101 protein-coding genes and 1 pseudogene (2 of these 102 only partly in view) are annotated in these 114,429 nt (G+C 64.8%); 66 read left to right on the top strand and 36 right to left on the bottom strand.

All coding sequences use genetic code 11. The features are described 5' to 3' along the window. A protein-coding gene (locus LQF09_RS16890) for a YdcF family protein (RefSeq protein WP_270068518.1) crosses the window boundary here: on the bottom strand, positions 1-80 show its 5' portion. 703 nt of this gene lie to the left of the window's left edge; only the first 80 of its 783 coding nucleotides appear in the window; its start codon is at positions 78-80; its stop codon lies beyond the left edge, outside the window. Positions 81-237: 157 nt separating this feature from the next. On the opposite strand from LQF09_RS16890, the gene LQF09_RS16885 reads away from it, so the two are divergent. The 10 genes from LQF09_RS16885 to LQF09_RS16840 all read left to right on the top strand — a co-directional run bounded on the left by LQF09_RS16885 (position 238) and on the right by LQF09_RS16840 (position 8,996). Next, the gene (locus LQF09_RS16885) at positions 238-783 is read left to right on the top strand and encodes a DUF2802 domain-containing protein (protein ID WP_002925767.1); all 546 of its coding nucleotides are present in this window, start codon (positions 238-240) and stop codon (positions 781-783) included. Next, positions 780-1,367, top strand: a complete 588-nt coding sequence (locus LQF09_RS16880) for an SPOR domain-containing protein (RefSeq protein ID WP_002943118.1) — start codon at positions 780-782, stop codon at positions 1,365-1,367. Before LQF09_RS16885 ends, LQF09_RS16880 begins: the two co-directional genes overlap by 4 nt. A gap of 56 nt (positions 1,368-1,423) precedes the next feature. After that, complete coding sequence (gene fliW / locus LQF09_RS16875; protein ID WP_002925769.1) at positions 1,424-1,867, top strand: flagellar assembly protein FliW; 444 nt, start codon at positions 1,424-1,426, stop codon at positions 1,865-1,867. Between the two features lie 93 nt (positions 1,868-1,960). Continuing rightward, the gene (locus tag LQF09_RS16870) at positions 1,961-2,341 is read left to right on the top strand and encodes a Rid family detoxifying hydrolase (RefSeq protein ID WP_002925771.1); all 381 of its coding nucleotides are present in this window, start codon (positions 1,961-1,963) and stop codon (positions 2,339-2,341) included. A gap of 30 nt (positions 2,342-2,371) precedes the next feature. Continuing rightward, the gene (recG, locus tag LQF09_RS16865) at positions 2,372-4,426 is read left to right on the top strand and encodes an ATP-dependent DNA helicase RecG (protein ID WP_270068517.1); all 2,055 of its coding nucleotides are present in this window, start codon (positions 2,372-2,374) and stop codon (positions 4,424-4,426) included. Positions 4,427-4,518: 92 nt separating this feature from the next. Continuing rightward, positions 4,519-5,088, top strand: coding sequence for a chorismate--pyruvate lyase family protein (locus LQF09_RS16860; protein ID WP_270068516.1), 570 nt, complete (start codon positions 4,519-4,521; stop codon positions 5,086-5,088). Next, the gene (gene ubiA / locus LQF09_RS16855; protein WP_002943094.1) at positions 5,085-5,966 is read left to right on the top strand and encodes a 4-hydroxybenzoate octaprenyltransferase; all 882 of its coding nucleotides are present in this window, start codon (positions 5,085-5,087) and stop codon (positions 5,964-5,966) included. Before LQF09_RS16860 ends, ubiA begins: the two co-directional genes overlap by 4 nt. A 77-nt stretch (positions 5,967-6,043) precedes the next feature. Then, a complete protein-coding gene (gene pyrF, locus LQF09_RS16850) occupies positions 6,044-6,868 on the top strand; it encodes an orotidine-5'-phosphate decarboxylase (protein WP_002943093.1) in 825 nt (274 codons plus the stop codon). 97 nt (positions 6,869-6,965) lie between these two features. After that, positions 6,966-8,456: a 4-hydroxy-3-polyprenylbenzoate decarboxylase gene (ubiD, locus tag LQF09_RS16845; RefSeq protein ID WP_270068515.1), complete on the top strand. Its 1,491-nt coding sequence runs from the start codon at positions 6,966-6,968 to the stop codon at positions 8,454-8,456. Between the two features lie 126 nt (positions 8,457-8,582). Then, entirely contained in the window at positions 8,583-8,996 is a 414-nt protein-coding gene (locus tag LQF09_RS16840) for a DUF4870 family protein (protein ID WP_002925785.1), read from the top strand. Here the strand turns inward: LQF09_RS16840 and dacB are convergent, their stop codons facing one another. Next, positions 8,997-10,454, bottom strand: a complete 1,458-nt coding sequence (gene dacB, locus LQF09_RS16835; RefSeq protein ID WP_002943078.1) for a D-alanyl-D-alanine carboxypeptidase/D-alanyl-D-alanine endopeptidase — start codon at positions 10,452-10,454, stop codon at positions 8,997-8,999. A gap of 131 nt (positions 10,455-10,585) precedes the next feature. Here dacB and LQF09_RS16830 point away from each other — a divergent pair, with 131 nt between their 5' ends. Continuing rightward, complete coding sequence (locus LQF09_RS16830; protein ID WP_002925787.1) at positions 10,586-10,951, top strand: hypothetical protein; 366 nt, start codon at positions 10,586-10,588, stop codon at positions 10,949-10,951. Between the two features lie 48 nt (positions 10,952-10,999). Here LQF09_RS16830 and lysA read toward each other — a convergent pair whose 3' ends face one another. Together lysA and lptM are read right to left on the bottom strand one after the other, a co-directional pair. Next, positions 11,000-12,280, bottom strand: a complete 1,281-nt coding sequence (gene lysA / locus LQF09_RS16825; RefSeq protein ID WP_270068514.1) for a diaminopimelate decarboxylase — start codon at positions 12,278-12,280, stop codon at positions 11,000-11,002. Continuing rightward, positions 12,277-12,444, bottom strand: coding sequence for an LPS translocon maturation chaperone LptM (gene lptM, locus LQF09_RS16820; RefSeq protein WP_232431661.1), 168 nt, complete (start codon positions 12,442-12,444; stop codon positions 12,277-12,279). Before lptM ends, lysA begins: the two co-directional genes overlap by 4 nt. 45 nt (positions 12,445-12,489) lie before the next feature. Between lptM and cyaY the strand changes: the two genes are divergently transcribed. After that, positions 12,490-12,816, top strand: a complete 327-nt coding sequence (cyaY, locus tag LQF09_RS16815) for an iron donor protein CyaY (protein ID WP_002943073.1) — start codon at positions 12,490-12,492, stop codon at positions 12,814-12,816. Positions 12,817-12,822: 6 nt separating this feature from the next. Here cyaY and LQF09_RS16810 read toward each other — a convergent pair whose 3' ends face one another. After that, positions 12,823-15,240 (bottom strand): penicillin-binding protein 1A, encoded by a 2,418-nt coding sequence (locus LQF09_RS16810; RefSeq protein ID WP_002925793.1) that lies wholly within the window; start codon positions 15,238-15,240, stop codon positions 12,823-12,825. 186 nt (positions 15,241-15,426) lie between these two features. Between LQF09_RS16810 and LQF09_RS16805 the strand changes: the two genes are divergently transcribed. From LQF09_RS16805 to LQF09_RS16750, 12 genes are all read left to right on the top strand, one after another. Then, a complete protein-coding gene (locus LQF09_RS16805) occupies positions 15,427-16,503 on the top strand; it encodes a pilus assembly protein PilM (protein ID WP_002925794.1) in 1,077 nt (358 codons plus the stop codon). After that, positions 16,500-17,093 (top strand): PilN domain-containing protein, encoded by a 594-nt coding sequence (locus LQF09_RS16800; RefSeq protein WP_002943065.1) that lies wholly within the window; start codon positions 16,500-16,502, stop codon positions 17,091-17,093. Before LQF09_RS16805 ends, LQF09_RS16800 begins: the two co-directional genes overlap by 4 nt. Further along, on the top strand, positions 17,090-17,767 hold the full coding sequence (locus LQF09_RS16795) for a type 4a pilus biogenesis protein PilO (protein WP_002925796.1): 678 nt from the start codon (positions 17,090-17,092) through the stop codon (positions 17,765-17,767). The genes LQF09_RS16800 and LQF09_RS16795 overlap by 4 nt, the downstream gene beginning before the upstream one ends. Continuing rightward, positions 17,767-18,285 (top strand): pilus assembly protein PilP, encoded by a 519-nt coding sequence (locus LQF09_RS16790; RefSeq protein ID WP_002925797.1) that lies wholly within the window; start codon positions 17,767-17,769, stop codon positions 18,283-18,285. Before LQF09_RS16795 ends, LQF09_RS16790 begins: the two co-directional genes overlap by 1 nt. Further along, complete coding sequence (gene pilQ, locus LQF09_RS16785; RefSeq protein WP_198291828.1) at positions 18,282-20,504, top strand: type IV pilus secretin PilQ; 2,223 nt, start codon at positions 18,282-18,284, stop codon at positions 20,502-20,504. The genes LQF09_RS16790 and pilQ overlap by 4 nt, the downstream gene beginning before the upstream one ends. An 86-nt stretch (positions 20,505-20,590) precedes the next feature. Beyond that, positions 20,591-21,121 carry a shikimate kinase gene (locus LQF09_RS16780; RefSeq protein ID WP_002925799.1) on the top strand — a complete coding sequence of 177 codons (531 nt, stop codon included), beginning with the start codon at positions 20,591-20,593 and terminating at the stop codon, positions 21,119-21,121. Continuing rightward, positions 21,109-22,191 (top strand): 3-dehydroquinate synthase, encoded by a 1,083-nt coding sequence (aroB, locus tag LQF09_RS16775; protein ID WP_270068513.1) that lies wholly within the window; start codon positions 21,109-21,111, stop codon positions 22,189-22,191. The genes LQF09_RS16780 and aroB overlap by 13 nt, the downstream gene beginning before the upstream one ends. Positions 22,192-22,229: 38 nt before the next feature. Then, positions 22,230-23,354 carry a deoxyguanosinetriphosphate triphosphohydrolase gene (locus LQF09_RS16770; RefSeq protein WP_002925801.1) on the top strand — a complete coding sequence of 375 codons (1,125 nt, stop codon included), beginning with the start codon at positions 22,230-22,232 and terminating at the stop codon, positions 23,352-23,354. Positions 23,355-23,695: 341 nt separating this feature from the next. Continuing rightward, complete coding sequence (locus LQF09_RS16765) at positions 23,696-28,378, top strand: glutamate synthase-related protein (RefSeq protein ID WP_002925802.1); 4,683 nt, start codon at positions 23,696-23,698, stop codon at positions 28,376-28,378. Continuing rightward, a complete protein-coding gene (locus LQF09_RS16760; RefSeq protein ID WP_002925803.1) occupies positions 28,379-29,842 on the top strand; it encodes a glutamate synthase subunit beta in 1,464 nt (487 codons plus the stop codon). An 81-nt stretch (positions 29,843-29,923) separates the two neighbouring features. Then, positions 29,924-30,358: a type II 3-dehydroquinate dehydratase gene (gene aroQ, locus LQF09_RS16755; RefSeq protein ID WP_270068512.1), complete on the top strand. Its 435-nt coding sequence runs from the start codon at positions 29,924-29,926 to the stop codon at positions 30,356-30,358. Between the two features lie 142 nt (positions 30,359-30,500). Continuing rightward, positions 30,501-32,480: an LTA synthase family protein gene (locus tag LQF09_RS16750; protein WP_270068511.1), complete on the top strand. Its 1,980-nt coding sequence runs from the start codon at positions 30,501-30,503 to the stop codon at positions 32,478-32,480. 47 nt (positions 32,481-32,527) lie between these two features. Here the strand turns inward: LQF09_RS16750 and LQF09_RS16745 are convergent, their stop codons facing one another. Both LQF09_RS16745 and LQF09_RS16740 read right to left on the bottom strand, forming a co-directional pair. Further along, complete coding sequence (locus LQF09_RS16745) at positions 32,528-33,781, bottom strand: D-amino acid dehydrogenase (protein ID WP_002925807.1); 1,254 nt, start codon at positions 33,779-33,781, stop codon at positions 32,528-32,530. A 33-nt stretch (positions 33,782-33,814) separates the two neighbouring features. Continuing rightward, positions 33,815-34,636 carry an IclR family transcriptional regulator gene (locus LQF09_RS16740; protein WP_002925813.1) on the bottom strand — a complete coding sequence of 274 codons (822 nt, stop codon included), beginning with the start codon at positions 34,634-34,636 and terminating at the stop codon, positions 33,815-33,817. A gap of 159 nt (positions 34,637-34,795) precedes the next feature. On the opposite strand from LQF09_RS16740, the gene xsc (LQF09_RS16735) reads away from it, so the two are divergent. From xsc (LQF09_RS16735) to LQF09_RS16720, 4 genes are all read left to right on the top strand, one after another. After that, a complete protein-coding gene (gene xsc, locus LQF09_RS16735; RefSeq protein ID WP_002925815.1) occupies positions 34,796-36,613 on the top strand; it encodes a sulfoacetaldehyde acetyltransferase in 1,818 nt (605 codons plus the stop codon). Positions 36,614-36,792: 179 nt separating this feature from the next. Next, positions 36,793-37,809 (top strand): phosphate acetyltransferase, encoded by a 1,017-nt coding sequence (pta, locus tag LQF09_RS16730; protein WP_002925818.1) that lies wholly within the window; start codon positions 36,793-36,795, stop codon positions 37,807-37,809. Between the two features lie 44 nt (positions 37,810-37,853). Then, on the top strand, positions 37,854-39,734 hold the full coding sequence (locus LQF09_RS16725; protein ID WP_270068510.1) for a methyl-accepting chemotaxis protein: 1,881 nt from the start codon (positions 37,854-37,856) through the stop codon (positions 39,732-39,734). Positions 39,735-39,840: 106 nt separating this feature from the next. After that, the gene (locus LQF09_RS16720; protein WP_270068509.1) at positions 39,841-40,593 is read left to right on the top strand and encodes a sulfite exporter TauE/SafE family protein; all 753 of its coding nucleotides are present in this window, start codon (positions 39,841-39,843) and stop codon (positions 40,591-40,593) included. A gap of 171 nt (positions 40,594-40,764) precedes the next feature. Here LQF09_RS16720 and LQF09_RS16715 read toward each other — a convergent pair whose 3' ends face one another. Together LQF09_RS16715 and LQF09_RS19695 are read right to left on the bottom strand one after the other, a co-directional pair. Next, positions 40,765-41,409, bottom strand: coding sequence for an IclR family transcriptional regulator (locus LQF09_RS16715; protein WP_232431655.1), 645 nt, complete (start codon positions 41,407-41,409; stop codon positions 40,765-40,767). Positions 41,410-41,430: 21 nt separating this feature from the next. Further along, positions 41,431-41,586: pseudogene (locus LQF09_RS19695) on the bottom strand (hypothetical protein); the annotation flags it as partial. A 518-nt stretch (positions 41,587-42,104) separates the two neighbouring features. Here LQF09_RS19695 and LQF09_RS16710 point away from each other — a divergent pair. The 5 genes from LQF09_RS16710 (at position 42,105) to LQF09_RS16690 (ending at position 47,557) form a co-directional block, all read left to right on the top strand. Next, complete coding sequence (locus LQF09_RS16710) at positions 42,105-43,700, top strand: GMC family oxidoreductase (RefSeq protein WP_270068508.1); 1,596 nt, start codon at positions 42,105-42,107, stop codon at positions 43,698-43,700. Between the two features lie 79 nt (positions 43,701-43,779). Continuing rightward, a complete protein-coding gene (locus tag LQF09_RS16705; RefSeq protein ID WP_270068507.1) occupies positions 43,780-45,006 on the top strand; it encodes a TRAP transporter substrate-binding protein in 1,227 nt (408 codons plus the stop codon). 93 nt (positions 45,007-45,099) lie between these two features. Then, positions 45,100-45,633 carry a TRAP transporter small permease gene (locus LQF09_RS16700; RefSeq protein WP_002925844.1) on the top strand — a complete coding sequence of 178 codons (534 nt, stop codon included), beginning with the start codon at positions 45,100-45,102 and terminating at the stop codon, positions 45,631-45,633. 9 nt (positions 45,634-45,642) lie between these two features. Next, positions 45,643-46,929, top strand: coding sequence for a TRAP transporter large permease (locus tag LQF09_RS16695; RefSeq protein ID WP_002925845.1), 1,287 nt, complete (start codon positions 45,643-45,645; stop codon positions 46,927-46,929). 247 nt (positions 46,930-47,176) lie between these two features. Next, on the top strand, positions 47,177-47,557 hold the full coding sequence (locus tag LQF09_RS16690; RefSeq protein WP_002925846.1) for a hypothetical protein: 381 nt from the start codon (positions 47,177-47,179) through the stop codon (positions 47,555-47,557). 16 nt (positions 47,558-47,573) lie between these two features. On the opposite strand, the gene LQF09_RS16685 is transcribed toward LQF09_RS16690, so the two are convergent. The 4 genes from LQF09_RS16685 to LQF09_RS16670 are packed head-to-tail and all read right to left on the bottom strand — an operon-like array spanning position 47,574 to position 51,059. Next, positions 47,574-47,951: a Lin0512 family protein gene (locus tag LQF09_RS16685; protein ID WP_270068506.1), complete on the bottom strand. Its 378-nt coding sequence runs from the start codon at positions 47,949-47,951 to the stop codon at positions 47,574-47,576. Continuing rightward, entirely contained in the window at positions 47,944-48,297 is a 354-nt protein-coding gene (locus tag LQF09_RS16680) for a Lin0512 family protein (RefSeq protein ID WP_002925848.1), read from the bottom strand. The genes LQF09_RS16685 and LQF09_RS16680 overlap by 8 nt, the downstream gene beginning before the upstream one ends. A 51-nt stretch (positions 48,298-48,348) precedes the next feature. Continuing rightward, complete coding sequence (locus tag LQF09_RS16675) at positions 48,349-50,082, bottom strand: cobaltochelatase CobT-related protein (protein ID WP_270068505.1); 1,734 nt, start codon at positions 50,080-50,082, stop codon at positions 48,349-48,351. Beyond that, a complete protein-coding gene (locus LQF09_RS16670) occupies positions 50,079-51,059 on the bottom strand; it encodes an AAA family ATPase (RefSeq protein WP_270068504.1) in 981 nt (326 codons plus the stop codon). Before LQF09_RS16670 ends, LQF09_RS16675 begins: the two co-directional genes overlap by 4 nt. Positions 51,060-51,291: 232 nt before the next feature. Here LQF09_RS16670 and xsc (LQF09_RS16665) point away from each other — a divergent pair, with 232 nt between their 5' ends. From xsc (LQF09_RS16665) to LQF09_RS16610, 12 genes are all read left to right on the top strand, one after another. Continuing rightward, positions 51,292-53,109, top strand: a complete 1,818-nt coding sequence (xsc, locus tag LQF09_RS16665; protein ID WP_002925815.1) for a sulfoacetaldehyde acetyltransferase — start codon at positions 51,292-51,294, stop codon at positions 53,107-53,109. Positions 53,110-53,212: 103 nt separating this feature from the next. Further along, the gene (locus tag LQF09_RS16660; RefSeq protein ID WP_002925853.1) at positions 53,213-54,253 is read left to right on the top strand and encodes a YeiH family protein; all 1,041 of its coding nucleotides are present in this window, start codon (positions 53,213-53,215) and stop codon (positions 54,251-54,253) included. Between the two features lie 21 nt (positions 54,254-54,274). Next, the gene (thiC, locus tag LQF09_RS16655; protein WP_270068503.1) at positions 54,275-56,191 is read left to right on the top strand and encodes a phosphomethylpyrimidine synthase ThiC; all 1,917 of its coding nucleotides are present in this window, start codon (positions 54,275-54,277) and stop codon (positions 56,189-56,191) included. 5 nt (positions 56,192-56,196) lie between these two features. Then, positions 56,197-56,400, top strand: coding sequence for a sulfur carrier protein ThiS (thiS, locus tag LQF09_RS16650; RefSeq protein WP_002925855.1), 204 nt, complete (start codon positions 56,197-56,199; stop codon positions 56,398-56,400). 39 nt (positions 56,401-56,439) lie between these two features. Beyond that, on the top strand, positions 56,440-57,240 hold the full coding sequence (locus LQF09_RS16645) for a thiazole synthase (protein ID WP_270068502.1): 801 nt from the start codon (positions 56,440-56,442) through the stop codon (positions 57,238-57,240). Between the two features lie 101 nt (positions 57,241-57,341). Continuing rightward, on the top strand, positions 57,342-58,847 hold the full coding sequence (gene pdxR, locus LQF09_RS16640; protein ID WP_270068501.1) for a MocR-like pyridoxine biosynthesis transcription factor PdxR: 1,506 nt from the start codon (positions 57,342-57,344) through the stop codon (positions 58,845-58,847). A gap of 158 nt (positions 58,848-59,005) precedes the next feature. Then, entirely contained in the window at positions 59,006-59,392 is a 387-nt protein-coding gene (locus LQF09_RS16635) for a nuclear transport factor 2 family protein (RefSeq protein ID WP_002925858.1), read from the top strand. A gap of 36 nt (positions 59,393-59,428) precedes the next feature. Continuing rightward, on the top strand, positions 59,429-60,868 hold the full coding sequence (locus tag LQF09_RS16630) for an NAD(P)/FAD-dependent oxidoreductase (RefSeq protein ID WP_270068500.1): 1,440 nt from the start codon (positions 59,429-59,431) through the stop codon (positions 60,866-60,868). Between the two features lie 157 nt (positions 60,869-61,025). Continuing rightward, the gene (locus LQF09_RS16625) at positions 61,026-62,024 is read left to right on the top strand and encodes a TRAP transporter substrate-binding protein (RefSeq protein ID WP_270068499.1); all 999 of its coding nucleotides are present in this window, start codon (positions 61,026-61,028) and stop codon (positions 62,022-62,024) included. A 190-nt stretch (positions 62,025-62,214) separates the two neighbouring features. After that, the gene (locus tag LQF09_RS16620) at positions 62,215-62,766 is read left to right on the top strand and encodes a TRAP transporter small permease (protein ID WP_002925861.1); all 552 of its coding nucleotides are present in this window, start codon (positions 62,215-62,217) and stop codon (positions 62,764-62,766) included. A gap of 25 nt (positions 62,767-62,791) precedes the next feature. Next, positions 62,792-64,132, top strand: a complete 1,341-nt coding sequence (locus LQF09_RS16615; RefSeq protein ID WP_270068498.1) for a TRAP transporter large permease — start codon at positions 62,792-62,794, stop codon at positions 64,130-64,132. Positions 64,133-64,169: 37 nt separating this feature from the next. Continuing rightward, on the top strand, positions 64,170-65,048 hold the full coding sequence (locus tag LQF09_RS16610) for a cache domain-containing protein (protein ID WP_270068497.1): 879 nt from the start codon (positions 64,170-64,172) through the stop codon (positions 65,046-65,048). 19 nt (positions 65,049-65,067) lie between these two features. On the opposite strand, the gene LQF09_RS16605 is transcribed toward LQF09_RS16610, so the two are convergent. Beyond that, positions 65,068-66,516, bottom strand: coding sequence for an aminotransferase-like domain-containing protein (locus tag LQF09_RS16605; RefSeq protein ID WP_270068496.1), 1,449 nt, complete (start codon positions 66,514-66,516; stop codon positions 65,068-65,070). A 135-nt stretch (positions 66,517-66,651) separates the two neighbouring features. Here LQF09_RS16605 and LQF09_RS16600 point away from each other — a divergent pair, with 135 nt between their 5' ends. Next, positions 66,652-67,254 (top strand): LysE family translocator, encoded by a 603-nt coding sequence (locus tag LQF09_RS16600; RefSeq protein ID WP_270068495.1) that lies wholly within the window; start codon positions 66,652-66,654, stop codon positions 67,252-67,254. 2 nt (positions 67,255-67,256) lie between these two features. On the opposite strand, the gene ggt is transcribed toward LQF09_RS16600, so the two are convergent. From ggt to LQF09_RS16585, 3 genes are all read right to left on the bottom strand, one after another. Continuing rightward, positions 67,257-68,996 (bottom strand): gamma-glutamyltransferase, encoded by a 1,740-nt coding sequence (ggt, locus tag LQF09_RS16595; protein ID WP_270068494.1) that lies wholly within the window; start codon positions 68,994-68,996, stop codon positions 67,257-67,259. 445 nt (positions 68,997-69,441) lie between these two features. Further along, the gene (locus tag LQF09_RS16590; protein ID WP_270068493.1) at positions 69,442-70,626 is read right to left on the bottom strand and encodes an acetate/propionate family kinase; all 1,185 of its coding nucleotides are present in this window, start codon (positions 70,624-70,626) and stop codon (positions 69,442-69,444) included. Next, on the bottom strand, positions 70,623-72,026 hold the full coding sequence (locus LQF09_RS16585) for a bifunctional enoyl-CoA hydratase/phosphate acetyltransferase (RefSeq protein WP_002925877.1): 1,404 nt from the start codon (positions 72,024-72,026) through the stop codon (positions 70,623-70,625). Before LQF09_RS16585 ends, LQF09_RS16590 begins: the two co-directional genes overlap by 4 nt. A gap of 217 nt (positions 72,027-72,243) precedes the next feature. Here LQF09_RS16585 and glmU point away from each other — a divergent pair, with 217 nt between their 5' ends. The 3 genes from glmU (at position 72,244) to LQF09_RS16570 (ending at position 76,286) form a co-directional block, all read left to right on the top strand. Beyond that, positions 72,244-73,602, top strand: a complete 1,359-nt coding sequence (glmU, locus tag LQF09_RS16580) for a bifunctional UDP-N-acetylglucosamine diphosphorylase/glucosamine-1-phosphate N-acetyltransferase GlmU (protein ID WP_270068492.1) — start codon at positions 72,244-72,246, stop codon at positions 73,600-73,602. Positions 73,603-73,650: 48 nt separating this feature from the next. Further along, positions 73,651-75,477, top strand: coding sequence for a glutamine--fructose-6-phosphate transaminase (isomerizing) (glmS, locus tag LQF09_RS16575; RefSeq protein WP_002936371.1), 1,827 nt, complete (start codon positions 73,651-73,653; stop codon positions 75,475-75,477). Positions 75,478-75,698: 221 nt separating this feature from the next. After that, the gene (locus LQF09_RS16570) at positions 75,699-76,286 is read left to right on the top strand and encodes a DUF7713 domain-containing protein (protein WP_270068491.1); all 588 of its coding nucleotides are present in this window, start codon (positions 75,699-75,701) and stop codon (positions 76,284-76,286) included. 441 nt (positions 76,287-76,727) lie between these two features. On the opposite strand, the gene intI1 is transcribed toward LQF09_RS16570, so the two are convergent. Continuing rightward, positions 76,728-77,741 carry a class 1 integron integrase IntI1 gene (intI1, locus tag LQF09_RS16565; protein WP_253562938.1) on the bottom strand — a complete coding sequence of 338 codons (1,014 nt, stop codon included), beginning with the start codon at positions 77,739-77,741 and terminating at the stop codon, positions 76,728-76,730. 255 nt (positions 77,742-77,996) lie between these two features. Here intI1 and LQF09_RS16560 point away from each other — a divergent pair, with 255 nt between their 5' ends. From LQF09_RS16560 to LQF09_RS16550, 3 genes are all read left to right on the top strand, one after another. Continuing rightward, positions 77,997-78,845 (top strand): tyrosine-type recombinase/integrase, encoded by an 849-nt coding sequence (locus tag LQF09_RS16560; protein WP_270068208.1) that lies wholly within the window; start codon positions 77,997-77,999, stop codon positions 78,843-78,845. A gap of 12 nt (positions 78,846-78,857) precedes the next feature. Then, entirely contained in the window at positions 78,858-80,042 is a 1,185-nt protein-coding gene (locus tag LQF09_RS16555) for an IS91 family transposase (protein WP_270068209.1), read from the top strand. Between the two features lie 394 nt (positions 80,043-80,436). Continuing rightward, on the top strand, positions 80,437-80,997 hold the full coding sequence (locus tag LQF09_RS16550) for a hypothetical protein (RefSeq protein WP_003245852.1): 561 nt from the start codon (positions 80,437-80,439) through the stop codon (positions 80,995-80,997). 305 nt (positions 80,998-81,302) lie between these two features. On the opposite strand, the gene LQF09_RS16545 is transcribed toward LQF09_RS16550, so the two are convergent. Next, positions 81,303-81,776 (bottom strand): hypothetical protein, encoded by a 474-nt coding sequence (locus LQF09_RS16545; protein ID WP_270068490.1) that lies wholly within the window; start codon positions 81,774-81,776, stop codon positions 81,303-81,305. Positions 81,777-81,912: 136 nt separating this feature from the next. Here LQF09_RS16545 and tnpA (LQF09_RS16540) point away from each other — a divergent pair, with 136 nt between their 5' ends. From tnpA (LQF09_RS16540) to tnpC (LQF09_RS16530), 3 genes are read left to right on the top strand one after another with little or no spacing between them, the layout of a single operon-like run. Then, positions 81,913-82,221, top strand: coding sequence for an IS66 family insertion sequence element accessory protein TnpA (gene tnpA, locus LQF09_RS16540; protein ID WP_168987771.1), 309 nt, complete (start codon positions 81,913-81,915; stop codon positions 82,219-82,221). Further along, complete coding sequence (gene tnpB, locus LQF09_RS16535) at positions 82,221-82,571, top strand: IS66 family insertion sequence element accessory protein TnpB (protein WP_270068489.1); 351 nt, start codon at positions 82,221-82,223, stop codon at positions 82,569-82,571. The genes tnpA (LQF09_RS16540) and tnpB (LQF09_RS16535) overlap by 1 nt, the downstream gene beginning before the upstream one ends. Before the next feature lie 38 nt (positions 82,572-82,609). After that, positions 82,610-84,205 carry an IS66 family transposase gene (gene tnpC, locus LQF09_RS16530; protein WP_270068488.1) on the top strand — a complete coding sequence of 532 codons (1,596 nt, stop codon included), beginning with the start codon at positions 82,610-82,612 and terminating at the stop codon, positions 84,203-84,205. Here tnpC (LQF09_RS16530) and LQF09_RS16525 read toward each other — a convergent pair. From LQF09_RS16525 to LQF09_RS16505, 5 genes are all read right to left on the bottom strand, one after another. Continuing rightward, a complete protein-coding gene (locus LQF09_RS16525; protein WP_270068487.1) occupies positions 84,132-86,216 on the bottom strand; it encodes a S8 family peptidase in 2,085 nt (694 codons plus the stop codon). The two genes, tnpC (LQF09_RS16530) and LQF09_RS16525, sit on opposite strands and share 74 nt — an antisense overlap. 12 nt (positions 86,217-86,228) lie before the next feature. Further along, positions 86,229-87,248: an AAA family ATPase gene (locus LQF09_RS16520; protein ID WP_270068486.1), complete on the bottom strand. Its 1,020-nt coding sequence runs from the start codon at positions 87,246-87,248 to the stop codon at positions 86,229-86,231. A 419-nt stretch (positions 87,249-87,667) separates the two neighbouring features. Then, the gene (locus LQF09_RS16515; RefSeq protein ID WP_270068485.1) at positions 87,668-88,357 is read right to left on the bottom strand and encodes an SOS response-associated peptidase; all 690 of its coding nucleotides are present in this window, start codon (positions 88,355-88,357) and stop codon (positions 87,668-87,670) included. Positions 88,358-88,408: 51 nt separating this feature from the next. After that, a complete protein-coding gene (locus tag LQF09_RS16510; RefSeq protein ID WP_270068484.1) occupies positions 88,409-88,861 on the bottom strand; it encodes an H-NS histone family protein in 453 nt (150 codons plus the stop codon). 310 nt (positions 88,862-89,171) lie between these two features. Next, on the bottom strand, positions 89,172-90,299 hold the full coding sequence (locus LQF09_RS16505) for a hypothetical protein (protein ID WP_270068483.1): 1,128 nt from the start codon (positions 90,297-90,299) through the stop codon (positions 89,172-89,174). A gap of 11 nt (positions 90,300-90,310) precedes the next feature. Between LQF09_RS16505 and LQF09_RS16500 the strand changes: the two genes are divergently transcribed. The 7 genes from LQF09_RS16500 to LQF09_RS16470 all read left to right on the top strand — a co-directional run bounded on the left by LQF09_RS16500 (position 90,311) and on the right by LQF09_RS16470 (position 100,418). After that, positions 90,311-91,468 (top strand): competence protein CoiA family protein, encoded by a 1,158-nt coding sequence (locus LQF09_RS16500; protein ID WP_270068482.1) that lies wholly within the window; start codon positions 90,311-90,313, stop codon positions 91,466-91,468. Between the two features lie 247 nt (positions 91,469-91,715). After that, complete coding sequence (locus LQF09_RS16495) at positions 91,716-93,239, top strand: sigma 54-interacting transcriptional regulator (protein ID WP_270068481.1); 1,524 nt, start codon at positions 91,716-91,718, stop codon at positions 93,237-93,239. Positions 93,240-93,293: 54 nt separating this feature from the next. After that, positions 93,294-96,746, top strand: a complete 3,453-nt coding sequence (locus LQF09_RS16490; RefSeq protein ID WP_270068480.1) for a DEAD/DEAH box helicase family protein — start codon at positions 93,294-93,296, stop codon at positions 96,744-96,746. Continuing rightward, positions 96,743-97,813, top strand: coding sequence for a hypothetical protein (locus LQF09_RS16485; protein ID WP_211207678.1), 1,071 nt, complete (start codon positions 96,743-96,745; stop codon positions 97,811-97,813). The genes LQF09_RS16490 and LQF09_RS16485 overlap by 4 nt, the downstream gene beginning before the upstream one ends. Positions 97,814-97,839: 26 nt before the next feature. Continuing rightward, positions 97,840-98,154 (top strand): hypothetical protein, encoded by a 315-nt coding sequence (locus LQF09_RS16480; RefSeq protein WP_270068479.1) that lies wholly within the window; start codon positions 97,840-97,842, stop codon positions 98,152-98,154. A 9-nt stretch (positions 98,155-98,163) separates the two neighbouring features. Next, on the top strand, positions 98,164-99,714 hold the full coding sequence (locus LQF09_RS16475) for a type I restriction-modification system subunit M (RefSeq protein ID WP_270068478.1): 1,551 nt from the start codon (positions 98,164-98,166) through the stop codon (positions 99,712-99,714). After that, positions 99,711-100,418: a restriction endonuclease subunit S gene (locus LQF09_RS16470; protein ID WP_270068477.1), complete on the top strand. Its 708-nt coding sequence runs from the start codon at positions 99,711-99,713 to the stop codon at positions 100,416-100,418. The genes LQF09_RS16475 and LQF09_RS16470 overlap by 4 nt, the downstream gene beginning before the upstream one ends. Here the strand turns inward: LQF09_RS16470 and LQF09_RS16465 are convergent. The 4 genes from LQF09_RS16465 to tnpA (LQF09_RS16450) form a co-directional block, all read right to left on the bottom strand. After that, positions 100,408-101,538, bottom strand: a complete 1,131-nt coding sequence (locus LQF09_RS16465; RefSeq protein WP_270068476.1) for an ISAs1 family transposase — start codon at positions 101,536-101,538, stop codon at positions 100,408-100,410. The two genes, LQF09_RS16470 and LQF09_RS16465, sit on opposite strands and share 11 nt — an antisense overlap. 100 nt (positions 101,539-101,638) lie before the next feature. After that, positions 101,639-103,258 carry an IS66 family transposase gene (gene tnpC / locus LQF09_RS16460; protein WP_270068475.1) on the bottom strand — a complete coding sequence of 540 codons (1,620 nt, stop codon included), beginning with the start codon at positions 103,256-103,258 and terminating at the stop codon, positions 101,639-101,641. 29 nt (positions 103,259-103,287) lie between these two features. Next, positions 103,288-103,647: an IS66 family insertion sequence element accessory protein TnpB gene (gene tnpB / locus LQF09_RS16455; protein WP_270068474.1), complete on the bottom strand. Its 360-nt coding sequence runs from the start codon at positions 103,645-103,647 to the stop codon at positions 103,288-103,290. Beyond that, positions 103,647-103,955 carry an IS66 family insertion sequence element accessory protein TnpA gene (tnpA, locus tag LQF09_RS16450; protein WP_270068473.1) on the bottom strand — a complete coding sequence of 103 codons (309 nt, stop codon included), beginning with the start codon at positions 103,953-103,955 and terminating at the stop codon, positions 103,647-103,649. The genes tnpB (LQF09_RS16455) and tnpA (LQF09_RS16450) overlap by 1 nt, the downstream gene beginning before the upstream one ends. A gap of 316 nt (positions 103,956-104,271) precedes the next feature. On the opposite strand from tnpA (LQF09_RS16450), the gene LQF09_RS16445 reads away from it, so the two are divergent. Further along, a complete protein-coding gene (locus LQF09_RS16445) occupies positions 104,272-104,865 on the top strand; it encodes a mechanosensitive ion channel domain-containing protein (RefSeq protein WP_270068472.1) in 594 nt (197 codons plus the stop codon). Here the strand turns inward: LQF09_RS16445 and LQF09_RS16440 are convergent. After that, the gene (locus tag LQF09_RS16440) at positions 104,853-106,175 is read right to left on the bottom strand and encodes an ISL3-like element ISIde1 family transposase (RefSeq protein ID WP_270067959.1); all 1,323 of its coding nucleotides are present in this window, start codon (positions 106,173-106,175) and stop codon (positions 104,853-104,855) included. The two genes, LQF09_RS16445 and LQF09_RS16440, sit on opposite strands and share 13 nt — an antisense overlap. A 92-nt stretch (positions 106,176-106,267) precedes the next feature. On the opposite strand from LQF09_RS16440, the gene LQF09_RS16435 reads away from it, so the two are divergent. Next, positions 106,268-106,570: a hypothetical protein gene (locus LQF09_RS16435; RefSeq protein WP_270068471.1), complete on the top strand. Its 303-nt coding sequence runs from the start codon at positions 106,268-106,270 to the stop codon at positions 106,568-106,570. Between the two features lie 189 nt (positions 106,571-106,759). Here the strand turns inward: LQF09_RS16435 and LQF09_RS16430 are convergent, their stop codons facing one another. Then, entirely contained in the window at positions 106,760-107,383 is a 624-nt protein-coding gene (locus tag LQF09_RS16430; RefSeq protein ID WP_270068470.1) for a hypothetical protein, read from the bottom strand. Positions 107,384-107,399: 16 nt separating this feature from the next. Continuing rightward, positions 107,400-107,759: an HPF/RaiA family ribosome-associated protein gene (locus LQF09_RS16425; RefSeq protein ID WP_270068469.1), complete on the bottom strand. Its 360-nt coding sequence runs from the start codon at positions 107,757-107,759 to the stop codon at positions 107,400-107,402. Positions 107,760-107,877: 118 nt separating this feature from the next. Here LQF09_RS16425 and nhaR point away from each other — a divergent pair, with 118 nt between their 5' ends. After that, the gene (gene nhaR / locus LQF09_RS16420) at positions 107,878-108,780 is read left to right on the top strand and encodes a transcriptional activator NhaR (RefSeq protein ID WP_270068468.1); all 903 of its coding nucleotides are present in this window, start codon (positions 107,878-107,880) and stop codon (positions 108,778-108,780) included. A gap of 13 nt (positions 108,781-108,793) precedes the next feature. Here nhaR and dmeF read toward each other — a convergent pair whose 3' ends face one another. The 5 genes from dmeF to LQF09_RS16395 all read right to left on the bottom strand — a co-directional run bounded on the left by dmeF (position 108,794) and on the right by LQF09_RS16395 (position 113,952). Beyond that, complete coding sequence (gene dmeF / locus LQF09_RS16415) at positions 108,794-109,888, bottom strand: CDF family Co(II)/Ni(II) efflux transporter DmeF (RefSeq protein ID WP_270068467.1); 1,095 nt, start codon at positions 109,886-109,888, stop codon at positions 108,794-108,796. An 8-nt stretch (positions 109,889-109,896) separates the two neighbouring features. Beyond that, positions 109,897-110,175, bottom strand: a complete 279-nt coding sequence (locus tag LQF09_RS16410) for a metal/formaldehyde-sensitive transcriptional repressor (RefSeq protein ID WP_270068466.1) — start codon at positions 110,173-110,175, stop codon at positions 109,897-109,899. A gap of 114 nt (positions 110,176-110,289) precedes the next feature. Further along, on the bottom strand, positions 110,290-111,540 hold the full coding sequence (locus LQF09_RS16405) for an MFS transporter (protein ID WP_270068465.1): 1,251 nt from the start codon (positions 111,538-111,540) through the stop codon (positions 110,290-110,292). 124 nt (positions 111,541-111,664) lie between these two features. After that, complete coding sequence (gene chrA, locus LQF09_RS16400; protein WP_270068464.1) at positions 111,665-113,011, bottom strand: chromate efflux transporter; 1,347 nt, start codon at positions 113,009-113,011, stop codon at positions 111,665-111,667. Beyond that, a complete protein-coding gene (locus LQF09_RS16395; protein ID WP_270068463.1) occupies positions 113,008-113,952 on the bottom strand; it encodes a chromate resistance protein ChrB domain-containing protein in 945 nt (314 codons plus the stop codon). Before LQF09_RS16395 ends, chrA begins: the two co-directional genes overlap by 4 nt. Positions 113,953-114,277: 325 nt before the next feature. Here LQF09_RS16395 and LQF09_RS16390 point away from each other — a divergent pair, with 325 nt between their 5' ends. Further along, a protein-coding gene (locus LQF09_RS16390; protein WP_270068462.1) for a hypothetical protein crosses the window boundary here: on the top strand, positions 114,278-114,429 show its 5' portion. The gene runs 259 nt beyond the window's last position; the window shows 152 of its 411 coding nt (coding positions 1-152); its start codon is at positions 114,278-114,280; its stop codon lies beyond the right edge, outside the window.

The following is a 114,429-nucleotide window of genomic DNA, read 5'->3' as shown; positions in this document are numbered from 1 at the left end:
AGGGGCAGGAGCGGCGGCAGGACCAGTGCGGCGACGATCTTCTTGAGCCAGAACAGCAGGGGGGTGAGTGCGAGGTCCATCGCGCCGTGGTCCATCGTGATTTGTGGGTGAGGGAGGGCGGCAGTATTATCCGTGCATTCCAATTGTGCCGAGCGACATGTCTCGATCGCATCCTTCGTCCCATTCAAGCTGCGACCGTGTCCGCGGCCTCCGGCCGTTGCGCGGCGGCGTGGAGCAATGATGGCGCCGCGCGAGTTGCTCTGGCTGGCGGTGGCGGTGTTGGCCGGCTATGCGGCATGGCAGTTTCTGCTGGCGCTGAGGGGTGGGGCGGAGAGGCGCTCCGGGCGTGATCCCGGGGCTGCGACAGGCGCTGCGCCGGACGAGGGCGACGATGATGACCATGTCGACTACGCGCCGGTGCTGCGCAAGGACCTGGGCGCGCAGCCTGCTGCCGTGGCAGCGCCTGCCCAAGCCGGCGCGGACGACGAGCGCTTCCGGCTCCAACTCGAGAACCAGCATCTGCAGCGCCAGCTCGCCGCGCTCGAAGGCGTTGTCGCCCGCCAGCAGGAGGAGATCGCCAACCTGCTGGCCGACATCGATGATCTGAGCGCGCGCCAGTCGCACGAGCTCATCGAGCCTGGCTCGTCGCCCGAATACAGCGAGGCCTTGGTGCTTGCGCGCCAGGGCCTCAACGCCGGCATGATTGCCGAGCGCTGCGGGATCACCCTGGCCGAGGCCGAGCTCGTCCTCGTGGTGGCGAAAGGCGCGGGTGGGCATTCATGAATTTGCCGCCGGGCCTTCGGGGTGAGGCGGGTGCGCTCCGCCGTCGCGCACTGCGCCGCGCCGGGCTGGCCCTGGCCGGGGCAGTCGTGCTCGGGGTTCTTCTTCTTGCTTACGGTGAGCGCCAGCCCCGACCGTCCGCCGTGGCGTCCGCGCTGCCGGTGGCGCCGGATCCCGAGCGGGTGCAGACGCCGGTTGCGGACACAAAGGTCGTGCCGGATGAAACCTCCGGCCTGGGTGCGGTTGTCGAGCGCCTTGTCGATTCGCCAGCACAGGTACAGGCGGATGCGTCCACAGCCATTGCGCCCGCCGTGCCCGTGGTCGAGCCCGTGGCGGGCGTGTTGCTGCCGCTGGCTGCGGTGCAGCCGGGCGGAGAGGGGATTTATCTCCAGCTGGGCGTGTTCGGGGACGTGAGCAACGCGCTGGCGGTGTACGAGCGCCTTGCGGAGGCTGGCATGGAGGCCCGTATCCAGAGCCGGGTCGTCGTCGGCCCATTTGCGGACCGGCGTGCAGCGGAGCGGGCTCAGGCTGCGTTGCGCAAGGCAGGGGAGCCCGAAGGCATCCTTGTGCCACCCCGGTCCAGATGAAGCGTCGTTGAAGGGCTGTGCGAGCCCCCTGTCGGATAACAACCTAGGAGTGAGAGATGCAGATCAAGAGCCCTGTCTTCGGCAACATCGAGATCGCCGACGAGAAAGTCCTCGATTTCCCCGCAGGCCTGCCGGGTTTCGAGCATTGCCGCCGCTTTGCGCTGGTGCATGAGGAGGGCCATGACCCCGACGTCTTCCTGCTGCAGAGCCTCGATGACGCCGAGGTTGCGTTCTCGGTGACGGGTCCCGAGCGTCTGGGCATCAACTTCGAGTTCGAGCTGGACGACGAAGAGCTTGCCCTGCTGCAACTGAGCGAGCCCGCGGATGCCGCGGTGGCGGTCATCATCCGCCGGGAGGCCGAAGATGAGGCCGGGCCTGCGTCCACCGGCCTGCGTGCGAATTTCATGGCGCCACTCGTCATCAATGCGGCCACCCGCAGGGGCCTGCAGAAGGTCATCAGCAAGCTGGGTTGCGAGATTACGCTGCGCGCGCAGAGCTGACCTGGCGTTTGAAGCAGAGCGCAGGTGCGCCTGCGGCTGTGTGCCACCGCGCGCCGGTTACAATGCGGCCTTTACGAACTTGGAGCTTCACCCATGGCGAGACAGATCATTTCCACGCCCGATGCCCCGGCTGCGATCGGCCCTTATTCGCAGGCCGTCAAGGTCGGCAACCAGGTTTTCCTCTCCGGTCAGATCGGTCTCGATCCGGTCAGCATGCAGCTCGCCGACGGTGTCGAAGCGCAGGCCGTGCGCGTGTTCGACAACCTGAAGGCAGTGGCCGCCGCTGCGGGTGGGGGCTTTGCCGATGTGGTCAAGATCAATATCTACCTTACCGATCTGGCCAACTTTGGTGTCGTCAACGAGATCATGACGCGCTACTTCGCCGAGCCCTATCCCGCGCGCGCGACGGTCGGTGTTCGCGAGTTGCCGCGCGGCGCCCTGGTCGAGGCCGACCTGGTGCTGGTTCTCGACTGAGCCCCCGTCAGCGGCGGGCCGGGTCGGGTCGTGGGCGCAGTGGAGCCGGCGCGCGGCTGGGAGGGCGTGGGTAGCCAGCTTGCCGCTCGCCTGGCGAAGCTCGATCTGCGTGGCCCGCGCGACCTGCTGCTGCACCTGCCCCTGCGCTATGAGGACGAGACCAGGCTGACGCCGATCGCCAGTGCGCGACCGGGTTGGCCGGCCCAGGTGGAGGGCGAGGTGGTGTCCTGCGAGGTGGTGCTGCGGCCGCGCAGGCAGCTGGTTGCACGCATCGCCGACGCTTCAGGTGCGCTGGTCGCGCGCTGGCTCAATTTCTACCCTTCGCAGAAGCAGCAGCTTGCCGTCGGTCGCCGCGTTCGCCTGTTCGGCGAGGTGCGGGGCGGCTTCTTCGGCGATGAGATGGTGCATCCGCGCGTACGCGCGGTGGAGGCCGGCGAGGGCCTGCCCGAGGCGCTCACACCGGTGTATCCCACCACGGCCGGCCTTGGCCAGGCGACCTTGCGCAAGCTGGTGGCGCGTGCGCTGCGCAGCGAACGCCTCGATGAGCTGCTGCCTGGCGATTGGCTGACACAGCTCGACCTGCCCGGCTTTGCCGAGGCCTTGAAGGCCCTGCATTGCCCCTCACCTGATGTCTCGCCGGCGGATCTCGAGTCGCGCCAGCACCCGGCCTGGCGGCGCATGAAGTTCGAGGAACTGCTGGTACAGCAGCTGTCGCTGCGGCGCGCCTACCTTGCCCGTCGCGCGCGCTCGGCCGTGCCCCTGCCCGACACGCGTGCGCTGACAGCGGCGCTGCTCGATGTGCTGCCCTTTGCGCCCACGGGCGCGCAGCGCCGGGCGGCGGCGGAGATCGCCGCGGACCTTGCCGCGCCGCACCCCATGCAGCGCCTGCTGCAGGGCGACGTGGGCTCAGGCAAGACCCTGGTGGCGGCGCTTGCCATGCTGCAGGCGGCCGAGAACGGCTGGCAGGCGGCGATGATGGCGCCGACCGAGATCCTTGCCGAACAGCACCACCGCAAGCTCGCCGCCTGGTTCGAGCCGCTCGGTCTCGAGCTGGCCTGGTTGTCGGGCAGCCGGCGCAAGCGTGAGCGCGAGGCAGCGCTTGCGCGCCTGCAGCGCGGCGAGGTGCTTCTCGCAGTGGGCACCCATGCGCTGCTGGAAGACCCGGTCAACCTGCCGCGGCTTGCGCTTGCGGTGGTCGACGAGCAGCACCGCTTCGGCGTTCGCCAGCGCCTTGCGCTGCGCGAGAAGGGGGCCTTCGGGCAGCGTCCGCACATGCTCATGATGTCGGCCACGCCGATACCGCGCACCCTGGCGATGACGCATTACGCCGACCTCGACGTCTCGGTGCTCGACGAGCTGCCGCCGGGGCGCACGCCGATCCGCACCCGGTTGGTGTCGGACGCACGGCGCGACGAAGTGGTCGCCCGCGTGCGCGCAGCCTGCCTGGGCGGCCGTCAGGCTTACTGGGTCTGTCCGCTCATCGAGGAGTCCGAAGCCTTGCAGCTGCAGACCGCGCAGGAGACCTACGACACGCTGGTCGCGGCGCTGCCCGAGCTGCGCGTGGGGCTCGTCCATGGCCGCCTGAAGAGTGACGAGAAGTCCGCGACCATGGCTGCCTTTGCGGCCGGCGAACTTGACGTGCTGGTCGCCACCACGGTCATCGAGGTCGGCGTGGATGTCCCCAATGCCAGCCTGATGGTGATCGAGCACGCCGAGCGCTTCGGCCTTGCCCAGCTCCACCAGCTGCGCGGTCGGGTCGGGCGTGGAACGGTGGAGTCGGTGTGCATCCTGATCTACGCCCAACCCCTGTCGCAGACCGGTCGTGAGCGCTTGAAGGTCATCTTCGAGCACACCGACGGCTTCGAGATCGCACGCGCCGACCTGCGCATCCGCGGCCCGGGAGAGTTTGTGGGTGCGCGTCAGAGCGGCGTGCCCTTGCTGCGTTACGCCAGCCTGGAAGACGACGGCGACCTGATCGATCCCGCACGCGAGCTGGCCGAGCATCTGCTGGCGCACGAGCCGGCGCGCGCAGAGGCGTTGATGCGGCGCTGGCTGGGGGCGCGCGAGGGCTTGCTGCAGGCCTGAGAACTCATGCGCGCGGTGTCGCTGAGCGCTCATGCGCGCGGTGTCGACCTGCGAGGTTGGTAGAATGCCGGCCTCCGTCCGTTTCTCTGTTCATGCGCACCCGAATTCACCACGAAACCTGGCACCCGGTGCCGCCGCGCGCCACGCTGCCGCCGCTGCTGCGCCCCTGGCTGACCGATCCCGCGTCGCTGACGGCCCGCATCAAGGCGCGTTGTGGTCGTTTCGCCGTGCGCGTGCTGCGCCAGGGCTTGGGTCAGGCCCAGCGCGACGAAGCTGCGGTGCTTGGCCTGCGTCCGGGTGAGCGGGTGTGGGTGCGCGAGGTGCTGCTGATGGCCGATGGCCGGCCGGTGGTCTTCGCGCGCTCCCTGCTGCCGCGCGCCAACGTGCGCGGCGCGTGGAATCTGTTCCACGGTCTTGGCGCACGGCCGCTTGGCGCCGCACTGTTTGCCGACCCTGCCATCGCGCGCTCGCCGCTCACCTGCGCCCGGCTCGACCGCCGTGACGCGCGCTATCATCGGGCAAGTGCCGTGCTTGCCTCCACCACCAGCGCCGGGGGCCTCGGGCACGACCTGTGGGGACGGCGCTCATTGTTCCGCCTTCACGGCCGTGCGCTCATGGTGAGCGAGTTCTTCCTGCCCGCGATCTTCGACCTGTCACAATGATCCAGACGATGCCTCTCGCCGACCGCCTGCCCCTGTATGCCCGCCTGATGCGCATCGACAAGCCGATCGGCACGCTGCTGCTGCTGTGGCCGACACTATGGGCGCTGTGGGTGGCGGCAGAGGGCTGGCCGCCGCTGCACATCCTGCTCATCTTCGTGCTCGGCACCTTTCTGATGCGTTCGGCCGGCTGCGTGATCAACGACTATGCCGACCGCGACTTCGATGGCCATGTCGAGCGCACTGCCAACCGGCCGCTGGCGACCGGTGCGGTGAGCACGCGCGAGGCGCTGTGGCTGGCAGGGGGGCTCGCCGTGCTTGCCTTCCTGCTTGTGCTGCCGCTCGACGCGCTGGTGATCTGGATGTCGATACCCGCGCTCTTTCTCGCCGCCAGCTATCCCTTCACCAAGCGCTTCTTCGCGCTGCCGCAGGCCTACCTGGGCCTGGCCTTCGGCTTCAGCATCCCGATGGGTTTTGCGGCGGTGCAGGGCACGGTTCCCGCCCTCGCCTGGCTGATGCTGCTCGCCAACACCTTGTGGACCATCGCCTACGACACCGAGTACGCCATGGTCGACCGCCCGGATGATCTCAAGATCGGCATCAAGACCTCGGCCATCACCTTCGGCTGCTTCGACGTGGCCGCGGTCATGCTGTGCTACGCGGGCGCAATTGCCCTGCTGGCTGTCGTGGGCGGGATGATCTCGGCGGGGGCGGCCTACTACCTCGGCCTCGTCCTCGCGGCCGGCATCGCCGGCTACCACTATGTCCTGATCCGCGGCCGCGAGCGTGCGGCGTGCTTCAAGGCCTTCCGCCACAACAACTGGTTCGGTGCCGCCGTGTTCGCCGGCATCGTCCTCGACCATCTGCTGCGCGCGGCTTGAGCGTCGTGCGTCGTGCCCGAACCCCCTTTGCGCTTGCCCCCCCTTTTGCGCCTGAACGCCTCTTTCCGGACCTGCCCATGCACTTCATGACCGCCCTCCAGGCTGCCTGGCAGCAGCGCGACAGCCTGCTCTGTGTCGGCCTCGACCCCGATCCTGCCAAGCTCCCGGCCCATCTGCAGGGTCGACCCGATGCCATTTTCGAGTTCTGCAAGGCCATCGTGGACGCCACCGCCGACCTGGTGTGCTGCTTCAAGCCGCAGATCGCCTATTTCGCGGCCCACCGTGCCGAGGACCAGCTCGAGGCGCTGATCGCCCACATCCACGCCGCCCATCCCGCCACCCCGGTGATCCTCGACGCCAAGCGTGGAGATATCGGCAGCACGGCCGAGCAGTACGCCGTGGAGGCTTTCGAGCGCTTCAAGGCCGATGCCATCACGGTCAACCCTTACATGGGGCGCGATTCGGTCGACCCCTATCTGGCCTGGCCCGACAAGGGCGTAATCCTGCTCTGCCGCACCTCCAACCCGGGCGGTTCGGATCTCCAGTTCCTCGAGGTCGACACCCCGCACGGCCGCATGAAGCTCTATGAGCACGTGGCCCGTACCGTCGCCGAGGACTGGAATGCCAGCGGCAATTGCGGCCTCGTGGTCGGCGCCACCTTCCCGGCAGAGATCGCGCGCGTGCGCGAACTCACCGGGGACATGCCGCTGCTGGTGCCCGGCATCGGTGCCCAGGGCGGCGACATCGCCGCCACGCTCACGGCGGGCCGCACGGCGAACGGCACCGGGCTGATGATCAACTCCTCGCGCGCCGTGCTCTATGCCGGCAAGGGCGAGGACTTCGCCGATGCCGCGCGCCAGGTGGCGCTCGACACCCGCGACGCGATCAACGCCCAGCGCTGAGCGCGCGCACGCCACCGCGGCTGCAACTTCCAGCCGGATGCGGCGTCCACCAGCGCCCGTGCCTGCCGTGGCCCGCATCCATCACGAGACGCCCAGCATGAAATACGACGACCTCCGCGACTTCATCTCCCAGCTCGAGGCGCGCGGCGAGCTCAAGCGCATCACCGTTCCGGTCGACACCCACCTTGAGATGACCGAGATCGCCGACCGCGTGCTGCGCGCGGGTGGCCCCGCGCTGTTGTTCGAGAAGCCGGTGACCAAGGGTGTGGCGCAGTCCATCCCGGTGCTCGCCAATCTCTTCGGTACGCCGCAACGGGTGGCGATGGGCATGGGTGAGGACGTCGCCGACGGCAACTGGAGCACGCCGCTGCGCGAAGTCGGCAAATTGCTCGCCTACCTCAAGGAGCCCGAGCCGCCCAAGGGCCTCAAGGACGCCTGGGAGAAGCTGCCGGTACTCAAGCAGGTGCTGAACATGGCGCCCAAGGAGGTCCGTTCCGCCCCCTGCCAGCAAGTGGTGTGGCAGGGCGACGAGATCGACCTCGCCAAGCTGCCGATCCAGCACTGCTGGCCGGGGGATGCGGCGCCACTGATCACCTGGGGCCTGGTGGTGACGCGTGGGCCGCACAAGAAGCGTCAGAACCTGGGCATCTACCGTCAGCAGGTGATCGGCCGCAACAGAGTGATCATGCGCTGGCTGGCGCATCGCGGCGGTGCGCTGGACTTTCTCGAGCACCAGCGCGCGCATCCGGGCGAGTCTTTCCCGGTGTCGGTCGTGCTCGGCTGCGATCCGGCCACCATCCTCGGTGCCGTGACGCCGGTGCCGGATACGATCTCTGAGTACCAGTTCGCCGGTCTGCTGCGCGGTGCCAAGACCGAGCTGGTGAAGTGCATTGGCAACGATTTGCAGGTGCCGGCATCGAGCGAGATCGTGCTCGAAGGCGTGATTCATCCGAACGACATGGCGCCCGAAGGGCCGTACGGCGACCACACCGGCTACTACAATGAGGTTTCCGACTTCCCGGTGTTCACCATCGAGCGCATCACCATGCGCCGCGAGCCGATCTACCACAGCACCTATACCGGCAAGCCGCCCGACGAGCCGGCGATGCTGGGCGTGGCGCTGAATGAAGTCTTCGTGCCGCTGCTGCAGAAGCAGTTCACCGAGATCGTCGATTTCTATCTGCCGCCCGAGGGTTGCTCCTACCGCCTGGCGGTGGTCAGCATCAGGAAGCAGTACCCGGGCCACGCCAAGCGCGTCATGTTCGGCATCTGGAGCTTCCTGCGCCAGTTCATGTACACCAAGTTCATCATCGTGGTGGACGAGGATGTGAACATCCGTGACTGGAAGGAGGTGATCTGGGCGCTCACCACGCGCATGGACGCCACTCGCGACACCACCCTGGTCGATAACACGCCGATCGACTATCTCGACTTCGCCAGCCCGGTTGCCGGCCTGGGCAGCAAGATGGGCCTGGATGCGACCAACAAGTGGCCGGGTGAGACCAACCGCGAGTGGGGCACGCCGATCGTCATGGACGACGCAGTCAAGGCGCGGGTGGACGCGATGTGGGGCGAGCTCGGACTGTAGGCGGCAGACCGGCCAGCTTGCGTCTTGCAGTTGCGTTGTCTGCGGATTCGCGGCATGGTCCGCGCTTCGCCCACCCACCCATCCGGCGCGGACGCCTTGGCGCGGTCCGCGCTACGAGGAGCCTCGATGAACAGCCCCCACCCGGCCCCGCTGGCCGCCGGCCAGCCGTCCGAGAACATGGTCACGGTGACCCATCTGGTGTATGCCCTGCACGCCTTCGCGGTGTTCACCGCGGTGGCCGGCTCGGCGACCATCATCTTCAGCTTCATTGCCAGCCTGCCGTCGATCGCGGCGGTGGTCATCAACTATTGGAACCAGACGGCGGTACGCGGTACCTGGCTTGAGAGCCACTTCCGCTGGCAGATCCGCACCTTCTGGTTCGCAGTGATGTGGGTCGCTGTGGCGGTGCTGATGGTGCTGACCGTGATCGGCGTGCCCTTCGCCATCCTGGTTATCCTGCTCGCCGGGCTGTGGATCCTGTACCGCGTGGTGCGTGGCTGGTGGGTGCTGACGCAGCGGCGCGGCCTGCCGATGGACTGATCAAGGCGTTGCCGTCCACAGCCATTCGAGCAGGGCATCCTGTGCCGCGGCGCTGTTGTGGGCCTCAGGGTGATTGACCATCATCACCACCGCATGGCGGTGGCCATTACGGTCGAGCAAGTAGCCGCCGATCGCTCGCACGCCGTTGAGCGTGCCGGTCTTGATGTGGGCCTGGCCGTTGGCCGGGCTGCCCGCCAGGCGGCGGCGCGCCGTGCCATCTACGCCCGCCATTGGCAGCGCGGCGATGTACTCGGGCATCCACGGACGCTGCCAGGCCGCCACCAACATGCGGCCGAGGCTGTCGGCGCGGATGCGCTCGATGCGGGACAGGCCGGAGCCGTTGTCGATGACCAGCCCCTCGGTGGCGATGCCTGCGGCGGCGAGCTGGGCGCTCGCGACGCGTGCGCCGCCGACCACCATGTCCGCTGCGTCCTGATGCGCCGTCCCAAGGCTGGCCAGTAACTGGCGCGCGATGACGTTGCTCGACCACTTGTTCATGTCGCGGATGATTTCGGCAAGGGGCGGCGAATCGTCGCTGAACAGCGGTTGCGTGCCGCTGGCCGGACGCACGCCCGCACGCACGCTGCCGCCCAGGTGTCCGCCGACTTCGCTCCACAGCGCGGCGACCAGGGCGACACCGAATTCGGCTGGTGGGAGAGGTGCGGCACTCCATGTGCGCGGGCCGCAGGCGGCGGGCAGGGTGCCGCTCAGCACCAGTCGACGCCCGCCTTCGATGCTGGCCTGCAGGTCGCGGTACCAGGTCCCGCAGGGGGCACTGGAGGTGAGGATGCGGTTGTCGATGACGATGCCGGCGAGCGGCGGCTCGGCGGCAAGGGTGACCGGCTCGTTGGCGCCCTTGCCCGGGTAGAGTCCGAGCAGCAGGGTGTTGTAGTGCAGCAACAGGCCGTGTGGACCGCTGTTGTAGGGGCGCAGGCCGCGTCCGTCGAAGGCATCGGGGTCGTGGGGTGGCAGGCGTAGCGCTGATGCATCGAGCACGATGTCGCCCTCGATGCGCTCGATACCCAGTGCACGCAGCCGGCGCAGCAGTTTCCACAGGCGGTCATAGCCGAGCACCGGATCGGCGCCGCCGACGAGGAAGAGGTCGCCGTGCAGCACGCCTTCGCGTACGCGCCCCGTCATGGCAATCTCGGTGCGCCAGGTATGCGCCGGGCCGAGGTGCTCGAGTGCAGCGAAGGCGGTGACCAGTTTCATCACCGAGGCGGGGTTCATCGCGCGCTCGGCGTTGACTGCCAGTGTAGGCTGAGCGCCGGTGTCGACCGGCTGCACCCAGATGGAAACCGCATCCACCGGAATTCGTGCGGCGTCGAGTGCGAGTCGCACGCTGGCCGGCAGGGTGGTGCTGGCACTGGTTTGTTGCGCTGCACAGAGCATCAGCGCGAGTACGAAGGCCTTGCTGATGCGCGTAAAAATAAGACTTATCCTGCGGAAATGCGTCATGTTCGTGCCGGATTCACTGACGATCTGGCTGCAGACTGGATTAGCATTGCAAACATAAGGCAATGGAAATCACGCAATGCAGCATGGGTTGCGTTACCAGCGGCACACAGCTTGCCGGAAAGGATCGGATTATGAGCGGATTCGGACACTACGAGCGCACTGCAGACGAGCTTGAGCGCGAGATCGTCAAGCGCGGCATTGCAATCGGCATCGACTGGCAGGATGCCGCGCGCCTGCGTGAGCTGGCGGCGAGAGCGCTGAGCTGCACGCCGGGTTGCATGATGAAGATGCTGCGCAGTCCCATTCGACAGGAAAAGCTAACCGGAGAGCTGTTCGCGCTTTCCGAGCTGATGTTCGAGAACATGCGCCAGAGCGCGGAGGTGGGCATGCATACCCACGGTGGGCCGGCCTGGAAGGCATTTGGGCGCGCCCTCTATGAGGCCTACGACGCCGGGGTGGTGCGCGACGCCGACCCTGTTCCCGCCATGGAGGGGTGAAGCTGCGATGAGGGTGAACGGGGCCGGCGCGGGCACGGCCCCACTGCGTCAGGCCAGCGTGCGTTCTGCGGCAAACAGTTCGGCAACGGTCTCGCGGCGGCGGATCTCGTGCATTTCGCTGCCGTCGATGAGCACCTCTGCCGCACGCGGGCGGGTGTTGTAGTTCGAGCTCATCGTCATGCCATAGGCGCCGGCGGACAGGATGGCGAGCAGATCGCCGGCGTTGACCTTCAGACTGCGGTCATGGGCAAGGAAATCGCCACTTTCGCAGATCGGTCCGACAATTTCGTACACCTGCTCGTCGCCGTCATGCGGGGTTACGGCGACCACCTCGTGCCAGGCATCGTAGAGCGCTGGACGGGCAAGGTCGTTCATGGCGGCATCGACGATCGCGAAGTTCTTCGTCTCGCCCGGCTTGAGGTACTCGATGCGGGTGAGCAGCAGGCCTGCGTTGCCGACCAGGGAGCGTCCGGGCTCGAAGCACAGCTCTTCCTCGCGCCCTTCGAATACAGCCAGCAGGGGGGCGAGGTAGTCGGCCACCGTCGGCGGCATCTCGTCACGGTAGCGGATGCCAAGTCCGCCGCCGAGGTCGATGTGCTCAAGGGCAATGCCCGCGGCACCGAGCCGGTCGACCAGATCGAGCAGCTTCTGTGCGGCCTCGGCCATCGGTGCCGGGTCGAGGAGCTGGGAGCCGATGTGGCAGGCGATGCCTGCGACGCGCAGGTTCGGCAGCGCGGCTGCGCGCTGATAGAGCGCGAACGCGTCGGCGAAGGCGACGCCGAACTTGTTGCCCTTCAGTCCGGTCGAGATGTAGGGGTGGGTCTTCGGGTCGACATCGGGATTCACGCGCAAAGCGATCGGTGCCGTGCTGCCGAGTTCGCCGGCCACGGCGTTCAGGCGCTCGAGTTCTGCCGCAGACTCGACGTTGAAGCAGCGGATGCCCGCCTCGAGGGCGATGCGCATCTCGGCTGCGGTCTTGCCGACGCCGGAGAAGACGATGCGGTCGGCACGTCCGCCTGCGGCCAGCACGCGTGCAAGCTCGCCTGCCGACACGATGTCGAAGCCGGCGCCCAGGCGCGCGAATACCGACAGGATGCCCAGGTTCGAGTTGGCCTTGACCGCATAGCACACCAGGGCGCGGCGGCCGGCGAGTGCCTCTTGCCATGCCGTGAAGGCCGACTCGAGCGCGGCCCGGGAATAGACGTAGGTGGGCGTGCCGAAACGCGCTGCGATGTCGGCCAGCGGCCGCTCCTCGAGCCAGAGTGCGCCTTCGCGCAGCTGCAGCGTGGGTACCGGCAGGTTGGGGCAGGCAGGGGTGTTGGCGTTCATTCGATCAGGCGTTCCGGGCGCAGGTCCGCAGGGACGATGGGTTTGTTATGATCGGCGCCCGCCGGGGCCTGTCCGCCGGGGGCAGGCAGGTAGAGCGGGCCTTTGATGCCGCATGCCGACAGCAGCGCGCAGGCAAGCGCGATCGCGGTGAGTTTGGCTCGCATGGCCGTCATTCTGGAAAAACCGGAATCCTAACAGAAGGAATCAGCATGGAAGAGTCTGCATTCAACGCCCTTGCCGAAGCCGAACTCGCCCGCATCGAGACCGCACTCGAGGCGTGTGGGGCGGACATCGATATCGAACCCAAGCCGGGCGGCATCCTCGAGCTCGAGTTCGACAATGGCAGCAAGATGATCATCAACCGTCACACCGCCGCGCGGGAGATCTGGGTTGCGGCGAAGTCGGGCGGTTTCCACTTCCGCTTCGAGGGTGAAAGCTGGGTCAATACGCGTGACGGCCGTGAGCTGTGGGCCATGCTTGCGGACCTCGTTGCCGCCCAGGCCGATCAGCCCGTGCAGCTGAATCCGCAAGCCTGAGCGAGCTCAGCGCCCGATGGGGGTCGGCATGCGATCCACCACGGGTGCCGGAGCCTGAGCCGGAGGGGGCAAGGGGGGCAGGCGCGCAGGCGGCGCGGGCGGGATCGCCTCGCTGGGGGCTTCCATGGCCGGTGAGGTGTCGGCTGCGAACATCTGTTGCAGCCAGTCCGGCGCGGCAGGCGGCTCGGGGGGCGCGTATTCCGCGTAGTGGAAGTCCTGTCGCGTACCCAGGCCATTGTCGACCAGGATCAGCCCGTTGGGGCGTGGCAGCTGCGTTTCGGGCACGCCTTCCAGGGCGCTGGCCATGTAGTTGATCCAGATCGGCAGCGCCGCCGCGCCGCCCGTCTCGCCGCGCCCCAGGTTGCGCGGCTGGCTGTGGCCGACCCAGGCCACGGCTACGAGTTCGGGGTGATAGCCGCAGAACCAGGCGTCGACATAGTCGTTGGTCGTCCCGGTCTTGCCGGCCAGGTCGGTGCGCTTGAGGCTGCGCGCGCGGGTCGCCGTGCCACTCTGGACCACGTCGCGCATCATCGAGTCCATGAGCCAGGCGTTGCGGGCGTCGATCACACGCGGTGCGCTCTGGCCTGCGACCGGCGGGTCGGTGCGGGCGATCAGGCGACCGTTGCCATCGTAGATCTCCTTCACGATGTAGGGCTCTATGCGATAGCCGCCGTTGGCGAATACCGCATAGCCCGCGGCCATCTCCCAGGGCGTCGCTGCGCCTGCGCCCAGTGCCAGCGTCAGGTAGGCCGGGTTGCGCGCGCCATCGAAGCCAAAGCGGGTGAGGTAGTCGCGGGCATACTCCGGGGTGATCTGCTCGAGCAGGCGGATCGCGACCATGTTCTTGGAGCGTGCGAGCGATTCGCGCAGGGTCATCGGCCCGGCATAGCGGCCGTCGTAGTTCTTGGGCTCCCAGGCCTTGCTGCCGGTGACGCCGGCCGGGTAGTAGAGCGGTTCGTCGGCAAGCACGTTGCCCGGGCCGAACTCGCGCTCGAGCGCAGCCGAGTAGATGAAGGGCTTGAAGCTCGATCCAGGCTGGCGCAGCGCTTGGGTGACGTGGTTGAACTTGTTGCGATTGAAGTCGAAACCGCCAACCAGGGCGCGCACCGCGCCAGTGCGCGAGTCGATCGACACGAGGGCGGCCTGCACCTCGGGTAGCTGGGCAATCTCCCAGGCGTCGTTGCCGCTGTTGCGCAGGCGCACGACAGCGCCGGGGCGGATGCGGCGGCTCTGTGGCGCCTTTTCGGCGAGCATGGGGGCAACGAAGGCGAGGCCTTTGCCGCTGATCGTGATCTGCTGGCCTCTGCGGTAGGCAACGACCTCCTTGGGCGAAGCCTTGACGACCAGTGCCGCGAGCAGGTCGCCATGGTCGCTGTGGTCGCTCAGCGCTTCGTCCAGGCGCGCGGCGTCGACCATTCCCGAGGGCAGGTCGACAAATGCCTCCGGGCCGCGGTAGCCGTGGCGGCGGTCATAGTCGAGCACGCCGCGACGCAGGGCGGCATAGGCGGCCTCCTGGTCCTTGCGGGTCACCGTGGTGACGATGCGGATACCCAGTTCGTAGGCCTGCTCGCCGAACTGTTCGACGGCAATCTGGCGCGCCATCTCCGCGACATGGTCGCCGGGCACGACGATGTCCTGGTTCTTGCGGGCAGCCGCGATGTCGCGCTGGCTCTGCTTCGGGGTGGCGAATGCAAGCGCCTCTTCGTATTGCGTACTACTGATATAGCCAGCCTCGAGCATGCGGCGCAGCACGTATTGCTGGCGTACCGCTGCGCGTGCCGGATTGACGATCGGGTTGAAGGCGGAGGGCGCCTTGGGCAGGCCGGCAAGCATGGCCGCTTCGGGCAGGTTCAACTGGTCGAGTGTCTTGCCGTAGTAGGCGCGCGCAGCTGCAGAGAAGCCATAGGCGCGCTGCCCGAGGAAGATCTGGTTGATGTAGAGCTCGAGGATCTGGTCCTTGCTGAGGTTCTGCTCGATCTTGAGCGAGAGCAGGATCTCGTAGAGCTTGCGGTTGTAGGTCTTCTCGCGCGAAAGAAAGAAGTTGCGCGCAACCTGCATGGTGATCGTCGATGCGCCCTGGCCGCGGCCTCCGGTCGATAGATTGGCGATCGCCGCGCGCGCAAGACCGACCAGGTCGATCCCGGGGTGCTCGTAGAAACGCTCGTCTTCGGCGGCCAGGATGGCGTGCTTCAGCGTCGACGGAACGTCGGCGATGCGAACTACATCACGGCGTTCTTCGCCGAATTCGCCGATGAGGTGGCCGTCCGCCGTATATACTCGCAGCGGCACGCGCGGCCGGTAGTCGGTGAGCGTGTCGAGGGCAGGGAGATTCGGCCAGGCAAAAAAGGCCATCGCCGCAAGTGTGGCGAGGCCGAGAGTGATCAGCGCAAGCAGCGCTGTGATCGGATACAGGACCCAGCGCATGGGAAATCCGGGGTTGTGGCAGGTGGGCAGGCATTATAAGGGAAGCGCAAGTCTGGCCCCAGTCGATCCTGTATGCAGCATGTGTCAGAAATGCAGTTTGCTTTACACCCCATGGCCTTGTTGCTAGCATTCTAGAAGCCTGCTCAGGTTCTGCGCGTAACATAAAGAAATGTAAGGACTTTCTTTGTGATTGAAATCCCCTTTCTCAGCTCAGCGGCACGTCAGCTTGCCGGGCTCGACATCTCGTCCTCATCGGTCAAGCTGGTCGAGTTGTCCGGGGGTGACAAGGACGCTTACAAAGTCGAGCGCTACGCAATCGAGTCCTTGCCGCGTGATGCCGTCGTCGACGGCAACATCGCCAACCTTGAGGCGGTCAGCGAGGCGATCAAGCGCGCGTTGCGCCGTTTCGGTGGCAGCGTCCGCAATGTTGCGGTGGCCCTGCCGTCGTCGTCGGTCATTACCAAGAAGATCATCCTGCCTGCGGGCTTGCGCGAAACCGAGATGGAGTTCGCCGTCGAGTCCGAGGCCAATCAGTACATCCCGTTCGCACTCGAGGAGGTCAATCTCGACTTCCAGGAGATCGGGCCGGCGCCCGGCAGCCAGGGTGACGTCGAGGTGCTGATTGCCGCGTCGCGCAAGGACAAGGTCGAGGATCGGGTTGCCGTGGCCCAGGCTGCCGGGCTCAAGGCGGTCATCGTCGATGTCGAGTCGCTCGCCACCGAGGCCGCGCTGGAACTGGTCTGCCGCCAACTGCCACGCGCAGGCGCCGATCAGGTCGTCGCCCTGGTCGATGTCGGTGCCAATGTCATGAACGTCACGATGTTTCGCAACGGGCAGTCGCTCTATGCACGCGAGCAGGCCTTCGGTGGCGTGCAGCTCACCCAGGACATTGCGCGCCAGTATGGCATGAGCTTCGAGGAGGCCGAGACCGCCAAGCGCGCCGGGTCATTGCCCGACAGCTATGCGCGCGACCTCCTGCGGCCTTTCATGGACAGCCTGGCGCTCGAGGTTTCGCGCGCGCTGCAGTTCTTCTTCACCTCTACACAGTTCAACCAGGTCGATCACATCGTGCTTGCCGGCGGCTGTGCCGTGATGCCCGGCCTTGGTGATGTGGTCGGGGCGCGCACCCAGGTCGACACCATCATCGCCAACCCGTTTGCCGGCATGACGATCAATGCCAAGCTGCGGCCCAAGAGCCTGCTGGCCGATGCGCCCTCGCTGATGGCGGCTTGCGGCCTCGCGCTGCGGAGGTTCGACGCATGATCCGCATCAACCTGCTCCCCCATCGCGTCGAGAAGCGTCGCCAGCGCCGTCATCAGTTCTACGCGGTCTCCGGGCTCATGATCGTGCTTGGCGCATTGATCGGTTTTGTCGTCCATGCGGTTTACGAGGGCTACATCGACAGCCAGCGCGAGCGCAACAACTTCCTGAAAGCAGAGATCGCAAGTCTCGATCGCGACATCGCCGAGATTCGACGCTTGCGTGGGCAGATCGACGCCATGCTGGCGCGCAAGCAGGTCATCGAGTCGTTGCAGACGACGCGGGCCGAGACCGTCCATTTGTTCAATGAACTGGCGCATCGCATGCCGGACGGTGTCTATCTGAAGTCCATCCAGCAGAATGGCCGCCGCGTGACGCTGGTTGGGTATGCGCAGTCAAACGCGCGAGTTTCGCACCTGATGCGCAACCTCGAGTCTTCTCCCTTCCTCGAGTTGCCGGTCCTCGTCGAGGCCAAGGCGGCGAGGCTGGACTCCCGGCGAGTCAGTGAGTTCACCCTGGGTATCGGCATCCGGCAGCCCAGCGCGGAAGTCACGGAAGCCGCTGCCGGTGGCGCCACGGGAGCGACGCAATGAGTACCGGTACCAGACTTGGAAAGGGCATCGATCTTGATCGCCTGGTGAATGACTTCAAGGGTCTGGATCCCAATGATCCGGGCTTGTGGCCGCTCGCGCCTCGGGTGGCTGTGTTCGTCGGCTTGTTCGTGCTGACGATTGCCGGCTTCTGGTGGTTCGACTGGCAGGACCAGGCCGCTTCGCTAGAGCGCGTGCGCGCCGAGGAGCAGCAGCTGAGGGACAGCTGGATCGCCAAGAAGCGGCAGGCGGTGAATCTGGAAGAGCACCGGCGGCAGCTTGCCGAGATCGACCGTCAGTTCGGCGCGCTGCTCAAGCAACTGCCCAATCGTGCGGAGATGGACTCGCTGCTGTCGGACATCAACCAGGCGGGCCTGGGTCGTGGCTTGCAGTTCGAGCTGTTCAAGCCGGGTGCTGACGTGGTCAAGGAGTTCTACGCCGAGATGCCCATCGATGTCAGGGTTCAGGGGGTCTATCACGACCTTGGCGAATTCGTCGCCGATGTCGCGCGCATGCCGCGAATCGTCACGCTCAACAACGTCGCCCTGGGAGCGGGCGAGGATGGCAAGCTCAAGTTCGAGGCCAAGGCGACCACCTATCGTTATCTCGACGAGGAAGAGCTCGCCCAGCAGCGCCAGGCGGCTCAGGCTGCAGCGGCAGCGCAGAGGAGCAGATGATGAAGAGGGCTTCATTGGTCGCGGCCTGCGCATTGCTTGCCGGGTGTGCCGGTGGCAACCAGGACGATCTGCAGGCATGGATGACCGAACAGGCGCGGACGATGCGTGGCTCGGTCATGCAGTTGCCCGAGTTGTTGCCGCTGGCCGTTGTCGATTATGCGGGTGTTCAGGGCGACGACCCTTTCCGGTCGGCACGCATGGAGCCCGAACGGCGTGCTGCGAGTGCGCTGAGGCCTGACATGGACCGCCGCCGCGAGCCTCTCGAGGCTTACCCGCTCGAATCCATGCAGATGGTGGGTGTCCTTGAGCAGGGCCGTACCGTACATGCCCTGGTGAGCGTCAATAACACCCTCCACCAGGTAAAGGTCGGACATTACATGGGACAGAACTTCGGGGTCGTCACCGCCATCAGCGAGAGCGAAGTGACCTTGCGCGAACTCGTCGAAGACGTCTACGGCGACTGGGTCGAAAGGACCAGTTCGCTGGTATTGCAGGAGCAGCAGGAGACCAGAAAATGAGACATCGAATCGGAATGCTGCTGCTGGCGGCGATGGTCGCCGGCGTAGCGCCCGTGCCTTCTGCCCTTGCGCAGGGGGCGGAGCAGGCGCAGGCGCTGTCGAACCAGATCGAGGGGCTGGAGGTTGCCGAGCAGGGGGGCACCCTGTATGTGCGCCTGACCCTGAAGGAGCCGCTGACAGCTGTGCCGCCCAGCTTCAGCGTGGCCAATCCGGCGCGCATCGCCTTCGACTTCGCTGGCACGGCCAACGGGTTGGGTCGCAACGTTCAGGCCATCGACCAGGGTGACCTGCGCAGTGCCAACATCGTGCAGGCTGGCGATCGCACGCGGCTGGTGCTCAACCTCGTACGCATGAGTCCCTACGAGACGCGCGTCGAGGGACGCGACGTGATCGTCGCCATCTCGCCGGTCAACGTCCAGGCTGCGCGCGCGAGCGTCGCCTCGGAATCGCGTGGCAATTTTGCCGAGGCTCCGGTTGCCGCCGCGTCGGCGTTTGCGGTGCGTGACATCAATTTCCGGCGTGGCACCGAGGGAGATGGCCGCGTCGTCGTCGATCTTTCGAGTGCGGATACCGGTATCGACATCCGCCAGCAGGGCGGCAATCTCGTCGTTGATTTCCTCAAGACGTCGCTGCCAGAGCATCTGCGCCGGCGTTCGGATGTCACCGACTTCGGCACTCCGGTGACTTCGATGACGGCGCAGCAGGTCGGCGACCGCGTCCGCCTCACAGTCACGCCCAACGGCTTGTGGGAGCACAACGCCTACCAGAGCGACAACCGCTTCGTGCTGGAGGTCAAGCGACTGGTCGAGGATCCGAACCGCCTGGTGCAGGGGGCGGCGCGTGGGCAGTACCAGGGCGAGAAGCTGTCGCTCAACTTCCAGAACGTGGACGTGCGTTCGGTGCTGCAGGTCATCGCCGACTTCACGAACTTCAACATCATCACTTCCGACTCCGTTCAGGGTGGCCTGACGCTGCGACTGAAAGACGTGCCGTGGGACCAGGCGCTCGACATCATCCTCCAGGCCAAGGGTCTGGACATGCGCAAGAACGGCAACGTGATCTGGGTCGCGCCGGGTGACGAACTGGCAGCGCGTGAGCGCCTGCAACTCGAGGCGCGGGCTCAGGTCAAGGATCTCGAGCAGTTGCAGACCGAGAGCTTCCAGATCAACTACCACAAGGCCAAGGAGATCTTTGATTTCCTGAAGAGCAAGGACCAGACCATGCTGTCCTCGCGTGGTAGCGTGGTGGTCGACGAGCGCAGCAACAAGGTCTTCGTGACCGATGTGGCGTCCCGTCTCGATGCGCTGCGGCGTCTGGTTCAGGAGATTGACGTTGCGCCCCGGCAGGTGTTGATCGAGGCGCGCATCGTCGAGGCCAGCAAGACCTTCTCGCGCGAAATCGGTGTCCGCCTTGGCCTTGGCAGCCTTGGGACTGCAAAGCTCGGCAACCTGGGTCAGGTCGGGTTCGGCAAGTCGGCGTTCGGAACGAGAGCGCTGGAGGTTGTCGGCCAGCAGCCCACGGATCCCCAGCCGGGCGATCCCGTGATTCCGGGCTTCATCCGCGAGACCTTCAGGCCCGGAACGACATCGGTCAACTCGATTGGTCAGGTGGTGACTCAGGGCGGTGACGTCGTCAGCGGGCGGCCGGTTGCCGGCGCCTTTGGTGCGCTGAATCTGACCCTCTTCAACAACAGCCTGACGCGCTTCCTCAATCTCGAACTGCAGGCGCTCGAGGCCGATGGCCGTGGCCGAGTCGTTTCCAGTCCGCGTGTGCTGACGGCCAACCAGGTCGAGGCTTCGATCGAGCAGGGTACCGAGATTCCCTATCAGGAGGCGTCGAGCTCCGGTGCCACCAGCGTTTCGTTCAAGAAGGCCGTGCTGGCGCTGAAGGTGAAGCCGCAGATCACACCAGACGGGCGGCTTCAGTTGTCGATCGAGGTGAACAAGGATCGTCCGATCTATGAACGGGCGCTGCTCGGTGTGCCGCCGATCGAGACCAAGAACGTCAAGAGCGAGGTCCTGGTCGAGAACGGTGGCACCGTCGTGATCGGTGGCATCTACGAGGAAGAGGAGTCCACTGGGGTGGACAAGGTGCCGGTGCTCGGTGACGTGCCGGTGCTGGGGCATCTGTTCAGGGCGCAGAAGCGGGTCTCCGACCGCAAGGAACTGCTCGTCTTCATCACGCCGCGTATCGTTGCCGATTCTCTGACGCTCCGCTGAGCGGCGGCGGCAGCTGTTACAATGCCGGGGCGGGCATTCCGAAAGGGTGCCCGCCCTTTTTCATCTCGACTTCCGGCGAGTCACGCGTGAGCTGTCTGATACTGATCGGCATGATGGGCGCCGGCAAGACCACGGTAGGCAAGGAGCTGGCGCGGCGGCGCAAGCTGCGCTTTGCCGACTGCGACCACGAGATCGTTGCCCGTACCGGGGTGACTATCCCGACCATTTTCGAAATCGAGGGCGAGACGGGTTTTCGGCGTCGTGAGACGCAGATGATGGATGAGCTGACCCTGGAGCCGGACATCGTCATCGCCACCGGTGGCGGCGTGGTGATTGCCCCCGAGAACCGTGCGCTGATGCGCGAGCGTGGTGTGGTGGTTTACCTCAACGTGCCGCCGCAGATCCTGTACGAGCGCACCCGCCACGATCGCAACCGCCCGCTGCTTCAGGTGGAGAACCCGCGCCAGCGCATCGATGAACTCTACCGTCAGCGCGATCCGCTCTATCGCGAGGTGGCCCACATCATCGTCGATGGCGGGCGCACGAATCCCGGAACCATGGTGCGCCTGATCGAGGACGCGCTGAAGAAACGCGAGCACAGTACATGCAGACCCTGAACGTCGCTCTCGGCGATCGCGCCTATCCCATTCACATTGGTCGCAGCCTGCTCGGGCGAGCCGATTTGATCCTGCCCCACCTCAGGACGCGACGCGTGGCGATCGTCACCAACGACACCGTCGGCCCGCTCTACCTTGAGGCCCTGAGCACGGCGCTGGCGCAGGCGGGGGTTGGCGTCTCTGCGGTCAGCCTGCCGGATGGCGAGGCCTACAAGGACTGGGAGACCCTCAACAGGATCTTCGACATGCTGCTTGCCGAGCGCTGCGAGCGTTCCACCACCCTGATCGCACTGGGGGGGGGGGTCGTGGGCGACATGGGGGGCTTCGCCGCTGCCTGCTACCAGCGCGGCATGCCCTTCATCCAGGTGCCGACCACGCTGCTGGCCCAGGTCGACTCCTCGGTGGGCGGCAAGACGGCGATCAATCATCCACTCGGCAAGAACATGATCGGCGCCTTCTACCAGCCCCGCCTGGTGCTGGCCGACATCGATACGCTGGCCACGCTGCCTGATCGCGAGCTCTCTGCAGGCCTGGCCGAGGTCATCAAGTACGGGCTGATTCGCGACCCCGAGTTCCTCGCCTGGCTTGAGCAGAACCTTGAGCGCCTGGTGGCGCGCGACGCCGATGCGCTGGCGTATGCGATCGAGCGTTCCTGCCGCAACAAGGCCGAGGTGGTGGCTGCGGATGAGACTGAGCAGGGCGAGCGCGCGCTGCTGAACCTCGGCCACACTTTCGGCCATGCGATCGAGACCGGCCTTGGCTATGGCGAATGGCTTCATGGCGAGGCGGTGGCTGCCGGCACCATGATGGCAGCGGAGTTGTCGCGTCGTCTCGGTTGGCTGGGCGAAGCCGAGGTCGCGCGAGTTGGCGCGCTGTTCGAGCGTGCGCGGCTGCCTGTGTGGGGGCCGCTGCTCGGGGCTGAGCGCTATCTCGAGCTCATGGCGCACGACAAGAAGGTGGAGGCGGGGCGCCTGCGCCTCGTGCTGCTGCGTGAGCTGGGGCGTGCGGTGATCCACGGCGATGCGCAGCAGACCGATATCGCCGCCGCCATCGAGGCGCGCTGCCGCTGAGCGCTTGCGCGTTGCGAGTCTGAACAGAGGAGATGCCGATGCTGCAGCTTGCGCCGTACGCGGTCACCGAACACAACTCGCGTGGCCGTGCCCACGACGAACCCGTGCCGGTGGCGCGCGGTCAGTTCCAGCGCGACCGTGATCGTATCGTGCATTCCACTGCGTTTCGTCGCCTCGAGTACAAGACCCAGGTGTTTGTGAATCACGAGGGCGACCTGTTTCGAACCCGCCTTACTCACAGTATCGAGGTGGCGCAGATCACCCGTGGCATCGCCCGCCAGCTTGGGCTTAACGAGGATCTCGCCGAATCCATCGCGCTTGCCCACGATCTTGGCCACACGCCTTTCGGCCATGCCGGCCAGGAGGCGCTCAATGCCTGCATGCGCGACCACGGCGGTTTCGAGCACAACCTGCAGTCGTTGCGCACGGTGGACGTACTCGAGGACCGCTATGCCGCCTTTGACGGCCTGAACCTCATGTTCGAGACCCGCGAGGGCATCCTCAAGCACTGCTCGCGCGCCAATGCCGAACGCCTGGGCGATGTCGGTCGGCGCTTCCTCGAAGGAACCCAGCCCTCGCTCGAGGCCCAGCTCGCCAATCTTGCCGACGAGATCGCCTACAACAACCACGATGTGGACGATGGGCTGCGCTCGGGCCTGATCACGCTCGAACAGCTCGAAGAGGTCGCTCTGTTCGCCGCGCAGCGTCGCGAAGTCGAGGCGCGCTGGCCCGGGCTGGCGGGACGCAAGCTGATCAACGAGACCGTGCGCCGCATGATCCATCTGATGGTCATCGATCTGCTCGAGCAAACGCGCGCCAATGTCGCCTCAGCCGGTGTCGCCTCGCTCGACGACGTTCGTCGCGCGCCCCGCCTGGTGGCGTATTCCGAGGCGCTGCTGGTGCAACTGCGCGAACTCAAGGCCTTCCTGCGCGAGAACCTTTACCGCCACTACCAGGTGCTGCGCATGACGAACAAGGCGCGCCGCATCGTCAGCGATCTGTTTGCCGCGTTCATGGACGATCCGCACATCCTGCCGCCGCAGTACCAGGCGATGGCGCGCGATGACAAAGCGCGGGCCATCGCCGACTATATCGCGGGCATGACCGACCGCTACGCCATGAAGGAGCATCGGCGCTTGTTCGCCGTTGGCGAGATCCACTGATTCGTGCCACATGCACCCGCCCAATGGCGCACAGGAATACCTTGCTCCAGATCGCTGCCGCAGTGCAAAAAAATTCTTGAACCCAGCGTTTTGCGGGCGTATAGTTTTTTTCGTCAACAGCCTGTCTGGTGGCGGTGTCCAAAATGGTGCATGCGGGCTATTTGCCCAATCTGCCTGGTCATCCAAAAGCTGTTTTTGCACCAAGTTGGTGCAAATCACAAAGCCGGTGCGCGCGCGCCCGGCTTTTTTGTGCGCGTTCGGTTTTATCGGACCTGACTCCGGTCCGACTGGCCTCCCTGGGCTCCTGCGCGTGATCTTGCGTGTCGTTTGAGGAAAAGAAGATGGATCAGCCCCAAAAGCAGGGTCTGTACGACCCCGCCAACGAACATGATGCCTGTGGCGTGGGTTTCATCGCCCACATCAAGGGCGAGAAACGTCATGACATCATTCTGCAGGGCCTCGAAATCCTGAAGAACCTCGACCACCGCGGTGCGGTTGGTGCCGACCCCCTGCAGGGCGACGGTGCCGGCATCCTGATCCAGATCCCCGACCAGCTCTACCGCGAACAGATGGCCGCCCAGGGCGTGACCCTGCCGCTGCCTGGCGAGTACGGCGTCGGCATGGTGTTCATGCCCAAGGAAGCCGCCTCCCGCCTGGCCTGTGAAGAAGAGATCGAGCGTGCGGTGGTGGCTGAAGGGCAAGTCGTGCTCGGCTGGCGCGACGTCCCGGTCAATCACGACATGCCGATGTCGCCGACGGTGAAGGCCAAGGAGCCGGTGATCCGCCAGATCTTCATTGGCCGCGGTGCCGACGTCATGGTTACCGAAGCGCTGGAGCGCAAGCTCTACGTTGTGCGCCGCCGCGCCGCCAATGCCATTGGCGCGTTGCAGCTCAAGCACGGCAAGGAGTTCTACATGGTGTCGATGTCGGCACGCACTGTGAACTACAAGGGCCTGCTGCTCGCGAACCAGGTCGGCGAGTACTACCTGGACCTGGTCGATCCGCGTGCGAACTCGGCGCTGGCCCTGGTGCACCAGCGTTTCTCGACCAACACCTTCCCGAAGTGGAACCTCGCCCACCCGTTCCGCTACATCGCCCACAACGGCGAGATCAACACGCTGCGCGGCAACTACAACTGGATGCGCGCGCGCGAGAAGGGCGTGCATTCGCCGCTGCTTGGCGACGATCTGCAGAAGATCTGGCCGCTGATCTACCCCGGTCAGTCCGACTCGGCGTCGTTCGACAACGCGCTCGAACTGCTGGTGATGAGCGGTTATTCGCTCGCCCACGCGATGATGATGATGATCCCGGAGGCCTGGGAGTCGCACACGCAGATGGACGAGAAGCGCCGTGCCTTCTACGAGTACCACGCGGCGATGATGGAGCCGTGGGACGGTCCCGCTGCGGTCGCCTTCACGGACGGCCGCCAGATCGGCGCCACCCTCGACCGCAACGGCCTGCGTCCGGCGCGCTATCTGGTTACCGACGACGACCTGGTCGTCATGGCCTCCGAGTCCGGCGTGCTGCCCATCCCCGACAGCAAGATCGTCAAGAAGTGGCGCTTGCAGCCGGGCAAGATGTTCCTGATCGACATGGAGCAGGGCCGCATCATCGGCGATCAGGAGATCAAGGAGTCGCTTGCCCACGCTCGCCCCTACGCCGACTGGCTGCGCCGCATCAACATCAAGCTCGACACGCTGGAGGCGCCTGCGGTGGTCGACGCCGCCGCTGCTGCGGAGCGCGTCGAGCCGCTGCTCGACCGTCAGCAGGCTTTCGGCTACACCCAGGAGGACATCAAGTTCATCCTCGAGCCGATGGGCAAGAGTGGCGAGGAAGGCACTGGCTCGATGGGCAACGACTCGCCGCTGGCGGTGTTGTCCTCCAAGAACAAGCCGCTGTACAACTACTTCCGTCAGCTCTTCGCACAGGTCACCAACCCGCCGATCGACCCGATCCGCGAGCAGATGGTGATGTCGCTGGTGTCCTTCATCGGCCCGCGTCCGAACCTGCTCGAGATCAACGAGATCAACCCGCCGTTCCGCCTCGAGGTCAGCCAGCCCGTGCTCGACTTCGCCGGCATGGCCAAGATCCGCAACATCGCGCGCTACACGCAGAACAAGTTCCGCTCGGCCGAACTTGATATCTGCTATCCGGCCGAGTGGGGCAACGAAGGCGTGGAGGCGCGCCTGGCTTCGCTCTGTGCCGACGCCGAAAACGCTGTGCTGGGCGGTACCAACATCCTGATCGTGTCCGACCGCAAGCTGGCCGCCGACCGCGTCGCCATTCCGGCGCTGCTGGCCTTGTCCGCGATCCACCAGCACCTGGTGGAGAAGGGCCTGCGCACGCGCACCGGCCTGGTGGTCGAGACCGGCTCTGCGCGCGAGGTACACCACTTCGCGGTGCTCGCCGGCTACGGCGCCGAGGCGATCCATCCCTACCTCGCGCTCGAGACGCTCGAGCACATGGCGGGCGATGCCGAAGCCGCCGCCAAGTACGTCAAGCATTTCGTCAAGGCGGTCGGCAAGGGCCTGATGAAGGTCATGTCCAAGATGGGCATCTCGACCTACATGTCCTACACCGGCGCGCAGATCTTCGAGGCCGTCGGCCTCAAGCAGGCACTGCTCGACAAGTACTTCACCGGCACCACCAGCCAGGTGGAGGGTATCGGCGTGTTCGAGGTGATGGAAGAGGCCATCCGTTTGCACAAGGCCGCGTTCTCGGCCGACCCGGTACTGCACGACATGCTCGATGCCGGTGGTGAGTACGCCTTCCGCATCCGCGGCGAAGAGCACATGTGGACGCCGGACGCGATCGCCAAGCTGCAGCACGCCACGCGCTCGGGCAAGGCCGACACCTACAAGGAATACGCCAAGATCATCAACGACCAGGGCAAGCGCCACATGACGCTGCGCGGCCTGTTCGAGTTCAAGACTGCGGCCACCCCGGTGCCGCTGGACGAGGTCGAACCCGCCAAGGAAATCGTCAAACGCTTTGCCACCGGCGCCATGTCGCTTGGCTCGATTTCCACCGAAGCCCATACCACCCTCGCGGTGGCAATGAACCGCATCGGCGGCAAGTCGAACACCGGCGAGGGCGGCGAAGACCCGATGCGCTTCAAGCCGCTGACCGAGGCCATCCGCCTGTCGCAGGTGATCGGTGAGAAGCGCATTGCGCGCGACCTCGAGCTCAAGGCTGGCGACTCGCTGCGCTCGGCGATCAAGCAGGTGGCCTCGGGCCGCTTCGGCGTCACCACCGAGTACCTGGTCAACGCCGACCAGATCCAGATCAAGATGGCCCAGGGCGCCAAGCCCGGCGAAGGCGGCCAGCTGCCCGGTCACAAGGTCTCGGAGTACATTGGCTTCCTGCGCCACTCGGTGCCCGGCGTCGGCCTCATCTCGCCGCCGCCGCACCATGACATCTATTCGATCGAAGACCTGGCCCAGCTCATCCACGACCTCAAGAACGCCAACCCGGTTGCGAGCATCTCGGTCAAGCTGGTGTCCGAGATCGGCATCGGCACGGTGGCCGCAGGCGTGGCCAAGGCCAAGGCCGACCACATCGTCGTCGCCGGCCATGACGGCGGCACTGGCGCCTCGCCGTGGAGCTCGATCAAGCACGCCGGTTCGCCGTGGGAGCTCGGTCTGGCCGAGACCCAGCAGACGCTGGTGCTCAACCGCCTGCGTTCGCGCATCCGCCTCCAGGTCGACGGTCAGATCAAGACCGGCCGCGACGTCGTCGTCGGCGCGCTGCTCGGCGCCGACGAGTTCGGCTTCGCCACCGCGCCGCTGGTCGTCGAAGGCTGCATCATGATGCGCAAGTGCCACCTCAACACCTGCCCGGTTGGCGTCGCCACCCAGGATCCGGTGCTGCGCGCGCGCTTCCAGGGCCAGCCCGAGCACGTCGTCAACTACTTCTTCTTCGTCGCCGAAGAAGTGCGCGAGCTGATGGCCCAGCTCGGCGTGCGCAAGTTCGACGAGCTCATCGGCCGCGCCGACCTGCTCGACATGAAGCAGGGCATCGCGCACTGGAAGGCACAAGGGCTGGACTACTCGCGCATCTTCTACCTGCCGCCGGTGCCGGCCGAAGTGCCGCGACTGCACACCGAGACCCAGGACCACGGCCTCGAGGGCGCGCTCGACCAGCAGCTGATCGCACTTGCCAAGCCGGCGCTCGAGAAGGGCGAGAAGGTCAACATCGACCTGCCGGTGCGCAACATCAACCGCACGGTCGGTGCCATGCTCTCCGGACAGGTTGCGGCGCGCTACGGCCACGCCGGCCTGCCCAACGACACCATCCACATCCGCCTCAACGGCACCGCGGGCCAGAGCTTCGGCGCCTTCCTGGCACGTGGCGTGACGCTCGAGCTGGTGGGCGAGGGTAACGACTACGTCGGCAAGGGGCTGTCGGGTGGGCGCATCGTCGTGCGTCCGAAGGCCGAGTTCCGCGGCAGCACGCCGGAGAACATCATCGTCGGCAACACCGTGCTCTATGGCGCCACCGAGGGTGAGGTGTACTTCGCCGGCGTTGCCGGTGAGCGCTTCGCAGTGCGCAACTCCGGCGCCACTGCGGTGGTGGAAGGCGTGGGTGACCATGGCTGCGAGTACATGACCGGCGGCACCGTGGTCGTGCTCGGCCAGACCGGCCGCAACTTCGCCGCCGGCATGTCGGGCGGCGTGGCCTATGTGCTCGACGAGGACGGCACTTTCGAGCAGCGCTGCAACATGGCGCAGGTTGCGCTCGAGCCGCTGCCCGACGAGATCGCTGCGCGCAAGGGCTCGGAGTCGGGTGACGATCTCGAATCCCATGGCCGTGTCGACATCGACCACCTGACGATGGGCGACGAGCTCATCCTCAAGGGCCTGATCGAGCGCCATGTCCGCTTCGCCGGCAGCGTGCGCGCCCGCGAGATCCTGAACAACTGGGCCACCTGGCGGAAGAAGTTCGTCAAGGTGTTCCCGCATGAGTACCGTCGCGCGCTGGCCGAGATGGCCGAGGCGCGTGAAGCAGAGAAGGAGGCCGCATAAATGGGCAAGCCCACTGGATTTCTGGAGCATCAGCGTCTGTCAGAGGCCTATGAGCCGGTCGACAAGCGCCTGAAGACCTACAAGGAGTTCGTCCTGCGCCTGACCGACGAGCAGGCATCGGTCCAGGGCGCGCGTTGCATGGACTGTGGTATTCCGTTCTGCAACAACGGCTGCCCGGTCAACAACATCATTCCGGACTGGAACGACCTCGTGTATCGCGGCCACTGGCGCGAGGCGATCGAGGTGCTGCACTCGACCAACAACTTCCCCGAGTTCACCGGCCGTATCTGCCCCGCGCCCTGCGAGGCCGCGTGCACGCTGAACATCAACACCGACGCGGTGGGCATCAAGTCGATCGAGCACGCCATCATCGACAAGGCCTGGGAAGAAGGCTGGGTGTTGCCGCTGCCGCCCGAAACCCGGACCGGCAAGAAGGTTGCGGTGGTCGGTTCCGGCCCGGCGGGCCTGGCGGCTGCGCAGCAGCTGGCACGCGCCGGCCATGACGTTACCGTGTTCGAGAAGAACGACCGCATCGGCGGCCTGCTGCGCTATGGCATCCCCGACTTCAAGATGGAGAAGGGCCTGATCGACCGCCGTGTCGAGCAGATGCAGGCCGAGGGCGTGCGCTTCCGCACCGGTGTGCTCGTCGCCGCGAAGGACATGCCGGCCGGCATCGTCAATGATGCCAAGGAAGTCATCAGCGCCGAGCAACTGCAGAAGGACTTCGATGCCGTGGTGCTGGCAGGCGGCGCCGAAGTGCCGCGCGACCTGCCGGTGCCGGGGCGCGAGCTCGGTGGCGTGCATTACGCGCTCGAGTTCCTCATCCCGCAGAACAAGCAGGTCGCCGGCGACAAGCCCAACCCGATCTCGGCCAAGGGCAAGCACGTGGTGGTGATCGGCGGCGGTGACACCGGTTCCGATTGTGTCGGAACCTCGAACCGCCACGGTGCGGCGAGCGTGACCCAGTTCGAGCTGATGCCGATGCCGCCCGAGCAGGAGAACAAGCCGCTGGTGTGGCCGTACTGGCCGACCAAGCTGCGCACCTCCTCCTCGCACGAGGAAGGCTGCGAGCGCGACTTCGCTGTCGCGACCAAGGAGTTCATCGGCAAGAACGGCAAGGTCAAGGCGCTCAAGGCCTGTCGCCTGGAGTGGAAGGACGGCAGGATGTCCGAGGTGCCGGGCTCCGAGTTCGAGATCAAGGCCGACCTCGTGCTGTTCGCCATGGGCTTCACCCAGCCGGTGGGCGGTGTGCTCGAGGCCTTCGGTGTCGACAAGGACGCGCGCGGCAACGCCAAGGCGACCACCGACGGTGAAGGCTGCTACACCACCAACGTGCCCAAGGTATTCGCCGCCGGCGACATGCGCCGTGGCCAGTCGCTGGTCGTTTGGGCAATCAGGGAAGGTCGCCAGTGCGCCCGCGCGGTCGACGAGTTCCTGATGGGTGAGAGCCTGCTGCCGCGCTGATATCCTCTGCGCTGAAGCGATTCGCGAAAGGCGGTCTGCGGGCCGCCTTTTTTACGACTGTGTTTTGCGGAGTCCTGCCCCATGCCCAAGGTTCTCGTCATCAACGGCCCCAACCTAAACCTGCTCGGTACGCGCGAGCCCGAGATCTACGGCGCCACCACCCTTGCCGATGTCGAGCGCGGCCTGCAGGAGCAGGGCGAGGCGCTGGGCGTCGAGGTGCTGTGCTTCCAGAGCAACCATGAAGGCGCGATTGTCGATCGCATCCATGCCGCGCGTGGCGAGGGCGTCGCCTGGGTGCTGATCAACCCGGGTGCCTACACGCATACCAGCGTGGCGATCCGCGATGCGCTTGCCGGGGTGGCGATCCCCTTCGTCGAGGTGCATATCTCGAACGTGCACAAGCGCGAGCCCTTCCGTCACCACTCGTACTTGTCGGATGTTGCCGAGGCGGTGATGGCCGGCTTCGGCACTCCGGGCTACGGACTTGCGCTGCAGTTCGTCGCTTCCCGTTGCTGAGACCGTGAGTGGGCGGCTGCGGGTCGCAAAGACTTGTCGCAATTTGCGTTGTTGCATTGCGGGGAAAAGCGGACGCGTTCGATAACAGACGATTGTTACACGCGTATTATCCTCACTCCCGATTTTCATCCGGAGTGCCGCCGTGCCCACGTCCGCAAGCCGTTCCCCCGCCAGGTCCGAGTCACAGTCAGCGGCGCAGTCTCCCGCTGTCGGCGTCACGCGTCCGCGCGCAGGGCTTCGTCACGTGCGCGAGTGGGGCTATGCGTTGGGCCTGGTGGCCGCCTGGTATGCGCTCGCACAATGGGCCAGCGCCCATTTCCTGGATGTGGCGCCGCGTCCGGACGCCTGGCTGCGTGACCTCTCCGCACACCTGCTGATCGGCGGCCTGCTGTTCCTGATGGCGCGCAGCGTCGCGCGCTTCGGCGTGGCGATGGTCGTGCTGTTCTCTGCGTTTACGGTAGGTAATGCGCTCAAACTTGCGGTGCTGGGCGGCCCGGTCATGCCCGACGACTTCGTCGCGGCAAGAAATCTCTTTTTGTTGCTGGAGGGCTGGCAGCTTTGGGGCAGCGTGGCGATGCTCGCGTTGCCGCTGGGGGCTCTGGCCTGGATGTTCGCCTGGCGCCGTCCGCGCGCCTGGGGCGCCGTGGCCGCCGTGGCCGCGGGCGTCTGGATGATCGTTGCCCAGCCGGCCGTGGTCACGAGCTGGATGGATGCCCGCTTTGGCGACTGGGTGTGGAACCAGCGCGGCAACTATGAGATGCGCGGCCTGCCCATTCATCTGGTGCAGGAGGCGGCGCGCAACCTTGCGCGCAGGGGGGCTGCACCGGCCTCCGACGAGGTTGATGGCGCGCTCGCCCTGCTCGGTGCGACTCAGCCCAGCCCCTTCATGCGCGCCGCGGCCCGTCGTGACGGACGGGGCGGGCGCAATGTGCACATGATCGTGCTCGAGTCCTTCTGGGATCCGGTGGCGCTCAAGGCGGCCGGTCTGTCGGCCGACCCGCTCGATCCGGCCTTCCGCAAGCTGTGGAAAGCTGCCGGCAACGCCAAGGTGATGTCGCCGGTGTTCGGCGGCTACACTGCAAATGCCGAGTTCGAGGCCTTGTGCGGCTTCCCGGTGATGACCGATGCCGTCTTCTTCGAAGGCCGGCTGCGGCGCGACGTGCCCTGCCTGCCGCGTCACCTGGGCGAGGCCGGCTACCGCAGCTACGCCTCGCACCCGAATGCGGCGCCGTTCTGGAACCGCATCAACGCCTACCGACGCATTGGTTTCGAGCACTACTGGTCCGACCGCGACTTCGAACTCGACGACATGAACCGCGAGTTCCTCAGCGATGCGTCGCTCTATCGCCAGGTGCTCGAACGCATCGGCCCTGAGCTCGGTAATGGCCAGCCGGTGTTCAACTATGTGCTGACCTATTTTGGCCACCTCGACTATCCGCTCAACGCGCAGCGCCCGCAGGTCATCGATACCAGGACCGACAACGCCCTGGTCAAGGCTTATGCCAACACGGTGTATTACAAGTCGCGCGAACTGATGGCCTTCCTCGGCGAACTGCGCGGGCGTGACCCCGACGCCATCATCGTGCTGTTCGGCGACCATCTGCCTTCGCTGGGCTGGAACCATGGCGGCTATGCCGAGTCAGGCCTGCTCGCGCCGAACCGCGCACAGTTCGACGACCCCATGTTCCGTACCCTGGTGTCGACTCCGCTCGTGGTCATCGACGGCAAGCGTGGTCCCTTGCGCACCGGCGACCTGCCGATCTACGCCTTGCCCGCGCTCATCCTCGATCTGCTCGACGATGAGCGTGAGACCATGCTGCGCTTTGCTGCGCGCAGTGACGATGCGGTCCGAATCCGCCCCTTGCCCGGGGTCCAGCTGACGCTCGAAGGCAAGCGCCTCACGGTGTGCCGCAATGGCGAACTCCTGCCCGAGTGCGAGCCGGTTGCCGCCTGGGTTGCAGCCATCGAGACGCTCAAGCGCGACCTCTTCAGCGGCGCCCAGCATGCGCTGCAGGCTCCGGCAGGCAAGCCGATGCTGCAGACGGTGGAGCTGGAGGCCGAGGAGGTGACGGTGGAAGCCGCGCTCGATACCTTGGCCACCGAGGGCGCGCCGGACGTCTGACGCCGCCCCGCCTGGGGGGGCGTGCGCGCTGCGCAGCTTGAGCCCTTTCAGGCAACTTCAGCTAGATGCACCGCGGGTGCGTGCCCCGCAACCAGGTCGCTCAGCGCGGCGGCCGATCCGCAGGCCATGGTCCATCCGAGTGTGCCGTGGCCGGTGTTCAGCCACAGGTTCTCGTAGCGGGTTGCGCCCACGAGGGGTACGCCTCCCGGGGTCGCTGGTCGAAGCCCGCACCAGGTCTTTGCTGCGCCCGCGGGCCTGAGCTGAGGGAACAGCTCGTGCACCCGGCGCATCATGGCCTCCTGGCGGACGAGGTTGGGGCGCAGGTTGAAGCCGTCGAACTCGGCCGTACCGGCGACCCGCAGCGAGTTCCCCAGGCGCGAGAACACGAGTTTGTGGCCGTCATCGGTCAGGCTGGTGAACGGCGCAACGCTATCTTCTGAGAGGGGAATCGTCGCCGAGTAGCCCTTGGCCGGATAAATGGGTGCGCGAATGCCCAGTGGCGTCAGCAGCTGTGGGCTGGCGCTGCCCGTGGCGACGATGAAACCATCCGCTTCGATGTGCTCGCCCTGAAGCGTACGTGCAGCAGCAATGCGCTGCCCTGTGCGCTCAAGGTTCGTGATCGTGGTGCCGAAGCGAAATGCCACGCCGGCGCGCCGGCAGCGCTCGCCGAGGCTTCGGGTGAAGCGATGTGCATCCCCGGACTCATCGTCGGCGGTGAAGTCACCGCCCACCAGCAGCTTGCGGGCACCCTCGAGCGCGGGTTCGATCGCAATGCACTCATCGACCCCGACTGGCCGCCGGTCACAACCGAAGTCGCGCAGGACAGATGCCGCACGCAGCGCGTGCTCATACTCCCGGCGGTCGGTGTAGAAGTGCAGGATCCCGCGTTCCTGATGGTCGTAGTCAAGCGGGCAATCCTCTGCAAAGGCGGCGCGCAGCCTCTGTAGTTCGCTGCGGCTGTAGCGCGCCAACTCCACGATGCGTCCAATGTTGGCGCGTGTGCGCCACGGCAGGCATTCGCGGAGGAAGGCCGCCGACCAGTTCAGCAGTGCCCGGTCGGCGCGCAGCCGGAAGCGCAGTGGCGCGTCTTCGCGACCGAGCCAGTACAGGGCTTTCAAAGGCGTACGCGGGCTTGCCCAAGGTTCGGCATGCGACACCGAGATCTGCCCGCCATTGGCATAGCTGGTCTCCATGCCGGCATCGGGTTGGCGATCTATGACCGTCACCTCGAAGCCCTTGCTGTGCAAGTACCAGGCAGTGCTGATGCCGATGACGCCGCCGCCGAGCACCGCAATCCTCATCCTGGCCTCCCCGATCCACGTGCTGGTTCTGACTCAGGCGCACTCGGCCTGCGAGCTACCGGCGCTGTCGGCTTCGATTGCCGCCAGTGCCGAGGCCGCGCGGCGCAACGCCGGTAAGGAGTCGAGAGCGTTGCGTTCGGTCATCCGCATGATCGGGGCCTGCATGGCGATGCCCATGTTCGAACGCCCCTCGGGCGCGGGCACAAGGACGGCAATGCAGAACAGGCCGGGCAGAAACTCCTCGTTGTCGAAGGCATAGCCAAGCTCGCGCACCTGCTCGATTTCGGCTTCAAGGGCGTTCAGGTTGGTGAGCGTACGCGTCGTGTATTGCATCAGCGGCGCGTTGGCGAGCAGTCGGCGGCGTTGGGCGGGTGTCATCTGTGCCAGGAACAGCTTGCCGCTTGCGGAGCAGTGCGCCGGAACCCGCGAGCCCGGATGCAGATAGAAGCGCAGTGGGGCGGCTGTCTCGACGCGGTCCAGATACAAGACCTCGCTTCCCGACAACGCGGTGATGTTGCAGCTTTCGCCCACTTCTTCCACGAGCTGCCGCAGCACGGCGTGGCGCGCCCCATGGATCGTGTCATTGAGGAGGAGGTTCTCGGCGAGGCGGCGCAGGCGCGCGCCGGTGCCGTACTGCCGCCCATCGCTGTCGCGCTGGAGCATGCCTGCCGCCTCCAGTTGCTGGAGCATGCGGTGCAGGGTCGGCTTGGGCAGGCCGGTTTCCTCGACGAGCCCCTGCAGCGTCACGAGCTGGTCCTTGGCCGCAATGACCTCGAGCAGCGCCAGCAAACGCATGGTGGGGGTATCGCCATCGATCTTGGCGATCTCGGCGCGGTTCGAACGGAGCTCAGTCATGGTGTCCTCTCCGAAATATTCCTGAAAAGTGAACGTATCGTACCGTTTTTTGGAATTTGATGTTGACCTTTTGGGGTGTTGGACCTAGAGTGCGTTCACGTATCTCGGATATCGGAATGTTTGGTACCGATTTCGTTCAACTAACTCCCAGGAGACAGCATGAGCCAGCCCACCCCCGACGGCCGCAGCGTGGCCAGCGGCCCGACCAAGATGACCCCCTCCGAAGCCTTCGTCGAAACCCTGGTGGCCAACGGCGTCACCGACATGTTCGGCATCATGGGCTCGGCCTTCATGGACGCGATGGACATTTTCGCGCCGGCCGGCATCCGGCTGATCCCGGTGGTGCACGAGCAGGGCGCGGGCCACATGGCCGACGGCTACTCGCGGGTGTCGGGCCGCCACGGCGTGGTGATCGGCCAGAACGGCCCGGGCATCAGCAACTGCGTGACCGCGATCGGCGCGGCCTACTGGGCGCACAGCCCGGTGGTGATCATCACCCCCGAGACGGGCACGATGACGATGGGGCTGGGCGGCTTCCAGGAGTGCAAGCAGCTGCCGATGTTCCAGGAGTTCACCAAGTACCAGGGCCACGTCACCCACCCGGCGCGCATGGCCGAATACACCGGTCGCTGCTTCGACCGGGCGATGAGCGAGATGGGCCCGACGCAGCTGAACATTCCGCGCGACTACTTCTACGGCGAGATCACCTGCGAGATCCCCAAGCCGGCGCGGCTGGACCGTGGCGCGGGCGGCGAGCAAAGCCTCAATGAAGCGGCCGAGCTGCTGGCCAAGGCCAAGTTCCCGGTGATCATCTCGGGCGGCGGCGTGGTGATGGCCGACGCGATCGAGGAGTGCAAGGCGCTGGCCGAGCGCCTGGGCGCGCCGGTGGTCAACAGCTACCTGCACAACGACTCGTTCCCGGCGAGCCACCCGCTGTGGTGCGGCCCGCTGGGCTACCAGGGCTCGAAGGCGGCGATGAAGCTGATCAGCCAGGCCGACGTGGTGGTGGCGCTGGGTTCGCGCCTGGGCCCGTTCGGTACGCTGCCGCAGCACGGCATGGACTACTGGCCCAAGAACGCGAAGATCATCCAGATCGACGCGGACAACAAGATGCTCGGGCTGGTGAAGAAGATCTCGGTGGGCATCTGCGGTGATGCCAAGGCGGCGGCGGTGGCACTGACGGCGCGGCTCGCGAATCGTGCGCTCGACTGCGACGCCACCAAGGGCGAGCGCGCGGCGAAGATCGCTGCCGAGAAGGCCGCGTGGGAGAAGGAGCTCGACGAATGGACGCACGAGCGCGACCCGTTCAGCCTGGACATGATCGAAGAGAACGCCAAGGAGAAGCCGTTCTCGGGCGGCGAGTACCTGCACCCGCGCCAGGTGCTGCGCGAGCTCGAGAAGGCGATGCCCGAGGACGTGATGGTGTCGACCGACATCGGCAACATCAACTCGGTGGCCAACAGCTACCTGCGCTTCGAGAAGCCGCGCAGCTTCTTCGCGGCGATGAGCTTCGGCAACTGCGGCTACGCCTTCCCGACCATCATCGGTGCCAAGGTGGCCGCGCCGCACCGTCCGGCGGTGTCGTACGCGGGTGACGGTGCCTGGGGCATGAGCCTGATGGAGACGATGACCTGCGTGCGCCACAACATTCCGGTGACCGCGGTGGTGTTCCACAACCGTCAGTGGGGTGCGGAGAAGAAGAACCAGGTGGACTTCTACAACCGCCGCTTCGTCGCTGGCGAGCTGGACAACCAGAGCTTTGCCGAGATCGCGCGCGCGATGGGTGCCGAGGGCATCACGGTCGATCGTCTGGAGGACGTGGGGCCGGCGCTGAAGAAGGCGATCGACCTGCAGATGAACCACGGCAAGACGACGATCATCGAGATCATGTGCACGCGCGAGCTGGGCGACCCGTTCCGCCGTGACGCGCTCTCCAAGCCGGTGCGATTCCTCGACAAGTACAAGGACTACGTCTGAGCGCTCCGGGGTTCCGAACCCCCGCCGCGCCCAGCTCGGGCGTGGCGGGTTCCTCCGCTCAATCCACTCCTCCCTCCCCCTGGGATTGAGCTTGGCCGGCGCCAGGGCCCCGTGCCCTGGCGGCCGGCATCTTTTCCCGCTCGAGCGTGTGCAGGGCGGGATGCAGAGGACCCAGAATCATGAAGGCTATCAATCGCATCATCGATCGCGCCCGTGCCAATCCGGGGCGCATCGCGCTGTGCGAAGGCGACGACCCACGCGTGCTGCAGGCCGGGCTGCGCGCGACACGCGAAGGTACTGCGCGCATCCTGCTGGTCGGCGATCGTGCCCGCATTACCCAGTTGGCGGAGAACGAGGCCATCGACCTCAGCGGCATGACCCTGATCGACCCGGCCGATTCGCCTCTCGCCGAGGGCTATGCCGAGGAGCTGTTCCGGCTGCGCGAGAAGAAGGGCATGACGCGCGCGGCAGCTGCGGAGGAGGTGCGCAAGCCGCTCGTGTTCGCCAACCTCATGGTGCGCATGGGCGATGCCGACGGCTCGGTGGCCGGCGCGGTGCACACCACCGCCGACGTGGTGCGGACCGCGATCCAGGTGATCGGTACCGACCCGGCGTTCAAGCTTGTGTCGAGCTTCTTCCTGATGATGATGTGCGAGCCCTTCCACAGTCTGAAGGGAGGGCTCATCTTTTCGGATTGCGGCCTGGTGGTCGATCCGGACGCCGAGGCGCTGGCCGAGATCGCAATGGCCGCGTCCGACAGTGCCCGCAGCCTGCTCGGAGAGGAACCGCGCGTGGCGATGTTGTCCTTCTCCACGAGCGGTAGCGCCAAGCATGCAGCGGTGGACAAGGTCGTTGCCGCTTCCGAGCGCGTCAAGGCGCTGCGCCCTGGACTGGCGATAGATGGCGACGTCCAGCTCGATGCCGCCATCGTCGCCGAGATTGCGAATCGAAAGCTCCCCCAGTCGCAGGTGAAGGGGCGGGCCAACGTACTGATCTTCCCCAATCTCGAGGCCGGCAACATCGGCTACAAGCTTGCCGAGCGCGTCGGCGGCGCGGTCGCCATCGGGCCGTTGCTGCAGGGCCTGGCCAAGCCGGCCAACGATCTGTCACGCGGTTGCAGCGCCGAGGACGTGTTCCACGTCATCGCGGTGACCGTCGTCCAGGCACAGGATGCCGCAGCCAGGGCGGCGCGCTGAGTACAGTGGCGGACGCGTCCGGCTGAGGGCAGGGAGGAAACGCGATGAAGGTATCGTACAAGGTGGGTATCGCCAGCGCGCTCGTGCTGTTCGTCACCCTGAGCATGCTGTCGTTCGTGCAGGTCGCACAGGTGCGTGCCAGCCTGCGTGCACAGGCCGAGGCCAGCATCGGCGAGGCCGGCGCAGGCCTTGCACGCCAGATCGAACATTGGCTCAACGCCAAGCTCCAGCTCATCGACATGGCGGCGCAGAGCATCGATGCCGACTTCAGTGCCATCCACATTCAGCGTGTGTTCGACCGGCCGCTACTGCGCGAGCAGTTCCTGTTGGTCTTCGGCGGGCTCGACAGCGATGGTGCCCGCATCACCAATACGCCGAGCTGGGACCCGCCCGGCTGGGACGCGCGCAAGCGGCCATGGTACGCGCTGGCCGAGCGCGCCGAACGCGCCGTGCTCACCGAACCCTATGCGGACGCGGCAAGCGGCGAGATCCTGATCTCGGCGGTGGCACGACTCAGTGACCGCGGCCGTTTCATGGGAGCCTTCGGTGGCGACCTGAGCCTGCAGACGATCGCCGAGGCGATCAACACCCTCGACTTCAACGGCGCCGGTCACGCTTTCCTGATGACGCGTACCGGCCGCATCATCTCCCACCCCGATGCGGCACTCAACGGCAAGCCCTATGGCGAACTCTTCGATGGCGCACAGCCTCCGCTCGACAAGGGGCTCACGGAGACACAGGCTGGCGGCCGACGCCTGCTGGTCTCGTTTACGCCGCTTGCGGGACTGACCGGCATGGATTGGTACGTCGGCATCGTACTCGACGAGGCCGTGCTGATGGCCGAGGCCGACGCACTGAGCCAGCGTGCGGTTGCCGGCACCCTAGCAGGTGTGCTGGTGAGCCTGCTCGTGCTCGCCGTGCTGATGGGCCGGCTGCTCGATCCGCTCGCGCGTCTGCGCCACGCGCTGGACGAGGTCAACCGAGGAGAGGGAGACCTGACGCGTCGTCTCGGCGAGAAGGGACGGGACGAGATTGCGCACGTCTCGCGCGCGTTCAATGGTTTCGTCGCCCACCTGCAGGCCCTGATCCGCAACGTCAAGGACAGCGCCCACCAGCTTGGTGAGGCGAGCGCCAGGACATCGGGCGAGGCCGGTCATGCCGCCGAGCGCCTGCGCCGGCAGATGGAAGAGCTCGAGCGGCTGGTCGGTGCAATGCACGAGATGAGCGCTGCGGCGCAGAACGTCGCCGTCCACGCTCACGAGGCTGCGCAGGCCGCGGTCGCTGCCCATGACGAGACCGGGGAAGGCGTGCGCGTGGTATCCAGCTCGACTGCGGCCATCCGCCAGCTCGCCGAGGAAATGGATGCCACCAGCCACTCTGTCAACGCGCTGGTGCGCTTGAGCCAGAGCGTCGAATCGATCCTCGCCAAGATCACCGGTATTGCCGACCAGACCAATCTGCTCGCCCTCAATGCGGCGATCGAGGCGGCGCGGGCGGGTGAGGCCGGCCGTGGCTTCGCCGTCGTCGCCGATGAGGTCCGTAACCTCGCAGCCCTCACGCAGGAGTCGACGCGTGATATCCGCGGCATCATCGAGGAGCTGCGCACCGGCGTCCAGCAAGCCGAAAGCCGTATGCTCCAGAGCAGCGAAACTGCCGCGCGGACTGCCGTCGAGGCCGAGACTGCAAATGGCATCCTTGCCCGTGTGCGCGAGGCAATCACCCTCATCAGCACGATGAACCTGCGCATTGCCGAACTTGCTCAGCAGCAGAGCGCGAGCGCGTCCGAGATCGACCGCAACACCGGCGTGATCCGCGACATCGGACGCGAAGTGACCGAGGTGGCCGAGCGGCAGCTCGACCACTGCAAGGTCATGGCCGCGCGGGTGCATGACCAGGATGCCTTGCTCGGTCAATTCAAGGTCTGAACATGAGTCGGCGCACGATCCTGCCTGTGCATGTGCTGGTACGCAGCTCAGGGAGCGTGACGACGTCTCAAGGTGAGGACGATCATGAATCCATGAGGAGAGTCCGATGAGCATCGAGACTGCGGTGGTCCTGCTGGCGGTGATCGCCGTCGGGACCTACTTCCAGACCGTGACCGGCTTCGGCCTGGGCATGATCGTCATCGGTGTCAGCAGCGGCTTTGGCCTGGCGCCGATCTCGCTGGTGGCCGCCATCATCAGCCTGGTCACGCTGATGAACAGTGCGGTGGCGCTGCCCGGCAAGCTGCACCACATCGACTGGCCGGCGGCACGCTACGTGCTGGTCGGCGTGCTGCCGTCGACCCTGGCGGGTGTCCTGCTGCTCGAGTACTTGAGCGCCACCGCGGCCAACCTGCTGCAACTCCTGCTTGGGCTCACCATCATCTACAGCGGTGTCGTATTCATGCTGCGCCCGGCGTCGCTCGTCAAACGATCCTCCAACCTGAGCTTCTTCGTCAGCGGCTTCTTCTCCGGTCTTTTCGGCGGCCTGTTCGGCATGGCCGGTCCCCCCGTGATCTTTCACTTCTACCGCCAGCCTTTCGATCTGGCGACCGTGCGCAACATGCTGCTGCTGACCTTCGCCTTCACCGCCGGCACGCGGACCATATTCGCCGGTACGCAGGGAACGTTTACGCCGGCGGTGTGGGCGTTGATCGGCTTCACCGTTCCGCTGGTAGCGCTGGCGACGATCGCAGGACGGCGCTATCCGCCGCCCTTCGCTCAAGTCACGATGCGCCGCATCGCGTTCGGGGTGCTGATCCTGATCGGCTCCGGACTGGTCTTCAATACGCTGTATCGTTAGCTGTTTCTGCGGCACCGATCAGGCCGCAAGCTGCATGCACTCTGCTTTTCGTGACTGCGGAATATGTGAGCACCTGGCTAGTCAGATGCCGGAGCATGCTCGATTTTTGGCATGCTGCCCGGTTTCTGGGGCCTCGTGCTCGGCCAGCTGCTCTTAATCTGCGTTGTAGCTTCACGCGCTCGGCGTTGGGAAGAGGATGGTTCGCATCGCGTCCGCTGCAATGCGCATGCTTGGCACCTTGGCCATCAGGTCGTCGAGCGAGACGCGCGCAGTCGGCGCGTGGCAGGCAATCGCCGCCACCGCCTTGCTGCCCTCGCCAAGCACCGGGACTGCGACGGCGATCATGCCGCGGACGAACTCTTCATTGTCAATTCCGAGGCCGAGTTTGGCATTGCGCGCGAGTTCCACCTCGAGCGCTTCCATATCCACCAGAGTGCGGGGGGAGTGGCGTGTCAGGGTGAGGTTGGCAAGCAGGCGGCGACGTTCGAGCAGGGACATGGATGAAAGGAAGAGCTTGCCACTTGCGGTGCAGTGCATCGGCACGAAGGTGCCCGGCTGCAAGTGCATGCGTAGCGGCTCGGTGGTCTCAACGCGCTCGACGTAGAGCACTCGGCCTGCATCAGGAACAGTGAGGTTACAGGACTCCCCAAGCTTGTCGACGAGCGCGCGAAGTACGGCGCGGCACTCTCGACGCATGTTCGAGCCGCGAAGCGTGCGCAGCGCCAGCGTAGTGGCGCGCGTTCCGGCGACAAAGCCTCGCTCCGCGGGTAGATGAAGCACGTAGCCTTGGTCTTCCATTGCGCGAAGCAGTCTCATGAGGGTGCTCTTGGGCACACTCATGAGACTTGCGAGCTGAGCCAGCGTGAGCGGCTGGGTAGATTCCGTGAGGTGTTCGAGGACAGTGAGCGGACGAAGGCGGCGAACGTCTTCGCTGCCTTCGTCATGCACGACTACCGCGTCGTCCGCTTTCGGTGCGTGGGGCCCTCTGCCCATGTGTCCTGATTCGTGTGTCACTTCCGTCATCCGTGTCGGGCTTCTGTTTCTCTGTGACTCTTGATGCAATGGTACGAAATGTATCGATCTTTTGAAACGCTGTGTTTCATTAAGGCTTGCCTGCGGTACAACGAGACAGGACTTGGATGGAGGCCTCGGAAGCGAGAAGGTCCCGGCAAGCTGTCGTGAGGTGCTCTTGGCCTTCGGACACGCGTCTAAGGAAAGGCGTTGCTTCCGCGCGCCAGTCACTTTCATCTCGCCAATAGCGTCGATGTGCACAAGCTACGTCGAAGGGTCTCCGAGGTCCGTAACGCGTTTCTTGACGCCTTTTTGGTTCACTTTTGCGCCGTTGCGTTTCAGTTCGGATCGGAATGCTCGATTTGTGTTTGTTTTGCGTATGGCCTCATTAATAGTGCGTATGCACTTTATTGAAACGCTGCGTTTCATAAACAAGGCGTGAGGCGTTACTCAGAACATCAGCATCGTATTCCTAACGGTGCAGTCAGGAGACCTTCTAGATGTCCATTGAAGCTGATTACATCGTCGTCGGGGCAGGCTCGGCCGGTTGCGTGCTGGCCAATCGCCTGAGCGCCGACGAGCGTAACCAGGTGCTCTTGCTTGAGGCTGGCGGCCGCGATAGCAACCCCTGGATCCACATCCCGGTTGGCTACTTCAAGACTCTGCACAATCCGAAGCTGGATTGGTGCTACCGGACCGAGCCTGACGAGAAGGTTGCCGGCCGCGAGATCCAGTGGCCGCGTGGCAAGGTGCTGGGCGGTTCGAGCTCGCTCAACGGCCTGCTCTACGTACGCGGTCAGCGGGAGGACTATGACCGCTGGGCAGCGCTGGGCAACGAGGGCTGGAGCTTCGACGAGGTGCTTCCGTACTTCAAGAGGTCCGAAGACCAGGAGCGTGGCGCGAGCGAGTATCACGGCGTGGGCGGACCGCTGAAAGTCTCGGATCTGCGCCTGCGCAGGCCGATCGCCGACCACTTCATCAAGGCTGCGCAGGAGATCGGCATTCCCTATAACGACGACTACAACGGCGCGAGTCAGGAAGGCGTAGGCTACTTTCAGCAGACCGCGCACAAGGGTTTCCGCTGGAGTACCGCGAAGGGCTTCCTGCGGCCCGCCATGGGGCGCTCCAATCTGCGCGTCGAGACTCACGCCCAGATCTTGCGCATCCTCTTCGAGGGCAAGCGCGCGGTCGGCGTGGAGTATCTTCAGGGCGGAGAACGCTGCATCGCCCGGGCGCGCTGCGAGATCGTGCTGGCCGCGGGCGCCATCGGCTCGCCCCAGATCCTGCAGAATTCGGGCGTTGGTCCGGTCGAGGTTCTGCGGCGAGCGGGGGTGCAGGTGCTCCACGCCCTGCCTGGCGTCGGCCGCAACCTGCAGGACCACCTGCAGGTGAGGCTGGTCTTCAAGACCCGCGAGCGTACGCTGAACGACGAGGTGAACAGTCCGATCCATAAGCTCTGGATCGGACTGCAATACATGTTCTCGCGTACCGGACCACTGACCCTGGCGGCCAGTCAGGTGGCCATCTTCACGCGCTCCTCGCCCGAGGTCGAGCGCCCCGACATCCAGTTCCACATGCAGCCGTTGTCTGCCGACAAGCCGGGGGAGGGCGCACATCCCTTCTCGGCCTTCACGTCCTCGGTGTGTCAGCTGCGGCCGTGGAGTCGTGGCCGTATCGAGATCCGTTCGGCCGACCCGCTCGCCTATCCCGCGATCCATGCCAACTACCTGGGTGACGAGCGCGACCATGCGGTGGTGATCGGTGGCGTCAAGGTCGCACGCCGCATCGCCGAGGCGCCCGCGCTCAAGCCGCACATCATCTCCGAGTTCGTGCCGGGCGCGAAGTACCAGAGCGACGCCGAGTTGCTCGACGCCGCTCGCCGCTACAGCCAGTCGATCTACCACCCGGCCGGCACCTGCAAAATGGGCTCGGACGAGGATGCGGTCGTGGACGCTCGACTCAGGGTGCGTGGCTTGGTCGGCCTACGTGTGGCAGATGCCTCGATCATGCCCGAGCTCGTCTCGGGTAATACCAATGCCCCTGTCATCATGATCGGAGAGAAGGCCGCCGACATGATGCTCGCCGACCGCATCTGACGCGGCGACGGCGTCCACTCAACGCAGAAGCGATTCCACACAGGGCCGTCGAGCCCACCCATCAAAGAGGAGACACACCATGAGCAAAGAGACCACGCTGGATCGTCGCGGCTTTCTGCGCATTGCCGGCCGCTACGGGCTGACCTCCACCGCACTTGCGGCCGCAGGCATGGTCGGCCCGCTGACCTTCGAGGGGCTCGCCCGCGCTGCCTCGCAGACCGCCGACGCGCGCAATGCCTCGACGCCGCTGATGACGCTGAAGTTCGGTGCATCAGGCTTCAACGAAAGCAACCTGAAGATCCAGGAGTCGGGTCAGCTGTGGTTTGCCCAGGAGTTGGAGAGACGCACCAACGGCGCGCTGAAGATCGAGTTCATCGGCAGCAACCAGATCTGCAACCAGCTCGACTGCGTGAAGAAGGCCCAGCAGGGCATCGTCGACATCTTCTCGGCCAGTACCCAGAACTCGGCTGGCTCGGCGCCGTACTACAACGTGCTCGACTTTGCCTACATGTTCCCCTCGCGCGCAGCCCAGCACTACTTCTTCTATCACCCGAAGAGCGAAAAGCTCTTCCGTGAGCCGATGCGCAAGCGCCACAACATCCAGTTCCTGTACACCCACTGCGAACTGCGTGGCCTGATGCTCGGCAAGAAGTTCGCCAACCGCCCGACAGTGACCACCATCGAGGAACTGGCTGGCACCAAGAACCGCGTTACCGGCACCCAGCTCGGCCGCATCGCCATGCAGCTCATGAATCTGAACCCGGTGCCGATCGCCTGGGAAGAGACGCTCGACGGCCTAAAGCAGGGCCTCATCGACGGCGCCGAGACCTGGATGGGGGCGGCGGCCTACGCCAACATGGCGCCTGTGCTCGCGCAGGCGGTGGACCTGAAGTTCTTCTGCGGTACTGAGCACACCGCGATGAACAACGCGACCTTTGAGAAGCTGCCCCCTGCCATCCAGGACATCGTGATGGAGGTGGCCTACGACGCACAGCAATATACCCAGCGTGAGCAGGAGCGTGCGCTCGTTGAAGTGGTCGGTGCGGTCGTAGACCCGGGGCCGGATACCGTTTTCGCAAAGAACGGCGTGCGCGTGGCCACGCTCTCCGATGCCGAGATTCTCAAGGCCGAGAAGATGTGCTCGCCCGAGTACCGACCCGAGCCCTGGGCAGAGTGGCGGGAGCGCCTCAACAAGATGTCCGGGGGGCACGATGTTTACAAGGAGATCTTCATGGTTGCGCGCGAAATCCCGAAAGATACCCCTGTGGCTGACGTGAAACCGCAACGCTGGTGGCAGTCCGCTTGATGGCTGGTTGGTAGCCCCGACCTGCCGCACGCCTTGCGCCGGCTCGTCAGCCTGGTCAGCGCAGGGCGCCTCCCTCATTTCGGAGTTCCCCCAATGGCCTATCTTCTGGCACTCGTTCGGTGGCTAGACCGCAACGCCGAACGCACCCTGATCCTGATCGCCTATTCCAGCATGGCCCTGATCATCGTTTACGCGGTGTTCGAGCGCTATGTTTTCAGTACTCAGGTCCCCTGGAGTTCCTCCATTCCGATTTACCTGTTCCTGTGGGTAACTTGGATTGGCTGCGCCTACAACGTACGCAAGCGCACTCATCTGGTGTTCAACGACCTCCGCCTGCGCATGCCCTACGGAGCCCAGTTCGCCTGCATGTGGCTTGACGCAATCCTGTGGGTCGGCTTCGGCACCATGGTGGCCTGGTTCACCATCGAGCAGACGCAACTCGCCTATGACAACTTCGCCATCGTGCAAGGCACCGACAACGTCATGCAGTGGTGGTTCTACCTGGCCACCCCGGTCGGCTGGTGCCTGCTGATGTTCCGCGCCCTGCAGAACCTGGTCGAAGACATTGGCCGTTACCGCCGCCGCGAACCCTTCCTGGTCGACATCCAGGCAATTGGTGGAGACTGAGGAGGCATCATGGACAATTCGACTCTCATCACTCTGGTTTCACTGGGCGTCGTCGTGCTGTTCCTGCTCGGCGTGCCCATCTTCCTCGTCATCGGCATGTGGGTCACCGGCGCGTCGCTGGTCATCGACTTCACGCTTGCCAACATCGGTGTGACGCTATTCGAGGGGCTGAACTTCTTCGGGCTGCTTTCGCTGCCCTTATTCATTCTCACCGGTGACCTCATCGCCGCGGCGGGCATTGCCAAGCGCCTGGCCGAGTTCGCCCACGCCTGCCTGAGCTGGATGCGCGGCGGCCTCGGCCTGGCCACGATCGGCTCCTGCGGGCTGTTCGCGGCCATCTCGGGTTCCAACTCGGCGACCACCGCGACCATCGGCGGCATCATGCAGCCGCTGCTGGTGAAGGATGGCTACGACAGCCGCTTCGCCGCTGCCACGGCCGCGGCCGGTGGCACGGTCGGGATCATCATTCCACCGTCGATCATCTTCATCGTGTATGGCTTCCTGATGAACCTGTCGATCTCCGATCTGTTCGTTGCCGGCATCCTGCCGGGCATGCTGATGGTGATCGCGATGCAGGCGGTGTGCTGGTGGATGTGCCGAAAGCATGGCTGGGGCTCCATCTCGCCGCTCGATGTGGGGCGCGTAGTGCGCTCGGCGGGCAGTGCCTATCTGGGGTTCTTCGCCATCTTCATCGTCATTTTCGGGATCTACTCGGGCATCTTCTCGCCCACCGAGGCGGCGGCGATTACCGTGGGCTTCTGCCTGATCGCCGGCCTGATCGTCACCCGCGAAATCAGGTGGCGGGCCTTGCCCGACATCCTGCTGCGCTCCGGCCAGCTTACCGGCATGCTGGCGCCGATGATTGCCATTTCCATCGTGATGCAGCAGGTCTTCGCCCTGCTCGGCGCCGCCGAGACGGTGCAGTCCTTCATCGCCTGGTTCGGAAGTGGTGACGTAGTCGTGCTGCTGGTGTGCATGGGTATCGTGCTTGCCGCCGGTACGATTCTCGAGAGCCTGCCTGTGACGGTGATCTTCGCCCCCATCCTTGCGCCGATCGCGATCGCGGCGGGCGTTGATCCGGTGCATTTCTCGGTGATCTTTCTGGTAGGTGCCGCGATCGGGTTCATCACGCCGCCTTTCGGCCTCAACCTCTTCGTGGCCAGCGGCGTCACGGGTATCCCGTATTCGAAGCTCGTGCGCTTCGCGCTGATGTACATGATGGGCCTCACCATCTCCTGGCTCATCATCGCCTTCGTGCCCTGGCTGTCGCTCGGCCTGATCCCGCAGCCTGGTTGAGCGGGTCCCAGGCTTCGTCAGGCGCACATGGCCGGTCGCCGACTGCTTGCGCGGTCGGCGACCGGTTCGTCATCCTGCGGCGTGTGGAAGGCGGTCAGGTTGCTTATAGCAATTGGTTTTATAGATAGGGGTGCCTCAGAACTCCATTCGTTTTATTCTCCCCACACATGATCTTGATCAGGGAGACCATCCCGAGCCGTTCGGCTGCGGGCTCTCCTTGCATGTCGTCCATTGGGGGGAGTCATCCATGCTCGAGTTGCTGACCGGTTTCGTGGCCCTGGCCGCCTTTCTGGCGATCTCCTATTTCAGGGGACGTACCAAGAAAGAGGGCGCGCTGGAGACGGCGCTGTCCTCGCCGGAAGAGGTCGCGCGTCTCTACCTGCGGCATTCGCCGGAAACGGATGCCTACTGGCTCCATGTGCAGTTCCGCAATGGCCGCAAGCGCCTGCTCGCCGCGCCCTGGGAGCTCGACGACACGCTCGGCCAGCTCGAAGCCCGGGGTCTCCATCTCGACGAAGCGGACCGGGCCCTGCTCGCAGCGGCCGAGGCTCCGGTAGTACGCTCACGTCAGCCAGCGGGCAACTGCGGTCGGACGGCGGCCGGCGTGCCGATGCGCGCGGGTGCCTGAAGCCGGACGGCGGCGTTCAGGCCTGCGCAGGCGCGCTCAGGCGCCAGGCACCCGGCCCGATCGGCAGCAGCGCGGCGACGGCTGCGGTGGCGATCACATGCGTGGTCTCCTGCACCGGGTCGTGGACGTCCAGTCCGCCGAACACCACCTTCACCTCGGCGCGCCCGCGTGGCAGCGTGGCGGCGACCACTGCGGCATCGACCTTGTCGGGCTGCTGCACGCCGATCGTCACCTGCACGCGCATGTCGCGGTGGTCGTAGCCGAGCGACTTGAACAGCACGATGGATGAATGGTGCAGGGCGTCCTGCACTGCACGGCAGGCGGCCTTGGTGTAGTCGCCGCCGTACAGGTCGTTGCCGGTCCCCATTTCGAGGATGATGCGTTTCTCAGTCATGATTGCGCTCCATGTCGAAGGACACCACGATGGCGGCGTTGGCGATCACGGTAGGATCGCTGCCGTCCGGCTTGCAGACGTCGAGGCCGCCGCGTACGACGCGGATAGTGGGTTGGCCGTAGGGGAAGATGTCGAGCAAGGCGGTGCTGTCGACCGCCTCGGGTTTCTGTACGCCGATCTCGACGTCGATCAGCATCGCCTCGCGCGGGAAATCGAACGCGGTCGCCACGTTGAGCGAGTTGTGCCATAGCGCGTCGCGGATCGCGCGTGCCGCGGCCTGTGTGTAGTCCTGACTGCGGATAGAGGTCCCCAGACCGAACTGCGTGACCATTCGTGTCTTGGCCATGTCGAATGCTCCGATCGTAAGTGGTTGATGTCCTTGCGCCGTGGCGAACCGTCAGCGCCGATGGCGGCCGCTGATGAGTTGGACAATGTCAAAGAACAACTCGTTGTCGAGCGCCTTGCTCATGTCGGTGGCCAGACAACGGCGGTAGAAGGGGCTGAGGTCGAGGCCGACGCCGAGGCCGAGGATCTCCACTGCGCCCTGCTGCTCGCGGCGCGCGACCACGTCCTTGAGGTGGTTGTCGAGGTAGAAAGGGTCGTTTGCCAGTCCGGTTGCGCCGTCTGCGGGGCTGCCGTCGGAGATCACGACCAGGATGCGCCTTGCCTCGCCGCGCGCCAGCATGCGGTTGCACGCCCAGTCCACCGCCTCGCCGTCGATGCCTTCGCGGAACAGGTCGGCCTTGAACAGCGCGGCGATGTCGGTGCGCGCCCGCCGCCAGCTGCGATCGGCGTCCTTGAACACCATGTGGCAGACCTCGTTCAGGCGTCCCGGGCGGAGCGGGCGGCCGCGGGCGAGCCATTCGCGGTGGGCGCGGCCGCCGTTCCAGGCCCCGGTGGTGAAGCCGAGCAGTTCGGTGCGTACGCCCACCATCTCGAGCGCGCGGATCATGATGTCGACCATCATCGCGACCGGCTCGATGTGCGCCTTCATCGAGCCCGAGCAATCGAGCAGGAAACTCACCACGCAGTCGGCCGCCGGCTTGTACTGCTCCTGGCGGAACAGGCGGCGCTCGGTCGGTGAGCTCACGAGCTGGCTCAGGCGGCGGCCGTCGATATGGCCTTCTTCCTCACCGAACAACCAGCCGTCGCGCTGCGGCTCGGCGAGGATGGCGGCGAACAGGCGCGCCAGTCGCGGCAGGTTGATGCCCTGGGCGGCGATGCGTTTGTCCAGGCGCTCGCGGTACTCGCGCAGCAGGGCCTTGCGCACGAGCGTCCCGGCCTGCACCTCGGTATCGTAGCGGGTGGTGAATACGCGGTAGGCCTGTTCTGCGTCCTCGAAGGCCTTGCTGTGACCGGTGAGGGCCGCGGCGATGCCGTCGTCGTCGCCTTCGTCGCGGTCGAAGTCGAGCAGCAGGACGAAGCCGCGCCGGATCTCTTCGTCCTTCGCCTCGGCCTCCTCGTCGCCCGCCGAGGCGGCGGTCTCGGCATGGATCGTCTCGGCCACGATGCGCGCGATCTCGAGCGCATGGGGGGCGAAGCGGCGTTGGTCGTGGCGATTGCGGCGGATGCCGGCGAGCGCGCTGCCGAGCTGGGAGACGAGCGAGAAGCGGGTGCTCTCGATGTAGTCCTCGGTTTCCTCCAGCACCGGCTTCGTGGTGAGCCGCGACCAGCAGATCTGCGCCACGGTGTACAGCAGGATGCCGAGCCGTCCCTCGGTGAGGCCGGAGCGGTAGAAGGCGCGCGACCAGTTCTCGAAGCGGTGGTGCAGGTTGGTGGCCATGCCCGGCATGTCGGCCGGGGCGAGGGTTTCCACGCGCAGTTGCTCGAGCAGTTCGAACAGCAGGCGCTCGATCGGGTCGGCGGGGCACAGGCTGCGGTGCAGTTGGGCGTCCGAATGCAGCAGGCGCAGCGCCATGCCGTCGGCGGCGGCGCGACAGTCGGCGAAGTCGTCGTGGTCGGGGTCGATGCGCAGGTGCGGCGCATGCATCGGCAGCGGCCGCGATCCGCGGTGCAGGCGCCGGCCGCGGTAGTGCAGCGCGGCGTCACCAGTGAGGGCGCGCAGGGTGGCGGCGCACAGCTCCTCGACCTTCTGCTGCCGCTTCGCGTTCTGCTGCGCCGTCGCCATCATTGCGCTTCCGACGTACGCATCCAGGATTCGTCCAGCTCCTCGCCGAAGCAGCGCTGGTAGTACTCGGCGACGATCGGGCGCTCGACCTCATCGCATTTGTTGAGGAAGGACAGGCGGAAGGCGAGCGCCGGATTGCGGAAGATCTCGCAGTTCTCGGCCCAGGTGATGACGGTGCGCGGCGACATCAGGGTCGAGAGGTCACCGGCGGCGAAGCCCTTGCGGGTGAGCTCGGCCACCGCGACCATCGAGGCGATCAGCTGGCGGCCCTTGTCGTAGTTCTTGCCCGGCACGCGCGCGAGCACGATCGCGACCTCTTCCTCGCGCGGCAGGTAGTTGAGCGTGGCGACGATGTTCCAGCGGTCCATCTGGGCATGGTTCAGCACCTGGGTGCCGTGGTACAGGCCCGACAGGTTGCCCAGGCCAACGGTGTTCGATGTGGCGAACAGGCGGAACCAGGGGTGGGGGTGGATCACGCGGTTCTGGTCGAGCAGGGTGAACTTGCCGTCGCGCTCGAGAATGCGCTGGATCACGAACATCACGTCGGGGCGGCCGGCGTCGTACTCGTCGAAGATCAGCGCGACCGGGCGCTGCAGCGCCCAGGGGACGATGCCTTCCTGGAACTCGGTTACTTGCAGGCCATCGCGCACGACGATGGCGTCCTTGCCGACGAGGTCGAGGCGGCTGATGTGGCCGTCCAGATTCACCCGTACGCAAGGCCAGTTCAGGCGCGCCGCCACCTGTTCGATATGGGTGGATTTGCCGGTGCCGTGCAGGCCCTGCACCATCACCCGGCGGTTGCGGCTGAAGCCGGCGAGGATTGCCAGCGTGACGTCGGGGTTGAAGCGATAGGCGGTGTCGACGTCGGGCACATGGTCGTCGCGTTCGGCGAACGCCGGCACCTTCAGGTCGGTGTCGATTCCGAACACTTCGCGCACCGACACCATGTGGTCGGGCTGGGTCAGGACTGTTTCCGTCACTGCTGTCTCCTCGGTCTCTTCATGCACGGAGCAGGCCTTGCTTCCGTGGCGCCGGATACACGATTCGTTCCGGTGCGGCATATTAGTCATGTTTCAAAAAAATATTCAAGTCGTACCGTTTTTTGGAATTTGATGTTGACCTTTTGGGGTGTTGGACCTAGAGTGCGTTCACGTATCTCGGATATCGGAATGTTTGGTACCGATTTCGTTCAACTAACTCCCAGGAGACAGCATGAGCCAGCCCACCCCCGACGGCCGCAGCGTGGCCAGCGGCCCGACCAAGATGACCCCCTCCGAAGCCTTCGTCGAAACCCTGGTGGCCAACGGCGTCACCGACATGTTCGGCATCATGGGCTCGGCCTTCATGGACGCGATGGACATTTTCGCGCCGGCCGGCATCCGGCTGATCCCGGTGGTGCACGAGCAGGGCGCGGGCCACATGGCCGACGGCTACTCGCGGGTGTCGGGCCGCCACGGCGTGGTGATCGGCCAGAACGGCCCGGGCATCAGCAACTGCGTGACCGCGATCGGCGCGGCCTACTGGGCGCACAGCCCGGTGGTGATCATCACCCCCGAGACGGGCACGATGACGATGGGGCTGGGCGGCTTCCAGGAGTGCAAGCAGCTGCCGATGTTCCAGGAGTTCACCAAGTACCAGGGCCACGTCACCCACCCGGCGCGCATGGCCGAATACACCGGTCGCTGCTTCGACCGGGCGATGAGCGAGATGGGCCCGACGCAGCTGAACATTCCGCGCGACTACTTCTACGGCGAGATCACCTGCGAGATCCCCAAGCCGGCGCGGCTGGACCGTGGCGCGGGCGGCGAGCAAAGCCTCAATGAAGCGGCCGAGCTGCTGGCCAAGGCCAAGTTCCCGGTGATCATCTCGGGCGGCGGCGTGGTGATGGCCGACGCGATCGAGGAGTGCAAGGCGCTGGCCGAGCGCCTGGGCGCGCCGGTGGTCAACAGCTACCTGCACAACGACTCGTTCCCGGCGAGCCACCCGCTGTGGTGCGGCCCGCTGGGCTACCAGGGCTCGAAGGCGGCGATGAAGCTGATCAGCCAGGCCGACGTGGTGGTGGCGCTGGGTTCGCGCCTGGGCCCGTTCGGTACGCTGCCGCAGCACGGCATGGACTACTGGCCCAAGAACGCGAAGATCATCCAGATCGACGCGGACAACAAGATGCTCGGGCTGGTGAAGAAGATCTCGGTGGGCATCTGCGGTGATGCCAAGGCGGCGGCGGTGGCACTGACGGCGCGGCTCGCGAATCGTGCGCTCGACTGCGACGCCACCAAGGGCGAGCGCGCGGCGAAGATCGCTGCCGAGAAGGCCGCGTGGGAGAAGGAGCTCGACGAATGGACGCACGAGCGCGACCCGTTCAGCCTGGACATGATCGAAGAGAACGCCAAGGAGAAGCCGTTCTCGGGCGGCGAGTACCTGCACCCGCGCCAGGTGCTGCGCGAGCTCGAGAAGGCGATGCCCGAGGACGTGATGGTGTCGACCGACATCGGCAACATCAACTCGGTGGCCAACAGCTACCTGCGCTTCGAGAAGCCGCGCAGCTTCTTCGCGGCGATGAGCTTTGGCAACTGCGGCTACGCCTTCCCGACCATCATCGGCGCCAAGGTGGCCGCGCCGCACCGTCCGGCGGTGTCGTACGCGGGTGACGGTGCCTGGGGCATGAGCCTGATGGAGACGATGACCTGCGTGCGCCACAACATTCCGGTGACCGCGGTGGTGTTCCACAACCGTCAGTGGGGCGCGGAGAAGAAGAACCAGGTGGACTTCTACAACCGCCGCTTCGTCGCTGGCGAGCTGGACAACCAGAGCTTTGCCGAGATCGCGCGTGCGATGGGTGCCGAGGGCATCACGGTCGATCGTCTGGAGGACGTGGGGCCGGCGCTGAAGAAGGCGATCGACCTGCAGATGAACCATGGCAAGACGACGATCATCGAGATCATGTGCACGCGCGAGCTGGGCGACCCGTTCCGTCGTGACGCGCTCTCCAAGCCGGTGCGATTCCTCGACAAGTACAAGGACTACGTCTGAGCGACGGCAGCTTCCTCCGCCTGCTGCCGCAGCGCCGCCCATGCGCGCTGCGGCAGCGTTTACCCGGCCCCGACGGCTTCCTCGCGACACGGATCGCCTGCTCATGAACGCTCAGACCAAGCCCCTCTCAGTGCCGATGTTTACCGAACTTCGCCGGCTGCTGCCCGGATTCATGCTGTGCGGCGTGATCGCGATCACCGCAGCCTTCGTGTCCGAGCACTATGGCGGCCCGAAATTCCTCTATGCGTTGCTCATCGGCATCGCCTTCCACTTCCTCTCCGATAACGACAAGTGCATTCCGGGTATCGAGTTCTCGGCCAAGAAGCTTGTCCGCCTCGGTGTTGCCCTGCTCGGCGCACGCATTGCCATCAGCGATGTGTCCGATCTCGGTTTGGCCGGTGTCGGTGCGTTGGCCGGCGCGACGGTGCTCACCATCGGCTTCGGCATGTTCATGGCTCGCGTGCTCGGCCTGCCGTCGATGCTTGGCTTGATCTCGGGCGGCGCTACCGGCATCTGCGGCATCTCGGCCGCGATGGCGATCTCGGCCACGCTGCCGCAGACCAAGGAGAACGAGCACTACACCCTGCTTACGGCGATCGGCGTCGCCACCTTCTCGACCGCGGCCATGATCCTCTATCCACTTGTGGTTTCGGCGGGCGGATTGTCGGTGGGCGAGGCCGGCATGTTCCTGGGTGGCTCAATCCACGACGTGGCGCAGGTCGTCGGTGCCGCCTTCATGATTTCGCCCGCGGTCGGCGATGCGGCGACACTGGCGAAGATGTTCCGCGTGGCCATGCTGGTGCCCGTGGTGATGGTGCTGGCGCTGAGCTTTCGGGCCGAGTCTGCCCGGACTGCGGGTGGCGGCGCGAAGAGAGCCCCCTTGTTGCCTTTCTTCCTGGTTGCGTTCGCTGCCCTGGTCGTGATCAACAGCTTCGGCTGGATCCCTGCCGAAGTGGTCGCAGTGAGTTCTGACGTTTCGCGTTGGTGCCTGGTGATCTCGATCGCGGCGCTTGGCGTCAAGACCTCGTTCGAGAAGCTCGCCGCCCTGGGCTGGAAGCCGATCGTGCTGCTGTCGAGCGAGACCCTGTTCATCGCCCTCTACATGCTCGCGATCGTGTTCCTGACGCGCCTGCTGTCCGCCTGACCACCGCTCCACGGAGAACCCATGAACGCCACCGAGAAATTCATCGCCGCCACGGCCCATGTGGATGCGGCCGCGATCGCCCCGCTGCCCAACTCGCGCAAGATCTACGTCGAGGGTTCGCGCCCGGACATCCGCGTGCCGATGCGCGAGATCACCCAGAGCGACACCCCGGCCTCCTTCGGCGCCGAACCCAACCCGCCGATCTTCGTCTATGACTGTTCGGGCCCCTACACCGACCCGGCCGCCAAGATCGACATCCGCTCCGGCCTGCCCGCGCTGCGCCAGCCGTGGATCGAGGCGCGCGGCGACACCGAAGTGCTGCCCGGCCTGTCCTCCGAGTACGGCCGCGCCCGCGCCGCCGACACGGCGCTCGACGAGCTGCGCTTTCCCGGCCTGCACCGCGCCCCGCGCCGCGCCAAGCCGGGTGCCAATGTCACCCAGATGCATTACGCCCGGCGCGGCATCATCACCCCCGAGATGGAATACATCGCCATCCGCGAGAACCTGAACCGCGAGCAGTACATCGCCTCGCTGCGCGCCACCGGCCCCAAAGGCCAGAAGATGGCCGACATGATGCTGCGCCAGCACCCGGGCCAGAACTTCGGCGCCAGCCTGCCGCCGGTGATCACCCCCGAGTTCGTGCGCGACGAAGTGGCGCGCGGGCGCGCCATCATCCCCAACAACATCAACCACCCCGAGAGCGAGCCGATGATCATCGGCCGCAACTTCCTCACCAAGATCAACGCCAACATCGGCAACTCGGCGGTCACCTCGTCGATCGCCGAGGAAGTCGACAAGATGACCTGGTCGATCCGCTGGGGCGGCGACACGGTGATGGATCTCTCCACCGGCAAGAACATCCACGAGACGCGCGAGTGGATCATCCGCAACTCGCCCGTGCCGATCGGCACCGTGCCGATCTACCAGGCGCTGGAGAAGGTCAATGGCAAGGCCGAGGAGCTGACCTGGGAGATCTTCCGCGACACCCTGATCGAGCAGGCCGAGCAGGGCGTGGACTACTTCACCATCCACGCCGGCGTGCTCTTGCGCTACGTGCCGCTCACCGCCAACCGCATGACCGGCATCGTGTCGCGCGGCGGCTCGATCATGGCCAAGTGGTGCCTGGCGCATCACAAGGAGAGCTTCCTCTACGAGCACTTCGAGGACATCTGCGAGATCATGAAGGCCTACGACGTGGCCTTCAGCCTGGGCGACGGCCTGCGCCCGGGCTCGATCTACGACGCCAACGACGAGGCCCAGCTGGGCGAACTCAAGACCCTGGGCGAGCTCACCGACATCGCCTGGCGCCACGACGTGCAGGTCATGATCGAGGGCCCCGGCCACGTGCCGCTGCACCTGATCAAGGAGAACATGGACCTGCAGCTCGAGTGGTGCAAGGAGGCGCCCTTCTACACCCTGGGCCCGCTCACCACCGACATCGCCCCGGGCTACGACCACATCACCAGCGGCATCGGCGCGGCCACCATCGGCTGGTACGGCACCGCCATGCTGTGCTACGTGACGCCCAAGGAGCACCTGGGCCTGCCCAACAAGCAGGACGTCAAGGAAGGCATCATCACCTACAAGCTGGCCGCGCACGCCGCCGACCTGGCCAAGGGCCACCCGGGCGCGCAGATCCGCGACAACGCCTTGAGCAAGGCGCGCTTCGAGTTCCGCTGGGAAGACCAGTTCAACCTCGGCCTCGACCCGGACAAGGCCAAGGAATTCCACGACGAGACCCTGCCCAAGGACTCGGCCAAGGTGGCGCACTTCTGCTCGATGTGCGGGCCGCACTTCTGCAGCATGAAGATCACCCAGGACGTGCGCGACTTCGCCGCACAGCAGGGCATCGGCGAGGCCGAGGCGCTCAAGAAGGGCATGGAGGTGAAGTCGATCGAGTTCGTCAAGAGCGGTGCCGATCTTTATCGTACGGTGTGACTGAAATGATGAATGTGACCTTCAACGGCAAGACCGAGATCCTGAACCACCGCCTGACCGTTCGCGACATGCTCGAGCGCATGGGCCTGGCCGGCAAGCGCGTTGCCGTCGAGCGCAATGGCACGGTCGTGCCGCGGGCAGAACACGGCGAGGTGCTGCTCCACGACGGCGACCGCATCGAGGTGATCGCTGCCGTCGGCGGCGGCTGACAGCAATTTCTGCAGTTTCGACTGCACCGGGAGACCCTCATGAACGACCCTTTGGTCATCGCTGGCAAGACCTATGCTTCGCGCCTGCTCGTGGGCACGGGCAAGTACAAGGACTTTGACGAGACGCGCCTGGCCGTCGAGGCGAGCGGTGCGGAGATCGTCACGGTCGCCATCCGTCGCACCAACATCGGCCAGAGCGTGGGCGAGCCGAGCCTGCTCGACTACCTGCCGCCTTCGCGTTACACGTATCTGCCCAATACGGCCGGCTGCTACACGGCCGACGATGCGGTGCGCACCCTGCGCCTGGCGCGCGAGCTGCTCGATGGCCACGCCCTGGCGAAGCTCGAGGTGCTCGGTGACCCGACCAACCTCTACCCCAACATGCCCGAGACGCTGAAGGCGGCGAAGGAGCTGGTTCGGGATGGCTTCGACGTCATGGTGTATTGTTCGGACGACCCGATTCAGGCGCGCATGCTCGAGGACATCGGCTGCGCCGCAGTGATGCCTCTGGCCTCGATCATCGGTTCGGGCATGGGTATCCTCAATCCGTGGAACCTGCGTCTGATCATCGATAATGCGCGGGTTCCGGTACTGGTCGATGCGGGCGTGGGCACGGCGTCGGACGCGGCGATCGCCATGGAGCTGGGCTGTGACGCGGTGCTGATGAATTCCGCCATCTCGCATGCGCGCAATCCGGTGCTGATGGCCAGTGCGATGAAGAAGGGCGTCCAGGCGGGCCGCGAGGCCTTTCTTGCCGGACGCATGCCACGCAAGCTGTACACAGCGGAGCCCTCGTCTCCCATGCAGGGGATGATCGCTCCGGTTGCGCGGGCGGCCTGAGGTCGGCCGCCGTCGCGTGGAAGGGCTCTCGCGGCGCTTGCGTTCCTTGCACGGTGCAGGAGTGCGGTGCTCGGGGGCGTAGTGAGGGAATGCGAGAGTCGATGAGTGTCAAACCCACAGGGACGATGTGGCAGCAGCTGTTCCAGCGGTCCACGTCCGCCGGGCTGAGTCTGCAGGCACAGATCCGTGAGATGCTGGTGATGGCCATCCTGGATGGCCAGCTTCCGCTCGATGCGCCGCTTCCATCGAGCCGGGAGCTCGCCGCACAACTGGGCGTCGCGCGCAACACGGTGGTGATCGCTTACCAGCAGCTTGCCGACGAAGGCTATCTCCTGTCGCGCGAGCGCAAGGGGCATTTCGTCAATCCGGAGATGCTCGAGGGGCGTGCTGCACGTGCTGCCGGCCCGGCGCCGGCCCCCGCCCCTGCACATGCGCCCGACTGGGGGCGGCGTTTCCGCTTTCGTCCATCGGCGCAGCGCAACATCGAGAAGCGCTCGGACTGGCAGCGCTATCCGTACCCGTTCCTCTACGCGCAGTTCGACGCAAGCCTGTTTCCGACCGCGGACTGGCGTGAATGCTGCATGAAGACGCTCGGCGCGCTCGAGATCAGCGAGTGGGCACAGGACATGATCCTGCGTGACGACGAGTCGCTCGTACGGCAGATCCGTACCCGCGTGCTGCCGCGACGCGGCGTGTGGGCCTCGGACGATGAGATCGTCGTCACCGTGGGTGCCCAGCAGGCGCTCTATCTGCTTGCCGACCTGCTGGTCGGTGCCACAACGGCGGTGGGCATCGAGAACCCCGGCTACCCCGACGCCCGCAACATCTTCAGCAGTCGCAGCCCGGACATCATCGACCTTGCGGTCGACGGTGAGGGGCTGGTGCCGAACGAATCGCTGGCGCGCTGCGATTACGTCTATGTCACGCCGAGCTACCAGTGCCCCACCCAGGTCACGATGTCGATGACCAGGCGCGAGACGCTGCTGCGCATGGCCGAGGCGTCCGACTTCGTCCTCATCGAGGACGACTACGACAGCGAGAACCCCTTCGAGGGCGAGCCTGCACCGGCACTCAAGAGCCTCGATCGCCACGACCGGGTGATCTATGTCGGTAGCTTGTCGAAGAGCCTCGCGCCTGGGCTGCGGCTGGGTTACGTGGTCGGGCCGGCTGAGCTCATCCGCGAACTGCGCGGCATGCGGCGCCTCAACTTGCGTCATCCGACCGCCTTCATGCAGCGCGCCTTTGCGCTCTTTCTCTCGCTCGGGCATCACGACGCGCTGCTGCGCAGACTGTCCGCAGCACATCATGAGCGCGCACAGTGCCTGACCGCTGCGCTGTCTCGTCATTTGCCCGAGGTGCGCCATCAGCCGATCACCGGCGGTTCGGCGTGTTGGGTCGAGGGGCCTGACTGGCTCGATGCCGCGGTACTGGCGAGCGCAGCCGAGCGCGAAGGGGTGCTGATCGAACCCGGGAGCGTCTTCTTCAACGCCGACCCACCGCCGCGCAACTGCTTCCGGCTCGGTTTCTCGTCGATCTCGAAGGACCGCATCGAGCCCGGTATCCGCGTGCTGGGCGAGGTTCTGCACGCGCTTCGCCCACAGGCCTGAAGAGGGCGTGCGGGCCACGCGGACTGGCCCAAACGATTGTTCCGAACTGGTCCTACGCAGCCGCCTCCGCGATCCCTAATGTGCACCTCAGACGCTGCCGCTGACCCGCTCCGGGGGCGGACAGCGATGACAAGCCAAAGGGACCCATGGAGACGCAGATGACCCAACCCACAGTCGATTTCCTGCAAGCCTTCAGCGATGCGTGGAACCGCCACGACATCGACGCCTTGATGAGCTTCATGGCCGAGGATTGCTCCTTCCACGCCGTTGCCGGCCCCGATCTTCTCGGCCGCAGCTTTGTCGGTCGCGAGGCTGTGCGCCAGGGCTTCGAGCTTGCCTGGCAGACCTTCCCCGATGCCGCCTGGCTCGACCCCGACCACTTCGTCGTGGGCAACCGCGGCGTCACCGAATCGACGTTCTCGGGCACGAAGGCCGACGGCACGCGCATCGAGGCGCGCATGGTCGATGTGTTCACCTTCCACAACGGCAAGATTGCGGTCAAGAACGCCTACCGCAAGGACCGTCCGCCGGTCGTCGGCGCCTGATCCGGCCGCACGGCTTCACCGACGAGGATTCCGGACATGGATGCAGCAAGCCTCAAGCAGCTGGCCGCCAGCGGCAAGCCAACGCCCGCGGCGCGGCCTTATGACCCGGCCTACGATCCGCTGGTATCGGCCACGCCCGGCCACGGTCGCGAATACGCGCCCACCTATTGGATCGGCACTGCCGGCGAGCCGCCGGAAGACGATGGCCCGATCACCCATGACATCGACGTCGATGTGGCCATCATCGGCTCCGGCTTCACAGGGCTCACCACGGCGATCTTCCTGGCCCAGGAGTACGGCATCAAGGCAACCGTGCTCGAAGCCAACCGTACCGCCTGGGGGTGCAGCGTGCGCAACGGCGGACAGGCGCAGTGCGCCTCGGGCCGCCTCAAGCGCTCGCAGTGGATCGAGCGCTGGGGCCTGGAGACCGCGCTCAAGATGCACCGCGAATGCGTCGACGGCATGGAAAACTTCAAGGCGCTGATCAAGGACATCGACTGCGACCCGCAGCCCGGTGGGCACCTCTACATCGCCCACCGCGACAAGGTCATGCCCACGCTGGAGAAGGAAGCGCGACTCCTGCGCGAAACCTTCAAGTACGACGCCCGCATCCTGGACGCGGAGACGGTCAGGCGCGAGTACGTCGACGACAAGGAAGCCTGTGGCGCCATGCACGAGCCCGAAGGCATCGGCATCCATGCCGGCAAGCTCGCCTTCGGCTACCTCAAGAAGGCGCGTGCTCTGGGGGCGACGGTACACCCCGCCAGCCCGGTCCAGGGTTGGGAGACGCGCAACGGTGTGCACTACCTGCGCACACCGGGTGGCGTGGTAAGGGCTCGCGCGGTGGGCGTCGCCACCGGTGGCTACACGTCGAACAGCCTGCACCCCGAGCTCAGGAATCGCCTGCTGCCGATCCTGTCGAATTCCATCGTAACGCGGCCACTGACCGAAGCGGAGATCGACGCCTGCAACTTCCGTACGACGCAGGTCATCACCGATACCCGCGTACTGCGCCACTACTACCGGCTGATGCCCGACAACCGGGTGCAGATCGGTAGCCGCAGTGCCATCGCCGGGCGTGATGCGCCGCAGCAGAAGTACGAGAACTTCCTGATCCGCGACCTGCATCGCAAGTTTCCCGCGCTGGAAGGCATCCAGATCGACTACTCGTGGTGGGGCTGGGTGGATGTGAGCCACGACATGATGCCGCGCATCTACCAGCCGGACCCGGCGCAGACCATCTATTACGCGCTGGGCTACGGCGGCAACGGGGTCATGTATTCGGCCCAGGCCGGGCGCCGCCTGGCGCAGTGGATCGCGGGCGAGGGCAGGACGCTGGATCTGCCGATCTTCACTTCGAAACTGCCGTTCCCGAATGTGCGTGAGATGGTCGAGTCGCAGGCTTTCGCGCCCTTCCGCCGGTTCGGCCAATGGTGGCTGTATCGCTGGTACCACCTCAAGGACGAGGTGCTCTGAAACAGGCGTACGGCCTTGATCGTATCGAACAAGCAAGGAGGACGAAGGCCCCGGAATGACACCCCGTCCAGCGGACGGGTGGTGCACCATGCAGCAAACCGCAGTACCCGCAGCAGCCAGACCTACAAGACCACCCCTAGTGATCGAGGAGACAACCATGAAGATCCGTAAATCCGTACTGATGCCGATGCTCGCCGCCGCCAGCCTGATGCTGAGCGCACCCGGCGCCATCGCGGCCACCTTCAAGATGGCGATCGGTGATGCTGCCGGCGGTACCCAATGGGAGCTCGCCACCAGCTTTGCCAAGAGTTTCAGCGACAAGACCGGCGGCAAGCACAAGGTCGATCTGTTCCCCAACGGCCAGCTCGGCGACGAGCAGGATACGGTGAACAACGCGGCGATGGGGCTGCTGGACTTCTCCGTTCTCGCCATCAACAACGTAACGCCCTTCTCGCCGACCGTCGGCGTACTGACCCTGCCCTACGTCATCCAGAGCGCGGAAGACGCCAAGACGCTGACTCAGGGTGCGGTGGGCCAGGAGCTGGTGGACAACACCATTCGCGACGCCGGCGTACGCATCGTGGGCTGGGCTTATTCGGGCTTTCGCGTACTGACCAACTCCAAGCGCCCGGTGACGACGCTCGCCGACCTCAAGGGCTTGGTGATCCGGGTGCCGAAGAACGAGATCATGATCTCGACCTATCAGTCCTGGGGGATCAACCCGACGCCGATGTCGTGGTCCGAGACCTTCACCGCCCTGCAGCAACGTGTGGTGGATGGCCAGGACAACCCCTACATCACCATCTCGGCGATGAAGTTCAACGAAGTCCAGAAGTACATCACCAACATCCGCTACATCTTCTCGCTCGAGCCGCTGATCATGAGCGAGCAGGTTTTCCAGGCGCAGAAACCGGACGTGCAGCAGGCTATCCTTGAAGCGGGTCGTGAAGCGACCGAACACAGCTTCAAGTACCTGTTGGAGACCGAGGAGCAGATTCGCGCCGACCTGGCCGCCAAGGGCATGGAGATCGTCGATCCTGCCGAAGGCGAGAAGGAGTGGATCGAGAAGGCCACGACTGCCGTGTGGCCGAAGTTCCACAAGAGCATCGGCGGCAAGGACAAGCTCGACGCCGTCCTCAAGGCACTGGGCCGCTGATGTAATCCCCTGCCACGGCCCTTGCGATTGCACGGCACCCCGCCGCAACCTTTCGCAAGGGCCGTGACAGGGGTGCCCGAAGCACTTCTCTACCCCAACGCGTCGTTCGCGCTGCCGGCGCAGCGCCCCGCCCGGTGCAGGCGCCCACGGCCGCCTCGGACGCGTTACGCCTCAGCCAGGGAGAGCCGCCATGTCCGTCAAACGGGCCATCCTGAAGTTTCTTTCCAATGCGGAAGAGTACCTGTGCGAGACGCTGCTTGCGTTGTTCGTAGTGCTCCTGTTCGTCCAGATCCTGTTGCGCCAGTTCTTTCACTACTCGATCCCGTGGGGTGAGGAGGTGGCGACCTACATGTTCGTGTGGTTTGCCTATCTGGGCGCCGTCGTGGCCGCGAAGATGTCGGCGCACAACCGCGTGTCGTTCCACTTCCGCTTCTTTCCGCCCATCGTCAAGAAGGTCAGCGAGACCGTTGCCGACCTGCTCTGGGTGGGGTTCAACCTCTACTTCGTGTGGCTGAGCTACGACTTCGTGTTCAACCGCATGAACATGTTCTGGAAGTCGCAGACGACCGGCATTCCGATGAAGTACTTCTACATGATCCTGCCGATCGCATTCCTGCTGATGTCGATCCGCATCCTCTGGAACAACTACCTGAAGCTCTTCAGGGGTGTCGACCTGCTCGATCCCGAAGCAGAGGAGATCGAGAAGATCAAGCGCACGGCTGCGGCCGCCCCGAAGGCCTGAGGCGCGGGGGCCTGGAGATACAGCAATGGAAGAATATCTGGTACTGATCCTGTTCGGCGGCTTCTTCGCCCTGCTCCTGCTGGGCGCACCGATCACCGTGTCGCTTGCCGGCTCGGCGATGCTCGCCTTCCTGGTGCTCGAGAAGAATCCGATCGCCTTCGTACAGATTGCGTTTACGTCGGTCGGCAGCTTCCCGCTCATGGCGCTGCCTGCGTTCGTGCTGGCCGGGGCGCTGATGGAGGCAGCGGGCATTTCAAAGCGCCTGGTAGATGTCGCCGAGACCATGGCCGGGCCGATCACCGGCGGCCTGGGGGCCGCAACGGTGCTGGCCTGCCTGTTCTTTGGCGCGATCTCGGGGTCGGGGCCCGCCACCACGGCGGCCGTCGGCATGCTGATGATCCCGGCGATGGCCAAGCGCCACTACGAGAAGAGCTATGCCTCTGCAGTGACGGCTTCGGCCGGCGGCCTGGGCATCATCATCCCGCCCTCGATTCCGATGGTCATCTTCGGCATCTCCGCACTCGGAATGGCACCGCCTGCCGAGGCGATCGCGAAGTTCGGCCAGTTCGACTCCGTATCCATCCCCAAACTGTTCGTGGCCGGCGTCGTGCCCGGCCTGGTGATGGCCAGCAGCCTGCTTGTCATCAACTACCTGATCTCGAAGAAGCGCGGCTATCGGGGGCTCACCGAGCGCTGGTCGGTCGGCGACATCGGTGCGGCGTTGCGCCGCGGCGTGTGGTCACTGCTCGCGCCGGTGATCATCCTCGGCGGCATCTACTCCGGCATGTTCACGCCGACCGAGTCGGCCATCGTGGCGATCTTCTACACCTTGTTCGTGGGCATCTTCCTGCACCGCGAGCTGAAGTTCGCCGCGCTGCTGAACTCGCTGCGCACCACAACCTGGATCACCGGCCGCGTGCTGCTGATCCTGTTCGCCGCCACGGTGTTCGGCCGCCTGCTGGTCGAGCAGCAGATCCCGGCAACGGTCGCCGCATCGCTGCTCAGCCTGACCGACAACATGTACCTGATCTGGACGATCCTGATCGTGTTCCTGCTCTTCATCGGCATGTTCATGGAGACGCTGGCGGCCATCATGATCCTGGTGCCGGTACTGCTGCCGGTGATGTACATGCTCGGCGCCGATCCCACCCATGTCGGCATCGTCCTCATCTGCGCGCTGTCGGTCGGCTTCATGACGCCGCCGCTGGGCGAGAACCTGTTCGTTGCCTCGGGTATCGGTGGCTCGACGGTGGAGGAGATCGTTGCCCGCATCCATCCGTTCGTCATCGCGTCTGTGGTGGCGCTGTTCGTGATCGCCTTCTTCCCCGCGCTCTCCCTGTGGCTACCCAAGATGGTCGGCTACTGAGCGCGACCTCATCCTCATGCGTTTCAGGAGATCCCTCATGAAAACCTTCGTCATCTTCCTGGGCGGTCTTGCGATTGGCGCGACGCTTGTCTTCGGCAGCCTGCCTCAATCCGCCGCTGCCGCGGAAGAGGAGGGGGCGGTCATCAAGACCGCGCTCGAGATGCGTGCAGAGGCCTTGCTTGCGATCGCCGTAAAGCACATCGAGGACAAGGGCGAGGCCGGCGTGCGCGACTTCGCGCGCCAGTCGGCCTTCGTGGATCGCGATCTGTACGCGTATGCGGTGCGCACCGATGGCGTGTTTCTGGCCAGCGGCGGCTCATCGGCCGCACTCGTCGGCGACAACGTTATCGACCACGCGGACTCGGAAGGCAAGCCATTCTTCCGCGAGATGATCGAGACGGCGCGCAGCGAAGGCCGGGGTCGGGTCGAATACCGCTGGTTCAACCCCGCCGATAGTCGTGGCGAGCCGAAGGTGACGCTGTTCCAGCGCGTTGGCGACGTGATCGTGGCGGTCGGCTATTACCCGCCGCGCGCAACGCCGGTGGAGGCCAAGGCGATGCTGCGTGATGCGGTCAAGGCGTTGGCCGCTGACCGCGCAGCGACCCTGGCCGAGTTCCAGCATCTTGGGGGGCGCTTCATCCGCAACGACCTCTACGTGTTCGTCGTCGATCTCGAAAGTGGTCTGTTCCTCGCCCACGGCGCCACACCCGCCCTGGTCGGGACCGACGCAATGCAGCTGCGCGACCCGCGCGGAGAATTGATCGTGCTGCAGATGGCCCAGATCGCCAAGGACGATGGCGCAGGCGAGTATGACTACTTCTGGCGCAATCCCACCACCGGCCGGATCGAAAGCAAGCACACCTTCTTCCGTACCCACAACGGCATGTTGATCGGGGTGGGCAGTTACAACCGTTGAACGCTTGTATGACGGGCGCTCAGCGTAGCTGCGCCCCCGCCAGCTCCCCCAGCGTCATCAGCGCGTGCACGTGGCGGTCGCTGAAGGGGTAGCAGCCCGACAGGCGTAGGTGGCGGGTGTAGCGGCCCGACGGCGAGTACAGCTTGCCGGGCGTCATGCCGATGCCGCGGCGCAGGGCGAGGTCGAACAGGCGGTTGGTGTCGCAGCCCTCGGGCAGCTCCACCCACACCAGGAAGCCGCCGCTGGGCTGGGTGGCGCGCGTGCCGGCGGGAAAGGCGTCGTGGATCAGGCCGCGCAGGCGCTCGGTCTGCGCGGCATAGGTGCGGCGCAGACGGCGGATGTGCTGGGCGTAGCCGCCGCTCTCGAGGAAGCGCCCGATGGCCTCGCCCAGCAGGGCGGGCTGGGCCACCGACGAGCAGAACTTCAGCTCGGCCAGCTCGCGGCCGAAGCGTCCGCCTTCCATCCAGCCCACGCGCATGCCGGGCGCCAGCGTCTTGGTGTAGGACGCGCACACGATGATCCAGCCGTCGCGGTCGAAGGCCTTCGCGGTCGGCTGCAGCGGCGTGCTGAACTGCAGCTCGGCGTAGAGCGCGTCCTCGATCACCGGCACCTTGTAGGTGCGCGCCAGGTTGGCGAGCCGGCGCTTGTTGGCCGGGCTCATGCTGGTGCCCAGCGGGTTGTGCACGGTGGGCATGGTCACCACCACCTTCAATCGTCCTTCCGAAAGCAGCAATTCCAGCGCGTCGAGCGACAGTCCGCCCTCGGGATGGGTGGGGATCTCGATCGCCTTGAGGCCCAGGCGGTCGAGCAGTGGGATCAGGTTGAAATAGGTCGGCGACTCCAGGCCCACCGTGTCGCCTGCCCGGGTGGTGGCGTGCAGCGCCAGCTGCAGGGCTTCCATGCAGCCGTTGGTGAGCAGGATGGCGTCGGGCTGCAGCTGCATGCCGAGCTCGGTGGCGTGGCGGCAGATCTCGCGCCGCAGCAACAGCGGGCCCGGTGGCAGCGAATAGTCGGTGAGCAGCTCGGGGTGGCGGCGGGTGAGGTCGGCGACGATGCGGCCCAGCTTCTCGCCGGGATAGAAGTCGCTGCCCTTGGGGCAGGCGAGCGACAGGTCGATGGTGTCGGGGCGGGTCTGTGCGGCGAGCACGCTGGCGATCCGGCTCAGCACCGTGCTTTCGGCGGCGATCGCCGAGCTCGGCTCGGCGGCGGCGGCCTGCGGGGCGGGCGGTACGGCAAGCTGCGAGCGCACGAAGTAGCCTGATTGCGGACGCGCGTCGACCAGGCCGTTGGCCTCGAGCTGGCGGTAGGCGGCCAGTACCGTGTTGATGCTGATGCCGCGGCTGTTTGCCGCCTCGCGCACCGAAGGCAGGCGGGCGCCAGCGACCAGGCGGCCGTCGCGAATCGCTTCGCGCAACTCTTCGGTCAGCGTCTGATAGAGCGGGGTGGCAATGGCGGCGGGAGGGGGCACAGTAGGTTGGTCCTTTGATGGTTACAGTGCGTTCTGTCTTCAATCTGTAACCACTATAAAACTATTTCTCTGGACCTGTAACCTGAGTGCTGTCGTTCGTATAGTGATCTCCCGAAGCCTCCCGAGGAGAACACCATGATCGACCTGCCGCTGATGACCTACGTCGCCACGATGTCCGTTACCCCGGGACCCAACAACATCATGCTCGCCGCATCGGGGGTCAATTTCGGTTTCCGCCGCACGCTGCCGCACCTGCTTGGCGTCAGCGTCGGCAACAGTGTCCAGGTGCTGATCGTCGCCAGTGGCCTGGCCTGGGTGATGGCCTGGCTCGACGCCCTGCGCCTGCCGCTGGTGGTGGTGGGCTGCACCTATCTGCTGTGGCTGGCGCTGCGCCAGGCGCGCGCGGGCCAGCCGGGGCGTGGCGGGCGTGTCGCGCCGCTCGGCTTCGTGGCCGCGGCGCTGTTCCAGTGGGTGAACCCGAAGGCGTGGATGATGGTGCTCAACATCGCCATCCTGTTCCTGCCGCGCGATGCCGACTGGAAAACGGCGGCAGGTCTGGCGCTGGTGTGCATGTCGGTGAACCTGCCCTGCATCACCGTGTGGGCGGTTGCTGGTGCGCGTCTGCGGGCCTGGCTGCAGCAGCCGGCTGCGCTGATGGTCTTCAACTACACGATGGCAGCGCTGCTCGCCGCGACCGCGCTGTGGATCGGCGTGGACGAGGCAAGGACGCTGCTCTAGGCCTAGTGCTTCTGCACGATCGCGCTGCCACCGCCGTGGCGCAGTGGTTCGCTGACTGCGGTGACCGTGCCATCGGCATTGAAGCGGATGCCGTTGGCGGCGCCGATCTGCTCGGTCTCGCGCCACTGGTGACCCATCGCCTCGAGCGCCCTGGCCTGTTCGCTGCCGGGGAACTGCAGCAGCGTCTCGACCAGGGTGGTGTCGCCATTGCGCTGGCTCATGCGCGGGGCGGCGAGCGCATCGGCCAGGCTCATGCCGAGGTCGATGTGGTTGACGATGGTCTGCAGCGTGGTGGTGATGATGGTGGAGCCGCCCGGCGAGCCGATGGTGAAGGCGGGCGCGCCGTCCTTCAACACGATGGTCGGGCTCATGCTCGAGCGCGGACGCTTGAAGGCCTCTGGGACATTGGGGTGGGGGGCGCTGAAGTCGAAGTCTGTGAGCTCGTTGTTGAGCAGGAAGCCGCGCCCCGGCACGACGATGCCGCTGCCGCCCCAGTCCTCGATGGTGAAGGTGTAGGCGACGATGTTGCCCTCGCGGTCCGACACCGCCAGGTGCGTGGTGTGCATCGACTCCTGTGCCAGCGGCCGCGGCGTCGGGCGCAGTGGCACCGACAGGTCGTTCTGGAAGGCGTAGGGGTCGCCCTGTTCCACCTTGCCGGGCGCCGCCGTGGCGCTGATCAGACGGGCGCGCTCGCGCGCGTAGTCCTTCGACAACAAGCCTTCGAAGGGCACGTCGGTGAAGGCCTCGTCAGCCACGTAGGCATTGCGGTCGGCGAAGGCGAGTCGCGAGGCTTCCAGGTACAGGTGCTCGATCTCGGCGCGCGACTTGCCGCTGAGGTCGAAGCTTTCCATGATGTTCAGGGCTTGGGCGATGGCGATACCGCTGCTCGAGGGCGTCGGCATGCCGAGGATCTCGTAGCCGCGGTAGCTCGAGCGGATCGGCTGGCGTAGCCGCGCCTCGTAGTCCTTGAGGTCGGCCATCGTCAGGCTGCCGGGGATGACCTCGACGCCCGGATTGGCGGGCGGGTGGTTCACCGCCGCCACCATGCTGGCGGCGATCGGCCCCTCGTAGAAGGCCTTCACGCCGCCGCGCGCGATGTCGCGGTAGGTCTGCGCCAGCTCGGGGTTGCGATGCAGGCTGCCCACCGGTAGCGCCTTGCCGTCCTGCAGGTAAAGCGCCGATGTGGTGGAGAAGCGCGCGAACTTGGCTTCGTTGGCGGTGTTGATGCGATGGAAGTTGGGCCCGACCTCGAAGCCTTCCTCGGCGACGCGGATCGCCGGCGCCAGCACCTGCTCGAAGCCCATCGTGCCATAGCGCGTCAGCGCCTCATGCCAGCCACGCACCGTTCCGGGCACGCCCACCGACAGGCCGTTGGGCACGGCGGCCTTCCAGTCCATTGCGCTGCCGTCGGCATTCAGGAACACCCCGGGGTGAAAGCTGGCGGGGGCGACCTCGCGGTGGTCGACGGCGATTACCCGGCGGTCCTTGGCCGAGTAGATGAGCATGAAGCCGCCGCCACCGATGCCGCAGCTGAAGGGGTCGGTGACGCCGAGCGTTGCCGCAGCGGCCACGGCTGCGTCGATCGCATTGCCGCCGGCGTTGAGGATCTCCATCGCCGCCAGGCTGGCGTGGTGGGAGATGGTGGCGACAGCGCCGCCGTGGCCGGTGTCGACCGGCTGCCTGGCCAGGGCACCGAAGGCGGCCATCATGACCGCGGTGGCGAGAAGGGTGCGTGCTCTCATGGTGCGCTCCGTCGTGCTGGTGTTCATGACGTTAGCACTATGTGCCCGGTTTGCCCAAGGCGGGAATACCCTGGCCGCACATCGGCCCCTGAAAGGCTCGCGACTCGCGCCCCCCTGTAGGAGCGGCGCCAGCCGCGAGGGTTTGAAGGCGATGCGGGTGGGTGGGCAGCCGAAGGAAGGCTCGCGACTAGCGTCGCTCCTACAGCCAACCCAGCGCGCGTCTCCCCTGTAGGAGCGGCGCCAGCCGCGAGGGTTTGAAGGCGGACGAGGGTGGGGGGACGGCCGATGAGAGGCTCGCGACTTGCGTCGCTCCTACAGCCAACCCAGCGCGCGTCGCCTCCCTGTAGGAGCGGCGCCAGCCGCGAGGGGTTGAAGGCGATGAGGGGCAGGGCCTCCCCCCGAAAGGCTCGCGGCTTGCGCCGCTCCTACAGGGGGGGCTGTGGGGTTACAGGCCCAGCGCCTGCGCGGTGTAGCGCGCGATCATGCGCTCTTCGTTGGTCGGCACCACGGCGACGGCGACGCGGCTGGTGGCGGTGTCGATGCGACGGGCATGGTCGGTGTTGGCGGCGGAATCGATCTCCACACCCATCCAGGCGGCCATGGCGCACACCTTCTCGCGCACTGCGGCGGCGTGTTCGCCGATGCCGCCGGTGAACACCAGCGCATCCAGCCCGCCTGCGGCCGCAGCCAGAGAGCCGAGTTCGCGCGCGATGCGGTAGCAGAACAGATCCACCGCTTCCTGGGCCTCGGGGGCTTCGGAGGCGAGCAGGGTGCGCATGTCCTGGCTGATGCCCGATACGCCGAGCAGGCCTGATTCCTTGTAGAGCAAGCGAGTCAGCGCGCGCGCGTCCATGCCCTTTTCCTCCATGAGGTAGAGGAGCACGCCGGGGTCGATGCTGCCGCTGCGGGTGCCCATCATCAGGCCCTCGACCGCGGTGAAGCCCATCGTCGAGGCCACGCTCTTGCCGTCGCGCAGGGCGCACATCGAGGCGCCGTTACCCAGGTGGGCGATCACCACCGCGCCTTGGGCGCGCTCGCCGATCACTTCGGGCAGCTGGCGTGCCACGTAGTCATAGGACAGGCCGTGGAAGCCGTAGCGCTTGATGCCGCCCTTGGTCAGGCGGCGCGGCAAGGCGAAGGCTTGCGCGAGCGCGGGCTGGGTGCGATGGAAGGCGGTGTCGAAGCAGCCGACCTGGGGGATCGACGGCAGCAGCGCCGCGACCGCGTGGACCGCGCGCAGGTTGTGCGGCTGGTGCAGCGGAGCGAGGGGGACGAAGTCTTCCAGCTCTTCGAGCAGGCGCGCGTCGAGGACGACCGGCGCGCTGTAGCGCTCGCCGCCATGCACGATGCGATGACCGGCAGCGACGATGTCGAGCGCCGGATTGTGGCGGTTGAGCAAGCCGAAGACGTGCTCGAGCGCGTCGCGGTGCTGTTCGCCCTGGCTGCCGCCAGTGGCGACCGGTTCCTGGATGCGCTCGCCGGCGGCCGTCCTGAGCGTGACCTCGGGCGTGGCGCCGATGCCTTCGACCTGCCCCGACACCGCAGGTGCGAGTGCGACCTCGCCGTTGATCGGATAGAGCGCGAACTTGAGGCTCGACGAGCCTGCATTGAGAACGAGGACGGCTTTCATCGTGCCAGCGCCTCACGCTTCCTGTGTGCCATCAGCTGCACGACCGCGCACGACGCGGTACGCGTCTCGGCGGTGTCGGCGCGGCTGGTCAGCACGATGGGCACGCGTGCGCCGAGCACTACGCCGGCCATCAGCGCATTGGCCAGGTACTCGAGCTGCTTGGCCACCATGTTGCCGGATTCGAGGTCGGGCACCACCAGGATGTCGGCGTTGCCGGCGACGAGCGACTTGATGCCCTTGGTCTTGGCGGCGACCAGCGAAACGGCGTTGTCGAAGGCGAGCGGGCCGTCGAGCAGGCCGCCCTTGATCTGGCCGCGGTCGGCCATCTTGCACAGCGCGGCGGCCTCGATCGTGGAGCGGATCTTGGGGGTGACGGTCTCGACCGCCGACAGGATCGCCACCTTGGGTTCGGGCAGGCCGAGGATGTGTGCAAGCTCGATCGCGTTCTGGATGATGTCGACCTTATCCTCGAGCGTGGGCTCGATCATGATTGCGGCGTCGGTGATCATCAGCGGATGCGGGTAGGTCGGCACGTCGGCGAGGAAGACGTGGCTGATGCGGCGGCCGGTGCGCAGGTGCTTGATGACCTGGCTCATCATCTCGTCGGTGTGCAGCGAACCCTTCATCAGGGCTTCGGCGCCCCCGTCGCGGCACAGGGCTACGGCCGTCTCGGCGGAGGCGTGGCTGTGCGCGGTATCGACGATGCGAAGGCCCTTGAGGTCGATGCCGTGTTCTTCGGCCACGCTGCGGATGCGCGACTCGGGCCCGACCAGGATCGGGTCGACCAGGCCGGCCTGGGCTGCCTGCACCGGGCCGAGCAGGGACTCGCGGTCGCAGGGGTGGGCGACGGCGATCGGGATCGGCGCCAGCCCGGACGACACCGACAGCAGGTGGCGGTAGCGCAGCTCGCGGTCGGACACCGTGACCTCGGGCAGCACCACGCGCGGGCGGCGGATCTTCTCGGTCGGCGCCATCACCTCGGCCACGCCGTCGATCACCTTCAAGCCGTCCTGGTTCACCGCCAGGCAGTCGAAGACGATGTGGTGGTTGTGCTCGAACTTTTCCTTGCAGGTGACGCTGATCGTAAGCGTGTCGCCAATGGTGATCGGGCGCCAGAAGTTGAGCCCCTGCGACACATAGACGGTGCCCGGGCCAGGGAACTCGGTGCCGAGGATGGTGGAGATCAGCGTACTGCCCCACATGCTGTGGCCGACGACTTCGCGGAACTGGCTGGAGCGGGCGTATTCGAGGTCGACGTGGGTCGGGTTGACGTCGCCCGACATGGCCGCGAACAGGTGGATGTCCTCGGGGCGGAGCGTGCGCACCAGGGTGGCGACGTCGCCGACCTGGATCTCGTCGAAGGTGCGGTTCTGGATGAACTCGGGGGCGGGAGCTTGCATGTCGGTTCTCGGTATCGTGTGCGTTACAACGCGCAATTCTAGGGGCTGTGTGCGGCGGGAATAAGACAAAAAACGATCAAATTGTGCAATGCGGCAATCAAAACGTGGTTTTGTTCCCAAAGTGGTATTTTTTGCTGATGCTCCATGCATTTGCTCACAGGTTGCGTTGCCGCGCACATGCTAAACTCCGCGCCAATTTGCCACCGTGGAATCTTCTATGGAAGTCGTCGTTCTCGCTGCCGGCCAAGGCAAGCGCATGCGCTCGGTCCTGCCCAAAGTCCTGCAACCCATTGCCGGCAAGCCGATGCTGGCGCATGTGCTCGATGCAGCACGCACACTCGATGCCCAACGCATCTGCGTGGTCTATGGGCATGGCGGAGAAGTGGTGCGCGAGCGCCTCGATGCCCCCGACCTCGCCTGGGCGCGGCAGGCCCCGCAGCTGGGCACCGGTCATGCGGTGCAGCAAGCGCTGCCGCACCTGACCGACGGCGACATGGCGCTGGTGCTGTACGGCGACGTCCCCCTCATCGGCGTACCCACGCTGCGCCGCCTGGTCGAGGCCGCAGGCGATGCCCGTCTCGCCCTGCTCACGGTCGAGATGGACGACCCCACCGGCTACGGCCGCATCCTGCGCGACACCGACGGCCGCGTCACCCGCATCGTCGAGGAGAAGGACGCCAGCGCCGAGCAGCGCCGTGTGCGCGAGGTCAATACCGGCATCCTGATCGCCCCCGTCGCCCGCCTGCGCGACTGGCTCGGCCGCATCGGCAACGACAACGCCCAGGGCGAGTACTACCTCACCGACATCATCGGCCTGGCCGTGGCCGACGGCGTGGATGTCGCCACGGTGCAGCCCGACGCCTTCGCCGAGACGCTCGGTGTCAATAACAAGGTGCAGCTCGCCGAGCTCGAGCGCATCCACCAGGGCAACATTGCCCGCCGCCTGATGGAAGAAGGCGCCACCCTGATCGACCCCGCACGCATCGACGTGCGCGGCACGCTTACGGTCGGGCGGGACGTCGAGATCGACGTCAATTGCGTCTTCGAAGGTACGGTCGAACTCGGCGACAGCGTGCGCATCGGCCCCAACTGCGTGGTGCGCAACGCCCGCATCGGCGCCGGCACCCGGCTCGAACCCTTCAGCCACGTCGACAGCACCGCCATGGGCCAGGCCTGCGTGATCGGGCCCTACGCCCGTACCCGCCCGGGCACCGTGCTCGGCAGTGACGTGCATCTGGGCAACTTCGTCGAGGTCAAGAACAGCGTCATCGCCGACCACTCCAAGGCCAACCACCTGGCGTACGTCGGTGACGCCGACGTCGGCAGCAAGGTCAACATCGGCGCCGGCACCATCACCTGCAACTACGATGGCGCCAACAAGCACCGCACCATCATCGAAGACGAGGTCTTCATCGGCTCCGACACCCAGCTCGTCGCGCCGGTACGCGTGGGTCGCGGCGCCACCCTGGGCGCCGGCACCACGCTGACCAAGGATGCACCTGCAGGGCAACTCACCGTGACCCGCGTCAAGCAGATCAGCCTGGAGTGGAAGCGCCCGGTCAAGCAACCGCGCTGAATCCGCCCCAAAAAACCAAAACGAACACCTCTTCAAGGAAGCCCTTCCATGTGTGGCATCGTCACTGCGATCGCGTCGAACAACGTCGTCCCTGTCCTGCTCGAAGGCCTGCGCAAGCTCGAATACCGCGGCTATGACTCCGCCGGCCTGGCCGTGCTTGCGGGCGAACTCACCCGCCTGCGTGCCTGCGGCCGCGTCGCCGAGCTCGCTGCGCTGGCCGATGCGCGCCAGCTCTCCGCCAACATCGGTATCGCCCACACGCGTTGGGCCACCCACGGCGTGCCCTCCGAGCGCAACGCCCACCCGCACATCTCGGGCGGCCTGGCGGTGGTGCACAACGGCATCATCGAGAACTTCGAGGCCATCAAGTCCGACCTGCAGGGCAAGGGCTACGTCTTCGAATCCGAGACCGACACCGAGGCCATCGCCCACCTCATCCACAGCAAGCTGCAGACTACGCCCGACCTCTTCGACGCCGTGCGTGCGGCCACCAACGAGCTCGTCGGCGCCTACGCCATCGGCGTGCTGGCCGAGGCCGAGACCGGGCGTGCCATCGTCGCCCGCCGCGGTTCGCCGCTGCTGCTGGGCGTGGGCGAAGACGGCATGTACGCTGCCTCCGACACCGCTGCACTGCTCCAGGTCACACGCAAGGTGGTGTACCTGGAAGACGGCGATCTCGCAGAGCTGCGCCGCGACAGCTACCGCATCGTGCTCGCCGACGGCACCCCGGTCGAGCGCGCGGTGCATCTGTCGAGTTTGTCGGCCGACGCCGTCGAGCTCGGCCAGTACCGTCACTACATGCAGAAGGAAATCTTCGAGCAGCCCCAGGCCCTGGCCAACACGCTCGAGCTGATCGGCGGCGGCGCCGGCATCACGCCGCAGCACTTCGGCGCGCGTGCGGCCGAGGTCTTCGACGGCGTGCGTCGCGTGCTCATCCTGGCCTGCGGTACCAGCTACCACGCCGGTCTGGTCGCACGCTACTGGATCGAGGCCATCGCCAAGCTGCCGGTTACCGTCGAGATCGCCAGCGAATACCGCTACCGCGAATCCGTGCCCGACGCCGACACTCTGGTCGTGGTCATCTCGCAGTCGGGCGAGACCGCCGACACCCTCGCCGCGCTCAAGCACGCCAAGGCGCTCGGCATGCAGCGCACGCTGGCGATCTGCAACGTGCCCGAATCGGCCATCGTGCGCGAGACCGCGCTGCGCTTCATCACCCGCGCCGGCCCCGAGATCGGTGTTGCCTCCACCAAGGCCTTCACCACCCAGCTCGCCGCCTTTGCGCTGCTTACCCTGGCGCTGGCCAAGCTCAACGGTCGCCTCAGCGCCGAAGACGAAGAGCGCCGCCTGGCCGCCCTGCGCCACCTGCCCGTCGCCGTGCAGAAGGTGCTGGAGCTCGAGCCCGAAATCGAAAAGTGGGCCCAGCGCTTCGCCGGCAAGGAGCACGCGCTCTTCCTCGGCCGCGGCAGCCACTGGCCGATCGCCATGGAAGGTGCGCTCAAGCTCAAGGAGATCTCCTACATCCACGCCGAAGCCTACGCCGCCGGCGAGCTCAAGCACGGCCCGCTCGCGCTGGTGGACAAGGACATGCCGGTGATCGCCGTATCGCCCGCGGACGAACTGCTCGAGAAGCTCAAGTCCAACCTGCAGGAAGTCCGCGCCCGCGGCGGCGAGCTCTACGTGTTTGCCGACGCCGGCAGCGAGATCCCGGAATCCGAAGGCGTGCACATCCTGCACATGCCCGAGCACTACGGCATGCTGTCGCCCGTGCTGCACGTGATCCCGCTGCAGCTGCTGTCCTACCACGCCGCATTGGTCAAGGGTACGGATGTGGACAAGCCCCGGAACCTGGCGAAGTCGGTGACGGTGGAGTAAGTCGGCGGCGGGGGCGTGTGCTTTTGTTCCGCGCAAATAAAGTCGACAACGTGACAATAAAGTCGAGAACAGGTCAATAAAGTCGAAAACGCCCGGGCAGTCCCTCGGGCTTTTTTTTCGGGTGTACTCTGACGCCACGGCTCCTGGCGATCAGCCTGGGTATCGCCGGCAACTGGCCGGCGGAGCAAGCTTCAAAAATGAAGGCACATCGAGGGGGCGTGATGGACCAAGACACGATTCCATGCGAGAGCTGTGGCCAGCTTACGCCGCACTACGACATCGTCAGTTATCGCGGTGCCGAAGGAAGCTGTCGCCAGTTTTGTACTCGATGCTTCAACGCGGACGTTGCCCGGCTAGGTGGTCTTGCGCACTTTGAAGATATCCCGCTCGAGCCGATCGACCTCACGGACAGCGTAGGGGAGACGCATCGTTTCTACTTCCGAACGCGTCTTCATGGGAGCATCGTTGCTCTGGATGCCTTTGAACTTCGCGATGGTCGCCCGTCAGGCTATCAGTGCCAGGTCATCGGGAATCCTGAGCAAGAGCTACTTGCATTGCTTGCGAAGCTGATCGAACGACTTCGCCGTTTGCTCTCGATCAGGCATCTGGCGACTGAAGGCGAGAAAACTGAGATCGCTGAGCAGACGGTGCGGGGGCGTATCGATTGGGATGAGTCCGCGGTGGAGCGGACTCCTCTGCTCGTGATTGATGGCCGTGAAATCTCATGGAATGACTTCGGGCGCATGCTGTCGGCGTTCGAGGGCTGGCAGTTCAAGCTTGAGATCGTTGATCGTTCTGATGAGATCTAGGTGGTGCTCATAAACTTTGCGTCTTCGTCATTGAGAGGCCGGCAGTTGAGTACTGTTTTGTCAGACGGGATCGACTCTTGGATCCAGCTTGGAAGTGGCTGAACGCTTAGCAACTGGTAATCAACCTGAAAATCACCGTCACACAGCAGTTCGGCCAATGGTGTCGCTCGATTCCGCTCAGCTGTATGCGATAAGAATGGCCGGTTGCCGAAACTAGCAAGTTACCCTAACGACCCCGAGCGGTCGTTGCGACTTCCGCAAAGCTGCCGGTCAGGTACCCAGGGATTCCACGAGTTTCGCTGCTCCGAAGCTGCCGTTCGTGACCTCACGCACCCGGCCATCAGCGGACGCAGGGAGGACTTTCCGCAACCGGCCGTTCGATGCGGCACCGATGGCCTTCGCGCAGGGGTAGTGAATCCGCCAGGATTGACTTGCGCTGCCCTACCTCTCACTAGTGAGGGGCGGCAGCGCATCAAGCGGTGAGCGCACTCCGGCACCGCCAACTTTCAGCACATGCGTGTAAATCATCGTCGTAGAGACGTCGGAATGGCCGAGCAGATCCTGCACGGTTCGAATGTCGTAACCGCTGCGGAGCAAGGCCGTCGCGAACGAGTGGCGGAGGGTGTGCGGTGTGGCGGGCTTCGTGATGCCTGCTTGTTCTACGGCACGTTTGAAGGCGCGCTGAAAGGTCTGGTCATACATGTGATGGCGACGCACGACACCGCTCCGTGGATCGGTCGAATGCGTGTGCTGCGCAAAAACCCAGAACCACGGCCAAGAATGCCCGGCGCGCGGATACTTCCGCTCAAGGGCGTCGGGAAGCGCAACGCCGCTGCGGCCCTCGGCCTGGTCCTTCAGCCACCATGCCCGTGCACGCGACAGCTGCTCGCGCAGGCTGGGTGCCAAGCTCTCGGGTAACATCAAGGCCCGATCCTTGGAGCCCTTGCCCTCCCGCACGATGATCGTGCCGTGATCGAAATCCAGATCCTTGACCCGCAGTTGCAAACCCTCACTGATCCGCATGCCCGTTCCATACAGAAGCTGGGCGAACAAACGATGCTCGCCTTCCAGAAAACCGAGGGTGCGAACCACTTCATCCGGGGTCAGCACCACCGGCAAGCGCCGCGACGGACGAGGTCTTCCGATCTCCTGAAGCCAGGGCAGATCCGTGCACAGCACCTTGCCGTAGAAGAACAGCAAGGCCGCCAATGCCTGACGATGCGTGGAGACCGAAACCTTGCGCTCGTTCGCCAGCCAGGACAGAAATGCCTCGACTTCGCTGCTGCCCAAGGTTGCCGGGTGACGCACACCGTGGAAACGGATGAAGGCACGAACCCAGTGGACATACGCCTGTTCGGTTCGTAAGCTGTAATGCAAGTAGCGTATGCGCTCACGCAACTGGTCCAGAACCTTGACCGAACGCAGCGGTGGTAACGGTGCAGTGGCGGTTTTCATGGCTTGTTATGACTGTTGTTTTGTACAGTCTATGCCTCGGGCATCCAAGCAGCAAGCGCGTTACGCCGTGGGTCGATGTTTGATGTTATGGAGCAGCAACGATGTTACGCAGCAGGGCAGTCGCCCTAAAACAAAGTTGAACTAAACCGCTGACGCGGTGGCCGCGAACCCAAGCGCCACCGCGTTTTTTCATGACGTCTGCGCCGCTGACCTACCTTGAAACGGGGGATGTCCCCGCGTTCAAGGAGAAGTGTCATGAGCCCCTTACGTCAGCAGATGATCGACGCGATGGTGCTGCGCGGATTGGCACGGCGCACGCAGCAGGCCTACCTGTCGGTGGTGGCGCAGTTGGCCGCGCACTACCACTGCAGCCCCGACCGGCTCGATGGCGCGCAAGTCAAGGCCTGGCTGCTGCACCGGATCACCGAGCGGCACCTGGCCTACACGACCGTGAACCAGGCCGTGTGCGCGCTGAAGTTCTTCTTCGACACCGTGCTGGGCCGCAGGGCTGAGGCCGTCACGATTCCCTACGCGCACACGCCGCAGCGTCAGCCGGAGATCCTCTCGCGCGAGGAACTGGCACGCCTGTTCGAAGCGGCCGCCAATCTGCGCACGCGCACACTGTTGATGACGGCCTACGCGGCCGGACTGCGGGTGTCCGAGGTGTGCGCGCTGCGCATCGCCGACATCGACAGCGCACCGGACCGCATGTGCATCCGGGTGGTGGCAGGCAAGGGCGGCAAGGATCGCTACACGCTGCTCAGCCCGAGCCTGCTCGAAGCGCTGCGCGTCTATTGGCGCATCTGCAAACCCCGCGTCTGGCTGTTCCCTCGCGCCACCGACGCCGCCCAGCCCTTTGACATCAGCAGTGCGCAACGTGCGTACTACCGTGCCCGCGACCGGGCCGGCATCACCAAGACGGGCGGCATCCACACGCTGCGCCACGCCTTCGCCACCCATCTGCTGGAGGCTGGCGTCGATCTGGCCACGCTCGCGAAGCTCCTGGGCCACGGCCACCTGTCGACCACGCAGCGCTACCTGCATCTGGCGCGTCCGGGTTCAATCCCCCACGACAGCCCGCTCGATCTGCTGCGCCGGCTCTGAGGCCGAGCGGCCATGGACCGCCCCACGCTGGCCGGCATCCTGCGCACGCACGGCAGCATCGACCGCCGCCGCCATGCGCTGTCGCCCACCCAGGCGCGGGCCTGGCGTGCCATCGTCGACTGCCGCACCGCCGCGCTCGGCGGCGTACGCGAGCGTTGCGCAAACTGCGGCGCCGAGCGCCATGTCTGGCGCTCGTGTCGCAACCGGCATTGCCCGCAGTGCCAGACGCGGGCCAAGGAGGCCTGGCGTGCGGCGCGCCTGCGCGAGGTGCTGCCGGTGCCCTACGCGCACTGGGTGTTCACGCTGCCCCACGCGCTCAATCCACTGGCGATCCGGCACCCGCGCTGGCTCTACGGTGCGTTGTTCGACAGTGCGGCGGCCACCTTGCTCGAGCTCGCCGCCCACCCGCGCTGGCTGGGCGCCGTGCCTGGCTTCAGCCTCGTGCTGCACACCTGGAGCCAGGACCTGCGCATGCACCTGCATGTGCACGCCCTGATCACCTGTGGCGGGCTCGACGCCGAGGGCAGATGGCGCGCACCGGTGCGCGGTACGCGCTTCCTGTTTCCCGTCCAGGCCGCCTCGAAGGTGTTTCGCGGCAAGTTCCTCGCGCGGCTCGACGCGGCCCACCGCAGCGGCGAGCTGGCCGACGATCCGAGCGCTGCGCCGGGTGCATGGCAAGCCCGACGTCGTGCGCTACTGGCGCACGACTGGGTGGTCTACGCCAAGCCGCCGCCCGGCGGACCCGCCCAGGTGCTCGACTACCTTGCCCGCTACACGCACCGCGTGGCGCTCTCGAACGACCGCCTGCTTGGCTGCGGTGCGGGCCAGGTGCGCCTTCGGGTGCGCGACAACCAGACCGGAGGCAAACGTACGGTGAGCCTGCCGACCGACACCTTCATCGGACGCTTCCTGCGCCACGTGCTGCCGGCCGGCTTCAAGCGCCTGCGCCACTACGGGCTGCTCGCCTGCGGCCACAAGCGTGCCCGGCTTGCCGCCGCCCGTGCGGCGCTCCAGACGCCGGCACCACAAGCAGTCGCTATCGAAGCGGCCGAACACTTCCTCGCGCGCGTAAGCGGGGAGGACCCGCGATGCTGCCCGCACTGCGGGGTCGGGCGTTGGCACACGGTCGAGATCGTCATGGCTCGCCGGTACGACCCACCTGCACCGGCGCCGCGCTGTCGGGATGGGCCACCATGAACACTCACGCGCCCCCATCTCAATCCTCGCTGATGCGGCGCTCGCACCGGCAGGCCGTGGCACGTTCCCGGACTGGCGAACGCGACCGACACCACCCGCCCGACGCAGGGTCGGCACCCGATTGCGGCCGATTACGGCGATGGCCGCGAGCGCTGAGCCGGGAGCGGCGACCCGCTGATGCCAGGGGCCTGTCGCGCTCTATCCAATGTGGATGAGCCGCGCGTAGAATCCCCAGTATCACCGCCAGCGCGGCGGTTCAGTTCAACAAGGCTTATCCCTCGCGGCAGGCGCCCGCGCACTGAACGGCGCTTGCGGCGCGAGGGATAAACCCTATTCGTTAGGCACAGTCAAACACGCAACAATCCAATTCTTTCAACCCAGAGGTCTCCCAACTATGAAAGTCAAACTTGTAGCATTAACAGCATTAGTCGCACTTACCTCAAATATTGCGAACGCAAACGAGCCCATCGTTGTAAATCAGGCAGTAACAGAGAAGGAAGCATTAACAGCTCAGCAAGCATGGTGTGCTGCTCTTCTTGATATCAACGCCGCATACGAAAAGGATGGAAAAGTAGCAGCGAGAGCATTGGCCGAGAAAGTCATAGATTCCGCTTACGCCTACCAAATGGGCGCAGTACTCTTTAAGCCTACGCTCACGGTGAACCCTCAAACATTTCGCCCCACACGTGCCGGTGCGCTATCTTATTTCGTTGGCGGTGACCCATCCTTCCCTGCCGACACAGGTTTTGCTCTAAAAGGCTGGAAAAAATGTGAGCCTGTCACTTCTGCTATTTTTCTTGATGGCAATAGCGCAATTACTATGGGGAAAGTTCACTTCACAGATAAAAATGGGAAAGTGACTACCGTTGACAAAACGTGGGGTTACGTTAAAGACGATGCGGGAAATTTGCGCATTAACCTTCACCATTCATCATTGGAGTACCAACCTAAGTAAATCCGCTATAAACCCATAGGCAGTGGAGTTGTTGCCTAACAAGTCATTCCAGCGGACTGCCTACGGCAGCCGCTGAATTCCAACGTTGAACGACAGCTTTCCCAAAAGCTCTACGGCTGCTCTGGGTCGGGACGCGACGAGCAACCTTCTTAGTTCGGCGCCGGAAACCGGCCGCTCAAGTTTCGCATCCCGAAAGCTGCCGGACGCCATCGAGTGCAGCCGACCCAAAGCGGCATTTCGCCAAAAAGGGAAGCTGACTCTCGCGCATAGGGACGCTGCTAGAGATGAGAAGAGGGCAACTTGTCTCAGACCTGGGTTTCGATTGCGACCGGTACCGCAATCTGCTGCGCGACTATCGCATAGAGGTCCTGCTGGATCTCAGGCGCCTCGATTGAAACAACGAGGCTGTACCTGGCCGCCCGCTCGAACCGCCCGTGGCTCGGGCGATTCCGCCACCATCCCATCGCGGGAAAGACTGCCAACTGTCCGCGGTTGGCGAGCGCGGCGGCGGTTCCACTCCAGCTATCGCTGACGAGCGAGCCGCGAGCGCGAGTGCGCTCACCGACGGTCCAGCCGGCGTCGGCGCCACCGGCCGCGGGAAGCCCTTGCTCTTCTGCTGCCGCCTGAGCGTTGATGCGGCCACGAAAGGACGCCTCGGTTTCCAAGGGGCGCCGCACCGCGAATCGCAGCGCGTGCGACTGGTATGCATACTTGTCGATGCCGCCGCGCTCGCCAGGGTTCGGCTCGATGAAGTATGAGAGCGTGACCCGAAGCGTCACTTGCGCGTCGCCCAGCTCCTGAAGCTGCTCGGTCGGCCAGGGCAGGTCGTGCGTAACCGGTCACTGAGCGGCGTCCTTCTCCGGCCTCCGTCCGCGCGGAACAATCCCTCCCACATTCATCAGGGAGGAGCCGGCAGTGACTAGGGCGACAGCGACCAACAACAAGTGGCGGCGGCGTAGCCGTCAGGAATGGCAAGCAGTCATCGCGCGGTTTGCCGAGAGTGGGCTGGGGGTCGAGCCGTTCTGCGCCCGTGAGGGGCTCAGCGAGTCGACCTTCCGGCGCTGGCGTAGCCTGCTGGGCGAGCCGAGTACGCAGTCCGCCGCGCCGGCGATGGAGCGCATCGGCTTCGTCGACGCCGGCACGGTCAAACTCGGCGGCACGGGTCGCCTCGAGCTGCGGCTCGATCTGGGCGACGGCGTGATCCTTCACCTGTCGCGCGGCTGATGTTCTTCCCCGAAGGCGCGGTCCGCGTCCATGTTTATGGCCGCCCGGTCGACATGCGCAAATCCTTCGATGGCCTGTACGCGCTCACCCGCCAGGCGCTCGGCTGCGATCCGCTTTCGGGCGAGCTGTTCGTATTCATCAACCGGCGCGGCACGCAGATGAAGGTGCTGTACTGGGATCGCACCGGATTCTGTGTGTGGGCCAAGCGCCTCGAACAGGGACGCTTCGTGTCGAACTGGGCGCAGGTTCGCACGCGCCAGATGGACTGGACCGGGCTCAAGCTGCTGCTCGAAGGCATCGAGCCGGCACGCTACAAGCGCCGTTTCCGACTGCCCGCAAACGCCGTGTAACCCGCATGAATGCTGGGTCATACGGTAAAATATGCGCCATGCCCGCGCCGCACTCCGCCCCCGTTCCGACCCTTGCCGAGGCCGCCCAGTGGGCGCCCGAGCGCGTCGTCGAACTGGCCCAGGCGCATGAGGATCTGCAGCGCCAAGTGCAGACCATCCAACATCAGCTCGAGTGGTTCCGCCGCCAGCTCTTCGGCCAGAAGAGCGAGAAGCGCCTGGTCCCACCGGACCCGGCGCAGATGTATCTGGGCGAGCTACCGATCCCCGACACGCAGCCCGATGTCCCCGGCAAGACCGTGGCGGGACACACCCGCCGTGCGTCGCGCACCGACTACGCCCAGGACAAGGACGAATCGGCGCTGTTCTTCGACGAGACGCGCGTGCCGGTCGAGACCATCACGCTCGCCAACCCCGAGACCGAGGGGCTTGCCGCCGACCAGTTCGAGGTGATCGGCGAGAAGGTCAGCCATCGCCTGGCGCAGCGCCCGGGCAGCTACGTGATCCTCAAGTACGTGCGCCCGGTCATCAAGCGCCGCGACACGCAGACGATCCACTGCCCAGCGGCGCCCGTCGGGGTGATCGAGGGCAGCCGCGCCGACGTGAGTTTCCTGGTCGGGCTGCTGCTCGACAAGTTCGCCTGGCACCTGCCGCTGTACCGCCAGCATCAGCGCCTGGCTGACGCTGGCATCACGGTCAGCCGCGCCTGGCTCACGCAACTGGCTGCGCAGGCGGCCGCGCTGCTCACGCCGATCTACGAGGCGCAGCTCGCGTCGATCCGTGCCAGTCGCGTCAAGGCCATGGACGAAACCCCGATCAAGGCCGGCCGTGCCGGCCCGGGCAAGATGAAGGCCTGCTACTTCTGGCCGGTGTATGGCGAACTGCACGAGATCTGCTTCCCGTTCTTCGACAGCCGCGCCCACAGCAACGTCGAGAAGGTGCTCGGGCTCAAGCCCACCGAAGGGGGTGTGCTGCTCTCGGACGGCTACGGCGCCTACGAGACCTACGCGAGCAAGACCGGGCTCACGCACGCGCAGTGCTGGACGCACTGCCGGCGCGAATTCATCAACGCCGAGGCGGCCGAGCCAGCGCTGGCGGCCAAGGCGCTCGAGTTCATTGGTGCGCTCTACGCGGTCGAAGCGAAGATCCGCGACGACAAGCTCAAGGGCGAGGCCAAGCGCGAGTACCGGCTCGATCACGCCCGTCCGATCGTGACGGCCTTCTTCACCTGGGTACAGGAGCGCCTGGACGCGCAGGGGCTGCTACCGAGCAACCCGCTGACCAAGGCGCTGATCTACGCACACAAGCGACGGGCGGCACTGGAAGTGTTCCTCGCCGACCCGGATGTGCCGATCGATACCAACCACCTCGAACGGGCGCTGCGGCCGATTCCGCTGGGTCGGAAAAACTGGATGTTCAGCTGGACCGAGCTCGGCGCCCAGCACGTCGGCGTCGTCCAGAGCCTGATTGCGACCTGTCGGCTGCATGAGCTCGATCCCTACGACTATCTCGTCGACGTACTGCAGCGCGTCGCCCAGCACCCGGCCGCCGACGTCGCGCAGCTCACGCCCAGACTGTGGAAGCAGCACTTCGGGAAAGCGCCGTTGCGCTCGGAAATCTCAAGGCGCGCTGCGTAGCAACGACGCCGCTGGGTGAGCGCTTACGGTCGTGCAGATTCATATCGCGGGTGCGGACCGCCGAGCCCACCTTCTGGTACGGCTGCAACTGGTCCTGGACGATCAACGTGAGCGAGTTGCTCGCGCTGTACAACGCCCGCTCCAAACTGGGAACGCCGTAGCCGCAATGCCGGAGCAGCTGTCGCATGTTGGACTGGTTGCGAAGCCCGTTCGGGGTGTAAGCGTCGAGCATTGGCTGCGTCCATCGCGCCGAGTGGACCATCAGCGCTCGAATGGTTTCAGGCCAAAAGTTGGGATACGCGGCCTGGATCCGAGCGCCCATGCCCGCTGCTAGGGCAGTGGATGCACTCGTCGCCCAGCTCAACGAGAAAAGGCGGTCGTGGGGTCGGTAATTGGTCGTCAGAAGCGACAGGCTATCCATCTGGCTTGTGAAGCCAGTCCCATCGACCGCCGCATTGCCACCTTCCATCACGATGTCGGGTTTGAACGGCCAACCTGGCTGCCAAGTTGACGATGTTGTCGTGTACGGGCTCAGCCCACCAGCTGCCGCGATCGGGGTGTACTCGTGGCCGAAGGCCTCAGAGATCGTCGTGAGCTCAGAGTACGCGCCCACCGTGAGCGCATTCCAGGCTTGCCCGGGATCGTGCACCAGGTTCGTCGAGAGGCTGGCCGGGTAGTCACTCCAGGCATTGGGATCTCGTGTGTTTCCCGCGCAGAGGACAAACAGGCGCGGGGTCTCCCCCTGGCCCTCGTAGTCGCAGGCGAGACGGTCGACCTCTGCCGACCACGACGAAGGGCGCCCTCGATCGCGGCCGTCAGTGGACGACACTGCCATCGCGAACACGCGGCGCCGGTCCTGAGCGGTAATCTCAACACGCGCTACGGCTTCTGCCGTTATCGCGCCGTAGGACTGACCGTCGTTGTCGCCTGGTCCCTGCAGGATCTTCACTGACTCAAGGCGATGCGGCACGGACAGCGCGCCATTGTCCGAAAGCGCCGGTGTCAGGTCACCGAACAAGGCCAAGCCCGCAAGTTCGGTGCCATGGCCATTGGCATCATCGGGTCCCCAACCAGGCTCCACGGTGTGGCGGTCGCCGTCGGCGACCATCGGAGCCAGCAGAGGGTGCCCATGATTGACGCCGGTGTCCAGCAAAGTGACGTACGAGTTACCCGCATGCTGCTGCATGAGGCGGTCTTGCAGGTTCCCGGTCCACTCAGCTTCTTCTTCCAGCGGGAGTGCAGCGAAGAACTCGGCGGTCGTCTTCGCTCGACGCAGCTCGGCCACCATGTTTAGTACCAGCGAGGATTGAAGCAACTGCGCCTTGCTACCGTACATCTGCACGACCGAGCGCTCCGGAAAGTGCAGCGCTCGCTCCCGTATAAGCAGACCCGCCAGTTCGCCTACTTTGCGGAAGTCCGCGGTGACCTGCGGCCGGTTGTCGCCGGCGGGAAGCCACGCTTCCCACCAGATTGCCTCGGCGTCGTTGGCCGGCAGCGCATCGGCGCTGTCCGTCCACAGGGAGTCGAACGTGGCGACACGCACCGAGCGGATCGCATCAATCAACGACTGCTTGTCGAGCGAACGACCGCCAGCACCGGTTCGGTGTTCGGCGTAGGATTCGATCAGCCTTTCAAAGTGCGTCAGCTTGCCTTGGGGCACGAAAACGGTAGCCAGCACTTGGTCACCCTGCTTCCGCACGTTCATGAGTTCAATGCCCTGACGATCGCGGGCCAAGCTCTCGGCTGCCAACTCAACCCCCTGTTGGCTCTCGAACTCGATCTGGATGCCGATTGCTGTTTGCACTTCTGCGGCCATCTGCTCGGCCACCCGCTTAAGCTGAGCCGCCTCTACCTGTGCAAACTGGGCGCGCAAATCCTGCGCATGTTGCACACGCGGCTGAAGCGGTACGGCCGCTTTGACGACGACAGCCTTCTTAGCGGTGTACCCCTCAGTGGAGCGTGTGTCCTGTGGAAAGAGATGCGGGCGCCGCTGTTGGTTCTCCGTGACCATGCAAAAGACGGCTTACTCTTTGCCGCCAGCGGTGCGGCGGCGCACTGCCTGGCGCTGCTGCAGCAGGATGCGCAGCGCTTCGGTCGGGATGATCTCCTGATCGTGCATCACGGCCTCTTTGACCGCGTCGTCGATCGCTCGCGCGATCTCCGCATGGCTTAAGCCGGTTGCATCTGTTGCCAGATTTGCGAGGTCCTTCTTCGACTTGACATAGACGGCTAGGCGCAGCCGCAGCAGCGCCTGCACCTCAGCCGTAGACGGCACATGGTACTCGACCAGGTCGTCGAAGCGCCTGAAGAGTGCTTCGTCCAGAATGTCCGGGTGGTTGGTCGCGGCGACAATCACGCTGTTGGAATCGTCCTGCTCGATCATGAGCAGGAAGCTGTTCAAAATCCGGCGGATTTCGCCCACATCGTTCGACATTCCACGCTGGCTGCCAATCGCATCAAACTCGTCGAAGAAGTAGACGCCTCGAGTGGACGCCACGGCGTCGAAGACTTGACGAAGCTTTGCCGCTGTCTCCCCCATATACTTCGTAATGAGCGAGTCCAGTCGAACGACGAAGAGCGGGATGCCTAGTTCGCCGGCGAGCGCCGAGGCGGTCATCGTCTTGCCGGTACCCGACGGGCCGACGAGTAGCAGCTTACGCCGCGGGTACAGGCCGTGGCTGCGCAACTTAGACAGATGCCTTTGTTCTTTGAGCACGCGTTGCAGGCTCTGCTGCAAAGACTCGGACAGCACCATGTCGCTCAAACGGCGCGAAGGGTAGGAGACGTTAAGCAGCCCTGCAAGCTCGCCTTTCGGCCTCGCGATCGGGATAGCGCCATCCCCGCCGTTGGCGTTGCGGCGTGCCTTTGCGGCATCGATCAGTTCACGCAGCTCTTCGGCCAGCTTTCCGTGACCTTGCTTCGCCTCATGGGCGGCCATCTGCATGGCCACCGAGTAGAAGTGGCGATCGTCGCCCTCCGCGTGAGAACGCAGTAGTGCCTTGAGTTGATCGCCGTTCGCCATAATCTTCTTATTGTCTCGCATTCTGCAGGTCTGCTCAATTCGCCGTCGCCAAAGGCCGCTTTTAGAGCCTCCAGTCAATGGCGTCTTGTGGCCGGGTCGAGCCAAGGCGGGGTTCAAGTTGGCCGCCGTAAACCGGTCACCCAAGGCGATCCAGCGAGGGAAATCCTGGCCGGATCTCCAACGGCCGGTGATGGCCGGCTTCGGCTATTGGAAACCGCGTCCACATAGCTGTCGTTGATCGCGAGTCGAGCCGGATGGTGGGCGTCAGGTCAGGCCGAATGCCTGGCCACGGTGGGGTCCAAACCCCGCGCGGCATGCGTCGCCGCGGCCGCCCGTTTTTACAGCAGCCGACCGGATCCCCTTCCGCACAAGGGCTTGGCTCAACTTCCCAGCCGCTACCCCCAGCCTTATCCACAGGAGGGCTGGATAACTGCGCGGGGTCAGCGCGGCTGCCGGACGGGCTCGGGCGCGATCAATTGCGCGCCTTCGTTGCGGACGTTGCCGACCGCCTTCGACACCGGATGCATGCTCCGCATGGCGTCCGGGCAGGGGGAAAGGAGTTGGCCAAGCCGCTTTGGTGCGCTGTCCCGGCTCAGCCATGGGCCGTAGTCGGCGGGCTGCAGGATCACCGGCATGCGCTCGTGCAGCGCCTGCAGGGTCTCGTTTGCTGCGGCGGTGATGACGGTGAAGGTGTCGATCGGTGTGCCCTCGGGGCTAATCCATCGTTCCCACAGGCCGGCAAAGCCGAACAGTTCGTCGTTGGCGGGGTGGATGTAATAGGGCTGCTTGCCGCCGGGGGTCGCCCTCCATTCGTAGAAGCCGGATGCCGGCACGATGCAGCGGCGCGCCCGGTAGGCCGCGCGGAAGGCGGGCTTCTCGGCCAGCGTCTCGGCGCGCGCATTGATGAGCCGGGTGGCGATGCCCGGGTCCTTTGCCCAGCCCGGGAGCAGGCCCCAGCGCAGCAGGTGTGCCACGCGCTCGCCGCCGGGGCGCTGGCGGACGACGGGCAGCATCTGCATCGGAGCCGCGTTGTAGCGCGGCCCGAAGTCGGCCGGCATTTCGTCGATGCTGGCCGAGAACCGTTCACTCAGGCGTGAGATGGGGCCGTAGAGCGCGTATCTGCCGCACACGGTGCTTGAATCAGGACAGCCGAGTCTGGCGCATCCGCATCCGGCTTTGACTTACGTCGCAGCGGGTGCTGTGGGGACTGGCTCGGCAGCGACCGGCTCTACGGAGAGCGCACCACGGCGTCCCTTCTTCGCCACGCTCGCGGCGTGCTCCAGGGCAGCGATGGTGCCGCCATTCGCCACCCATGCTTCGAACCAGCCCGGCTTGCGGCCACGCCCAGACCATGATTGTTCGAGATTGTTGGGGTTGCGGTACTTGGCCGCCGACGGCTCCTTCTTCGCCGAAACGGTCTTTGCGGCGGGACGCCCACGCTTTGTCGCCGAGGCGGTTGTCTCCATGGTGCGACCCAGCAGATCCTCCAGGCTGATGCCTTCTTCCTGGGCTAACTTGCGTAGGCGCTTCAGCAGGGACGCCTTGGTGTTACTTTCGCGCTTCTCAATCTCCTTGGAGATGCGCGTCTGGAGTTGCTTGAGCTGAGGAAGGCTGTAGTCGGCAAGATGGGTCATGGAGGATGCTCTTTCGAAGGGTCGGCACCGTTGTGTGCCAAATCGTATGGTACCGCGCAAGAGGGCGCGCCTACGCCTTTCGTAATAGCGTAGTCGCTGATGAACGATGAGATCTCAATTCATTGCCACGACCAGTAGCCATGGGGGAAGACCGGGGCCAACACGGTGTCGAATGGGCCCTCGACGCGCAGTTCGAGGTGGTTATCCCGAGGTGGATCGGCCTCCGTTGCAAGCGCATTGGGCAACGCGTGATTCGGCTGGACGGAGGGTTGTGCGCGGAGCCAAGGCGGGCTCTCTCCTGAGTCTCTCCTCAAAGGCGTTCGCCCCTTCTCGTAATGAAATCGAATGAGAAGACGTGTTCTACCGGATTGCGACCACACTCCCCGATCAGGCGTCCGCGGAGCCGTCGCCGCCCCTTCTCGATAGTGATCTCGCCTTCGCAAACCGGGCATGTCGCCGTGTAGCGCACCATGCGCAAGACGCGGTCCTCGCCTTCTCGGCGGATGAGCAGGACGTGCCCGAGGGGTAGCCTCGCTTCGAGGAAGGTGGGTGCGCGGACGATCCGGTCATGGATCAGGGTGTAGAAGGGATGACACAACCAGGCAACCAGTCCTCCGATGACGCCGGTCAGCACCGCTGCCTGCAGCAGTGCTCGCGGGGATACGTCGGATGCGAGAAGTGCAAGCAGGAACCAACTCAGTAGCCCGGCGATGGCGAGTCCGATCACCACGGGTAGGGTGATCAGTGCAGCGCGCCAGCCAGAGAGCGAGATCTTCAACGGCTTCTTCAGGCCAGGGATTGGGTAGGCCTCCATTTCCTCCAAGTAGTCTATCGGGCAGTTTGCTGGCAGCTGGCCCACAGGCGCATTGGTGATTGGTGGTGGCTCGGCTGCCGCTGTGGCCGGCAGGGCAATCGGTGAGACGCTCAAGCCGTAGCCCATCGCGTTCGTGGTACCCAACCGAGTTGGCGTAGAAAGCGTAACGATGCCGGCGACGCGCGAGCTGATCGCGCGCCCACAAAGGTTTTCCTCGATGCGCCCGATGTCGTTCTCGAGTGCTCTCCAGGCATTGGTGAATTTCTTTCGGGCTGTGTCCGACTCGTCCGACCACCACTGGGCCTCAGGGTCTCCGACGAGGGATGCGATCTCCTGACGAAGACGCTCGGCCGTGAAAAGGGGGGCGGGATCGCCCGCTGAAGCTTGCGTCACCGTCAGTTTGCAGAGTGCTTGCAAGAGCACCAACCAGTCGCCCTTCCAGCCACTTTCGCGGGCACCAGACGCAGCGTCCGCACCCACGGCAGCGGCCTGCATCAACAGCACAGAACGGTCATAAATTGCTGAAACGTCGGCGGTTTCCGGCGTCCTTCCAGAGTCTTCCCTCAGTCTGCCCTCGTCTAGCTGAAGCGTCGCGTCGAGCATGGGTGCGTCCTTGGTACTCATGGAGCATTCCGATGAAAAATGACGAAGGCCTTGATTTTGCCCTATCACGCACTACGGGCCGCATGGTCGACATCACGATGGTCGAGCGCGGACTCGCCTGTGACTGCATCTGCCCCAGCTGCGGCGCCACCCTCCAGGCGAGAAAGGGCCGAAAGAACCGGCACCACTTTTCCCACTATGTCGCGGGCAGTGCTGCTGCGACCTGTGAGGGCGGGCGGGAGAGCGCACTCCATGCGGCCGCCCGGTACATCATCGCCGCCTGGCGGCAGATTGAGCTTCCCGCCCTCATCGTCCGGGATGGAGGCCTGCAGGATTCGCTCCCCGGTCGCACGTTTGATGTCGTTCACACCGAGTTGCCGGATGAGCAGTCGCGTTCCACATTCCGCGGGGCCGGTGCAGTGCGGCCCGATGTCGTCCTGTACAACGGACAGGGCGAGCAGGTTTGGTGCGAAGTCAGGGTGACTCACGCTGTTGATGATCTGAAGCAGGCTCGGCTTCAGGGCTATGGTGTCTCAACCCTGGAGTTCGACCTTTCCGGGATGTACCGGCTCGGCGGCTGGACGCTTGCGTCACTCGAGCTGGCACTGAAGGCCGATGACGCCATCCGGCGATGGGTTTTCCATGTCGATCAGGCCCGCTTGGCGCAGCAATTACGCGAGAGGAGGCTGGCGGCTGAAGAACATCGACGGAATCAACTGGATCTACAGAATGCCAAGCAGCCACATGATCCTGTTAACTCACCCCCGCACGGCGAGGACGAAGAGCGGGAAGGTCTGAACCTTCAGGATTGTGGGGAATTGATTCCCCATCCGGCGATGGGACTCATCCCAAAAGATCCGAGCAAGCGTTTGGCATTCATCGAACGCAGCTATCCTGCTCCGAGGTGTTACCGCCTGGCTCGCGCAATTGCCTTCCTGCGGCATCACCCCCATGGAGACAGCACCTGCTTGGTGACTTTCGGGAGCATGGGGTCGGGCAGTCGGACGAGCGAATACGACGCCCTGCTCTCTGAGTTTGCATGTTCCGCAGGCCTCAGCTGCAGCTACTTCGGCATCCCCGAGTCGCGCCAGGTGCGTGGCATTCGCTGCCATGAGCTGCTCGATGCTTTCCTGACCGGGTTGCAAGCAGAGACAGGTAGTGCGAACTCATCACCCTCGATCGAGACCTAGTTTGCTCTTGTCATGAGCGTCATCACCTTTGTACGGCGCTTTGTCAGGATATTCGCATCATGAGTCTTCGCTATCGAAAACCCAGTCGGGATCCCGGCCCTTGCGGGCGTCGGCGGTCGGCCCGGGGCCGTTCTCCTACGAGATGGGGGCCGCTCTCTCAGTCCGCTCAATCTGCTTGAGTCTGAGCGATATCTTCTCTCAAGAGAAGAATCTTTCCCTGGGGGTACGGTAACCGTATGATGTCTCCATGACGCAAGAATCCTGGCTCTTCGCCTGGATCGGGGCGGCGGACCATCAAGCGGCCGAGGCTGATGACCGTGAGCGGCCCGGTCCGATCGCTTCGGCGCTGCTCGCACACGAGCGGTTCGATCGCGTGGTCCTCCTGACCAACTACGGCTTCGAGCGCAGTAAGCCCTACTGCGATTGGCTCGAGGCGCTGACCAGCTACGTTGATGTCGATCTTTACGAGATCGAGCTGAGCAGCCCGATCAACTACGCAGAGATCTATGAGAAGGTCAGCGCGGAGTTGAAGCGTGCTCGGCTGCCGCGGCAGGAGGTGCTGCCAACCTTCCACTTGAGCCCCGGGACGCCCGCAATGATTGCGGTCTGGATCCTGCTCGCCAAGACGCGCTTCCCTGCACGGCTGATCCAGACGTCGGCCCAACGGGGCCTTGAGCGGGTCGACTTCAATTTCGACCTCGCAAGCGATTTTCTGCCCGAGTACCTCAAGCGCAGCGAAGATCGCATCGAGCGGCTGGCGGGCGAGCAGCTTGGGGTGCCGGAGTTTGCTCGGATCATTCACCGCAGCCCGGCGATGCGAAAGCAGGTTGATCGCGCGAGGCGGATAGCGGCCTTCGATGTGCCCGTACTCGTTCTGGGAGAAACGGGCACGGGCAAGGAGCTGTTCGCCCAGGCGGTCCACGCGGCGAGCAAGAGGGCGAATCGACCGTTCATTCCTGTGAACTGTGGTGCCATCCCTCGTGAGCTCGCCAACGCAGAGCTATTCGGCCACAAGCGAGGTGCCTTTACCGGCGCAGACCGCGACCGTGATGGTCACTTCAAGGCTGCAGAAGGCGGCACGCTGTTTCTCGACGAGATTGGTGATCTGCCGTCCGACACCCAGGTGCGTCTGCTGCGTGCCTTGCAGGAGAAGGAGGTCACGCCGGTCGGTGCATCGAAGCCTATGAAGGTGGATGTGCGCATCATCGCGGCTACTCACCGCGACTTGCAGGCCGATGTGAGCGCAGGGCGATTTCGGGAAGACCTCTTTCACCGCCTCGCCGTCGGCATCATCAATCTGCCCGCCTTGCGCGAGCGCGATGGCGATGTCGAGCTGCTCATCGATCACTTTCTCGACCAGCTTAATGCCGGAGCGGGATTCGAGCCCGAGGTACAACACAAGAAACTTTCTCTGGAGGCTAGAAAATTTCTTCTTGCGCATCCTTGGCCGGGTAACATCCGCGAGCTTTATCACACGCTCGTCCGGTCGGTGATCTGGTCCGACGGGGATACGATCACCGGGGATGAGGTTCGCGAGGCGCTGCTGGAGGTGGCGCCGGGCAGCCAAGGTGTCCTCGACAGGCCGCTTCACAAGGGCTTTGATTTACAGGCACTTCTCGACGAGGTCTCGCGTCACTATCTCGAGCGCGCCATGCAGCAAACAAACCATCGGAAGAAGCTGGCAGCCGAGCTGCTCGGGTTTCCGCACTACCAGACGCTCACCAATTGGCTCAGGCGTTTCGGTCTCGAAAGCGCTGAAGACAAGGAATAGGAGGCTGGCACGGTTTTCGCTGCATGAAGTGACCATCGCACGAGAACGCCAGACATGTGGATGCAGGAACGCTCATCGCTCAACTTCGAACCGCTACGGTCTCATCATGCCGAGCTTGCGAGCATGGGCGGATTTGCCGAGCACTATGCGTTCACTGATCCAGAGAGCGCGCTCGTCAAACTCCGGAGCTTTGCCGAGCGAATCGTCGATCACCTCTACACCCGCTTGCGGCTGCCGCGTGCGCCCCAGTCCAACTTTGCCGACCTACTCGCGAATGCCAGCTTCACGATGCTGGCCGATCGCCTTGTGCTCGACAAGTTTCACCTGCTCCGCAAACTCGGTAACCGTGCTGCGCATGGGGAAGACGTCGGCAGCACAGACTCTCTGCGGGCACTTCGCGAGGCATGGCAGCTTGCGCGCTGGCTCCACGTGACTTTCTGCGGCGGAGCCGTCGAGGACTTCGCAGAGTTCCGTGAGCCCCCGCCCGACGGCACGGACAGCAAAGCCGAGATCAAGCGTAAGGCGAAGGCGCTTGCTGAGCAGAACGCTGCCAAGGAGGCGCGTCTCAGAGAAGCGCTCGAGGAAGTTGCCCGTCTGCGAGAGTCTGAGCGCGAGCTGCGCGAACGGATTAATGCGGCAAACGCTCCGCTCGAGGAGCGGGAGATCCGCGCCATCGCAGATGTGGCGGAAGCAACCAGCAACCAGCTCCAGTTCAGCGAGGACGACACGCGTCGGTGGCTCATCGAGCGTGACCTTCGCATGGCGGGCTGGAATGTCGGCGAGCAGGGCCGCAGCACCGAGCAGGTCGGGCAGGAGGTCGAGGTTCTGCATCAGGCGACTTCAAGCGGGAGGGGCTTCGCCGACTACGTTCTGTGGGACGACAACGGCAAGCCGCTCGCGACGGTCGAGGTCAAGAAGACCACCCGTGATGCCCGACAGGGGCAGGCGCAGTCCAAGGACTATGCAGACGGGCTCGAGAAGATGTATGGCCAGCGGCCGATGATCTTCTACAGCAACGGTCACGACATTTGGGTCTGGGATGATGCGCTCGGCTACCCGCCGCGGCAGATCTACGGCTTCTACTCGCGCGACACGCTTCAGTACCGCTGCGGTTTCCAACGCAGTGGTCGCTATGACCTCACCAAGGTCATGCCGGACGAGCGCATCGCGGGCCGGCTCTATCAGATCGAGACGCTGCGCCGCGTAACCGAGCGCTTTGCGGCATGCCACCGAAAGGCGCTGATCGTCCAGGCGACAGGAACCGGAAAGACCCGGGTCGCGATTGCCCTCGCCAAAATGCTGATCGAGGCACGCTGGGTGAAGCGGGTTCTCTTCCTCTGCGACCGCAAGGAGCTTCGCAAGCAAGCGCGCAACGCATTCAGCGAGTTCCTCAAGGAGCCGATCTACGTTATCGGCCAGCAGAACAATGACATCGCGCTCAAAGATGCCCGTATCTACATCGGCATCTACCCGGGCATGATGAACATCTACGAGCGTTTCGATACGGGTTTCTTCGATCTCATCATTGCCGATGAGTCGCACCGCTCGATCTACAACCAGTACGGCGATCTCTTCAAGTATTTTGACGCCCTGCAGGTGGGCCTTACCGCAACGCCCGTCGAGATGGTGTCGCGCAGCACGTGTCGTCTGTTCGCCTGCGATTACAAACTCCCGACCGCCAACTATCCACTCGAGCAGGCGATCGCAGACGGCAACCTGGTGCCCTTCCGCGTGGTGGCTCACACCACAGCTTTTCTGCGCGAGGGGATCAAGTCGGCCCATCTCAGCGACGAGCAGATTGCCGAGCTGGAAGACCAAGGGATCGATCCGAACACCCTGGATTTCGACGCTCAGGAGATCGACGACGCGGTATTCAACCGCGATACCAACCGCATCATCCTGCGTAATCTCATGGAGAACGGCATCCGCGACGCGGACGGCCAGTTGCCCGGCAAGAGCATCGTCTTTGCGCGCAGCATCGATCACGCGCGTCTTCTGGCCGAGCTGTTCGACGAGATGTATCCGCAATTCGCGGGCAAGTTCTGCCAGGTCATTCACTCGAAGGAGCCGCGGGCCGAGCAGCTGATCGATGATTTCAAGGGTGCGGAGAACGCAAAGAATGGTCAGCTGCGCATCGCCATTTCCGTGGACATGCTCGATACCGGTATCGACGTGCCCGAGGTTGTGAACCTCGTCTTCGCCAAGCCTGTGAAATCCAAGGTCAAGTTCTGGCAGATGATTGGCCGGGGTACGCGCTTGTGCAAAGACCTCTTCGGGCACCGCAAAGACAAGACTGAGTTCCTGATCTTCGATCACTGGAACAACTTCGCCTACCACGACCTCGATCCCGAAGAGGTCGAGCGCAAGACCCCAAAAGCGCTCAGTCAGCTCCGCTACGAAGCACGTATCGCGCTCGCGGAGCTCGCGCTCAAACATTCGGAACTCGAAGTGTTTGCAGTGTTGCGCGATCAGCTCAAGGCGGATGCCGATGCACTCGATGACCGCACGATCGCCGTGCGCGAGAACTGGCAGGCTGTTCAGCAAGCGAGGGATGCAGCGCTTCTGCACGCATTCGCTCCGACTTTGCGCCAGCTGTTGGTCGAGTCTGTCGCGCCCCTGATGGCGGTACTCGACGTGCGGGGCCAAGGCCCTGCGCTGCGCTGGGATCTGTTGCTGGGCGAAGCGCAGGCACATGCGATCGCGGGGCCCGGTCAACCGAATCCCAAGAGAGCAGAAATCATCGAATGGCTGGATCGGCTCCCCAGCCACCTCAATCCGGTGCGCGCGAAGGCGCCCGAGCTCAAGACGATCCGGAGCGATGTGTTCTGGGCGGGGGCGGACTTCGGCCACCTCGAGCAAATGCGCGTCGCACTACGCGACATCATAGATCTTGCCGAACCTCCCTTGCTGCCACCACCACCGCCTCCCAAGGTGATCGACGTTTCCGAGAGGCTCGAGGATGTGGAGGCTTACCTTCGTCCGACCAACATCCGATCGGTCGACTACACCGTGTATCGTCGCGCGGTCCAGGCCGCGCTCGAGCCCTTGTTCGAAAGCGAACCGGTGCTCCGCAAGATCAGAAGGGGCGAGCCTGTGAGTGTTGCCGACATCGACCGGCTAAACAGCCTCGTCCACACGCGCAACCCGGATGTGGATTTGGCGACGCTACGTACCTTCTTCCCCGATACTGCCGTGCCGCTCGCGCAGATTCTGCGGAGCATCGTGGGCTTGGAGCACGAGGTCGTCGAGGCGCGCTTCACTGCGTTCGCCCAGAAACATCCGCTGGGAAGCCAGCAGCTTCGGTTTCTTGCCCTTCTCAAGGAGCATATCCGCCAGCATGGGGCCATCACGACCGACGATCTTTTCGCTGCGCCGTTTACCAGTGTTCATACGGAAGGCGTGCTCGGCATCTTCACCGATGAAAGGCAGTTCGACGAGCTGCTTGGAATTATCAAAAGCTTTGGCGAACCGCTCGTACAACCGAGTATCACAGGGAGAAGCGTATGAGTTCAATCACCAGCTATGACAGGCTCGAGGACCTCGGGCGGGTTCGGTTGTCGAGAAATTTCTTCATGAGGGAGTTTCTGTATAGCGAGATTGCCGCTTGGCATGGACTTCGAAACGTCCCCGATAATCCTGAGAGGGCCATAGAAGCTGGACGCATGCTTTGTCAGCAGTTGCTTGAGCCCCTGCAAGCAACATTCGGCAGGATCCATGTGCGGTCCGGCTATCGCTCGCCCGAGGTTAATAAGTTCGGCAATGAAAACAAATTGAACTGTGCTAGCAACGAGAAGAACTTTGGCCGTCACATTTGGGATTATCCAGATGAGCGTGGTCGGTATGGAGCTATGGCCTGCATTGTAATTCCGTGGCTTGTGGATTACATCGAGAAAGGTGGTTCCTGGACTGCAATGGCCTGGTGGATTCATGATCATCTTCCGTACAGCAGTCTTTATTTCTTTCCTAGGCAAGGTGCTTTTAATATTGGGTGGCATGAGCTGCCTGAGCGGCGGATAGATAGTTATTCAGCGCCGAAGGGATGTCTTACTCGCCAGGGGATGGAAAATCATCAGGGCTCACACAGGGGTGAGTATCCGGAGTTTCCTCAGCTTGTATCAATTAGTTCAGAAAAACACGTGCCTCCAGCTAATCTGGTTGCTGATCCTCGTCCTGGAGTTGAGTCTCGCTCGAGCCCAACAAAGCATTCCGTTTCTACACAGAAGACACTCTCCTTTTCTCCGCAAACTGGAGGGGCAATCAACTATCGAGCCATCCACACACGAAATTTGTGGCGCAAAGTCGGTAACCACACCTCCCTCGAGAAGGCGATCCTTGGCAAGGATGGAGCTGTAGGGCTGTTTGCTCGAAAAGTACGCATCGATTATGCAAAACATGGGGACCCGCTTTACGTACTGGTCTGGGAAGGTGGGGCCGATAAAGGCTTTGTGATAAGGCCAGATTCGAACTCACCTGAAGGTATACGGGTGGCGAGCGTTCCTATGCACGATATCCAGGATTTCGAGAGCCGCGGGCAGGCAAGCCAACGGGCATTAGATAAGTATTTTGGCGCTTGATAGCGGGCGCTAGTTATGAGGAATGAATGAAGTACATCGACTTTAGTATCACGCAGTCAAGTATCGATAACGGCAGGCTTTATTTTGACGCGGTTCACCAGTCGTTCTTTCCGTCCGATGCTCTCGGCGGTAGGGCGGCAGCTGCCAGGGCTCAGGGGCAGATCTGCATTGAGGTCAACGAGGAATGCTTCGATACCGATATTCGGCTCAGCAGTAGCGTTCGAATCTCGCCACGCACGTCTTTCAAACGCTGGTTGGCATCCGTGAGGGCGCACGATGGCGCCAAGGCACGGCTGCATCGTGTCGCTGACCGTCAGTACAAGCTCGAATATCTGGGTTGACCAGAACGTATGATCACAGGCGAACTCAAGAGTCGTATCGACGCCCTCTGGACCGACTTCTGGACCGGCGGCATTACCAATCCGCTCACCGTCATCGAGCAGATCACCTTCCTCATGTACAGCCGTCTGCTCGACATGAACGAGCGGCGCGACGAGAAGCGTGCAAGCCTCAGCGGCCGTCCCTTTGCGCGACGCTTTCTCGCTGACGAGCAGGATTGCCGATGGGAGAGCTGGCGCCACTTTGGGGCGGAGCTGATGCTCCCGCACGTGCGGGACAAGGTCTTCCCACACTTCCGCCGACTGGCGGAGCGCACCTCGGGCGATGGAAGTCAGTTCGCCGCGTTCATGAAAGACGCCCAACTGATGATCCAAAAGCCTTCGCTGCTGGTGAAGGCGGTCAACGCCGTGCAGGATCTTCCGCTCGACCGCGGCGACACGAAGGGCGATCTCTACGAGTACCTGCTCGGAAAGCTCACCACCGCAGGCATCAATGGCCAGTTCCGCACGCCGCGGCACATCATCCGCATGATGGTCGAGCTGATGGAACCCCAGCCTTCCGACCGGATCTGCGACCCCTCCTGCGGTACGGCGGGCTTCCTGGTTGAGACCTACGATTACCTGCTGAGAAACTACAGCTCGGAGGCTGGCACCCACCGCGAGACCGTGCTCAACGAAAAGGGTGAGCCGGAAGATCAGGTCATCTACAGTGGCGACCTCCTCGTCGAGCACCGCCACCATGTCGACACCGACATGTTCCACGCCTTCGACTTCGACGCCACCATGCTGCGCATCGCCACCATGAACCTGGTGATGCACGGGGTGGCCGAGCCAGATGTGCACTACCAGGACACGCTGAGCCAGACCTTCACGGAACGACATGGGGACACGGCGCAAAACGCCTTCGATCTGGTGCTCGCCAATCCACCCTTCAAGGGCAGCCTGGACGAGCACGATGTGGCAGCGGATCTGCTGCGTGTCGTGCGTACCAAGAAGACCGAACTCCTCTTTATCGCCCTCATCCTCCGCATGCTCAAGGTAGGTGGGCGCAGTGCCACCATCGTGCCCGATGGTGTGCTGTTCGGTTCCAGCAAGGCTCATGTGCAACTGCGTAAGCATCTGGTCGACGATAACCAGGTCGAAGCGGTGATTAGCTTGCCGAGCGGTGTGTTCAAGCCCTATGCCGGCGTGTCGACGGCGATCATCGTGTTCAGCAAGGGTGGGGCCACCGAGCAAGTGTTCTTCTATGACGTCACCGCCGACGGCTACTCACTGGACGACAAGCGCCAACCTGTGACCGAGAACGACCTTCCGGATGTGCTCGACAAGTGGCGAGCCTGGTGTGACTGCAAGGGGGATTTCTCGGACCGGACGCAGAAGGCGTTCGCGGTGAACGCCGATGCGATCCGCGCACAGGGCTACGATCTGTCGATCAACCGCTATAAAGAGCAGCGCTATGAGGCGGAGGAGTATGAAGATCCGAAGGTGATTCTTACCCGGCTGAAGGCGTTGGAAGGAGAGATATCCAAAGATCTTTCAGATTTGGAGGCTCTGCTGAAATGACTCACTGCCGCGTGAAACTGGGTGAGGTTGCGCAGCTGAATCCAAGGCTTGACCTTAGCAAGCTACCTTCTAGCGGAAGCGTTGGCTTTATCGCGATGGCAGACGTGGGTGAAAATGGAGAGCTCCTGCGTGTCCAGCGACGTTGCATGTCTGAGGTCGCTAAAGGTTACACCTCCTTTCGCAACGGCGACGTATTGCTTGCAAAGATCACCCCTTGTTTTGAAAACGGCAAGGCAGTCCTTGTAGAGGGGCTTTTTAGTGAAGTCGGATTCGGGTCAACCGAGTTCCACGTACTCCGCCCGTCCGAAAAGATTGATGCACAATTTCTCTTTTATCTTGTTTGGAATTCAGGCTTACGGGCTATTGGGCGGAGCCGAATGACTGGATCAGGCGGGCAAAAAAGGTTGCCCGTAGGGTTTCTAAAAAGCTTGGAGTTTGACCTTCCTCTACTGAATGAGCAAAAGCGAATCGCTCGTATCATCGAGAAGGCTGAAGGCGTCCGCCGAAAACGCGATGAAGTTAACCGTCTGGCTGACGCCTTTCTAAAGGCGACTTTCATTAAGATGTTCGGCGACCCGGTGACGAATCCGAAGGGATGGTCGATCCGGAAATTCGGTGACCTCGGCCAATGGGCATCTGGTGGGACGCCAGACAGGACGAGAAGCGACTTCTTTCAGCAGGGCAATCGCACCTTCATGTCATAACCCCAAGCACCTCGGCGCGAAACGCGTCGATCGTCGCCGCCAGCATGCGCTTGGACTTGATGCTCGCCTTGCGCGTCGTGTTGAGCCGCAGCAGGTTCATCACGATGTGGCGAACGATGGCCAGGTTGTTGGCGGCATAGCCGCTGCGCACCCGTGACTGATCCTCGTTGAACTGCACATCCAGACACCAGTGAAGCCGATTCTCGATCTCCCAGTGGCTGCGTACGGCCCGAGCGATGCGCTCGGCGTCGGCAGGCAGGCTGCTGATGTAGAAGACGCGTTCGGTGCTGGTGTGATCGCCCACAGTGCGAATGCGCTCGACCACCGCGAAACTGGCCAGGTCCTGCCAGTCCTCGAACTTGTAGAGGCGATCGATCGCAGCGTAGGCGCGGCATCGACGGATTTCGATACGACCGTGGTCCTTGATCGTGGTCTCGTGCGTCGAATCCGGGGTCAGCGGTCCGCGCGGATCGATATCGGAAAACAGGATCGAGTCGCGCAGGTTCGGATGGTTCTCCTTCACGCACAGCACGTAATGCGCGCCGCGCTCGCGGATCGTGCGGGCGATCTTGGTCTGGGTGCCCATTGCGTCGATCGTCACCACGCAGCCCTCGATCGCCAGCTTGGCGAGCAACTCGGGAATCGCGGTGATCTCGTTCGACTTCTCGGCGGTCGCGGTCTGGCCCAGCACGACGCCCATGCCCGCCGCAAACGCGCTAACGAGGTGCAACGGGCTGGCGTCGGTCCTGCCCTTGCTGCCCGAGCGCCGGCTCGTCTTGCCGTCGATCGCCACCACCGTATCCCCGGCCAGCGCCGGCACCACCATGCCGACCCAGCGCCGGAACGCCGACTCGAACTCGTCCGGCGCGATCAGGCCGAACACGCGTCCGATCGTGTCGTGAGACGGGATGCCATGCTCAAGCTTCATGAAGCCTCGCAGCCAGTCGATCTTGGCCTCGCCCCACAATTCGATGTCGACGAAGTCGTCGACACCCGACAGTACCGCGCATACCGCCACCGTCAGCAACTCGGCCAAGTCGTGGCGCGCATGCCGCGCGCTGCGCGGGTCGGAAATCGAGACGAACACCTGCGTCAGCGGCATGACGTTTCCTGCCTTCATGGGATGCCCAAAAAGGTAGGAAACTACACAATTTATGACAATGTGAACAGGGGTCTCGCAAGGTCATGAAAGGTAAGCGGTAACCGAGCGGCGTTCTTGCCTACTTCGAGCGCGGGTGGAGATCGGATCGAAGCGGATTGGCCGCGAAGTGTTGCTTCCACAGCCTTGGGGTGAGTTGCGCGACATCGGCGGCAGGGTGCTGGCCGACGCGCTGGAGCACATCGACCAGATAGGCATAGGGGTCGATGTCGTGCAGGCGACAGGTGGCGATCAGGCTCTGCGCGATCCCCACGTATTTCGCGCCGACCTCGGTCCAGCAGAAGAGCCAGTTGCGGCGGCCCATCGGCACTACGCGTAGCGCCCGCTCGAGGTGGTTGGTGTCGATCGGCACCTCGGGGTCGGCGAGGTAGACCTCGAGGGCGGCCCGGCGCTCACGCACGTAGGCCAGGGCAGTGGTCAGCGGTGAGCTCGGCAGCAGACCGTGGGATTCGAATTGGGCGTCGACCCAGTCGAAGAACCGGTCGACCATCGGCTTGGCCTGGGCGAGCCGGTATGCGCGGCGTGCCTCGCCGATGAGTTGTGCCTCACGGATGTGCTGCTCTACCGCGTAGAGCTGGCCGATCATCTCCAATGCCTGCGTCGCCCGTTCGGGCTCGATCGACTGGGCCTCGAAGAATTTTCTTCTCGAGTGCGCCCAGCATTGCGCGCGCGTGAGCCCGCATTTTTGTGCGTAACGTTCGTAGGCCGCGTAGCCGTCGGTGAGCAGCACCGCCCCCTCGGGCGGTGGGTCGGTCCCCAGGGTCTGCGCAATGTGTTTGCCACTACGCCCCTCGTGATAGGCGAAGCAGATTTCGTCGCGCTCGCCATACACCGGCCAGAAGTAGCCGCCCTTCATCTTCCCCGGGCCGGCGCGCCCGGCCTTGATCGGGGTCTCGTCCATCGCCTTGATGCGACTTGCGCGGATCGAGTCGAGCTGGGCCGTAAAGACCGGCTCGAGCAGCGCGAGCGCCGCGTGGGTGAGCTGCGTGAGCCACGGGCGCGAGACCCGGATGCCGTTGTCCCCGAGCCGCTGATGCTGGCGGTACAGCGGCTGGTGGTAGCAGAACTTGTCGGTGATGAGCCCGGCGATGAAGCTCACGTCGGCGCGGCTACCGTCGATCACCCCGGCGGGGGCCGCCGGGCAGTGGATCGTCTGCGTGTCGCGGCGCTTGATGACCGGGCGCACGTACTTGAGGATCACGTAGCTGCCCGGGCGCTGCGCCAGGCGATGGCTCACCTTCTCGCCGATCACCTCGAACTGGTCGGCGGTGAGCCCCTCGGTCTCGGGGTTGGCGAGCGTGATGGTCTCGACCGGGACGCGGGTCTCGTCGAAGAAGAGGGCCGAGTCGTCCTTGCCCTGGGTGAAGTCGGTACGCGGCACACGGCGGGTGTGTCCCGCCACGGTCTTGCCGGGGGAGACGGGCTGCGTGTCAGGGATCGGCAACTCACCCAGATGCATTTGCGCAGGGTCGGGTGAGACCAAGCGCTTCTCGCTCTTCTGACCGAAGAGCTGGCGGCGGAACCACTCAAGCTGATGCTTGAGTGCCGCAAACTCGAGCCGCATCGCATCCATGTCGCGCTGCAAGGCGACGTTCGCCTGCGCCAGTCCGACGATCTGCTCGGGCGCCCACTGGGCGGCCTCGGCAAGGGTCGGAACGGGGGTGCAGTGCGGTGCGGACATGGCGCATATTTTACCGTAGAGCCCAGCATTCATGCGGGTTTCACGGCGTTCTGGGGCAATCTGAAACGGCGCTTGTAGCGGGCCGGCTCGATGCCTTCGAGCAAGAGCTTGAGCCCGGTCCAGTCCATCTGGCGCGTGCGGACCTGCGCCCAGTTCGACACGAAACGCCCCTGCTCGAGGCGCTTGGCCCACACGCAGAATCCGGTGCGATCCCAGTACAGCACCTTCATCTGCGTGCCGCGTCGGTTGATGAACACGAACAGCTCGCCCGACAGCGGATCGCAGCCGAGCGCCTGGCGTGTGAGCGCGTACAGGCCGTCGAAGGATTTGCGCATGTCGACCGGGCGGCCATAGACATGGACCCGGACCGCGCCTTCGGGGAAGAACATCAGCCGCGCGACAGGTGAAGGATCACGCCGTCGCCCAGATCGAGCCGCAGTTCGAGGCGACCGGTGCCGCCGAGTTTGAGCGTGCCGGCGTCGACGAAGCCAGTGGCCTCCATCGCCGGCGCGGCAGGCTGCGTACTCGGCTCGCCCAGCAGGCTACGCCAGCGCCGGAAGCTCGACTCGCTGAGCCCCTCGCGGGCGCAGAACGGCTCGATCCCCAGGCCGCTCGCGGCAAACCGCGCAAAGACGGTTTCCCACTCCTGGCGGCAACGCCGCCGCCACTTGTTGTTGGTCGCTGTCGCCCTGGTCACTGCCGGCTCCTCCCTGATGAATGTGGGAGGGATTGTTCCGCGTGGGCGCGGGCGGGCAAAGAACGCCGCTCAGTGACCGGTTACCATGAAAGTTAACGAGTTATTGCATTGGCTTATGCGCAGTCGGTGCGATTGCCCTGGGACTGGGGGCGGATCGTCGTGGTCGGTCTCGTCATTTTTGTGATGATCGAAGGCGAAAAGGCTTGGAGAAGGCATGAATACAAGCAAAGACAATGACGGGCAAGCGACAGAAATGGTGGTGATCCCTCTGCTGGACTGGATCGTTGGGCAGATTGCCCGCCTACAGGGATGACACGTGCCAATCGATAGCCTCGAGCGCATCTTCATTGCCATCCCCGGTCAATGGGAGCGGGTGATCGCGACTGTCCTTCTGGTCTTGGTCGGCCTGGCCCTCACGCACCTCTGGGTTCGCTACTTGGCGCGTGGGGGGGTGATCTCGAACGAGAAGCGCCGGATTCATCTGGTTTGGGTCCGCAACACAATCTGGTTCGTCGTGCTGTTCGTCATCATCTCGGTCTGGGCGTCAAAGATCGCGGGCTTCGCGCTGTCACTGGCTGCGGTCGCGGGTGCCATGCTGATCGTCAGCAAGGAATTGCTGATGTGCGTACTCGGCTACCTCTATCTGACGCTCGTCCGACCTTTCAAGGTCGGAGACCTGATCGAGGCGAGCCTGTTCAGCGGCCAGGTCATCGACATCGACATGTTCGCGACCACCTTGGCGGAGCATGGTCATGCGGGCCAGGTCACCGGCAAGATCGTCGAGTTTCCTAACGGCTTGCTGCTGACGACACCGATCAAGAACGTATCGCCGACCGGCGATTTCGTGCTGCACCTGATGAAAGTGGCTCTATGCCGTTTCCAGTGGAAATTGACTTCTCAACAAACATGACGGTAGCGCCCGTAGTCGCGGGCGACGGCCGGCACCAGGGGGTTCTGCGGTAGATGCTTGAGCTTGGACATTCGCAGGTAGGCCATGGCGATGAAGTTCTCGATGTTGCGGAAGCCTCGGGCGGCGGTCTTCGTCTGTTGGAGCAGGCCGTTCATCGCTTCAACGTAGGCGTTGCTGCGTCCGTCGAGCATGCCGCGCACGACGCCGCCGAGGTGCTCCTTCAGGGTGAGGGCCAGCCGCTTGAAGGGCTCCAGGCGGCTGCGGCGCGCCCAGCTCAGCCATTTGCTCATGGCACCTTGCGCGATCTCCTCGCTGTTGCTCGCGGCTGCATCGCGATAGACCAGCCGCAGTGCCTGCTTCAGGCGCCACGCACGCGCGCTCTTCAGATTCGAGCGTTGCAGCCAGTGCATCGCCTCGAACTGGGCACGGGTCCAGCTCACCGGGTTCTTGCGCATCCCCCACAGCAGCTGACGCAGCGTCTTCTTGCTCTGTGCGCCGACCGCTTCGCGCACCGCTGCCGCCGAGCTACGCATCTCTTCGCGACGCACCTCGTCCATCGCCGCGTTGGCCAGCGCCACGACATGAAAGCGGTCGTAGCTGATCCGGGCATTGGGCAGCGACTGGTCGACTCCCTTGGCGTAGGCCGCGCTCATGTCGATACACGCGTGCTCAATGGTCAGCGGATCGCCGCCGTGCGCACGCATGTCCTGGGCAAAGACCTGCAACGTAGCGTGATCGCGCCCCGGGGTGGCAAACAGCAAGCGCTTGGCTTCAAGGTCATGCACGACGGTGATGTACTCGTGACCACGCTTGACGCTGGTCTCGTCGATCCCGACGTAGCGCACGCACGACATGTCGTCTTTGGCACGGGCCACCTCGACGTAATGGCGCACGCGGCGCCACAGGCGCTTCGGGGCAACCCGCAACTGGTTGGCCGCCTGGCGCACCGGCATCTCTCGGCACAGCGACAGACTCAGCGCCTCGAACAGCAGGGTAAAGCCGCTCCCCTCACGCGCCCACGGCACCGGCAGCTGCGTGGTCTTGCCGCAGCCGTTGCACTGAACGCGCGGAATCGCGGCATGCAGCCACGCTTCGAACTGAAAGAAATCCAGGTGACGCCAGCTACGCCGGACCCGGTCGTGGATCAACTGGGGCTCGGCCCCACACGCCGGACACGTAGCACGAGCGCCGGTGTGCTCGACCTCGAAGTCGATCCGCCGCTTGGCTGTGTTGAGCTCGACCTTGGCGACGTACCAGGGCGGCTGCAGGCCAAGTGCGGTGGTGAAGAGAGCTTCGATCTGGGTGTTCATCGGGCGCGAGGTCGGCGTCAGTGTCGGGCGGTTGTACCACCGAGGGTCATGTTTGTTGAGAAGTCAATTTCCACTGGAAACGGCACAGAGCCGTGAAAGTTCCCCTTCCGGCGCAGAGCGTGCGCGATCTTGACGGCATCGAAGAAGCCGGCAGAGCGGCCGCAGAGCTTGCAACCCGTGAGTGGCAAGAGCAGGCAGAAACCCACTTCCGAAAACTCGCGAACGAAGACTTCATCTCCTACTCGTCTGGCCGGATTAAGGTGCTCTGGGATTTCGGAGATCCCCAGCATCTCATGCTCATCATCCGGATAGTCTGCCCGAATGCATTGCGACTGAAGGTCGAGCAGGCAGTGTTCCGGGAAATCTGGCGGGCATTCAATGCGCAACTGGATTAGCAACGATATCCGGCAAATCGCAGCGTTTGAAGCCGCGAATGACCAAGTGACCGAGCATCGCTTCGATTGTCACTGTGATCCGAACCCGTCTTTCGGTCGCCAGGATGATGGGCCGGCTCCGTGGCGTGGCGCGATCGGCCGACCATGGTAGTTCGGCCGATCGCGCGATGTGACGCGAACGCGCGAGCTTCAGGTCATCCAGGCGGTTCGCTGCGCACTCGGACGCGAGGCGTCGACGGTGACCAGTGTCACTGCAACCGTCCCGTCTTCGCTGCGCTCGATCGCGAATTCGATCTGCTCGTCACTTTTTGTGAATGTATGCCTCTCAGTTACCGTTGACGCCGACAGCACCTCTTGAGTGAAACCATTCGCAACAAAGCCGGTGCGGTAGTGATCAAGCACTGAAGCATAGTTCGCGCTGCCTTGGTAGCGCACGGTGATGCGAGAGCCATCGCGATGCCACTCGGTGCGGACCAGACCGGGAAAGCGACTCACCGGGCCGATATCGCTCCCCGACACGTCTTGCTTTGGTGAAGCCGTGGCAGCGGCGCTTGGGACCACCTCGCGCAGCGTCTCGGCGACCCGCGGAGAAATCTGCTCCACCTGGGCCGTAACTGACCGCGCAAGCTCAGGGGCGGATCCGAGCAGCGGTTGCGCCGCGCCCCACATCCAACCCAGGAGCGCAATCCCCGCCCAGGCCAGCAAAGCTAACAAGACCAACCCACCGCCGGCGATGCCGATCAACAAGCGCCGCCTGCGCAGCAAACCGGAGGTGGCACTTTGAAGCACTCCAAGCCAGAGCATCCTTTGCATTGTCGTCTCCGGGGAGTCAGTCAGGGTTGCCAACCACGAGGGACTCGCGGTCGCGATGCGTCACTCTCGCGTGCTCGCGTAGCTGGTCGAGCCTGCGGTCGAGCAGGCGGCCAGTGCGTTCGGATGCTCGGTCGATTGCCACATAAAGATCGTCCTGCACATCCTCGACGATCACATCTGCCGCTCCCTTCAGTCGCAACTCGATCGAGCAGCTCTTGTCGACGCCGCCACGGTTGCCGTTGACGTCCGACAGGCGCACCACCGCGCGTGACAGAACGTCTTGCCCGTGATTCAGCGCGTACGCAAGACGCCGAACCACATGCTCGCGCAGCGCATCGGTCATGGGAAAGTCCTTTGCGTGGATCTGAATGTTCATAAAGCCTCCATTGAGCAGAATCGCGAGACCAAGTGTGGGGTCTGACGATACTCGCGACAAGCAGATAGAAATCTGACTTATCATCGAAAAAATCGAATGTACGGAGTATCTCCAGAGCATGCTCAACTACAAACATCTACATTATTTTCGGTCTATTGCCCGCGCTGGCAGCGTGGTGCGTGCGGCTGAGCGCTTACATCTGACGCCACAGACGCTTTCTGGGCAGCTCACGCAGTTCGAGGAGCGTCTCGGCGTCGCGCTGTTCAACCGCGTCGGACGGCGGCTCGAATTGACGAAGGCGGGGCGCCTCGCCCTGTCCTACGCGGAGGAAATTTTCCAGGCCGGCAGTGAGCTTGAAGACGTACTCCGTGGCGGTGTGGAGGAGCGTTTCATCACCTTTCGGGTGGGGATTTCGGATGTGGTGCCGAAGTTCGCTGCCTGCCGCTTCCTGTCCCCGGTGTTGTCGCTGCCAGAGCCCGTGCGACTCGTCTGCGAGGAGGATCGGCTCGATCGCTTGCTGGCCGAGTTGGCGATGCATCGCCTCGATATCGTGCTCGCCGACCGTCCGATGCCGCCCGGAACCGAGATTCGTGGCTACAGTCACCCCCTCGGCGAATCTGGCATCGCCTTTCTCGCCGCACCCGCTCTTGCGGCGAGGCTGGGACAGGATTTCCCGATGAACCTCGATGGCGCGCCCCTGCTGCTCCCGGGTAGAGACAGCGCGCTTCACGTAGCCTTGTCACGCTGGCTCGAGCGGCAAGGACTTCGCGTCCATGTCGTCGGTGAGTTCGCCGACAGCGCCTTGATGAAGGCCTTCGGCGAGGCGGGTGCAGGGGTTTTTCCGGTGCCTGCGGCAAGCGTCGCCGATGTGACGGCGCATTACTGCCTTGATTGCGTGGGCGAGACGGGCGAGATTCGCGAGCGCTTCTTTCTGATCTCCGTTGAGCGACGCCTGTCTCATCCGGCAGCGCGGGCGGTCAGCGAGCAGGCCCGCTCGGTGTTCCCCCCGGCCACCCGATGAGCGACGACCCCGGTCAGGAGTCGGATGTCGGGGTAGCCGGCCTTGCCTGTCTCGCGACGGCCAAAAGTGATTCGGACTGCGCGGAGCACCGAACCAGCGCCCCGCCTGGCGCTCGCGCCTGTTCGGCACGCGTGTCAACAGGACAGACGGTGTGGTCGGGACAGCGATGGATCTCGATCGTCGAATGGGCGATCTCCTCGTGCACCGCCAAACGGCCCCGCACGCGCGCGGGCGTCAGCGTGGGGTCGCGAGTGACCACCGACAGCGCACACGAATATGACCGCTTGCCGACACGCCAGACGTGCAGATCGACGAGCCGGGTATCTCCTGAAGCGCTCGCGCTCTCGACGACGTCACGGATTTCATCGACCACCGGGTGATCCATCTCGCGGTCGAGCAGCACCTTGCTGGTGGCGATGATCAGGCCTTTGGCCCAGATGGCGACCAGCACCGCACCGAGGATCCCCATGACCGGATCCAGCCATCCCCAGCCGTAGATCCAACCGCCGAGCAGGGCGACGATGGCCAGTATCGAAGTCGCCGCATCGGCGATGACATGAAGATAGGCGGATTTCAGGTTGAGATCGTGATGATCGCCGTGATCATGAGCGTGGTGCTGATGATGGTCGTGTGAATGACCATGATCGTGATGGTGCGCCTTGCCGAGAATCAGTGCGCACACCACATTCACCGCCAGCCCGAGGATGGCGACCAATATTGCTTCGCGGTACTGGATGGGTTGCGGCGAGAAGATGCGCTCTACCGATCCGACCACCATCATCACCGCGACGCCGAGCAGGAAGATGGCGCTCGCGAAGCCGCCCAGGATCTCGATCTTCCAGGTGCCGAACGCGAAGCGTGGATCGGTCGCGTAGCGCCGGGCGGCAGCGTAGGCCAGCGCTGAAACGCCGATCGCGAAGGCGTGCGAACTCATGTGCCAACCATCGGCCAGCAAGGCCATGGAATTGAACCACCAGCCCGCACCGATCTCGATCACCATCGTCACCGCAGTGATCCACATCACGAGCCACGTGCTGCGTTCGGCAGCAGTGTTGCCGTTATCGAAGACGTGCTCATGAGTCCAGTTGGACAGGTTCTCCAGATGCATGGCGGTTCTCATTTGATATAGGTGCGCAGCACGGCGATCAGTTCCTCGGCCCCCAGCATGCGCTCTGCGTCGCTGGTGATCGCGGGGTCGGCCACGTGCGTGCGGACGTGCTCCTCGAGGACTTCCGCCATCAGTCCGTTGATGGCGCCGCGTACCGCAGCAATCTGGTGCAGGATCTCGGCGCAGCCCTTGTCGGCATGGAGGGCGCGCTCGAGCGCCTCCATCTGCCCGCTCATGCGGCGGACCCGCGCGAGTAGCTTCGATTTGTCACGAACGGTATGGCTCATGGCTTAGCGATAAATACAATAGGGGTGTAAGGTATCCGGCAGATGAAAGAGACGCAATCCGTCTGGGGCACGACTGAGCTCAACACGCGTCGTTCGGTCCCCTGCTGCGACAGGCTAGAGCGCACCTTTGTCGTGTTTTCCCTCGCAGGACGCTGCCTCGGATCGCCGAAACGTGCGCCACAGCATCAGGTCATAGGTTATCTTGAGCAGCCCGCAGGCCACCAGCGGTGTCGCGAGCCATCCGGCGGCGAACAGCGCGCCACCGATCGCCGGGCTTGCCGCAGCCGCGAGACTCCTGGGCACGGCGGTGAAGCTTGTGGCCGCAGCGCGCTCCTGCGGCGTGACCACCGCCATGACGAAGGCCGAACGCGTCGGCACGTCCATCTGCGACAGGGCGCTGCGCACGAACAGTAGCGCGAGCGCCACCGGCAGGCTCTCGGCGAAGGCCGCCAGAATCAGACAGACGCTCGACGGAATGTGGGTGAACACCATGGTGTTGATCAGACCGATGTGGCGTGCCACCCAGGGCGCGGCGAGTTGCGAGGCCGCCGAAAGCAGCCCCGCCCAGAAGAAGAACTGGCCGGCGGCGGCGAGCGAGAGCTCGAAGCGCTCGAACAGCCAGAGCGCGAGCAAGGTATTGACGATCAAGCCGCCGGCGAAGGCGTCAACCGAGAACAGCGCCGCCAGCTTGATCACGACGCCGCGCGACGACCCCAGGGCTTCGGGCGGTCCGGCCTGGCCTTGTCCGGACGCGTCCGGCAATGCGCGATACAGGAAGAAGATCGCCACGCCGGCGAGCCCGTAGGCGACGAACATGAGGCGCAGCGCGTCGAGCTGGGATACGCCGGCCGTCGTCAGGACCTGAGGGAAAGCCGTCGCCAGCGAACCCAGGGCCGCACAGCACGCGCCAACGAAGGTGTAGCGTGCGAAGAGGAAGGTGCGCGCCTCGCCCTGCGCCGACGCCGCCAGCCGGGCGTGCTCCAGCGGCAGGAACACGCTGACGTCGCCGGAGCTGGGGTTCATCGTGCCGACGAAGGCGACGATCAGCAGCGGCCAGAATGCGCCAATGCCACCCATGCCACCGAGGCCGGCCAGCAGGAGACCGGTCGCGGTCATCAGTCCGGCAGCAGCCAGCAACAAGCGGCGCTGGGTGAAGCGATGGCCCCAGTGCCCGACCGCCAGGGTCGCGAGCGCGGATCCGAGCAAGGTGGCGGAGCTGATCAGCCCGACCTCCCACTGGCCGAGCCCGAGCGCGAGCAGATAGACCGGCAGCAGGATGGCGACGAAGCCATCGGTGAACGCCCGTAGCGCCCGCCCCAGCAGCAACAGGCGCGCCTCGGGCGCGGCGCCGGCGGGGAGCAGCATCACTGCGGGCCTGGCGGGCAGGTGCGCATGTTCAGCGCAATCCCTGTGCGCCGTGTTTGTTCGGGCGTTCCCGGGCGCTCCTTCTCATGTTCAGCCCTCCAGCCTTGGAAAGTCGCCGAAGCCCTCAGCGCAGGTAGGTGAAGACAAGGCCGATGGCGGCGCAGGCGGCGATCACCTTCATGATGTCCTGCTTGTACTTCCACAGCGCGATGAAGGCCGCCACGGAGATCAGCGCGTAGAACCACTCGAAGCCACCGGAGAACGGCGCGGCTTCGGTCGCCCGGGGGAAGATCACATGCCAGCCGAAGAACAGGGCCAGGTTGAGCACCACGCCCACCACGGCGGCGGTGATGCCGGTGAGCGGCGCGGTGAATTTGAGGTCGCCGTGGGTGGATTCCACCAGCGGAGCGCCTGCCAGGATGAACACGAAACTGGGCAGGAAGGTGAAGAAGGTGGCCACCGTGGCGCCGGCCATGCCGGCGAGCGCCAGCGCATCCGGCCCGAAGATCTCCTTGGTCCAGGCGCCCACGAAGCCGACGAAGGACACCACCATGATCAGTGGCCCCGGTGTGGTCTCACCGAGCGCCAGGCCATCGATCATCTGCGTGCCGGTCAACCAGCCATAGGTCTCGACGCCGCCCTGATAGACGTAGGGCAGCACCGCATAGGCGCCGCCGAAGGTCAGCAGCGCTGCCTTGGTGAAGAACTCGCCCATGTCCCGCAGCACGGGATCCGCCAGCATCGCCATGGCCCCGACCCAGAGTGCCAGACTCGCGATCAGCAGGGTGAGCAGGTAGGACCAGCGGAACCGGGTGTGGGCCATCGGAGGGGTGTCGTCGTCGATGAGCGCCGGGCCGTAGTCCTTGTCGCTGGGCCTGTGCCCGCCACCTACCCGGAACTTTCCCGGCATCACCTGGCCGCCGATGTATCCCAGGATGCCGGCCACGAGCACGATGTAGGGAAAGGGGACGCCGAAGACGAAGATGGCGACGAAGGACGCTGCCGCCAGCGCCCACAGCACATTGTTCTTCAAGGCCCGCGACCCGATGCGCCAGGCGGCGAAGACGACGATGGCCACCACCGCCGGCTTGATGCCGTTGAACACCCCCTGCACGAAGGTCAGGTCGCCGAAAGCCAGATAGACGTAGGTGAGCGCCGCGAGGATGAAAAGCGAGGGCAGCACGAACAGGACGCCGGCGACGATGCCGCCCCAGGTGCGATGCAGCAGCCAGCCGATGTAGATGGCGAGCTGCTGCGCCTCGGGACCGGGCAGCAGCATGCAGTAGTTGAGCGCATGCAGGAAACGGTGCTCGGAAATCCAGCGCCGTTTTTCCACCAGCTCCTGGTGCATGATCGCGATCTGCCCGGCGGGGCCGCCGAAGCTGATGAAGCCGAGCGTGAGCCAGTAGAGGAAGGCCTCGCGGAAAGAGGGGTGGGCAGGTCGCGCCTGGGTTGGGGGCGAGGTGTTCACGTGGTCTTGTCCTTGTAGTTCTGCAGCAGCCAGTCGAAGATCTCGCACGCACGGCCGAGCAGCACGTCGTCGTCGGGCTCGGATGCCCGCAAGCCGGCGAGCAGCGCTTCGATGCCTGGCGCCTCCGGCACCGGCAGCCCGCCGGCGTCCAGGCAATGCACCAGCTCGCCCAGCCGCAGCAGCGCGGGCTCCGCCTCCAGCCCGAAGCTGGCCAGCAAGGTCTCGAATGTGACCCGGGCGCCCACGTGGCTGAACGTCGCGCCGTCGAAATCGAAGCCGAGCCAGTCGGCCTGGCAGTCGCGGGGACTCGCCAGCCAGACGATGCGGGCCTTCGGGTCGATGAAGCGGCGGATGAGCCAGGCCGTGGCCAGCCGGTCCACCCACGGACGTGCGCGCGTGGCCCAGATGCGGCCCTGATAGTCGGCGCGTGCGCGTCTTGGAATGTCGGCCTGGCGGGCAGTCGGTTCGTCGGGAGCCATGCGGCGGATGAGCGCATCGCGCAGATCGTCGAGCAGGCTCAGGGTCTGTCGCTGCGCCTCACCGGGGAAGAAGTCGATGCGTATCACCTGCTCGAAGCGGCGCACGAGCGCTTGGAGCTTGCGCGCGGCGACGGCGCCGTCGAGCGATGCCTGGATCCGCCCGAGGTCCTTGATATCCCCGGCGATGTTGGCGTACTCCTCGCCCCGGTCGAAGAGGGCGCGCAGCGCGTCTTCTCGTGCCTCGTCGCACCCCGACAGACGGTAAATCTCGCCGCTCCCCCCGGCCGCCACCGCTTGCCCGGCCACCTCGTCCAGCACCGCAGCGCTGTCGACCGAGTCGGGTAGCAGATAGACCCCGTCGCGCAGCGTTGCGCAACCCAGGGCCTTGACCGAACGCCAGACGCGCATGCGGCCGGTCGATGCCTTCGTGGGCAGGCTGACGAAAAGGGCGAGATAGCTCAAAACCGGGCTTCTCAAGCTGATGAATGTTTACACTATAACTTGCAGTTTCACTTATCACAAATATCCGCAGTTCATCCCTCCTGGGCGACCTCGCAAACCGCATCAGAATGACGGCCGACCGTGCCACACGCCCACCCGGTGCGCTCGTTGCCACACCCCCAAGGTCGATGGCGGCAGCGGCGTTGCACCCATGCGTGGACGGGGCAATTCTCCGCACGGCCCTGACGTTTCCGATTGTTGCGAATGTCCCGCAACAAGCCGGACTCCTGTATAAAACGGCGCACCGATCACCGAAGGCGCCCAGCCCTCGCGAAACCGACCCGTCATGACCGTGTTTGCCGCCTCATCCTTCTTCTCGCAAGAGATCGCCCGCGCGCTGGCGAGGGGATTGGTCGGGCTGCTGATGCTCTCGCATGCGCTGTTCGCGTTCTCGAGTGCGATCTCCCTGTCTCACGATCCGTTGCATGCTGCCTCCCA

Source organism: Thauera sp. WB-2, from assembly GCF_027594845.1.
GTDB classification, from domain to species: Bacteria; Pseudomonadota; Gammaproteobacteria; order Burkholderiales; family Rhodocyclaceae; genus Thauera; species Thauera mechernichensis.
The sequence above is the reverse complement of the archived record's forward strand: the minus strand, read 5'-3'. Positions and strand labels throughout refer to the sequence as shown.

Coding starts and splice junctions, on each gene's coding strand:
- LQF09_RS16520 (WP_270068486.1), bottom strand. CDS start 87,248: ATGCGAGACAATAAGAAGATTATGGCGAACGGCGATCAACTCAAGGCA.
- LQF09_RS16550 (WP_003245852.1), top strand. CDS start 80,437: ATGAAAGTCAAACTTGTAGCATTAACAGCATTAGTCGCACTTACCTCA.
- LQF09_RS16430 (WP_270068470.1), bottom strand. CDS start 107,383: ATGCAAAGGATGCTCTGGCTTGGAGTGCTTCAAAGTGCCACCTCCGGT.
- aroQ (WP_270068512.1), top strand. CDS start 29,924: ATGCCCAAGGTTCTCGTCATCAACGGCCCCAACCTAAACCTGCTCGGT.
- LQF09_RS16830 (WP_002925787.1), top strand. CDS start 10,586: ATGAGCGGATTCGGACACTACGAGCGCACTGCAGACGAGCTTGAGCGC.
- LQF09_RS16405 (WP_270068465.1), bottom strand. CDS start 111,540: ATGCTGCTCCCCGCCGGCGCCGCGCCCGAGGCGCGCCTGTTGCTGCTG.
- LQF09_RS16625 (WP_270068499.1), top strand. CDS start 61,026: ATGAAGATCCGTAAATCCGTACTGATGCCGATGCTCGCCGCCGCCAGC.
- fliW (WP_002925769.1), top strand. CDS start 1,424: ATGCAGATCAAGAGCCCTGTCTTCGGCAACATCGAGATCGCCGACGAG.
- dacB (WP_002943078.1), bottom strand. CDS start 10,454: ATGACGCATTTCCGCAGGATAAGTCTTATTTTTACGCGCATCAGCAAG.
- LQF09_RS16610 (WP_270068497.1), top strand. CDS start 64,170: ATGAAAACCTTCGTCATCTTCCTGGGCGGTCTTGCGATTGGCGCGACG.
- xsc (WP_002925815.1), top strand. CDS start 51,292: ATGAGCCAGCCCACCCCCGACGGCCGCAGCGTGGCCAGCGGCCCGACC.
- LQF09_RS16675 (WP_270068505.1), bottom strand. CDS start 50,082: ATGATGGCGACGGCGCAGCAGAACGCGAAGCGGCAGCAGAAGGTCGAG.
- intI1 (WP_253562938.1), bottom strand. CDS start 77,741: ATGAAAACCGCCACTGCACCGTTACCACCGCTGCGTTCGGTCAAGGTT.
- LQF09_RS16465 (WP_270068476.1), bottom strand. CDS start 101,538: ATGAAGGCAGGAAACGTCATGCCGCTGACGCAGGTGTTCGTCTCGATT.
- LQF09_RS16590 (WP_270068493.1), bottom strand. CDS start 70,626: ATGAAAGCCGTCCTCGTTCTCAATGCAGGCTCGTCGAGCCTCAAGTTC.
- LQF09_RS16720 (WP_270068509.1), top strand. CDS start 39,841: ATGAGCATCGAGACTGCGGTGGTCCTGCTGGCGGTGATCGCCGTCGGG.
- LQF09_RS16690 (WP_002925846.1), top strand. CDS start 47,177: ATGCTCGAGTTGCTGACCGGTTTCGTGGCCCTGGCCGCCTTTCTGGCG.
- LQF09_RS16560 (WP_270068208.1), top strand. CDS start 77,997: ATGAGCCCCTTACGTCAGCAGATGATCGACGCGATGGTGCTGCGCGGA.
- LQF09_RS16525 (WP_270068487.1), bottom strand. CDS start 86,216: ATGGTCACGGAGAACCAACAGCGGCGCCCGCATCTCTTTCCACAGGAC.
- tnpC (WP_270068488.1), top strand. CDS start 82,610: ATGCCCGCGCCGCACTCCGCCCCCGTTCCGACCCTTGCCGAGGCCGCC.
- LQF09_RS16470 (WP_270068477.1), top strand. CDS start 99,711: ATGACTCACTGCCGCGTGAAACTGGGTGAGGTTGCGCAGCTGAATCCA.
- LQF09_RS16645 (WP_270068502.1), top strand. CDS start 56,440: ATGAACGACCCTTTGGTCATCGCTGGCAAGACCTATGCTTCGCGCCTG.
- LQF09_RS16635 (WP_002925858.1), top strand. CDS start 59,006: ATGACCCAACCCACAGTCGATTTCCTGCAAGCCTTCAGCGATGCGTGG.
- LQF09_RS16885 (WP_002925767.1), top strand. CDS start 238: ATGATGGCGCCGCGCGAGTTGCTCTGGCTGGCGGTGGCGGTGTTGGCC.
- LQF09_RS16475 (WP_270068478.1), top strand. CDS start 98,164: ATGATCACAGGCGAACTCAAGAGTCGTATCGACGCCCTCTGGACCGAC.
- LQF09_RS16680 (WP_002925848.1), bottom strand. CDS start 48,297: ATGGCCAAGACACGAATGGTCACGCAGTTCGGTCTGGGGACCTCTATC.
- LQF09_RS16630 (WP_270068500.1), top strand. CDS start 59,429: ATGGATGCAGCAAGCCTCAAGCAGCTGGCCGCCAGCGGCAAGCCAACG.
- LQF09_RS16705 (WP_270068507.1), top strand. CDS start 43,780: ATGAGCAAAGAGACCACGCTGGATCGTCGCGGCTTTCTGCGCATTGCC.
- LQF09_RS16685 (WP_270068506.1), bottom strand. CDS start 47,951: ATGACTGAGAAACGCATCATCCTCGAAATGGGGACCGGCAACGACCTG.
- LQF09_RS16790 (WP_002925797.1), top strand. CDS start 17,767: ATGAAGAGGGCTTCATTGGTCGCGGCCTGCGCATTGCTTGCCGGGTGT.
- LQF09_RS16510 (WP_270068484.1), bottom strand. CDS start 88,861: ATGACCCATCTTGCCGACTACAGCCTTCCTCAGCTCAAGCAACTCCAG.
- LQF09_RS16725 (WP_270068510.1), top strand. CDS start 37,854: ATGAAGGTATCGTACAAGGTGGGTATCGCCAGCGCGCTCGTGCTGTTC.
- LQF09_RS16485 (WP_211207678.1), top strand. CDS start 96,743: ATGAGTTCAATCACCAGCTATGACAGGCTCGAGGACCTCGGGCGGGTT.
- LQF09_RS16490 (WP_270068480.1), top strand. CDS start 93,294: ATGTGGATGCAGGAACGCTCATCGCTCAACTTCGAACCGCTACGGTCT.
- thiS (WP_002925855.1), top strand. CDS start 56,197: ATGATGAATGTGACCTTCAACGGCAAGACCGAGATCCTGAACCACCGC.
- LQF09_RS16745 (WP_002925807.1), bottom strand. CDS start 33,781: ATGAGGATTGCGGTGCTCGGCGGCGGCGTCATCGGCATCAGCACTGCC.
- LQF09_RS16410 (WP_270068466.1), bottom strand. CDS start 110,175: ATGAGCCATACCGTTCGTGACAAATCGAAGCTACTCGCGCGGGTCCGC.
- LQF09_RS16840 (WP_002925785.1), top strand. CDS start 8,583: ATGAACAGCCCCCACCCGGCCCCGCTGGCCGCCGGCCAGCCGTCCGAG.
- lysA (WP_270068514.1), bottom strand. CDS start 12,280: ATGAACGCCAACACCCCTGCCTGCCCCAACCTGCCGGTACCCACGCTG.
- LQF09_RS16740 (WP_002925813.1), bottom strand. CDS start 34,636: ATGACTGAGCTCCGTTCGAACCGCGCCGAGATCGCCAAGATCGATGGC.
- LQF09_RS16880 (WP_002943118.1), top strand. CDS start 780: ATGAATTTGCCGCCGGGCCTTCGGGGTGAGGCGGGTGCGCTCCGCCGT.
- aroB (WP_270068513.1), top strand. CDS start 21,109: ATGCAGACCCTGAACGTCGCTCTCGGCGATCGCGCCTATCCCATTCAC.
- LQF09_RS16700 (WP_002925844.1), top strand. CDS start 45,100: ATGGCCTATCTTCTGGCACTCGTTCGGTGGCTAGACCGCAACGCCGAA.
- LQF09_RS16500 (WP_270068482.1), top strand. CDS start 90,311: ATGAAAAATGACGAAGGCCTTGATTTTGCCCTATCACGCACTACGGGC.
- thiC (WP_270068503.1), top strand. CDS start 54,275: ATGAACGCCACCGAGAAATTCATCGCCGCCACGGCCCATGTGGATGCG.
- LQF09_RS16795 (WP_002925796.1), top strand. CDS start 17,090: ATGAGTACCGGTACCAGACTTGGAAAGGGCATCGATCTTGATCGCCTG.
- tnpB (WP_270068474.1), bottom strand. CDS start 103,647: ATGTTCTTCCCCGAAGGCGCGGTCCGGGTCCATGTCTATGGCCGCCCG.
- LQF09_RS16870 (WP_002925771.1), top strand. CDS start 1,961: ATGGCGAGACAGATCATTTCCACGCCCGATGCCCCGGCTGCGATCGGC.
- LQF09_RS16695 (WP_002925845.1), top strand. CDS start 45,643: ATGGACAATTCGACTCTCATCACTCTGGTTTCACTGGGCGTCGTCGTG.
- pyrF (WP_002943093.1), top strand. CDS start 6,044: ATGCACTTCATGACCGCCCTCCAGGCTGCCTGGCAGCAGCGCGACAGC.
- LQF09_RS16425 (WP_270068469.1), bottom strand. CDS start 107,759: ATGAACATTCAGATCCACGCAAAGGACTTTCCCATGACCGATGCGCTG.
- LQF09_RS16810 (WP_002925793.1), bottom strand. CDS start 15,240: ATGCGCTGGGTCCTGTATCCGATCACAGCGCTGCTTGCGCTGATCACT.
- LQF09_RS16440 (WP_270067959.1), bottom strand. CDS start 106,175: ATGAACACCCAGATCGAAGCTCTCTTCACCACCGCACTTGGCCTGCAG.
- pilQ (WP_198291828.1), top strand. CDS start 18,282: ATGAGACATCGAATCGGAATGCTGCTGCTGGCGGCGATGGTCGCCGGC.
- LQF09_RS16480 (WP_270068479.1), top strand. CDS start 97,840: ATGAAGTACATCGACTTTAGTATCACGCAGTCAAGTATCGATAACGGC.
- LQF09_RS16615 (WP_270068498.1), top strand. CDS start 62,792: ATGGAAGAATATCTGGTACTGATCCTGTTCGGCGGCTTCTTCGCCCTG.
- pta (WP_002925818.1), top strand. CDS start 36,793: ATGAAGGCTATCAATCGCATCATCGATCGCGCCCGTGCCAATCCGGGG.
- cyaY (WP_002943073.1), top strand. CDS start 12,490: ATGGAAGAGTCTGCATTCAACGCCCTTGCCGAAGCCGAACTCGCCCGC.
- LQF09_RS16710 (WP_270068508.1), top strand. CDS start 42,105: ATGTCCATTGAAGCTGATTACATCGTCGTCGGGGCAGGCTCGGCCGGT.
- dmeF (WP_270068467.1), bottom strand. CDS start 109,888: ATGCATCTGGAGAACCTGTCCAACTGGACTCATGAGCACGTCTTCGAT.
- pdxR (WP_270068501.1), top strand. CDS start 57,342: ATGAGTGTCAAACCCACAGGGACGATGTGGCAGCAGCTGTTCCAGCGG.
- LQF09_RS16660 (WP_002925853.1), top strand. CDS start 53,213: ATGAACGCTCAGACCAAGCCCCTCTCAGTGCCGATGTTTACCGAACTT.
- LQF09_RS16800 (WP_002943065.1), top strand. CDS start 16,500: ATGATCCGCATCAACCTGCTCCCCCATCGCGTCGAGAAGCGTCGCCAG.
- xsc (WP_002925815.1), top strand. CDS start 34,796: ATGAGCCAGCCCACCCCCGACGGCCGCAGCGTGGCCAGCGGCCCGACC.
- LQF09_RS16715 (WP_232431655.1), bottom strand. CDS start 41,409: ATGAGACTGCTTCGCGCAATGGAAGACCAAGGCTACGTGCTTCATCTA.
- LQF09_RS16860 (WP_270068516.1), top strand. CDS start 4,519: ATGCGCACCCGAATTCACCACGAAACCTGGCACCCGGTGCCGCCGCGC.
- tnpC (WP_270068475.1), bottom strand. CDS start 103,258: ATGTCCGCACCGCACTGCACCCCCGTTCCGACCCTTGCCGAGGCCGCC.
- tnpB (WP_270068489.1), top strand. CDS start 82,221: ATGTTCTTCCCCGAAGGCGCGGTCCGCGTCCATGTTTATGGCCGCCCG.
- LQF09_RS16765 (WP_002925802.1), top strand. CDS start 23,696: ATGGATCAGCCCCAAAAGCAGGGTCTGTACGACCCCGCCAACGAACAT.
- LQF09_RS16760 (WP_002925803.1), top strand. CDS start 28,379: ATGGGCAAGCCCACTGGATTTCTGGAGCATCAGCGTCTGTCAGAGGCC.
- LQF09_RS16555 (WP_270068209.1), top strand. CDS start 78,858: ATGGACCGCCCCACGCTGGCCGGCATCCTGCGCACGCACGGCAGCATC.
- glmU (WP_270068492.1), top strand. CDS start 72,244: ATGGAAGTCGTCGTTCTCGCTGCCGGCCAAGGCAAGCGCATGCGCTCG.
- LQF09_RS16600 (WP_270068495.1), top strand. CDS start 66,652: ATGATCGACCTGCCGCTGATGACCTACGTCGCCACGATGTCCGTTACC.
- LQF09_RS16505 (WP_270068483.1), bottom strand. CDS start 90,299: ATGAGTACCAAGGACGCACCCATGCTCGACGCGACGCTTCAGCTAGAC.
- LQF09_RS16620 (WP_002925861.1), top strand. CDS start 62,215: ATGTCCGTCAAACGGGCCATCCTGAAGTTTCTTTCCAATGCGGAAGAG.
- LQF09_RS16495 (WP_270068481.1), top strand. CDS start 91,716: ATGACGCAAGAATCCTGGCTCTTCGCCTGGATCGGGGCGGCGGACCAT.
- nhaR (WP_270068468.1), top strand. CDS start 107,878: ATGCTCAACTACAAACATCTACATTATTTTCGGTCTATTGCCCGCGCT.
- lptM (WP_232431661.1), bottom strand. CDS start 12,444: ATGCGAGCCAAACTCACCGCGATCGCGCTTGCCTGCGCGCTGCTGTCG.
- LQF09_RS16770 (WP_002925801.1), top strand. CDS start 22,230: ATGCTGCAGCTTGCGCCGTACGCGGTCACCGAACACAACTCGCGTGGC.
- ubiD (WP_270068515.1), top strand. CDS start 6,966: ATGAAATACGACGACCTCCGCGACTTCATCTCCCAGCTCGAGGCGCGC.
- ggt (WP_270068494.1), bottom strand. CDS start 68,996: ATGAGAGCACGCACCCTTCTCGCCACCGCGGTCATGATGGCCGCCTTC.
- LQF09_RS16570 (WP_270068491.1), top strand. CDS start 75,699: ATGGACCAAGACACGATTCCATGCGAGAGCTGTGGCCAGCTTACGCCG.
- glmS (WP_002936371.1), top strand. CDS start 73,651: ATGTGTGGCATCGTCACTGCGATCGCGTCGAACAACGTCGTCCCTGTC.
- LQF09_RS16585 (WP_002925877.1), bottom strand. CDS start 72,026: ATGCAAGCTCCCGCCCCCGAGTTCATCCAGAACCGCACCTTCGACGAG.
- ubiA (WP_002943094.1), top strand. CDS start 5,085: ATGATCCAGACGATGCCTCTCGCCGACCGCCTGCCCCTGTATGCCCGC.